The 110,526-nt window shown below is 60.4% G+C and carries 113 protein-coding genes, 2 tRNA genes, 2 pseudogenes and 1 riboswitch (1 of these 118 only partly in view); of the genes and pseudogenes, 63 read left to right on the plus strand and 54 right to left on the minus strand.

What is annotated here, in order from left to right; all coding sequences use genetic code 11:
- Positions 1-98: 98 nt before the first annotated feature.
- Positions 99-716, plus strand: coding sequence for a TPM domain-containing protein (locus tag CAF87_RS25300; RefSeq protein ID WP_085729956.1), 618 nt, complete (start codon positions 99-101; stop codon positions 714-716).
- Positions 717-805: 89 nt separating this feature from the next.
- Positions 806-2,023 carry an SAM-dependent methyltransferase gene (locus CAF87_RS25305; protein WP_085729957.1) on the plus strand — a complete coding sequence of 406 codons (1,218 nt, stop codon included), beginning with the start codon at positions 806-808 and terminating at the stop codon, positions 2,021-2,023.
- Here CAF87_RS25305 and CAF87_RS25310 read toward each other — a convergent pair.
- Complete coding sequence (locus tag CAF87_RS25310) at positions 2,013-2,927, minus strand: DMT family transporter (RefSeq protein ID WP_085729958.1); 915 nt, start codon at positions 2,925-2,927, stop codon at positions 2,013-2,015. The genes CAF87_RS25305 and CAF87_RS25310 overlap by 11 nt on opposite strands.
- Before the next feature lie 169 nt (positions 2,928-3,096).
- Here CAF87_RS25310 and CAF87_RS25315 point away from each other — a divergent pair, with 169 nt between their 5' ends.
- Positions 3,097-3,678, plus strand: a complete 582-nt coding sequence (locus tag CAF87_RS25315) for a DJ-1/PfpI family protein (protein WP_085729959.1) — start codon at positions 3,097-3,099, stop codon at positions 3,676-3,678.
- 22 nt (positions 3,679-3,700) lie between these two features.
- Positions 3,701-4,045 (plus strand): YegP family protein, encoded by a 345-nt coding sequence (locus tag CAF87_RS25320; protein WP_085729960.1) that lies wholly within the window; start codon positions 3,701-3,703, stop codon positions 4,043-4,045.
- Positions 4,046-4,118: 73 nt separating this feature from the next.
- On the opposite strand, the gene CAF87_RS25325 is transcribed toward CAF87_RS25320, so the two are convergent.
- Together CAF87_RS25325 and CAF87_RS25330 are read right to left on the minus strand one after the other, a co-directional pair.
- Positions 4,119-5,000, minus strand: a complete 882-nt coding sequence (locus CAF87_RS25325) for a dihydrodipicolinate synthase family protein (protein ID WP_085729961.1) — start codon at positions 4,998-5,000, stop codon at positions 4,119-4,121.
- 26 nt (positions 5,001-5,026) lie between these two features.
- On the minus strand, positions 5,027-5,809 hold the full coding sequence (locus CAF87_RS25330; protein WP_085729962.1) for an aldolase: 783 nt from the start codon (positions 5,807-5,809) through the stop codon (positions 5,027-5,029).
- 108 nt (positions 5,810-5,917) lie between these two features.
- Here CAF87_RS25330 and CAF87_RS25335 point away from each other — a divergent pair, with 108 nt between their 5' ends.
- On the plus strand, positions 5,918-6,460 hold the full coding sequence (locus CAF87_RS25335) for a helix-turn-helix domain-containing protein (RefSeq protein ID WP_085729963.1): 543 nt from the start codon (positions 5,918-5,920) through the stop codon (positions 6,458-6,460).
- On the opposite strand, the gene CAF87_RS25340 is transcribed toward CAF87_RS25335, so the two are convergent.
- Positions 6,461-7,480 carry a DUF4917 family protein gene (locus tag CAF87_RS25340; RefSeq protein ID WP_085729964.1) on the minus strand — a complete coding sequence of 340 codons (1,020 nt, stop codon included), beginning with the start codon at positions 7,478-7,480 and terminating at the stop codon, positions 6,461-6,463.
- A 154-nt stretch (positions 7,481-7,634) separates the two neighbouring features.
- Between CAF87_RS25340 and yiaY the strand changes: the two genes are divergently transcribed.
- Positions 7,635-8,783 (plus strand): L-threonine dehydrogenase, encoded by a 1,149-nt coding sequence (gene yiaY / locus CAF87_RS25345; RefSeq protein WP_085729965.1) that lies wholly within the window; start codon positions 7,635-7,637, stop codon positions 8,781-8,783.
- Here yiaY and CAF87_RS25350 read toward each other — a convergent pair.
- The 3 genes from CAF87_RS25350 to CAF87_RS25360 all read right to left on the minus strand — a co-directional run bounded on the left by CAF87_RS25350 (position 8,780) and on the right by CAF87_RS25360 (position 11,897).
- Positions 8,780-9,946, minus strand: a complete 1,167-nt coding sequence (locus CAF87_RS25350) for a multidrug effflux MFS transporter (protein WP_085729966.1) — start codon at positions 9,944-9,946, stop codon at positions 8,780-8,782. The two genes, yiaY and CAF87_RS25350, sit on opposite strands and share 4 nt — an antisense overlap.
- Before the next feature lie 17 nt (positions 9,947-9,963).
- Positions 9,964-11,199: an aminotransferase class I/II-fold pyridoxal phosphate-dependent enzyme gene (locus CAF87_RS25355; protein ID WP_256575897.1), complete on the minus strand. Its 1,236-nt coding sequence runs from the start codon at positions 11,197-11,199 to the stop codon at positions 9,964-9,966.
- 209 nt (positions 11,200-11,408) lie between these two features.
- Positions 11,409-11,897 (minus strand): DMT family transporter, encoded by a 489-nt coding sequence (locus CAF87_RS25360; protein WP_085729968.1) that lies wholly within the window; start codon positions 11,895-11,897, stop codon positions 11,409-11,411.
- 78 nt (positions 11,898-11,975) lie between these two features.
- On the opposite strand from CAF87_RS25360, the gene CAF87_RS25365 reads away from it, so the two are divergent.
- The 8 genes from CAF87_RS25365 to CAF87_RS25400 all read left to right on the plus strand — a co-directional run bounded on the left by CAF87_RS25365 (position 11,976) and on the right by CAF87_RS25400 (position 17,787).
- Positions 11,976-12,887: a LysR family transcriptional regulator gene (locus CAF87_RS25365; protein ID WP_170929658.1), complete on the plus strand. Its 912-nt coding sequence runs from the start codon at positions 11,976-11,978 to the stop codon at positions 12,885-12,887.
- Between the two features lie 20 nt (positions 12,888-12,907).
- Positions 12,908-13,639, plus strand: a complete 732-nt coding sequence (locus CAF87_RS25370; protein WP_085729970.1) for a hypothetical protein — start codon at positions 12,908-12,910, stop codon at positions 13,637-13,639.
- Positions 13,640-13,674: 35 nt separating this feature from the next.
- The gene (locus CAF87_RS25375; protein ID WP_085729971.1) at positions 13,675-14,391 is read left to right on the plus strand and encodes a hypothetical protein; all 717 of its coding nucleotides are present in this window, start codon (positions 13,675-13,677) and stop codon (positions 14,389-14,391) included.
- 3 nt (positions 14,392-14,394) lie between these two features.
- Positions 14,395-14,811, plus strand: coding sequence for a fosfomycin resistance glutathione transferase (gene fos, locus CAF87_RS25380; RefSeq protein WP_085729972.1), 417 nt, complete (start codon positions 14,395-14,397; stop codon positions 14,809-14,811).
- Positions 14,812-14,871: 60 nt separating this feature from the next.
- A complete protein-coding gene (locus CAF87_RS25385; RefSeq protein ID WP_085729973.1) occupies positions 14,872-15,510 on the plus strand; it encodes a LysE family translocator in 639 nt (212 codons plus the stop codon).
- Positions 15,511-15,587: 77 nt separating this feature from the next.
- Positions 15,588-16,937, plus strand: coding sequence for a bifunctional diguanylate cyclase/phosphodiesterase (locus CAF87_RS25390; protein WP_085729974.1), 1,350 nt, complete (start codon positions 15,588-15,590; stop codon positions 16,935-16,937).
- Between the two features lie 118 nt (positions 16,938-17,055).
- Positions 17,056-17,211, plus strand: coding sequence for a KGG domain-containing protein (locus CAF87_RS25395; RefSeq protein ID WP_082302357.1), 156 nt, complete (start codon positions 17,056-17,058; stop codon positions 17,209-17,211).
- A gap of 75 nt (positions 17,212-17,286) precedes the next feature.
- Positions 17,287-17,787 carry a DUF4142 domain-containing protein gene (locus tag CAF87_RS25400; protein ID WP_085729975.1) on the plus strand — a complete coding sequence of 167 codons (501 nt, stop codon included), beginning with the start codon at positions 17,287-17,289 and terminating at the stop codon, positions 17,785-17,787.
- Positions 17,788-17,833: 46 nt separating this feature from the next.
- Here CAF87_RS25400 and CAF87_RS25405 read toward each other — a convergent pair whose 3' ends face one another.
- Complete coding sequence (locus tag CAF87_RS25405; RefSeq protein WP_085729976.1) at positions 17,834-18,244, minus strand: low affinity iron permease family protein; 411 nt, start codon at positions 18,242-18,244, stop codon at positions 17,834-17,836.
- Positions 18,245-18,459: 215 nt separating this feature from the next.
- Here CAF87_RS25405 and tam point away from each other — a divergent pair, with 215 nt between their 5' ends.
- Positions 18,460-19,230, plus strand: a complete 771-nt coding sequence (tam, locus tag CAF87_RS25410) for a trans-aconitate 2-methyltransferase (RefSeq protein ID WP_085729977.1) — start codon at positions 18,460-18,462, stop codon at positions 19,228-19,230.
- Positions 19,231-19,271: 41 nt separating this feature from the next.
- Here tam and CAF87_RS25415 read toward each other — a convergent pair whose 3' ends face one another.
- On the minus strand, positions 19,272-20,000 hold the full coding sequence (locus CAF87_RS25415) for a bifunctional 2-polyprenyl-6-hydroxyphenol methylase/3-demethylubiquinol 3-O-methyltransferase UbiG (protein ID WP_085729978.1): 729 nt from the start codon (positions 19,998-20,000) through the stop codon (positions 19,272-19,274).
- A 518-nt stretch (positions 20,001-20,518) separates the two neighbouring features.
- Here CAF87_RS25415 and CAF87_RS25420 point away from each other — a divergent pair.
- The gene (locus CAF87_RS25420) at positions 20,519-20,887 is read left to right on the plus strand and encodes a DUF6124 family protein (protein WP_085729979.1); all 369 of its coding nucleotides are present in this window, start codon (positions 20,519-20,521) and stop codon (positions 20,885-20,887) included.
- 459 nt (positions 20,888-21,346) lie between these two features.
- Here the strand turns inward: CAF87_RS25420 and CAF87_RS25430 are convergent, their stop codons facing one another.
- The 15 genes from CAF87_RS25430 to CAF87_RS25495 all read right to left on the minus strand — a co-directional run bounded on the left by CAF87_RS25430 (position 21,347) and on the right by CAF87_RS25495 (position 37,484).
- The gene (locus tag CAF87_RS25430) at positions 21,347-22,492 is read right to left on the minus strand and encodes a polymorphic toxin type 44 domain-containing protein (protein WP_085729981.1); all 1,146 of its coding nucleotides are present in this window, start codon (positions 22,490-22,492) and stop codon (positions 21,347-21,349) included.
- A 143-nt stretch (positions 22,493-22,635) separates the two neighbouring features.
- A complete protein-coding gene (locus CAF87_RS25435; protein WP_085730117.1) occupies positions 22,636-23,040 on the minus strand; it encodes a type II toxin-antitoxin system HicB family antitoxin in 405 nt (134 codons plus the stop codon).
- A 319-nt stretch (positions 23,041-23,359) separates the two neighbouring features.
- Positions 23,360-23,527 carry a hypothetical protein gene (locus CAF87_RS29355; protein ID WP_170929657.1) on the minus strand — a complete coding sequence of 56 codons (168 nt, stop codon included), beginning with the start codon at positions 23,525-23,527 and terminating at the stop codon, positions 23,360-23,362.
- Positions 23,528-23,762: 235 nt separating this feature from the next.
- Positions 23,763-23,836: transfer RNA gene (locus CAF87_RS25440), tRNA-Gly, on the minus strand.
- Positions 23,837-24,005: 169 nt separating this feature from the next.
- Positions 24,006-24,893, minus strand: coding sequence for an alpha/beta fold hydrolase (locus CAF87_RS25445; protein WP_085729982.1), 888 nt, complete (start codon positions 24,891-24,893; stop codon positions 24,006-24,008).
- 312 nt (positions 24,894-25,205) lie between these two features.
- Positions 25,206-25,898 carry a pseudouridine synthase gene (locus tag CAF87_RS25450; protein WP_085729983.1) on the minus strand — a complete coding sequence of 231 codons (693 nt, stop codon included), beginning with the start codon at positions 25,896-25,898 and terminating at the stop codon, positions 25,206-25,208.
- 33 nt (positions 25,899-25,931) lie between these two features.
- Positions 25,932-26,150 carry a cysteine-rich CWC family protein gene (locus CAF87_RS25455; RefSeq protein WP_085729984.1) on the minus strand — a complete coding sequence of 73 codons (219 nt, stop codon included), beginning with the start codon at positions 26,148-26,150 and terminating at the stop codon, positions 25,932-25,934.
- A 5-nt stretch (positions 26,151-26,155) separates the two neighbouring features.
- The gene (locus CAF87_RS25460; protein WP_085729985.1) at positions 26,156-27,643 is read right to left on the minus strand and encodes a sensor domain-containing diguanylate cyclase; all 1,488 of its coding nucleotides are present in this window, start codon (positions 27,641-27,643) and stop codon (positions 26,156-26,158) included.
- 157 nt (positions 27,644-27,800) lie between these two features.
- Positions 27,801-29,573, minus strand: a complete 1,773-nt coding sequence (atzF, locus tag CAF87_RS25465) for an allophanate hydrolase (protein WP_085729986.1) — start codon at positions 29,571-29,573, stop codon at positions 27,801-27,803.
- A 25-nt stretch (positions 29,574-29,598) separates the two neighbouring features.
- Positions 29,599-33,231 (minus strand): urea carboxylase, encoded by a 3,633-nt coding sequence (gene uca / locus CAF87_RS25470; protein WP_085729987.1) that lies wholly within the window; start codon positions 33,229-33,231, stop codon positions 29,599-29,601.
- 175 nt (positions 33,232-33,406) lie between these two features.
- A complete protein-coding gene (locus CAF87_RS25475; protein ID WP_085729988.1) occupies positions 33,407-34,048 on the minus strand; it encodes an urea amidolyase associated protein UAAP2 in 642 nt (213 codons plus the stop codon).
- Positions 34,049-34,059: 11 nt separating this feature from the next.
- On the minus strand, positions 34,060-34,785 hold the full coding sequence (locus tag CAF87_RS25480) for an urea amidolyase associated protein UAAP1 (protein WP_085700578.1): 726 nt from the start codon (positions 34,783-34,785) through the stop codon (positions 34,060-34,062).
- Positions 34,786-34,797: 12 nt separating this feature from the next.
- Entirely contained in the window at positions 34,798-35,586 is a 789-nt protein-coding gene (locus tag CAF87_RS25485) for an ABC transporter ATP-binding protein (protein ID WP_085729989.1), read from the minus strand.
- Positions 35,583-36,398, minus strand: coding sequence for an ABC transporter permease (locus tag CAF87_RS25490; protein ID WP_085729990.1), 816 nt, complete (start codon positions 36,396-36,398; stop codon positions 35,583-35,585). The genes CAF87_RS25485 and CAF87_RS25490 overlap by 4 nt, the downstream gene beginning before the upstream one ends.
- A gap of 18 nt (positions 36,399-36,416) precedes the next feature.
- On the minus strand, positions 36,417-37,484 hold the full coding sequence (locus tag CAF87_RS25495; protein WP_085729991.1) for a putative urea ABC transporter substrate-binding protein: 1,068 nt from the start codon (positions 37,482-37,484) through the stop codon (positions 36,417-36,419).
- A 63-nt stretch (positions 37,485-37,547) separates the two neighbouring features.
- A riboswitch (guanidine-I (ykkC/yxkD leader) is annotated at positions 37,548-37,648 on the minus strand.
- Positions 37,649-37,932: 284 nt separating this feature from the next.
- Between CAF87_RS25495 and CAF87_RS25505 the strand changes: the two genes are divergently transcribed.
- On the plus strand, positions 37,933-38,199 hold the full coding sequence (locus CAF87_RS25505; protein ID WP_085729992.1) for a hypothetical protein: 267 nt from the start codon (positions 37,933-37,935) through the stop codon (positions 38,197-38,199).
- Between the two features lie 178 nt (positions 38,200-38,377).
- Complete coding sequence (locus CAF87_RS25510) at positions 38,378-38,767, plus strand: hypothetical protein (protein ID WP_085729993.1); 390 nt, start codon at positions 38,378-38,380, stop codon at positions 38,765-38,767.
- 52 nt (positions 38,768-38,819) lie between these two features.
- On the opposite strand, the gene CAF87_RS25515 is transcribed toward CAF87_RS25510, so the two are convergent.
- Positions 38,820-39,932: an enoyl-CoA hydratase/isomerase family protein gene (locus tag CAF87_RS25515; RefSeq protein WP_085729994.1), complete on the minus strand. Its 1,113-nt coding sequence runs from the start codon at positions 39,930-39,932 to the stop codon at positions 38,820-38,822.
- 132 nt (positions 39,933-40,064) lie between these two features.
- Here CAF87_RS25515 and ung point away from each other — a divergent pair, with 132 nt between their 5' ends.
- The gene (gene ung, locus CAF87_RS25520; protein ID WP_085710669.1) at positions 40,065-40,760 is read left to right on the plus strand and encodes a uracil-DNA glycosylase; all 696 of its coding nucleotides are present in this window, start codon (positions 40,065-40,067) and stop codon (positions 40,758-40,760) included.
- Between the two features lie 3 nt (positions 40,761-40,763).
- Here the strand turns inward: ung and CAF87_RS25525 are convergent, their stop codons facing one another.
- From CAF87_RS25525 to CAF87_RS25545, 5 genes are read right to left on the minus strand one after another with little or no spacing between them, the layout of a single operon-like run.
- Positions 40,764-41,795: an AbrB family transcriptional regulator gene (locus CAF87_RS25525; RefSeq protein WP_085729995.1), complete on the minus strand. Its 1,032-nt coding sequence runs from the start codon at positions 41,793-41,795 to the stop codon at positions 40,764-40,766.
- A complete protein-coding gene (locus CAF87_RS25530; protein WP_085729996.1) occupies positions 41,788-43,302 on the minus strand; it encodes a tripartite tricarboxylate transporter permease in 1,515 nt (504 codons plus the stop codon). The genes CAF87_RS25525 and CAF87_RS25530 overlap by 8 nt, the downstream gene beginning before the upstream one ends.
- Position 43,303: 1 nt before the next feature.
- Positions 43,304-43,762 carry a tripartite tricarboxylate transporter TctB family protein gene (locus CAF87_RS25535; RefSeq protein ID WP_085730118.1) on the minus strand — a complete coding sequence of 153 codons (459 nt, stop codon included), beginning with the start codon at positions 43,760-43,762 and terminating at the stop codon, positions 43,304-43,306.
- Positions 43,763-43,820: 58 nt separating this feature from the next.
- A complete protein-coding gene (locus CAF87_RS25540; protein ID WP_085710228.1) occupies positions 43,821-44,798 on the minus strand; it encodes a tripartite tricarboxylate transporter substrate binding protein in 978 nt (325 codons plus the stop codon).
- 39 nt (positions 44,799-44,837) lie between these two features.
- Positions 44,838-46,130: an OprD family porin gene (locus CAF87_RS25545; RefSeq protein WP_085729997.1), complete on the minus strand. Its 1,293-nt coding sequence runs from the start codon at positions 46,128-46,130 to the stop codon at positions 44,838-44,840.
- 237 nt (positions 46,131-46,367) lie between these two features.
- Here CAF87_RS25545 and CAF87_RS25550 point away from each other — a divergent pair, with 237 nt between their 5' ends.
- Together CAF87_RS25550 and CAF87_RS25555 are read left to right on the plus strand one after the other, a co-directional pair.
- Positions 46,368-47,039 (plus strand): response regulator, encoded by a 672-nt coding sequence (locus tag CAF87_RS25550; protein WP_085729998.1) that lies wholly within the window; start codon positions 46,368-46,370, stop codon positions 47,037-47,039.
- Positions 47,032-48,417: a sensor histidine kinase gene (locus CAF87_RS25555; RefSeq protein ID WP_085729999.1), complete on the plus strand. Its 1,386-nt coding sequence runs from the start codon at positions 47,032-47,034 to the stop codon at positions 48,415-48,417. Before CAF87_RS25550 ends, CAF87_RS25555 begins: the two co-directional genes overlap by 8 nt.
- A gap of 2 nt (positions 48,418-48,419) precedes the next feature.
- Here CAF87_RS25555 and CAF87_RS25560 read toward each other — a convergent pair whose 3' ends face one another.
- Complete coding sequence (locus tag CAF87_RS25560; RefSeq protein WP_085730000.1) at positions 48,420-49,241, minus strand: HDOD domain-containing protein; 822 nt, start codon at positions 49,239-49,241, stop codon at positions 48,420-48,422.
- Positions 49,242-49,276: 35 nt separating this feature from the next.
- Entirely contained in the window at positions 49,277-50,218 is a 942-nt protein-coding gene (locus tag CAF87_RS25565) for a folate-binding protein YgfZ (RefSeq protein ID WP_085730001.1), read from the minus strand.
- Between the two features lie 149 nt (positions 50,219-50,367).
- Between CAF87_RS25565 and CAF87_RS25570 the strand changes: the two genes are divergently transcribed.
- Positions 50,368-50,622 (plus strand): succinate dehydrogenase assembly factor 2, encoded by a 255-nt coding sequence (locus CAF87_RS25570; RefSeq protein WP_065257636.1) that lies wholly within the window; start codon positions 50,368-50,370, stop codon positions 50,620-50,622.
- Complete coding sequence (locus tag CAF87_RS25575; protein ID WP_085730002.1) at positions 50,606-51,058, plus strand: protein YgfX; 453 nt, start codon at positions 50,606-50,608, stop codon at positions 51,056-51,058. The genes CAF87_RS25570 and CAF87_RS25575 overlap by 17 nt, the downstream gene beginning before the upstream one ends.
- Here the strand turns inward: CAF87_RS25575 and nadB are convergent.
- The gene (gene nadB, locus CAF87_RS25580; RefSeq protein ID WP_085730003.1) at positions 51,027-52,643 is read right to left on the minus strand and encodes an L-aspartate oxidase; all 1,617 of its coding nucleotides are present in this window, start codon (positions 52,641-52,643) and stop codon (positions 51,027-51,029) included. The two genes, CAF87_RS25575 and nadB, sit on opposite strands and share 32 nt — an antisense overlap.
- A 558-nt stretch (positions 52,644-53,201) precedes the next feature.
- Here nadB and rpoE point away from each other — a divergent pair.
- The 4 genes from rpoE to CAF87_RS25600 all read left to right on the plus strand — a co-directional run bounded on the left by rpoE (position 53,202) and on the right by CAF87_RS25600 (position 57,029).
- Positions 53,202-53,783 (plus strand): RNA polymerase sigma factor RpoE, encoded by a 582-nt coding sequence (gene rpoE, locus CAF87_RS25585; protein WP_003172477.1) that lies wholly within the window; start codon positions 53,202-53,204, stop codon positions 53,781-53,783.
- Between the two features lie 31 nt (positions 53,784-53,814).
- Positions 53,815-54,402, plus strand: a complete 588-nt coding sequence (locus CAF87_RS25590; RefSeq protein ID WP_085730004.1) for a sigma-E factor negative regulatory protein — start codon at positions 53,815-53,817, stop codon at positions 54,400-54,402.
- Positions 54,403-54,410: 8 nt separating this feature from the next.
- The gene (locus CAF87_RS25595; protein WP_085710237.1) at positions 54,411-55,373 is read left to right on the plus strand and encodes a MucB/RseB C-terminal domain-containing protein; all 963 of its coding nucleotides are present in this window, start codon (positions 54,411-54,413) and stop codon (positions 55,371-55,373) included.
- A gap of 207 nt (positions 55,374-55,580) precedes the next feature.
- On the plus strand, positions 55,581-57,029 hold the full coding sequence (locus CAF87_RS25600) for a DegQ family serine endoprotease (protein WP_085730005.1): 1,449 nt from the start codon (positions 55,581-55,583) through the stop codon (positions 57,027-57,029).
- A gap of 77 nt (positions 57,030-57,106) precedes the next feature.
- On the opposite strand, the gene CAF87_RS25605 is transcribed toward CAF87_RS25600, so the two are convergent.
- Positions 57,107-58,540: a M48 family metalloprotease gene (locus tag CAF87_RS25605; protein WP_085730006.1), complete on the minus strand. Its 1,434-nt coding sequence runs from the start codon at positions 58,538-58,540 to the stop codon at positions 57,107-57,109.
- Between the two features lie 97 nt (positions 58,541-58,637).
- On the opposite strand from CAF87_RS25605, the gene CAF87_RS25610 reads away from it, so the two are divergent.
- Together CAF87_RS25610 and CAF87_RS25615 are read left to right on the plus strand one after the other, a co-directional pair.
- A complete protein-coding gene (locus CAF87_RS25610; RefSeq protein WP_007963279.1) occupies positions 58,638-58,877 on the plus strand; it encodes a sulfurtransferase TusA family protein in 240 nt (79 codons plus the stop codon).
- A 32-nt stretch (positions 58,878-58,909) separates the two neighbouring features.
- Entirely contained in the window at positions 58,910-59,980 is a 1,071-nt protein-coding gene (locus CAF87_RS25615; protein WP_085730007.1) for an AI-2E family transporter, read from the plus strand.
- A 34-nt stretch (positions 59,981-60,014) separates the two neighbouring features.
- Here CAF87_RS25615 and CAF87_RS25620 read toward each other — a convergent pair whose 3' ends face one another.
- Together CAF87_RS25620 and CAF87_RS25625 are read right to left on the minus strand one after the other, a co-directional pair.
- Complete coding sequence (locus tag CAF87_RS25620; RefSeq protein WP_085730008.1) at positions 60,015-60,488, minus strand: peroxiredoxin; 474 nt, start codon at positions 60,486-60,488, stop codon at positions 60,015-60,017.
- Between the two features lie 10 nt (positions 60,489-60,498).
- Positions 60,499-61,059 (minus strand): glycine cleavage system protein R, encoded by a 561-nt coding sequence (locus tag CAF87_RS25625; protein ID WP_085710242.1) that lies wholly within the window; start codon positions 61,057-61,059, stop codon positions 60,499-60,501.
- Positions 61,060-61,371: 312 nt separating this feature from the next.
- Here CAF87_RS25625 and dapA point away from each other — a divergent pair, with 312 nt between their 5' ends.
- From dapA to CAF87_RS25655, 5 genes are all read left to right on the plus strand, one after another.
- On the plus strand, positions 61,372-62,250 hold the full coding sequence (gene dapA, locus CAF87_RS25635; protein ID WP_085710243.1) for a 4-hydroxy-tetrahydrodipicolinate synthase: 879 nt from the start codon (positions 61,372-61,374) through the stop codon (positions 62,248-62,250).
- A 17-nt stretch (positions 62,251-62,267) separates the two neighbouring features.
- On the plus strand, positions 62,268-63,383 hold the full coding sequence (gene bamC / locus CAF87_RS25640; RefSeq protein WP_085730009.1) for an outer membrane protein assembly factor BamC: 1,116 nt from the start codon (positions 62,268-62,270) through the stop codon (positions 63,381-63,383).
- 4 nt (positions 63,384-63,387) lie between these two features.
- Complete coding sequence (locus CAF87_RS25645; RefSeq protein ID WP_085730010.1) at positions 63,388-64,146, plus strand: MBL fold metallo-hydrolase; 759 nt, start codon at positions 63,388-63,390, stop codon at positions 64,144-64,146.
- A 28-nt stretch (positions 64,147-64,174) separates the two neighbouring features.
- A complete protein-coding gene (gene purC, locus CAF87_RS25650) occupies positions 64,175-64,888 on the plus strand; it encodes a phosphoribosylaminoimidazolesuccinocarboxamide synthase (protein ID WP_085730011.1) in 714 nt (237 codons plus the stop codon).
- Positions 64,889-64,971: 83 nt separating this feature from the next.
- Positions 64,972-65,061, plus strand: a tRNA-Ser gene (locus CAF87_RS25655).
- Between the two features lie 78 nt (positions 65,062-65,139).
- On the opposite strand, the gene CAF87_RS25660 is transcribed toward CAF87_RS25655, so the two are convergent.
- Positions 65,140-65,340: a DUF3077 domain-containing protein gene (locus CAF87_RS25660; protein WP_085730012.1), complete on the minus strand. Its 201-nt coding sequence runs from the start codon at positions 65,338-65,340 to the stop codon at positions 65,140-65,142.
- Positions 65,341-65,441: 101 nt separating this feature from the next.
- On the opposite strand from CAF87_RS25660, the pseudogene CAF87_RS25665 reads away from it, so the two are divergent.
- Positions 65,442-65,648 (plus strand): annotated as a pseudogene (locus tag CAF87_RS25665) (type II toxin-antitoxin system HicB family antitoxin); the annotation flags it as partial.
- A 106-nt stretch (positions 65,649-65,754) separates the two neighbouring features.
- Complete coding sequence (gene ppk2 / locus CAF87_RS25670; RefSeq protein ID WP_085730014.1) at positions 65,755-66,579, plus strand: polyphosphate kinase 2; 825 nt, start codon at positions 65,755-65,757, stop codon at positions 66,577-66,579.
- An 85-nt stretch (positions 66,580-66,664) separates the two neighbouring features.
- Here ppk2 and CAF87_RS25675 read toward each other — a convergent pair whose 3' ends face one another.
- Positions 66,665-66,856 carry a DUF1508 domain-containing protein gene (locus tag CAF87_RS25675; protein WP_085730015.1) on the minus strand — a complete coding sequence of 64 codons (192 nt, stop codon included), beginning with the start codon at positions 66,854-66,856 and terminating at the stop codon, positions 66,665-66,667.
- A gap of 240 nt (positions 66,857-67,096) precedes the next feature.
- Between CAF87_RS25675 and CAF87_RS25680 the strand changes: the two genes are divergently transcribed.
- The 3 genes and pseudogenes from CAF87_RS25680 to CAF87_RS25690 all read left to right on the plus strand — a co-directional run bounded on the left by CAF87_RS25680 (position 67,097) and on the right by CAF87_RS25690 (position 69,706).
- Entirely contained in the window at positions 67,097-68,017 is a 921-nt protein-coding gene (locus CAF87_RS25680; protein ID WP_085730016.1) for a LysR family transcriptional regulator, read from the plus strand.
- 63 nt (positions 68,018-68,080) lie between these two features.
- The gene (locus CAF87_RS25685) at positions 68,081-69,289 is read left to right on the plus strand and encodes a low temperature requirement protein A (RefSeq protein ID WP_085730017.1); all 1,209 of its coding nucleotides are present in this window, start codon (positions 68,081-68,083) and stop codon (positions 69,287-69,289) included.
- A 53-nt stretch (positions 69,290-69,342) separates the two neighbouring features.
- Positions 69,343-69,706: pseudogene (locus CAF87_RS25690) on the plus strand (5-carboxymethyl-2-hydroxymuconate Delta-isomerase).
- Between the two features lie 3 nt (positions 69,707-69,709).
- Here the strand turns inward: CAF87_RS25690 and CAF87_RS25695 are convergent.
- Entirely contained in the window at positions 69,710-70,645 is a 936-nt protein-coding gene (locus CAF87_RS25695; RefSeq protein WP_085730018.1) for a LysR family transcriptional regulator, read from the minus strand.
- Between the two features lie 213 nt (positions 70,646-70,858).
- The gene (locus tag CAF87_RS25700) at positions 70,859-72,040 is read right to left on the minus strand and encodes a cyanate transporter (RefSeq protein WP_085730019.1); all 1,182 of its coding nucleotides are present in this window, start codon (positions 72,038-72,040) and stop codon (positions 70,859-70,861) included.
- A gap of 307 nt (positions 72,041-72,347) precedes the next feature.
- On the opposite strand from CAF87_RS25700, the gene CAF87_RS25705 reads away from it, so the two are divergent.
- From CAF87_RS25705 to CAF87_RS25720, 4 genes are all read left to right on the plus strand, one after another.
- Positions 72,348-73,991 (plus strand): phosphoethanolamine transferase, encoded by a 1,644-nt coding sequence (locus CAF87_RS25705; RefSeq protein ID WP_085730020.1) that lies wholly within the window; start codon positions 72,348-72,350, stop codon positions 73,989-73,991.
- Positions 73,992-74,122: 131 nt separating this feature from the next.
- Positions 74,123-75,256, plus strand: coding sequence for a ribonuclease D (gene rnd, locus CAF87_RS25710; RefSeq protein WP_085730021.1), 1,134 nt, complete (start codon positions 74,123-74,125; stop codon positions 75,254-75,256).
- Positions 75,253-75,546, plus strand: a complete 294-nt coding sequence (locus tag CAF87_RS25715; protein WP_085703814.1) for a YcgL domain-containing protein — start codon at positions 75,253-75,255, stop codon at positions 75,544-75,546. Before rnd ends, CAF87_RS25715 begins: the two co-directional genes overlap by 4 nt.
- A gap of 106 nt (positions 75,547-75,652) precedes the next feature.
- Positions 75,653-76,585, plus strand: coding sequence for a D-2-hydroxyacid dehydrogenase (locus CAF87_RS25720; protein WP_085710268.1), 933 nt, complete (start codon positions 75,653-75,655; stop codon positions 76,583-76,585).
- A gap of 59 nt (positions 76,586-76,644) precedes the next feature.
- Here the strand turns inward: CAF87_RS25720 and CAF87_RS25725 are convergent, their stop codons facing one another.
- Positions 76,645-77,238, minus strand: a complete 594-nt coding sequence (locus CAF87_RS25725) for a nitroreductase family protein (RefSeq protein WP_007958056.1) — start codon at positions 77,236-77,238, stop codon at positions 76,645-76,647.
- Positions 77,239-77,520: 282 nt separating this feature from the next.
- Here CAF87_RS25725 and CAF87_RS25730 point away from each other — a divergent pair, with 282 nt between their 5' ends.
- Together CAF87_RS25730 and CAF87_RS25735 are read left to right on the plus strand one after the other, a co-directional pair.
- Positions 77,521-77,970: a YcgN family cysteine cluster protein gene (locus tag CAF87_RS25730; protein ID WP_085730022.1), complete on the plus strand. Its 450-nt coding sequence runs from the start codon at positions 77,521-77,523 to the stop codon at positions 77,968-77,970.
- A 28-nt stretch (positions 77,971-77,998) separates the two neighbouring features.
- Positions 77,999-79,228 carry a hypothetical protein gene (locus CAF87_RS25735; RefSeq protein ID WP_085730023.1) on the plus strand — a complete coding sequence of 410 codons (1,230 nt, stop codon included), beginning with the start codon at positions 77,999-78,001 and terminating at the stop codon, positions 79,226-79,228.
- 3 nt (positions 79,229-79,231) lie between these two features.
- Here the strand turns inward: CAF87_RS25735 and CAF87_RS25740 are convergent, their stop codons facing one another.
- The 4 genes from CAF87_RS25740 to CAF87_RS25755 form a co-directional block, all read right to left on the minus strand.
- Entirely contained in the window at positions 79,232-79,609 is a 378-nt protein-coding gene (locus CAF87_RS25740) for a DUF2892 domain-containing protein (protein ID WP_085730024.1), read from the minus strand.
- Between the two features lie 81 nt (positions 79,610-79,690).
- Positions 79,691-80,161 carry an RNA methyltransferase gene (locus tag CAF87_RS25745; RefSeq protein ID WP_085730025.1) on the minus strand — a complete coding sequence of 157 codons (471 nt, stop codon included), beginning with the start codon at positions 80,159-80,161 and terminating at the stop codon, positions 79,691-79,693.
- A 104-nt stretch (positions 80,162-80,265) separates the two neighbouring features.
- Complete coding sequence (locus CAF87_RS25750) at positions 80,266-80,637, minus strand: YajD family HNH nuclease (RefSeq protein WP_007944009.1); 372 nt, start codon at positions 80,635-80,637, stop codon at positions 80,266-80,268.
- 49 nt (positions 80,638-80,686) lie between these two features.
- The gene (locus tag CAF87_RS25755; protein ID WP_085730026.1) at positions 80,687-81,373 is read right to left on the minus strand and encodes a hypothetical protein; all 687 of its coding nucleotides are present in this window, start codon (positions 81,371-81,373) and stop codon (positions 80,687-80,689) included.
- A 79-nt stretch (positions 81,374-81,452) separates the two neighbouring features.
- Between CAF87_RS25755 and CAF87_RS25760 the strand changes: the two genes are divergently transcribed.
- A complete protein-coding gene (locus CAF87_RS25760; RefSeq protein WP_085730027.1) occupies positions 81,453-81,737 on the plus strand; it encodes a hypothetical protein in 285 nt (94 codons plus the stop codon).
- Here the strand turns inward: CAF87_RS25760 and CAF87_RS25765 are convergent.
- Both CAF87_RS25765 and CAF87_RS25770 read right to left on the minus strand, forming a co-directional pair.
- The gene (locus CAF87_RS25765) at positions 81,734-82,207 is read right to left on the minus strand and encodes a cyclic nucleotide-binding domain-containing protein (RefSeq protein ID WP_085710279.1); all 474 of its coding nucleotides are present in this window, start codon (positions 82,205-82,207) and stop codon (positions 81,734-81,736) included. The two genes, CAF87_RS25760 and CAF87_RS25765, sit on opposite strands and share 4 nt — an antisense overlap.
- 111 nt (positions 82,208-82,318) lie before the next feature.
- The gene (locus CAF87_RS25770; protein WP_085730028.1) at positions 82,319-84,373 is read right to left on the minus strand and encodes a S9 family peptidase; all 2,055 of its coding nucleotides are present in this window, start codon (positions 84,371-84,373) and stop codon (positions 82,319-82,321) included.
- A 99-nt stretch (positions 84,374-84,472) separates the two neighbouring features.
- Between CAF87_RS25770 and CAF87_RS25775 the strand changes: the two genes are divergently transcribed.
- The 3 genes from CAF87_RS25775 to CAF87_RS25785 are packed head-to-tail and all read left to right on the plus strand — an operon-like array spanning position 84,473 to position 86,323.
- A complete protein-coding gene (locus CAF87_RS25775) occupies positions 84,473-84,973 on the plus strand; it encodes an MFS transporter (protein WP_085730029.1) in 501 nt (166 codons plus the stop codon).
- Between the two features lie 16 nt (positions 84,974-84,989).
- The gene (locus CAF87_RS25780) at positions 84,990-85,766 is read left to right on the plus strand and encodes a class II glutamine amidotransferase (protein ID WP_003222625.1); all 777 of its coding nucleotides are present in this window, start codon (positions 84,990-84,992) and stop codon (positions 85,764-85,766) included.
- A 14-nt stretch (positions 85,767-85,780) separates the two neighbouring features.
- Positions 85,781-86,323, plus strand: a complete 543-nt coding sequence (locus CAF87_RS25785; RefSeq protein WP_085710286.1) for a DUF2937 family protein — start codon at positions 85,781-85,783, stop codon at positions 86,321-86,323.
- Positions 86,324-86,357: 34 nt separating this feature from the next.
- Here CAF87_RS25785 and CAF87_RS25790 read toward each other — a convergent pair whose 3' ends face one another.
- Positions 86,358-87,269: a LysR family transcriptional regulator gene (locus tag CAF87_RS25790; RefSeq protein WP_085730030.1), complete on the minus strand. Its 912-nt coding sequence runs from the start codon at positions 87,267-87,269 to the stop codon at positions 86,358-86,360.
- Positions 87,270-87,415: 146 nt separating this feature from the next.
- Here CAF87_RS25790 and CAF87_RS25795 point away from each other — a divergent pair, with 146 nt between their 5' ends.
- The 4 genes from CAF87_RS25795 (at position 87,416) to CAF87_RS25810 (ending at position 91,128) form a co-directional block, all read left to right on the plus strand.
- The gene (locus tag CAF87_RS25795; RefSeq protein WP_085730031.1) at positions 87,416-88,702 is read left to right on the plus strand and encodes an MFS transporter; all 1,287 of its coding nucleotides are present in this window, start codon (positions 87,416-87,418) and stop codon (positions 88,700-88,702) included.
- A gap of 61 nt (positions 88,703-88,763) precedes the next feature.
- Positions 88,764-89,516, plus strand: a complete 753-nt coding sequence (locus tag CAF87_RS25800; protein WP_085730032.1) for a 5-oxoprolinase subunit PxpA — start codon at positions 88,764-88,766, stop codon at positions 89,514-89,516.
- On the plus strand, positions 89,513-90,217 hold the full coding sequence (locus tag CAF87_RS25805; protein ID WP_085730033.1) for an allophanate hydrolase subunit 1: 705 nt from the start codon (positions 89,513-89,515) through the stop codon (positions 90,215-90,217). The genes CAF87_RS25800 and CAF87_RS25805 overlap by 4 nt, the downstream gene beginning before the upstream one ends.
- A complete protein-coding gene (locus CAF87_RS25810) occupies positions 90,214-91,128 on the plus strand; it encodes a biotin-dependent carboxyltransferase family protein (protein WP_085730034.1) in 915 nt (304 codons plus the stop codon). The genes CAF87_RS25805 and CAF87_RS25810 overlap by 4 nt, the downstream gene beginning before the upstream one ends.
- A gap of 36 nt (positions 91,129-91,164) precedes the next feature.
- On the opposite strand, the gene CAF87_RS25815 is transcribed toward CAF87_RS25810, so the two are convergent.
- Both CAF87_RS25815 and CAF87_RS25820 read right to left on the minus strand, forming a co-directional pair.
- Positions 91,165-92,343, minus strand: coding sequence for a VWA domain-containing protein (locus tag CAF87_RS25815; RefSeq protein WP_007956512.1), 1,179 nt, complete (start codon positions 92,341-92,343; stop codon positions 91,165-91,167).
- Positions 92,344-92,355: 12 nt separating this feature from the next.
- Positions 92,356-93,201 (minus strand): MoxR family ATPase, encoded by an 846-nt coding sequence (locus CAF87_RS25820; protein ID WP_007911294.1) that lies wholly within the window; start codon positions 93,199-93,201, stop codon positions 92,356-92,358.
- 236 nt (positions 93,202-93,437) lie between these two features.
- Here CAF87_RS25820 and CAF87_RS25825 point away from each other — a divergent pair, with 236 nt between their 5' ends.
- Complete coding sequence (locus CAF87_RS25825) at positions 93,438-93,632, plus strand: DUF4160 domain-containing protein (RefSeq protein ID WP_256575913.1); 195 nt, start codon at positions 93,438-93,440, stop codon at positions 93,630-93,632.
- Positions 93,620-94,120, plus strand: a complete 501-nt coding sequence (locus tag CAF87_RS25830; RefSeq protein ID WP_085730035.1) for a helix-turn-helix domain-containing protein — start codon at positions 93,620-93,622, stop codon at positions 94,118-94,120. Before CAF87_RS25825 ends, CAF87_RS25830 begins: the two co-directional genes overlap by 13 nt.
- On the opposite strand, the gene CAF87_RS25835 is transcribed toward CAF87_RS25830, so the two are convergent.
- Positions 94,117-95,193 carry a DUF748 domain-containing protein gene (locus CAF87_RS25835; protein WP_085730036.1) on the minus strand — a complete coding sequence of 359 codons (1,077 nt, stop codon included), beginning with the start codon at positions 95,191-95,193 and terminating at the stop codon, positions 94,117-94,119. The two genes, CAF87_RS25830 and CAF87_RS25835, sit on opposite strands and share 4 nt — an antisense overlap.
- A 128-nt stretch (positions 95,194-95,321) precedes the next feature.
- On the opposite strand from CAF87_RS25835, the gene cysK reads away from it, so the two are divergent.
- The 3 genes from cysK to CAF87_RS25850 all read left to right on the plus strand — a co-directional run bounded on the left by cysK (position 95,322) and on the right by CAF87_RS25850 (position 98,938).
- Positions 95,322-96,296, plus strand: a complete 975-nt coding sequence (gene cysK, locus CAF87_RS25840; protein ID WP_085730037.1) for a cysteine synthase A — start codon at positions 95,322-95,324, stop codon at positions 96,294-96,296.
- A gap of 187 nt (positions 96,297-96,483) precedes the next feature.
- Positions 96,484-97,422, plus strand: a complete 939-nt coding sequence (locus CAF87_RS25845; RefSeq protein ID WP_085730038.1) for an aspartyl/asparaginyl beta-hydroxylase domain-containing protein — start codon at positions 96,484-96,486, stop codon at positions 97,420-97,422.
- Positions 97,423-98,074: 652 nt separating this feature from the next.
- Positions 98,075-98,938, plus strand: a complete 864-nt coding sequence (locus CAF87_RS25850) for a DMT family transporter (protein WP_085730039.1) — start codon at positions 98,075-98,077, stop codon at positions 98,936-98,938.
- A gap of 57 nt (positions 98,939-98,995) precedes the next feature.
- Here the strand turns inward: CAF87_RS25850 and CAF87_RS25855 are convergent, their stop codons facing one another.
- Together CAF87_RS25855 and CAF87_RS25860 are read right to left on the minus strand one after the other, a co-directional pair.
- A complete protein-coding gene (locus CAF87_RS25855; protein ID WP_085730040.1) occupies positions 98,996-99,904 on the minus strand; it encodes a DMT family transporter in 909 nt (302 codons plus the stop codon).
- An 84-nt stretch (positions 99,905-99,988) separates the two neighbouring features.
- On the minus strand, positions 99,989-101,614 hold the full coding sequence (locus tag CAF87_RS25860) for a methyl-accepting chemotaxis protein (RefSeq protein WP_085730041.1): 1,626 nt from the start codon (positions 101,612-101,614) through the stop codon (positions 99,989-99,991).
- A gap of 416 nt (positions 101,615-102,030) precedes the next feature.
- On the opposite strand from CAF87_RS25860, the gene aceK reads away from it, so the two are divergent.
- The 5 genes from aceK to CAF87_RS25885 all read left to right on the plus strand — a co-directional run bounded on the left by aceK (position 102,031) and on the right by CAF87_RS25885 (position 110,112).
- Positions 102,031-103,752: a bifunctional isocitrate dehydrogenase kinase/phosphatase gene (aceK, locus tag CAF87_RS25865; protein WP_085730042.1), complete on the plus strand. Its 1,722-nt coding sequence runs from the start codon at positions 102,031-102,033 to the stop codon at positions 103,750-103,752.
- Positions 103,753-103,875: 123 nt separating this feature from the next.
- Positions 103,876-107,787, plus strand: a complete 3,912-nt coding sequence (gene hrpA / locus CAF87_RS25870; RefSeq protein ID WP_085730043.1) for an ATP-dependent RNA helicase HrpA — start codon at positions 103,876-103,878, stop codon at positions 107,785-107,787.
- A 212-nt stretch (positions 107,788-107,999) separates the two neighbouring features.
- Positions 108,000-109,121, plus strand: a complete 1,122-nt coding sequence (locus CAF87_RS25875) for a beta-ketoacyl-ACP synthase III (RefSeq protein WP_085730044.1) — start codon at positions 108,000-108,002, stop codon at positions 109,119-109,121.
- Positions 109,122-109,270: 149 nt separating this feature from the next.
- The gene (locus CAF87_RS25880) at positions 109,271-109,882 is read left to right on the plus strand and encodes an RNA polymerase sigma factor (RefSeq protein WP_085730045.1); all 612 of its coding nucleotides are present in this window, start codon (positions 109,271-109,273) and stop codon (positions 109,880-109,882) included.
- Positions 109,876-110,112, plus strand: coding sequence for an anti-sigma factor (locus tag CAF87_RS25885; RefSeq protein ID WP_085730046.1), 237 nt, complete (start codon positions 109,876-109,878; stop codon positions 110,110-110,112). Before CAF87_RS25880 ends, CAF87_RS25885 begins: the two co-directional genes overlap by 7 nt.
- A 135-nt stretch (positions 110,113-110,247) precedes the next feature.
- Here the strand turns inward: CAF87_RS25885 and CAF87_RS25890 are convergent, their stop codons facing one another.
- A protein-coding gene (locus tag CAF87_RS25890; protein ID WP_085730047.1) for a putative porin crosses the window boundary here: on the minus strand, positions 110,248-110,526 show its 3' end. 1,053 nt of this gene lie beyond the right edge of the window; the window shows 279 of its 1,332 coding nt (coding positions 1,054-1,332); its start codon lies off the right edge, out of view; it ends in the stop codon at positions 110,248-110,250.

Consider the following 110,526-nt stretch of genomic DNA (forward strand, 5'->3'; position numbering starts at 1 on the left):
GTGGAGGCGGCGGCTTCAGCGGCGGTGGTGGCAGTTTCGGCGGGGGCGGGTCCTCCGGCGGCTGGTGATAACAATAATGAGAGCAGGCACTTCACGACATGGCATTACTGACTGAACACGAACAACGCAAGGTCGCCGAGGCCATCGCCCGGGTCGAGCGCGACACCGACGCCGAACTGGTGACGGTGCTCGCGGCCCGCGCCGACGACTACGCGTACATCCCGTTGCTGTGGGCGAGCCTGCTGGCGCTGGTGGTGCCGGGGATCGTGCATTACCTGACCGGCTGGCTGACGATGCATAGCCTGTTGCTGGTGCAATGGGTCAGTTTTGTCGTGCTGTGCCTGGTGTTTCGTCTGCCCAAGGTCACTACCCATCTGATCCCGCGCCATGTCCGGCACTGGCGCGCTTCGAACCTGGCGCGGCGGCAGTTTCTCGAACAGAACCTGCATCACACGGTGGGCGGCACCGGCATGCTGATTTTCGTCTGCGAGGCGGAGCGGTATGTGGAGATCCTGGTGGATGAAGGGATTTCCAAAAAACTGGATAACAAGAGCTGGGATTCGATTGTCGCGGTGTTTACCGAGCAGGTGCGGCAGGGGCAGACGTTGCAGGGCTTTGTCACTTGCATCGAGGCCTGTGGCGAGTTGCTCAAAGTGCATGTGCCGGTGACGCAGGTAAGGAATGAGTTGCCCAATCGCTTGGTGGTGTTGGGATAAGCCGTTCGGGAAATTAGCCGTGCCCTTGAACGCCATCCCCCCTAAACTAGCGGCCATTCCCGATTTGCCCGTCCGAGGCCGTTTTCTGCATGTCTGCCACCGCCGTTTCCACCCCCGATCACCACGCCCAGTTCATCGAGCTGCTGCAAACCAGCCTCGAACAGAACGGCTTCATCAAACTGGTGCTTGCCAAGTACGTCGGCGAAGAAGCGGATCTGCAGCGGATCATCATCAAACCGGTGACGGTCAAGGCACAGCCGTGCCTGTCGTTCGTTTATCGCTACAAGACCCGTGACATCACCAAGAACCTGCCGCTGGACGAAGCGCTGGCGACGATTGCCGGGCTGTTGCCGGCGGCGTTCAAAAATGCGCATTTGCTCACGCTGACTGACGAAGCCCAGCTCGAATACAGCAAAAAGGGCAAAAGTTCGCTGTTCAAGAGCAAACCCCAGCAATTGCGCGAAGTGCCGTCCGCCGAGCATAACCGTGAGAAGAACCGCTTCCTTGATCTGAAAAGACCGTTCCTCAAGGATCTGGGCGTCACCAACGCGCAACACGAACTCATCCCGGCGATGTCGCGCAAGTGGAAGCAGATCAACAAGTTCATCGAAGTCTTCAGCCATGCACTGACTTCGTCACCGCTGGCCCTGGACAAACCGGTGCGGGTGGCGGATTTCGGTTCGGGCAAGGGTTATCTGACGTTCGCCATTCATGACTATTTGCGCAACACCCTTAAGGCCGAGGGTGAAGTCACCGGCGTCGAACTGCGCGAAGAGATGGTCAACCTGTGCAACGCCGCCGCGCAGAAACTCGACCACCCGGGGCTGGTTTTCAAGTGCGGTGATGTGCGCAGCGTGGCGCCGAGCGAGCTGGAAGTGATGATCGCCCTGCATGCCTGCGACATCGCCACCGACTACGCGATCCATACCGGCATTCGTTCCGGCGCAGCGATCATCATGTGCTCGCCGTGCTGCCACAAGCAGATCCGACTGCAGATCCAGAGCCCGGCACTGCTCAAGCCGATGCTGCAATACGGTTTGCACCTGGGCCAGCAGGCGGAAATGGTCACTGACAGCCTGCGTGCGCTGTTCCTCGAAGCCTGCGGTTACGAGACCAAAGTGTTCGAATTCATCTCGCTGGAACACACCAACAAGAACAAGATGATCCTCGCCGTGAAGCGCGCCGAGCCGGTGGACTCGGCCCAGTTGCTGGTGAAAATTCAAGAGCTGAAGGCGTTCTATCACATCAGCGAGCATTGCCTCGAAACGCTGCTGCTCGCCGATGGCCTGCTGCCGCTCAAGGCTTGAGCTGAACCCCGGCCGGTAACGTGCCCGGTTGAGCCGGGCGCACCGCGGTCTTGCGCCCGAGCATCACCGTCGCGATCACCCCGCAGGCGAACAGCCAGGTGATCGGTTCCACGTGTTCCCCGAAGAACAGCGCGGAAAACGCGATGGTGAAAAAGATCTGCAACAGCTGAATCTGACTGACCCGGGCAATGCCGCCCATGGCCAGCCCGGCGTACCACGCGAAAAAACCCAGGAATTGCGAGAACAGCGCAACGTAACCGAAGGCCCACCAGGTTTTCGTCGACACTGCGCCCTGATGCTGGAACGCCAGATACAGCACCGGGCCGATCAGTAACGGCGTCGACAGCACCAGCGCCCAGCAGATCACCTGCCAACCGCCCATTTCCCGTGCCAGGCGTCCGCCCTCGGCATAACCCAGACCACCCACCGCAATCGCACCCAGCATCAGCAAATCACCGGCCTGAATGCTGCCGGCGCCGGTGTACAACGCGTAACCCAGAACGAGCGCACTGCCTAAAGCGGCGCAGGCCCAGAAGGCTTTCGATGGACGCTCATGGGACAGCCACGCGGCGTACAGCGCCACGCACAGTGGCTGCAAACCGTTGACCAGCGCGCCGTGGGACGCCGGCAGCGTTTGCATGGCCCACGCCGACAGCACCGGGAAACCGAGAATCACCCCGGCGATTACCAGACTCAAACCTTTGACCTGATGCCAGGTCGGCCACTTTTCCCGGCGCCACAACAGCAGCAACGCCGCCGGAATCGCCGCGAACAACGCGCGGCCGAGGCCGTTGAGCAGCGGGTGCAGTTCCTGCACCACGATGCGGGTGAAGGGCAGGGTAAGGCTGAAGATCACAACACCGAGCAGGCCCAGGGCCATGCCGGTGTTTTCGCGCGAAGACATGTTGGCAACCAGATTCGAGGGTGGCAGGGAGGTGGCTTCATCTAGCCACAAACCACGGCAATCGGGCTGTTACAGCTGGGCGCAGAGTTATCCATACAGTTTGCGAACGCTATCGCGGTCCTTGGGCTACTTTGAATACTCCTGTGCATTCACCAGAGGAGTCCTGTCCATGGCCGCGAAAAAAATTCTGATGCTGGTCGGCGATTACGTCGAAGACTACGAAGTGATGGTGCCGTTCCAGGCCCTGCAAATGGTCGGGCACACCGTGCACGCCGTGTGCCCCGAAAAAGCCGCCGGCAAGACCGTGCGCACCGCGATTCATGATTTCGAAGGCGATCAGACTTACAGCGAGAAACCCGGTCACCAGTTCGCCCTGAACTTCGATTTCGCCAAGGTCGACGCCAAGGACTACGACGCGTTGCTGGTGCCCGGTGGCCGTGCGCCGGAATACCTGCGGCTGAACGAAAAAGTCCTGGAACTGGTGCGAGCTTTCGACAAGGCCGGCAAGCCGATTGCTGCCGTCTGTCACGGTGCGCAACTGCTGGCGGCGGCGGGGATTCTCGAAGGACGCGAGTGCAGCGCCTATCCGGCTTGTGCCCCGGAAGTACGGCTGGCCGGCGGCACTTACATCGACATTCCGGTCACGGACGGTCATGTCCAGGGCAATCTGGCCACCGCACCCGCCTGGCCGGCACACCCGAAATGGCTGGCCGGGTTCTTGGGGTTGCTCGGGACTAAAATCACCCTGTGACCCATCGATAAGGAGACGCAGCATGTCCGGATGGTATGAATTGAGCAAAAGCAGCAACGGCCAGTTCAGGTTCGTGCTGAAAGCGGCAAATGCCGAAACCATTCTGACCAGCGAGTTGTACACCTCTCACAGTGCCGCCGAAAACGGTATCGCTGCAGTGCAGGTCAACAGCCCGCTGGACGAGCGCTACGAGAGGAAGTCGACGAAGGACGGCCATCCTTACTTCAATCTCAAGGCTGCCAACCACCAGATCATCGGCAGCAGCGAGTCCTATTCATCGGACGCGGCGTGTGCCAAAGGCATTGCTGCGGTCAAGGCCAATGGGCCGACGAAGGTGATCAAGGACAAAACCTTGCCGGTGCTCTGAGTTCACCTCCAGCACAAAAACCTGTGGGGCCGGCAGCGTGCCGATCCCACAGGTTTTTTGTGGTGCCTGAAGATCAACGCAGGGTTTTGAGAATGGCCTGCAACTGGTTGCGCCCGGCCTCGCTCAACGGGAACACCGGCAAGCGTGGATTACCCACTTCCAGCCCGGTGTCACGCAGACCGGCCTTGATTGTTGCTGGCAAACCACCCTTGAGGATGAAATCCAGTAGCGGCAATTGGCGATAGAACAGTTCCCGCGCCTTGCCCAGATTCCCCGCCAGTGTGGCTTCGTACAAATCCAGGTTGAGTTGCGGAATCAGGTTCGGCGCCGCCGTGCACCAGCCCTTGGCGCCAGCCGCGAAGGCTTCCAGCGCCAGCGGGTTGCAGCCGTTGTAGAAGGGCACCCGGCCTTCGCCGAGCAGTTGCAGCTTGTGCATGCGCTGGATGTCGCCGGTGCTCTCCTTGACCATGGTCACGTTTTCCACGCCGTTGACGATGCGCAGGATCAGCTCCACCGACATGTCGGTGCCGCTGGTGGCCGGGTTGTTGTAGAGCATGATCGGCACGCCGATGCTGTCGCCGATGGCGCGGTAATGGGCGAGGATTTCTGCGTCGGTGAGCTTCCAGTAGGACGCCGGCAGCACCATCACCACGTCGGCGCCATGGGCTTCGGCGAAACGGGCGCGGCGCACGGCGTTGGCGGTGGTCAGGTCGGAGACGCTGACCACGGTCGGCACCCGTTTGGCCACGTGCTTGATGCTGAATTCGGCGACCTGGTCCCACTCCGCGTCGCTCAGGTAGGCGCCTTCGCCGGTGCTGCCCAGTGGCGCGATGGCGTGGACGCCGCCGGCGATCAGCCGGTCGATCGAACGGCCGAGGGCCGGCAGGTCAAGACCTTCGCCATTGGCGCCGAACGGGGTGATGGTGTAGCCGATGATGCCGTGAATGTTGGACATGAGAGTGCTCCGCAAGGATGAGGTATTCAGTTCAGGCAATCGGCGTGCTGGCGCAGGTTCTGCCGGGCGTAGTAGTTGAAGGCCGCGGCGTGGCGTTTGGGTTTCGATACCCAGTCATGGGCCTCGCGGCCCAGCTCGGGAATGATCGGTTTGATCGTCCCCGCGGCCATCGCCAGCAGTTGCAGTTTGGCGGCGCGCTCGATCAATTGGGCGATGACACAGGCTTCCTCGATGGTCGCCCCGGTCGACAGCTGACCGTGATGGGAAAGCAGGATCGCCCGTTTGTCGCCCAAGGCACCGGCAATCAATTCGCCTTCTTCGTTACCGACCGGCACGCCCGGCCAGCCTTCAAGGAACGCGCAGTCGTCGTACAGCGGGCACAGGTCCATGTGGGAAATCTGCAACGGTACTTCCAGCATCGACAGCGCGGCAATGTGCGTCGGGTGGGTGTGAATGATGCAGTTCACATCCGGCCGGGCGCGGTACACCCAACTGTGGAAACGGTTGGCCGGGTTGGCCATGCCGTGACCTTCGAGCACTTCCAGGTCTTCGTTGACCAGCAGCAGATTGCTCGCGGTGATTTCATCGAACCCCAGGCCCAGTTGCTGCGTGTAGTAAGTGCCCGGCTGTGGGCCACGGGCGGTGATCTGCCCGGCGAGGCCCGAATCGTGGCCGTTCTCGAAGAGGATCCGGCAGGTCAGGGCCAGCTTTTGCCGGTCCGTCCACGTATTATCCGCCAGGCTTTTTTGCATCTGGGTCAGCGCTTGCTTGACCAGTTGGTCTTTGGGTAGTGCTAATGTCTTCGCCATATCCGTGTCCTGTGGTGGTTGCCATGGATGACACTTAAGAGGCTATATGACACTTTGTGTCATTGGCAAGGACAAATCGTCTTTCCTTTGCTGGATTAATCGCTTCGCATGTCTATCCGTTTGAAATTATTGAGAAAAAAACTTGGCGTAACCCTTGAGGCACTGGCCGAGAAATCCGGCATGACCAAGAGTTATCTGTCGAAAGTCGAGCGTGGATTGAACACGCCGTCTATTGCCGCCGCGTTGAAACTGGCGAAAGCGCTGAACGTGAAGGTCGAGGAATTGTTCTCCGAAGACAACGTCAGCCTCGACAGCTACAGCCTGGTGCGCAGCCACGAACGCCAGTCACTGGCGGCCAACGATCACAGCCCGGGATACGCGGTGCTGGCCCATCAGGTCAGCGAGCGCAGCCTGCTGCCGTTCATCATCTATCCGCCGACTGAATTCACCGACAAGACCTTCAAGGAGCATCTGGGCGAGGAGTTCCTGTTCGTTCACGAAGGCCGGGTCGAAGTGGACTTCATGAACGAACGGGTACTGCTGGAGCGGGGCGACGCGCTGCACTTCAATGCGCAGAAACCGCACCGGATCCGCTCGGTGGGCGAGGAGCAGGCGCAACTTCTGGTGGTCGTGCACAGCAGCGAAGATTGATCAGACTTCGACGGGAACCGAAAGCTTTGGATTGCCCAGCGCATGGCTCTTGGAATCAAAGAACCGCAACTCGGCGCCCGTGCCCTCGAACACTTTCGCGTAATGCCGCTTCTGGTGCTGGATGAACGCCGCGCTGCGGGGGTAGATCGAGATCGCCACGGTCTTCGGTTTCGCCAGCCGCAGGGCACGTACGATGTGGCTGTCCTGCTCGCCCAGGGCGTGGCCGAAGATGCACAGGCTGTCGCCGTGCCCCAGTAACTGGTCGTAGCAGAACGACAGATAATCGGAGCTGCGGATGGTCTTGAGTTTGTCCGCGCTCGGCCCTTCGTTGACGAACAGCGGCACGTCGTCGAGGGTCTTGAGCGTGTTGTTGATCGCGAAACTGCCGAGCAGCGTGCCTTCGGTGGCGGTCAGTTTGCGGGCGCTGCCGTCCTGGTTGCGCACCAGATGCAGACCGCCGTGCAGGTACAGCAGACGCGGTTTGTCAGTGCAGCTTTCGCACAGGTCGAAGCTGGCGTCGGGGCCGTTGAACAGGTCGTCGATGGCCTCGCCCTGATGTTGTAGGGCCCAGTAGTTGAGCAGGTCGTAATTGGTGGTGAACACCGTGCGATAACTGGCCAGTTCGCGGTTCAGGATCGTCAGGGTCGACGCTTCGATCAGTCGCCACGGAATGTGCAAATCGTGGACGGCATTGATCAGCGCCTCCTTGATCGCGTAGTAGCGATTGCGCGGTGCGGCCGAACTGACGGCCAGTGCCTTGTTGACCCGGCTGGTGGTTTTCAGCGCGCCGAGCACCTGCTCGAAACTGCGCGTCTGCATCGCATCGAATACGCTCAGTTCCGACGGGCTCAACGGTTTTTCTTCCACCGTGCGGGCGTTTTCGAACAGCGAGTCGTAGCCGAAATCGTCCCACACCGCGCGGCTGGCACCGTTGCCCACCAGTAAGCCGCTGAAGTCGGTGGTGGCGCGTAACGCGTTCCAGTCTTCGAGGGAAGCGTCGACATCCAGAAAATCGGTCATTGCAGGGCACGTCTCAAAACAAGGGTCAGATGGGCGGCGACTTTATCACGAGCGGGCATTGAGCCAGATCAACATCCGCCGTGACCGATCGGTCAATCCTGTATGCATCCGCCGAATCGCAGGAGTCGATCCGGCCCCTGTCAGGAGACGTGTCATGAGCAGCACCTTTTTCATTCCCGCGGTAAACATCATGGGCAGCGGCTGCCTCGACGAAGCCATGAATGCCATCCGCAACTACGGTTTTCGCAAGGCGCTGATCGTCACCGACGCCGGGTTGGCCAAGGCCGGCGTGGCGACCATGATCGCCGAGAAACTGGCGATGCAGGACATCGACTCGGTGATCTTCGACGGCGCCAAACCCAATCCGAGCATCGCCAATGTCGAGGCCGGGCTGGCGCTGCTCAAGGACAACCGGTGTGATTTCGTCGTGTCACTCGGCGGCGGCTCGCCCCACGACTGCGCCAAGGGCATCGCCCTGTGCGCGACCAATGGCGGGCAGATCCGTGACTACGAAGGCGTCGATCAATCGGCCAAGCCGCAACTGCCGCTGATTGCCATCAACACCACGGCCGGCACGGCCAGCGAGATGACCCGGTTCTGCATCATCACCGACGAAACCCGTCACGTGAAAATGGCCATTGTCGACCGTAATGTCACGCCGCTGCTGTCGGTCAACGACCCGGCGTTGATGGTCGCCATGCCGAAAAGCCTGACCGCCGCCACCGGCATGGACGCACTGACCCACGCCATCGAAGCCTACGTGTCCACCGCCGCCAACCCGATCACCGATGCCTGCGCGTTGAAGGCGATCACCCTGATCAGCAACAACCTGCGCCTGGCTGTACGCGACGGCAGCGACCTCGCCGCACGGGAAAACATGGCGTATGCGCAGTTCCTCGCCGGCATGGCGTTCAACAATGCGTCCCTCGGTTACGTGCATGCGATGGCGCACCAGTTGGGCGGTTTTTACGATTTGCCTCACGGGGTGTGCAACGCGGTGTTGCTGCCTCATGTGCAGACGTTCAACGCATTGGTCTGCGCCGATCGCCTTACTGATGTGGCCCATGCCATGGGCGCCGACATTCGTGGTTTCAGCCCGGAGGAGGGCGCAAAAGCCGCGATTGACGCAATCCGTTGCCTGGCCAAAGACGTCGACATCCCCGGCGGCTTGCGTGACCTCGGCGCCAAATGCACCGACATTCCGGTACTTGCCGCCAATGCCCTGAAAGACGCCTGCGGTTTCACCAACCCGCGGGCGGCGGATCAGCGACAGATCGAGGAGATTTTCCGCAGCGCGTTTTAAGCGGTCTGACGATCGGGCGTGAACCTCGTGCAGAGCACCGCGCCCGCCGCCAGAAAGCAACACAGCAGCGACAGCGGCCACGCGTGTGGACCGGCCAGCAGGCTGGCCACCGCGCCGATCAACGCGGCCATCAATTGATGAATGAAACCACTCAGGGCCATTGCGTAAGCGCCGGCAATCGGCGCTCCATCGTTGGCCCGTGACAGGCTGATCGGATAGTTCAGCGACTGGCCGAACACGGCGACGCAGTAAGGCAACCAAAGCAGCCAGGCAACGGAGCTGGCCAACAGGCTGCCCGCCAGCATCACCCCGCTTCCGGCCATCACCAGGCCCACACCCAACGTCATCAACCGATGCTGACCGGTACGCAGGACAAAGCGATTGACCGCCAGCGCCCCCAGAAAATACGCCGCACTGATCGGCCAGCCCAGCAGCCCGTAATCGGTCGTCGACCAACCGAACGGGCCTTGCAGAATCAACGGTGCTGCGCTGTTGAACGCGATGATCACGCCATAACCCAGACCACCCGCGAGCGCCGGCAGAAGAAACGCCCGGTGAGTCAGAATCCTTCCGTAAACCGCCCAGGGCGATGCGGTTGCGGGCGTCTCGACGAGTTTCGGAAAATTCAGGCGCGAAACAATCGCGGCCATCGACAGGCTGACCGCACCCAGCAGATAGAAGATCGCCTGCCAGCCCAGCGTCACCTGAATCAGCGAGCCGGCGTATTGCCCGATCCCGAGCGCGACGACGAACGAAATCGAAATCCACGACAACGCCTTCGCCAGCAGATCGCCCCGGAAACTGTCTCGGATCAGCACCCGCGCCATCACCGAAATACCGCTGGCGCCGATCCCTTGAAACAGTCGCAGCAGCAGGAACGACTCCAGTGTCGAGCCCAACGGCAACCCCAGGTTCGCCAGCCCGTAAATCCCCAGCGCCGCCAGCAGCACCGGTTTGCGGCCGATACGCTGCGCGAGGCTGCCCCAGAGCAGCATCGGCAGCGCCATGCCAATCAGGTACAGCGACAAGCCCCAGGCCACCTGCGTTGCATCGACGTGCAAGTGCCCGGCGATCTGCGGCAACGCCGGCAGGTAAATGCTCATGCCCAACTGGGCGAGGAACACGGTGGAGCAGGTGATGAGCAGGATGAGGCCGGGGTTCATGAGTCGTCCGTGAAGGTTCAGCGGTCGCGATGGCAGCCGCGAGTCAGTAACAGTCCGGTGATCAAATCACAGAATTGATGGATCAGTGTCGATTCCATGTCGGCGCGCAGGGTCACGCGGATCGCGGCTTTACCTTGAGCCACCACCGGAAAAAACACGGCGCTGGTGAAAAAGCCGTGTTCGGCCAGTTCAATGGCGATGCGAGTGGCCAGGGCGGCCTCGCCGCAGTTGATCAAACGGATGGCCATGGGGCTGCCGTGCTGCTCGGTGCTCAGCAGGCTGTCGAACAGGCGAATATTGGCCTGGAGCCGAATCTGCAACGCGCGCAGCTCTGCACTGCGATGCAGCTGGATCGAGGCCAGGCCCGCACCGATGGCCGCGCAATTGAGACTTTGCGACCAGTTGCTCGGCCCGCCGTAACGCTGGATCAATTTCTTCTGCCGCTCATTGCCGAGCATCACCAGCCCGCCGCTGGCCCCGAACGATTTGGCCAGTGACGCGACGATCAGACAGTCCTCATCCAGCGCCGGCATTCTTGGCCGTACAAGACCGGCGCCGTTACTGCCGACCGCCGACAACGCGTGGGAATCATCGAGATAAAGAAACAGGCCGTAACGTTCTTTCAGGTACAGCAGACCGTCCAGATTGGCCACGCCGCCCATGCTGTAGGCACCGTCGGCGATATAGGCGACCGTTGTGTGGCGCTGGCACACCGATTCGAGGAAATCCATGTCGTTGTGGGGACAGGTCAATACCTGAGTTTCATCGGCGCAACTGGCCTTCAGGTGATTCATCGAATAGTGAGCCAGGCGATCGAACACCATCACCGGTGGTCGGCCCTGGGTAAACACACCGCTGGCCAGCAGCGGCAGGATGCCTGCGCTCGCGGCGCTGCAGGACAGAGTGCTCAGACTCACGGCGCCAAACAATTGCGACAGTTCGCTTTCGTATTGATCGAGCAGCGCCAGCTTGCAGCGGTTTTTTGAATTGGCAACGCGCAGTGTGCCGGTTTCCCGCAGGGCCGCGATGGCGCCTTCCAGCAGGGCAGGGTGGTGGTCGAGGCCCAGATAGGACGTGGTACAGAAATGATGAAGTTGGCGCCCGTGTTGATCAAGCAAGTGGTTGCAGCCTTTGACCTCGACATTGAGAGCAGCGATTTTTCCGGCTTCGGCAGCCTCCCAGTCATGGTCGGCCAGCGCGATGACTTTGCGATAGTTGGAGAAAGTGTTGAGGGAATCCGTCAGATGATTCAAAGGCAGCTCTCCTTGAGCATGGCAATCCATGGGGTGTTGCAATTTGTGTGTGTTGCCAGACTTTACAGAGAGCCATGCGGGGTCAGAATCGGCCATATCCGATAGCGCTGAGGGCTGTTGGAGTTTTGCTTGTAGGGCGATACCTCGCAGGGTTGTAAGGCGGTGAAATGCCCGACAACCCTGATAGTGAAGGGCTTACCTTTGCCCTGTTATCCAGCGGCGGTGGCGCTCTTTTCCAGCGCCGGGGAAAACTGGATAAGCACCACGCCCGCCATCAGCAACACCGCGCCGAATACCCTGGGCAGCGTGAGTTGTTTCTCCAGCAGCCCGAAACACCCGAAGTGATCCAGTACCATCGAGGCCAGCACCTGTCCTGCCAGTGCCAGTGCGACAAACTCCGATGCCCCGAGTTTCGGTACCAGCACCACCGCCAGTGCCACAAAACACACCCCGAACGCACCACCGGCCCACATCCACAGCGGCGCCTTGCCGATGAATGCCAGTGACGGCAGCGGCAAGCGCAGCGCGGCAATCACCGGCAACAACACCAGCACGCTGACCAGCAATGACGCCAGCGTCGCCCATAACGGATGACCCAGCCCCCGGGCCAGGTTGGTGTTGATCGCACTTTGAAAGGGCACGACGGCCCCGGCCAATGCCGCCAGCAACAACAGGCCGGCCCAATGCAACGTACTCATGATCGTTCTCCAGCAAGTTTTTGCTGGACTCTAGGGTATTCGTCGAGCAGATTTAAATTCTGTTTTGTCATGCGGAACATGCATCAGATGAATGATCTTCGGCGCATCGATCTTAACCTGCTGGTGATTCTCGACGCCTTGCTCAGCGAACAACACGTGACCCGTGCGGCCGAGCGTCTGCACTTGAGTCAACCGGCGGTCAGCCATGCGCTGGCCCGTTTGCGTGACTTGCTTGGTGATCCGCTGTTGGTTCGGGCCGGTTCGGGGCTGGCGCCCACCGCTCGGGCGTTGGAGCTGGTTGCGCCGCTGACCGAGGCCCTGGCTCAGGTGCAATCACTGCTGGCGCCGAACACCTTCGACCCGGCCCGCGCGCGTCGGACTTTTCGGCTTGCGATGTCGGACTACGGCGCGGCGATTATCCTGCCTGGTTTGATTCGTACATTGCGCGCGGAAGCGCCGGGTATCGATCTGCAAATCAGCCATGCCAGTCGCGAAGGGATGGTCGAGGGGCTTCTCAACGGCGACATCGACCTCGCTGCCGGCGTGCTCCCGGAGTTGCCCGGCGAGTTGTGCAGCACGCCGCTGTTCGAAGAGCGTTATGTCTGCCTGCTGGATCGCCAGAGCCTTCCCGCCGGTGGTGTTCTCGACCTGCCAACTTACCTTTCCCGTCCCCACGTCCTGCTGGAAATGCGCGGCAGCGGTACCCCGGAAATCGAACGTACCCTGACCGCCCTGCGCGAGCGCCGCCGAGTTGCCGTCAGTCTGCCGCACTGGAGCGTCGCGCCGCAGTTCATAAGTGGCACGGATCTGATCCTGACCGTAGCTTCGCGAGCGTTGAAGGATGTGGATGATGACTCGCTGATCGTCGTGCCGCCGCCGTTCGAGATTGCGCCGTTCACGTTTGTGTCGGCGTGGCACAAGCGGCGGGGCGGGGACCAGGCGTTGAACTGGTTGAATCGGCGGATTGAGCAGGAGATAGTGCGCGGCTGAAAAACATCAAGAAGTGGGGCGTGACAGTGAAGTCTGGGGTCGTTGGGTGGGTGGCGCTGTGTGGGGCGTTGATCGCGGGGCAGGTGTTGGCTGATTGCGTGCCTGCGCCGGTGGCGAGTGAGCTGGATTTCTCCGTGTGCAAGGAGTGGCCGGCGTATCCGGGGCTAATCATTAACGCCAAATCGGAGCGCGTCGCCGCACCTGAAAATACCGAGATGAATGCTTCCTATGATTTGGACGTGTCTGTTTTGAAAGACGGCCAAACGGATCCGATTGCTAATCATCACCAGGCTTCTGCCTTCAAGGTAGATGGCATAGCGTTTCGGGAACTGGCGCTCGATACGGCTCGATACACGCTTGCCCCAGAGCTTCGAGCCTTTGGAGTCCGGGTGCAGTTCACCAACGGATCTCGCCTCATACCGCTTGAAGAAACACATCTCTCTCTTTATGTGAGAGACGGCGCCAAGTTGCGCCCCGTCCTGCAGCGGTTAGTGGTTTATCAATACGGCGGTGAATGGGACGGTGAATGCACCGGCGAGCGATATGAAACGACCAGAACGGTAGAAATCGCCAAGACCAGCTCCCATGGTTATGCCGACCTGATCATCAAAACCCGACAGACAGGAACGACCAATGTCGTCAAAGGCGATGCTTGTGAAGACAAGATCAGTGTCGGCAGTCCGGTGTTGACGACAATTCACTACGACGGAAAATCCTACGTATTGCCTAAAGGTTTCCAGGCCATCGAGTGATACAGAACCAACGCGACTTATTTCAAGGAAGAACAATGCTCACCCCGACCCGACTTTTCATCGCCCTCAGCTTTTTCGCGATCACCGCCCAGGCGCAACCAGCCTGCGTGACAAAGAATCACGACGACCAATCGCTCTCTCGCTGCAAGCCATGGCCGGCGTTCAAGGAACAGGTGATTGCTCTCAAGTCCACGTATGTACCGGACGCTGGTAGTGACGATGCGGGTGTGTTTGATCTGGATCTGGCAGTACTGAACAGCACCAACGCCAAGCCGATTGCCACATACACCAAACCCGGCGCTTACAACTCCGATGCCATTCGGTTCGACGACCTGGTGATCGATACGGCCCGTTACAGGCTGGCGCCGGATGTCCGTGCCTTTGGCCTGCGTTCGAAGTTCGAGCACAGCTCCCGCGCCAATCCATACGCAAAAACCGATCTGGCGCTTTATGTGCGTGAAGGCGGCAAACTGCGCCCGGTACTGGAAGGTCTGGTGGTCTACAAGAATCATGGTGAGTGGATGGATGATTGCGAAGGTGAAGGGCAGCAAGTACGCAGAACCATCGAAGTAGGCCCGATCAGCCACAACGGTTATTCCGACCTGATCGTCACCTCAAGCGGCACGGCGATGAAAACCGTCAAATCCGGCAAGGAATGCGTTTCCCAGGATTCCCCACTGAAGAAAACCCAAATAACCCTGACCTACGACGGCAAGCAATACACCATCCCCGAAGACCTGCGAGGTTACTGACCGATGCTCACCGGCCTCAACCACCTGACCCTCGCCGTCAGCGACCTGGATCGCAGCCTCACGTTTTACCGCGACGCCCTCAAGCTGCGAGTCGAGGCCACGTGGGACGCCGGTGCCTATCTGTCGCTCCCGGGCCTGTGGTTGTGCCTGTCGCTCGATGCGCAACGCCAACCCGAGCCCGCCGCCGACTACACCCACTACGCCTTCAGTCTCGGCGCTGCGGATTTCCCGCTGTTCGTGCAGCAGCTTCGTGCCGCCAACGTGCAGGAATGGCGCGACAACCGCAGCGAAGGTGCGTCGTTCTACTTCCTCGACCCGGACGGTCACAAGCTCGAAGCACATGTCGGCGATCTGGCCTCGCGACTGGCCGCGTGTCGGCAAAAGCCCTATGTCGGGATGCGTTTTTTCAACGAGTCGTGAATATTCAAAAGCCGCTGGGATAGACTGGCGGCCACGTTTTCCGGCACTTGCAGGTTCCCCATGACTCCATCGTTGCTTATGGCCGTGCTGGCCTCGGGTTTCATCTACGGCATCACGCCGGGGCCCGGTGTGCTGGCGGTGTTCGGCATCGGCGCCGCGCGCGGTCGTCGGGCCGGGGCGGGTTTCCTGTGCGGGCATCTGCTGGGCGATGTGATCTGGTGCAGCACCGCACTGATCGCGATTGTCGGCGCCCGGGAAATCGGCAGCACCGCGTTCGATGTGCTCGGTGTGCTCAGCGGTCTGTACCTGTTCTGGCTCGGCTGGCGCGCCGTACGGGCCAAACGCAGCAACGGTGATCAGCCCCAGGGCGCGGCGCGTCAGCCGTTCTGGCACGGCATTCTGTTCGGGCTGACCAACCCCAAGGCCTACCCGGTGGCAGTGGCGACGTTCACCGCGCTGCTGTCGAGCCGCGCCGAACTGCTCAACTGGTCGATGCTGCCGATGCTGATCGCCTTGAGCTTCCTCGGCGGATTGCTCGCCTACGCTATTCTCATTGGCGTTGTCGGCGCCCGTCAGGTGCGTACGCTGTATCAGCGCCATGAACTGGCCATCACCCGATTGTGCGGGGTAATGTTCATCGGTTTCGCCATCAATGCTCTGGTGCATGCGTTGCCGGGGCTGATGCCGAGCAAGACTTGAAGAGAATCGCTGGGATGCGAGGTCGAGGTCAGGGACGGTTGATCAGTGCTGCATTGCCCGGACACCCACGCTGAACCATGGAAAGCCGAAATTCTGCGCCCTTGGCGAGTTACATCGATCTTTTGCTGGACGCCGTTTGTGCGGTCGACAAACAAGGTCGCTTCGTTTTTGTCAGCGCAGCCTGCGAGCGGATTCTCGGCTACACCCCTGATGAGCTGATCGGCCAGTCGATGATCGACTACGTCTATCCCGCCGACCGTGAACGCACCCTGGCCGCCGCCAGCGAGATCATGGGCGGCGAGCCCAAGCACAATTTCGAAAACCGCTACGTGCGCAAGGACGGCAGCCTTGTGCACATCCTCTGGTCGGCGCGCTGGTCGGAAGTCGATCAACTGCGCATCGCCGTGGCCCGGGACATCACCGAGCGCAAACTGGCCGAATCACGACAGGCGGCGTTGTATGCGATCTCCGAGGCGGCCCATGCGGCGGAGGATCTGCTGGCGCTGTTCAAACGCATCCACACGATCATCGGCGAGTGGCTGCCGGCGCTGAATTTCTCTGTGGCGCTGTACGACGAACACTGCGCAAAACTGAATTTCCCCTACCACGTCGACGATGACGAGTTGCAACCGGAGCAACCCGGCACCGTGACCGGACGCCTGTGCGCCGAAGTGATCCGCAGCGGCCAGCCGATCCTGCTGACCCCGGACTGCCCGCACGCGCCGCCGGGTTTTGAAGCCTTGGTGGCGGGGCAGCAATCGCCGTGCTGGCTGGGTGTACCGCTGAACTCGAAGAACGGCACCATCGGCGCCTTGATCGTCAAAAGCCTGCCCGGCGGCGAGCGCTACACCGAGCGCGACAAGGAACTGCTGCAATACGTCTGCGCCCAGGTCGCCACCGCCATCGAACGCCAGCAACTGCACGCCCGTCTGCGGCGCATGGCGCAATACGATCAACTGACCCAATTGCCCAACCGCGAACTGTTGCGCGACCGCCTCAAGGCTGCACTGAGCCGTGCGCGGGAACAGTCGGGACACATGGCGCTGCTGTATGTCGATCTGGATCGCTTCAAACAGGTCAACGACACCTTTGGCCATGGGGTCGGTGACATGCTGTTGCAGACGGTGGCCAACCGGCTCAAGGGCTGTGTGCGCGAAACCGACACCGTGGCGCGGATCGGCGGCGACGAATTCGTGGTGCTGTTGCACAGCGTCCACGCCGCCAACGATGCCGACAGCGTGGCGGAAAAAATCCGACAGGTACTGGTGCAACCCATGCGCCTGGACGGGCACAACCTGCACATCGAGCCGAGCATTGGCGTGGCCCGTTATCCCGAGCATGGCGACGAGGAACAGCAACTGTTCCGCCACGCCGACCAGGCCATGTACAGCGCCAAGCGCCAGAATCATCGGCGGCTGGACAGCTGATTGGCGGTTCACCGTTCGTCGCGGCAACGGCAACTTTTCTAAACCTTTGGCGGTCAGGAAATTCTCAATCTAGGCGGGCACCTGCTCGCTTACGATCAATACCAAGAGGAAGAGAATCATGCCTAACTCAAGAAACTCGAACTCGGGAAACTTTGCCAACGATCGAACGAAGGCCTCTGAAGCCGGTCGCAAAGGTGGGAAAACCACCACCACGACTGTCGATAAAGAACCCAAGACTGAAATGGGCCGCAAGCCCGCTCAGAAATCGAAGTAGTCGGCGAAGGTTGTTTTGATTGAGAGGCGGGGGCGCAAGCTCCCGCTTGAATCTGCACAGAAGGAGGGCGCGACCATGAGCCGGATGGCCACCCGAGTACGCCGCATCAGTTTTGTCAGCCTGCTGGGGTTGTTTGCCAGCAGTGCGTTTGCCCAGTCGCCCGCCGACTTCATCAACGAAGCTTCGGCCAAAGGCATGGCCGACATCGAGGCCAGCCGCCAGGCCCACAGCAAGGCCGAATCCAAAGAGGTCAAGGATTACACCATCGTGGTCATCAACGACCGCACCACGGCCAACCAGCATCTGGCGAAAATCGCCAAGAAGCTGGATCTGCCTGTGGCCCCGCGCGAAGAACTGGCTGACAAGGCCAAGGCGCTGATTCCTGAGGTGAAGGACGGTGCGTCTTTCGATCAGGCTTACGCCGCGAGCCAGGTCAAAGCCACGGAAGAGGCCATCGAACAGATCCAGCAGGAAGCCCAGACTACCGACGTGCCGGAGATCAAGGCGTTTGCTGACGAGACTCTGCCAAAATTGCAGAGTCATCTGGAAATGGCCAAGGCCCTGGCCAGTCGCTAACTCCGAGGTAAAGTAAACGGCGCTCATGGCGCCGTTTTTGTTGTCTTCAACAGTCGTTCAGATCCTGCTTCGGCTTGCTCTTGTCCCCCAGACCTTCCAGATCAAACACCTCATTCTCGCCCATCGCCCGGTAATGCCGGCGCAGCGCTTCCAGCTGCTTGAGATCCAGCGACTCCAGCCCGAGCATCGCGTTCTGCGCTTCCTTGGTTACCCGCAGCAACTCATCGAGTTTCAAATGAATGATATCGGTGTCGCGGTTCTGAGTGTTCTGGATCAGGAACACCATCAGGAACGTGATGATCGTGGTCGAGGTATTGATGATCAGTTGCCAAGTGTCGTTGTAATCGAAAATCGGCCCGCTCAACCCCCAGAGCCCGATCAGAATCAAAGCCCCCATGAACGTCTTGGGGCTACCGGCCCAGAGCGCCAGCGTTTGTGAAACCTTTGCGAATTTCATGACCGTGTTCCTTGTTGGGGGGGCTTGAAATTCAGACATCGGGGGTGGGCGGAAAATTCTACTTACAGTTTTCTGAGTCCCTGTAGGCACGGCCGAAGACAGCGTTCCCGGCGATGTCGGACCTACGTAGGGGAAGGCAGATAAACACGATCGCTGTATCGTGACGGCAGCCGCTTTTGCACGTTTCGCCAAAACGTCCACGACAGGAGAACGCAATGACCTGGTCCGCCAAGCAATACGTCACTTTCGAAGATGAACGCACCCGCCCGGCCCGCGATTTGCTGGCGGCGATTCCGACGCCCGAGGCGCGTTCCGTGGTTGATATCGGTTGTGGTCCCGGTAACTCGACCGAGCTTTTGGTGGAGCGTTTTCCGGGGGCGAAAGTGCGGGGGCTCGACAGTTCGCCGGACATGATCGATGCCGCGCGCAAGCGTCTGCCGCAGTTGCAGTTCGAGGTGGCGGACATTGATCAATGGGCGGATACAGGGCCGTTCGATGTGATTTTTGCCAACGCGGTTTTGCAGTGGGTGCCGGATCACGCGACCTTGTTGCCGGTGCTGGCGGGCAAGCTGGCGCAGGGTGGCAGTCTGGCGATTCAGATGCCGGACAACCTCAACGAGCCGTCCCATCGGTTGATGCGTGAGGTGGCGGCCAACGGGCCTTGGGCCAGCAAACTGGCCGGTGCGGCAGGGCAGCGGACCGAGATGGCGGATGCCGGCGCCTATTTCTCGATGCTGCGGCCGCATTGCGCGCGGGTCGATGTGTGGCGCACCACCTATCACCATCAGTTGGCGGGCGGGGCTTCGGGCGTTGTCGAGTGGTTCAAGGGCAGCGGTCTGATTCCGTTCCTCAGTCCACTGACGGAGGCGGAGCGGGCGGAATATCTGGCGCACTATCTGGCGGAGGTCGCGAAGGCGTATCCGGCGCTTGCGGATGGTTCGGTGCTGTTGCCGTTTCCACGGTTGTTCATTGTCGCCACACGTTGAAATGAAAAAAGGGCCGATTTGATCGGCCCTCTCTTTGGCGGTCAGCGCTGTACGGCGACCAGCATCATCATCGGCCGCTCACGCTCTTCAGCGAGCGCTGGTTGCGCGGCGACTTCGGCATCGCTCGGGCCCCATTCGTTGACATGTTGAATCGTGAACCCGGCGTCGATCAACGCGTTGAGTAGCGTGCCGACTGTACGATGCTGCTTGATCACGCCGTCGGCCAACCAGTTGGTCACCCGCTCGCCTTCCATCTGATAACTGTCCAGCGGCCAGCGCTTGTGGCCTTCGCTGTCGACCAGCCAGCCCGGATTGCGCGGCGCCATGAAGATCGGGTGCTCGATGGAAAACACGAAATGCGCTCCGGGTTTAAGCGCCGCGTGCAGCGTGGCGAACAGCCCCGAGAGATCCTTGATGTAGTGCAGGGCCAGCGAGCTGTAGGCCAGATCGAATGTGCACGCAGGTAAATCGAGGTGTTCCAGGTCGGCACGTTCGTAGCGGATGTTTGCGGCCGAGGTGGTTTCCTTCGCCCGTTCGAGCATTTTCTCCGAGACATCCAGCCCCAGCACCTCGGCTGCACCTTGCTCGCTGGCCCAGCGGCAGAACCAGCCATAGCCGCAGCCCAGATCCACCACCTGCAGACCGTGGAGGGAGGGCAACAAGGCTTTCAGCGCCGGCCATTCCGGCGCGGCATCGAGGCCGCCGATGGAGCGGTTCATCTGGCTGTAGCCCTGGAAAAATTCGGGGTCGTCGTAGATGTTCTGGGTCATGGTTTGGTGCTCGTTTGAATTTGATTTGGGTGGCTCAACGGCCACGATCTGAAGTCCCTCGAAACGTGATGGCGCGTATTCGTCGATGGCCGCGCAGGGGGAGGGTGGTGGGTGATGGGGAAATGCTAGCGGGTCGTGGCGAGCGTGAGAACCGAACGAGTGTTGGGGATCTGTAAGCGCGGTTTTTCGATTCGGGATGTTTAAAGAGTGGGTCCTGTTTGCTGATCCTTCCCACAAGGTTTTCAGGTTGTCCGTCGGAAGTGTGGGCTCTAGCCTGTGAAGGTCGCTGATGAATCGGCGATCGGGATTGGAACCCCGAGGAGAGTTGGAACGTACAATCGTTATTCATGACGTATGCTGCGCACCTTGAATGTGTGCACTCTGTTATGGCGGCTGTGCGCGGGAGACCTTCGGGTCTGCCGGGTTGTCTCTCCCCGGGTTCCAACCTGCGTACAGCTGCCTCCTTTCGCGTGGAACCGAATGGGTCAGCTCAAACTTGTACTTTGAGAGATGAAATCATGTTCAAACCAACTCCGAACCCACCTGAAGTTGAAACCGACCCAACGTCCCCCTACACCTCAATCGACTCCAGAAAACTCAACGACGCCGCCAACCGCGCCCTCGATCACTATCTCTGCCCCGGCGCCAATGTCATGGGCACGACCAACCAGCCTGAACCGATGTTCCTCGCCAATCCGGCCTACAACACCGAATCCCTGCTCGCCAACGCCAGCGAATCCCTGGGCTCGGCCAGCGAAATGCTCAGCAACTTCGCCGCCGTGCTCGATCCGTCCCATCGTAGGACGGCACTGGGGATCGCACAGGTCGTGATGCTGGGGAAGTTGGCGGTCAATCAGGCGCTGGATCATGTTGAGGTGAAGGGCTGAATTGCAGCTGTTCTGGCAGGCATAAAAAAACCGGCTCATTGAGCCGGTTTTTCTTTACGAAGTTTGTCTCGTATAAATCTTCAAGGTGCGCAAGGCTCCAACTGATCGACATCAGTGCCACTGCCAGCGCTACGGTCAACCTCGCCATTGTTCCCGATATGAATTTTAGTCGTGGGCCATTTCGGAGTGATCCTGACGCAATGGTTTTGCCCGGAATTACGCCAATCAAACTCCATAAAAAAATCATCATCGGGAAACAGATGCCCTGGTCCGCCCGTAGACTCTCCGGGGGCAAGGTTTCCGCGAAAGATCTCATTTTGCGTATTCAGCACAAACCTCAAATCACCTGTGCCTTGTTTAGAGAAATCAATCTCAACGCGTGGCACTGCGACGTACCAAACCAGATACGTCAACACCACAAGAATAAGTAACCGCATAACGAGATAGAGCGGGCGTCGCTTACTTGCATTCGTGGACACTGACTCCATCTCCCCAATTTTCAGGTGCTACGGCGAGCACTTCATCCATGACAATTTTTGCTGTAATCCCACCGTGCAGGTATCGCTTGTACAGCTTCACACCAATGCTGATGGAAACCCTGTCGGCGACGTCATCCCAAGCCCGCAGCCCTTCGACACCCGGTGACTGACGTGGCCCGGGTTTGTTCTTCCAGTCCTGGGCTTTACGAATCGAGTTTGATGCGATCTGTTCAAGTCCTGCGCCATCCAGCAAAAGACTTTCGGATAATCCCCCAGCTCTGCCGACATAACCGTAATGGATGTTCGACCAGATGTCGTAGAAGTAATCATATTTCCCGTGTTTGTAGTAATACGAGCCGAACCGCTTCTTGATAATCGGCTTGTGATCCCAGGGGCGATTCTGTCCAACCCGCTCCGTCCACAACGTCAATGCCGCTGCTTTCTTTCCTAGCGCCATGGTGTAGTAGTTCGGCGGTTCCCCAATTCGGGCATACCACGGCAACTCCCGGTATTTCCTTGTTTCCGCTGCCGGATCGAAGCTGTTGGCATTTTTCATTTTCAAGACCGACGGATGCAGGATGTTCCGGTTCATCTCCTCGGCAATGTAAGCCGCCACGGGGTCCATGTTATCGGGGTGAGTGCAGGCGGCAGGTTTCTTTTCTTCCTCAGGCTTGGCCTTCTTGGCTGGCGGTTTTTTAGGGGCGTTAGGATCGACAAGGGCACCCACAGCCGTTGCCTTGGTTTTCAACTGAGGATCGGCCAGCAGTGTGGCCATTCGTTCCTCATCAACCTTTCCGTCAGGGCGAATCGCACCCATTAAGGCGAAATCGATAACAGGACTACCAACGGTGCTCCCAAGAACAAAACCACCAAAGGTGTCGTCACTGCCGGTGATGATCGTTCCACCGTGACTGGTGGGGCTGGAGAGGTGAGCCATTGGTCGGCCGTTAATCAGAATCGATGGAAAACCGGTGGTGATCACTGCGCCACAGCCGCATGTATCGCGAACGCGAGCGGCGCCCATGAAATTGATATTGGTGTCAGCTGAGGCTGAGGCAATCGGGGTTGTGCCATGTCCTGGCAACGGGCAAACGTGTTTATCGCCCAAGCGTGCGGAAGAAAGCATGAGTCGTCCTTGTTGAGTACATCCGAAACCCCGAGCGTCCTCTTGGGTGTGCGAATGCTAGCGGAATCTCAAGGGCTGGTCGCCGGGAAACGTCTGAAAACATGGCGAGCATCACGCCATGTTTGTGTGCGGCGAGAGATTCTTCACGAACTCAACATACGCAGCGCAGCCGAAGCCAAAAACGCGGAACGACTCTTTTCCTCCGGATGCTGGCTGACGTGAAGGTCTATGCGGCTCATCAAGTAGCCTGGGAGTGTGATGTTGATCTCTTGGGTATTCCCCAGGCACTGACTGATGTCCACATCCACCAACGCCCATACGCAGTTTTCAAACCTCGGATCGGAAACATGGTTACTGACCTTGCTGGCGGCAGGTATCACGGCACCGCTCTCAGCGAGAATCTCGATGTGGGTTTCGATCGCCTCTTTGGCCATTTCCAACGCATGGCCATGATCGTTTCCGGCGGAGAAACAACCGGGGAGGTCTGGTACTTCAACACCCCATGTTGAGTCGCCTTCGCTGGGGGATATTGCGATTGGATAAAGCATGCGGATCATTTCCCTTGGGGCCGAACGCTTCGACATAGGAGCGCTCACGACATGAGTGGCTGATTGTCAGGAGCGTAAGCGCACACGGGCGGAATTCAATCAACGTGTTGTTTCTGAATGGTTCAAAAACTAGCTTGCGTGTCATTAGACATCAGGCCTCAAAAAACGGCCATCTACGCCGGTCTACTGAATTTCTCCCCTGTAATGATCCGCGCGCGAGTCTCATATTCTTTTCGTGCAAAAGCTTGAGAACCACGCCAACGTCAGAATGAAAAAGCCCGGCACTTGGCCGGGCAATTTTGGATATCCACTAACGTAATCAGGCTTGCTTTTCACGTGCAGCCAGCATCACTTCATTCTGTTTTTTGGTGGCTTCGGTCAGCACTTCACTGTAAACGCGCTTCTTTTCTTCCGATTTCGCATTACGAATGAAGTCTGCGAATGGACTTGTGTACTCCTTTTGGGGGCCGGGTTTCATGGACAACATGGGGTTACTCCGTGATTTATCCCAAGCATGGCCATTAGGTCATACCTCATATGCTTCTCTGGCGGCTAAACATAAGGAGGAATAGCGTAACTGCAATCAACGGTGTGTTTCTGAATTGTTCTTTGCCGAACAAGCAGTTGACCTCAAAACGCAGGCATAAAAAAACCGGCCATCAAGGCCGGTTTTTTTGTTTGCGCATCCCCCGTCAAACCACGACGCAGGACATAAATTCGATTGGAGCGGGTGAAGGGAATCGAACCCTCGTTATCAGCTTGGGAAGCTGGAGTAATGCCATTATACGACACCCGCTCAGAGCGGCTGACTTTGTACCAGACTCGGCCACGGATTTGAAGTTTTCTTTGTGCGTGGCGAGCGGAAAAGCCTGAATCAGAGCCGGATCGGTCAATCGCGGGCAAGCGCTGCGGGCTGGAGGACGGCTTTATCTCAGTCCCGCAGGCTTGCTCGCGACGACACTGTTTCAAACGGCCAATGCATGGTGATCCTGAGTAAACGGGTGACGCGTTCGGCTGATAGGCTGCTGTGCAGGTTTCAGGAAGCCGAGCAGCGCGTTCTGGCTGTCCCGGCAAGCGGACTTGTGCTCCATGTCAAGGAAGTGCCCGGTGGCCTGCAGGGTGGTGAAGGTGCTCTGTGCGACATGGCTGCCGAACAGGCGCGCATCTTCGGCGGCGGTGTATTCGTCCCATTCGCCATTCATGAACAGCACCGGCACGTTGATCTTTTTCGCCGCGTTCAGATAGCACTGGCGATCACTGTTCAGCACGTTGCTGATGTGAAAGTGCATCTGCCCGTATTCGTGCTCGGCCAGGCTGCTGACGTGGCGATAGTTGAAGCGCTTGAACAGCGACGGCAGGTGTTTGCCGATGGTGTTGTTGACCAGGTGCCCGACCCGGTCGCCGTCACGTTGGCCGAGGCATTCGACGCCGCGTTCCAGGTAATCAAGCATGTGCGCGTTGATCACCGGGGAGAACGAGCTGATCACGGCTTTTTCGATTCGCCGAGGCTGATGGGCGAGGGCGACCATGGTCGCGGCGCCACCCCAGGAGAACGACAAAACGTGTTCAGCGGCGAAGTGATCGATCAGCTCCAGCAGGATCAGACCTTCGACTTCTTTCGTCAGATGTTTCTCGTGGCGATTGTGGATTTTCGACCTGCCCGCGTAGGGCTGGTCGTAGCAAACCACGTTGAATTGCGGGTGCAGATTTTTCACGGTCTGTGCAAACGACGCAGTCGTGGCCATCGAGCCGTTGACCAGAATAATGGTCTTTTCCGCGGCGTCTGCGCGATAGAACTCCGTGTAAACCCGATACTGACCCTGTATATCCAGCACAGCGATTTCTGGCCTCATGTCATAAGACTCCTGGCAAGCGGGTATGCGCGCAAATAGAGATTGCACGAGCTTTGTGACAGGTAGGCATACGCCTGGAATTTTGGAGCCCATGTCGATCCGGAACGGCAGGTCGACGGGTATTGTTATTGGCGGGCAATCTGCCGGCTGAGGCGGAGCCTTGAAGGCTCTCTACCGACAAAAAGTTTCTTAGAAGTTATGTGTGACTCATCGGTCACAATTTGGCCGACGTCCTGATTCAAGCAGGGGGATCCGGATCGCGCAAGTGCCGTTGGTAAATTGTTCGACAACTTCTGCTGAGCGGTCGGCGGCTTAGAACAAATGGATCTCTTCGGTGCGCAGGGCGCGGTATTCGCCCGATTTTAGCGCGTTATCCAGGTTCAGCAGGCCCATGGATTCGCGGTGCAGGCGCAGCACTTTGTTGTTGAAGTGGCCGAACATGCGCTTCACCTGATGGTAGCGACCCTCGACGATGCTCAACCGCGCTGTTCGCGGGCCGAGCACTTCCAGCTTCGCCGGTTGGGTGGTCAGGTCTTCGAAGGCGAAATAGATCCCCTCGGTGAACTTGATCGCATATTCCGGGCCGATCTCCTGCTCGGTCTCGACGTAATAGACCTTCGGCAGCTTGGTCTGCGGTTGGGTGAGGCGCCGCGACCAGGTGCCATCGTTGGTGATCAGCATCAGCCCGGTGGTGTTGAAGTCCAGACGCCCGGCGATGTGCAGGTCGTCCTTGTCCGGCTCGTGGATCAGGTCGAGCACGGTCGGGTGCTCGGGATCGCGGGTGGCGCTGACGCAGCCCTGCGGTTTGTGCAGCATGAAATAGCGTGCCGGTTTGCCGCTTTGCAGTACTTCGTCGTCGACTTCGACACGGCTGAATTCCAGGACTTCGCTATGGGGATCGCTGACGACTTTTCCGTCAATGCGCACGCGCTTTTCCACCAGCAACAGGCGAACCTGTTTGCGGTTGTAGCAGGGCAGGTTACTGAGGAAACGGTCGACACGCATGATCAGGAATCGGCAGGCAGCGGGGGGCGCATCTTACGGGATCGATGGCTTTGCCGCTTGCAGTTGCGCCTCGACCTGGGCGCAACGCGGGCACAGACAGGACTTGTCGCGCAGTTCCGGCGGTAGGGCTTCAAGCACTGCCGGGTCAATGGAGACGCCGTAGCACCAGCAGGCGCGGTCGGCGGTGCGCGGGTCGGCCAGGGTGCAGTCGTTGCGGGCGCCGCAGGCCGGGCAGAGGTCAGGTTTGTTCATGGGCTTCAGGCATAGGTCGAGTGAGGCATTTCCACGCAGGTGCGATTGCGGCCAGTCTGTTTGGCCCGATACATCGCATGATCGGCCCGGGACAGCAGGCTGTGCAAGGTGTCATCCCGTTGCAGGGTGGTGGCGCCGATGCTGACCGTCAGATTCAGCGTGTGACCGTTGTAGGCATATTCATGCTGTTCGACGTGCTGGCGGATCTTCTCGGCAATCTTCTGACCGGTCTCGCCGTCGGTGTCCTTCAGCAGAACGATGAATTCCTCACCGCCCCAACGGCAGACGATGTCGGAATGGCGCAGGCAGCTTTGCAGGTCCCGGGCAAAGCCGATCAAAACCTGATCGCCGGCCATGTGTCCGTAGGTGTCGTTCAACTCCTTGAAATGGTCCAGATCCAGAAGCAACGCTGTCAGTGGTTTTGGCTCGCGGTGGGCTTCCTGCAGGGCTTGCGCGGCGAGCAGATCGAAGCCGCGGCGGTTGGGCAGTTCGGTGAGGCTGTCGAGGGTGGCCTGGGCGTGGATCTTGTCCTGGTAGCGTTTGATCAAGCGGTTCACCAGCCACAGCACGATCAACGTCACCAGCAGGCAGATCAGCAGATTGATGTACAGCGACTGGCGGATTTCGCTCAGCGCGCCGTCTTCACGTTTGTCGACGAACAGGTACCAGTTCAACTCGGGAATGAACCGCACGTTGAGGAAATGTCCCTGGCCGTGGGCTGAATATTCGTAGCTGCCGCTGTGGGGTTTGGGCAACTGGCTGACCAGGCTTTTCATGCTGTCGAGATCGTTGAGGCTTTTCCCGACCCGCGCACCTTCCGGGCCGCCCTCGGCACCGGTCAAGACCAGTCGGCCGAAGGTGTCGACGAAGTAAACGCTGCGTTGATAGCGCTGCTGGTACTTGTCGATCAGCTTGATCACCGCATCCACCGTCAGCCCTACGCCGGCGGCGCCGATGAAGCGATCGTTGTAGTCGTAGACCTTGTAGTTGATGAAGAAGGTCATGTTGTCTTTGTTGGCCAGGTCCGGGTCGACGTTGATCTCGTACGGATCCTTCATGTCGCGCACGCGGAAGTACCAGGTGTCGCGCGGCTCGTCGATTTTCACCTGCTTGAGCACGCCCTTGGCGTGGTAGTAGGTGTGGGTGCTGTTGGAGACGAAGAACGCGGTGTAGGCGCCGTAGTGGGTCATGACCTCGTCGAGGTAACGGGTCATCTGGTCGCTGTCTTTTTCGCCGTTCACCACCCAGTCGCGCATGAAGGTGTCGCGGGACATCATCGAGGAAATCAGGATCGGTCTGACGAGGTCTTTCTGGATTTCCGAGTACACCGTGTCGGAGGTCAGCGGCAGTTCGGTGTTGACGATGTTGTCGCGGATCGAGGCCCGCGAGGCGTAGTAGCTGAGCAGCGAGGTGGCGAGGAAGCCTGCGCCGAGGAGGGCGACCAGAGTCAATACCAGCGAACGTTGGGAGTAAAACGCAGATCTGAGCGGCATTGGCAGTTCCGTCGACGGTGGCCCGATGGCAGCATTCTAGTGAGATGGCCGGGAAAAAACTGCGGGATTTGTGCCTGAAATGACGGGTAATCAGACGCCGCGCTTTCTCACCGACCCTCTCCAGCAGAGAGGGTCGGCGATTTGCAGGGTTTTCGGGTCAGTTGCGGCTGGCCAGGTAGGCGCGCCAGCCACCCAGATGGCTGATGTCGATCGCACCTTCCAGGCCGTAGGGTTCACAGATGAATCCGCTTTCCCAACGACCATCCGCCAGTTGCACCTTGCCCAAGCCCAGCGGCGCCGGAATACCGGTCAGGAACGAACCAAGTTCGCCGCTCGGCAACTCCCAGACTTCCACCTCGATTGCCACGCCGCCTTCCGTCACGCGCAACATGCCCGGACGCAGAGGTGGACCACCGGCCAGCGCGTAGAGCTTGTAGTCCTTCGAGCTGCAGGTGGCTTCGATCAGGCGTGCGCCGCGTTGCTGCAGCTGCCAGTTCAGGGCCAGTCCATCGAGGTGTGCACCGCAGACCACCAGCCGCGCCCGGTCGTTGCGCGCCGGACTCGTCGGTGTCGGCAGCGAGGGATTTTGTTGGCGCTGCAAGGCGTCCGCCAGGCCCAGCAGATACTGGTCGGTGAACGCTCGGCTAAACAGCGTCACGCCCCACGGCAAACCGTTGCCCATGAGCGCACTGGGCACGGCGACGGCCGTGTAATCCAGCAGGTTCATGAAATTGGTGTAGTAACCCAGTTCGGCGTTGCGCAGCACCGGCTCGGCGTCCAGTTCGGCCAAGGTCACTGGTCGGCCGATGGTCGGCGTGAGCACGCAGTCGAGTCCGTCGAGGGCCTGATCGCAAACGGCTTTGAGCGCTTGCAGTCGATATTGTGCACGGAACGCTTGCACGCCCGTCACCGAGGGCGCTTTGGCCAGCACCGCGCGGATCACCGGCAGCACCGTTTCGGGACGCTGTTCCATCAATTCGCCGGCGACGCTGTAACGCTCGGCGACCCATGGCCCTTCGTACAGCAACCGCGCGGCCTCGAGGAACGGCGACAGATCCAGTTCGACCGCTTCGCCGCCCAGAGCCTTCAGACGGTCGATGGCATCGCCGAACAGCAGCGGCCCTTCGGGGCAACCGAAAAACTCAAGATCCTGCGCCCGCGGTACGCCAAACCGGAAGGGTTTGGGAGCACCGAATGCCGAGCCGTCATTCCACGCCGGATTGCGGCGGCTGTATTCATCCCGTAGGTCGAAGCGGGCGGTCAGTGCCAGCAACTGGCTGGCCTCGCGTGCGGTTGCGGTGAAGGTCGTGACGCAGTCCAGCGTGCGGCAGGCCGGTACGACACCGGCGGTGGAGATCAGCCCTTTGCTGGCCTTCAAACCCACCAGGTTGTTCAGTGCCGCCGGCACCCTTCCGGAGCCCGCGGTGTCGGTGCCCAGGGCAAAACTGGCGACACCGAGCGCCACTGCCAGCGACGAGCCGGCGCTGGAACCACCGGAGGGATATTCCGGCAGCACGCTGTTCGGGCAGGCGCCGTACGGTGATCGGCTGCCATTCAGGCCGGTGGCGAACTGGTCGAGGTTGGTCTTGCCGAGCGGAATTGCGCCCAGCGCCAGCAACTGTTCGACGATGGTTGCCGAGCGTTCGGGAACGTAGGCGAATGCGGGGCACGCGGCCGTGGTCGGGACACCGGCCAGGTCGATGTTGTCCTTGATCGCGAACGGCACGCCATACAGCGGCAAGCTCTCTGGATCGCGGCCGTCGAGGCTGGCGAGGTACGGCTCCAGTTCCTCGACGCTGAGCAGATGAATAAACAAGTGATAGTCGGGATTGAGCGCAGCGGCTTTTTCCCGCAGGGCCAACAGCAATTTGCGGGGGGTGGTCTGGCCGTCGCGGTAGGCCTGGCGCAGGGCATCGAGTTGCAGATTCATGGGGTCATCCTTTGCAAAAATGGGTTCAGTCGAGTTCCAGCACCACGACCCGTTGACCGGCGCGTACCGCCGAACCGGGTTGCACGCGAATCTCCCGGACCACGCCGGGCAGCGGTGCGAGCACGGGGATTTCCATCTTCATCGACTCCAGGATCACCAGCGCATCGCCGGCCGCGACGCGACTCCCGACCTCGACCTGGACCTGCCACAGGTTGCCGGCGATATGGCTGTCGACACTCTGCTGACCGCAGGCCAGTGGCATTTCTTCGCAGCTTTGCGACACGGCCTCTTCGCTGTCGAAATGCGCCTGGCCGCTGGCGATCCAGCGATCGCGCTCGGCGTTGAACGCGGCTTGTTGCTGAAGGCGAAAGGCGTGGATGCTCTCGGCCTCGCGGTTGAGAAACGCTTGATATTCGCCGAGATTGAGCTGGCTTTGTTCAATGTTCAGGTCGAAACGTCCGAGGGGAAAATCCCGGCGGATGCGCAGCAGTTCGTCAGCGCTGACCGGGTAGAAGCGAATCTGGTCAAAGAAACGCAGCAGCCACGGTTTGCCTTCGAACGCGGCGACTTCGCGATAGCGGTTCCACATCTGCAAGGTACGCCCGACGAACTGATATCCGCCCGGACCTTCCATGCCGTAGACGCACAGGTAGGCGCCGCCAATGCCCACCGAGTTCTCGGCGGTCCAGGTGCGCGCCGGGTTGTACTTGGTAGTCACCAGCCGATGGCGCGGGTCGAGCGGTGTGGCGACCGGCGCACCGAGGTAGACGTCACCGAGGCCCATTACCAGATAGCTCGCATCGAACACTGTGCGTTGCACCTCGTCGAGGTTGGGCAGGTCATTGATGCGGCGGATGAACTCCAGATTGCTCGGGCACCACGGCGCGTCCTTGCGCACGGTGGTCATGTATTTCTCGATCGCCAACTGGCAGGCCGGATCGTCCCACGACAGCGGCAGGTGGACGATGCGCGACGGTACTTGCAGATCCCCGGCAGCGCACACGGCATCCCACTCGCCCGCGACGATCCCGAGCAGATCAACCAGCGGCAGTTGCTCGGGCTGATAGTGGATCTGCAGTGAACGAATGCCGGGTGTCAGGTCGATTACGCCGTGCAGGTTTTTGCCTTCCAGCGCCTGCATCAGTGCGTGGGCCCGGAAGCGCAGGACCAGATCCAGCTCCGGGGCGCCGATTTCCAGCAGCAGATGGGTATCGCCGGACAGTCGGGCGACCAGTCGCGTGTCCCCCTGACCCAAATCCAGCACCACAGGCGAAACCAACTCCTGTGGGAGCTGGCTTGCCGGCGATGAGGTGGGTGCGGTGTCTGGTCGGGTCCCATCGCTGGCAAGACAGCTCGCACAGGTATCCCAATTCAGGGTGAGATCGCGTGCGGTCTTGAGGTCGACGGGCACGAACTGCACTTTGTCCCCGGCCTTGAGTTGACCCAGTTGCCAGAGATCCGCCTCGATCACCGTCACCGGGCACACGAAACCGCCAAGGCTCGGGCCGTCCGGGCCGAGGATCACCGGCATGTCGCCGGTGAAGTCCACCGCACCGATGGCGTAGGGATTGTCGTGAATGTTCGATGGATGCAGACCGGCCTCGCCGCCGTCGGCGCGCACCCACTCCGGTTTCGGCCCGATCAGGCGCACGCCGGTGCGGCTGGAGTTGAAATGCACTTCCCATTGCGTGGCGAAAAAGGTGTCGATGTAGTTTTCAGTGAAATATTCAGGCGCGCCATGGGGGCCGTAGATGACGCGGATCCGGCGCACGGCAGGTAATTCGCTGACGTGATGGGGCGCCAATGTCTGCCCGGCGCTGCGCTCACTCAGGGCAGCCAGATGCAGCACGTCACCGGCGCGCAAGGCACGTCCGCCATGGCCACCGAACTGGCCGAGGGTGAAGGTGCTTTTGCTGCCCAGATAATCCGGCACTTGCACGCCGCCGCGCAGGCACAGGTAGCTGCGGGCCCCGGCGCCCGACAGATTGCCCAGATGCAGCTGGCTGCCCGCGGGGATCAGCAGGGCGGTATTCATCGCCTGCGGCTGGCCATCGAGTGTCAGGGCAATCGGTGCGCCGGTTACGGCCACCACCGCATCGCAATTGAAGCGCAGCAACGGCCCGCTCATGGTGATTTCCAGCGCCGCCAGGCCTTCATCGTTGCCCAGTAAACGATTACCCAGACGCAACGCACGACTGTCCATCGGCCCCGAGGGTGGCACGCCGACCGCCCAGTAGCCGAGGCGACCGGGGTAGTCCTGGACGCTGGTCTGGGTGCCGGCGTTCAGCACTTCAAACGTGTTGGCCCGGTACACCAGGCCTTCCAGGCAACGGGTCCAGGGCTGGCCGCTGGCGAATGGCGTATCGAGCAGAATCTGCCGCAGGTAGTCGCGGTTGGTTTCCACGCCGTACAGCTGGCTGTCGCCGAGGGCCTGATGCAGATCGGTGCGGGCCTGTTCGCGGGTCGGCGCCCAGCTGATGACTTTGGCGATCATCGGATCGAAGTAGGGCGGGATCTCACAACCGGCCTCGACCCAGGTGTCGATGCGCAGGTGCCGGCCATCGGCGACCGGGAAATCGACCGCCGTCAGCAAGCCGGGGCTGGGCTGGAAATCGCGGCCCGGATCCTCGGCATACAGCCGCGCCTGAATCGCATGCCCCTGCGGTTGCAGGCCTGCGAACAACTCGGCCAGCGGCGGCAAGTCACCGGCCGCCAACTCGATCATCCAGCGCACCAGATCGACGCCCCACACCTGTTCCGTAATACCGTGTTCGACCTGCAATCGGGTGTTCACTTCCAGAAAATAGAAGCGCTGCGCATCGCTGTCGAAGACGAATTCGACGGTGCCGGCGCTGCGGTAATTCACTGCTTTGGCCAGTTTGATCGCCGCTGCGCACAGCTCATCCGCCATGCCTTCGGGCAGGTTCGGTGCCGGGGTTTCTTCAAGGACTTTCTGATTGCGCCGCTGCACCGAGCAGTCGCGCACGCCGAGAGCGATCACCGCGCCGCGGCCGTCGCCGAACACCTGCACTTCCAGATGCCGCGCACGCTGGATGTACTTCTCGATGAACACGCCAGCGTCGCTGAAGTTGTTCTGACCGAGGCGCTTCACCGCGTCGAACGACTCGCTCAGTTCGCTGGCGTTGCGGCACACGCGCATGCCGATGCCACCGCCACCGGCAGTACTTTTGAGCATCACCGGATAACCGACCTGCTCGCCGGCAATCAGCGCGGCGTCGAGGCTGTCGAGCAGTTCGGTGCCTTCGAGCATCGGCACGCCGTGCTGTTTGGCCAGGGCGCGTGCGGTGTGCTTGAGGCCGAACACCCGCAGTTGCTCCGGTGTCGGGCCGATGAAGGCGATGCCATGGTTTGCGCAGGCTTCGGCGAACGCGGCGTTTTCCGAGAGGAAGCCGTAACCGGGGTGGATCGCAGTGGCGCCACTGGCTTTGGCGATGGCGAGAATCTTGTCCACGGCCAGATAGGTGCCGGCCGCTGCGCCATCGCCGAGGCTGTGGGCTTGCTCGGCTTGCAGGATGTGCAGGCTGGCGGCATCGGCTTCGGAATACACCGCGACGCCTTCGACGTGCAGTTCACGCAAGGTGCGCAGAATGCGGCAGGCAATCGCGCCACGGTTGGCAATCAGGACTTTTTCGAACATGGAAAATCCCCCGGAGCCCGCGCAGGTGGCGGGCTCGACTGGGAGGCGAGCCGTCCCGCCGTTTTTGTTCAGGCGCCAGGGTCGTCCCCGACGGCGAAATCACTTCACTTTTTCAGGCACTGGCTCGAGCGCGCCTGGCACAGGGCAAACAACCAGCGGCGCAGACGGACGAACTTCAGTTCCATACCAGTAGCTCCGCAGGTGTCGGGTTGTAGGCGTTGCACGGGTTGTTCAGTTGCGGGCAGTTGGAAATCAGCACGATCACGTCCATTTCCGCGCGCAGGTCGACGTATTTGCCAGGGGCGGAAATACCGTCTTCGAAGGTCAGGCCGCCCTCGGCAGTCACCGGCACGTTCATGAAGAAATTGATGTTCGGCCCGATGTCACCTTTGCCCAGGCGCCCGTCGTGAGCGCAGGCGCGCAGGTAGTTGTCGCGGCAGCTGTGCATGTAGCGTTTTTCCAGGGCGTAGCGCACGGTGTTGCTCTCTTGCGCGCAGGCGCCGCCGAGGGTGTCGTGGCGGCCGCAGGTGTCGGCGATGATGGTCAGCATCGGTTTGCCGAGGTTGGAATACAAAACGCTGCCGGTGCTCAGGTAGACGTTGTTTTGTCGACGCAATGTGCGCTGCACGTCGTAGCGCTCACGGGGATTGGCGGCGCTGTAAAACAAGGTGTCGACCGCCTGATTGCCTTCCAGATCGAGGATGCGCAGGGTCTGGCCGGCCTTGACTTCCATCAGCCAGGGTTCGCCGGCGGGAATGGTGGCGCGGTATACCGCCGCGTCCGGTTGTTTTTGCGAAGTGGCGATAGCAACTGACATGGCGACGATCCTCAGGCGAACAAACGGTCGGTGTTGATAAAGCCGCGCTCGTTCTCCGGGCGCGAGGTACGGCAGTGCTCGGCGACGCTCGGGTCGGCGTTCATCCAGCTCAGCTTCAGCGGTTTGGGCGCGTATTGCGGCGACGGATCCAGCGGATGTTGCAGGGCTGTGAGCACAACCAGGGTGTCCATCGGTGCATAGAGTTCGATGTAGTCACCGGCCTGCGAATGGCCTTCGACAAAGTGCAAACGCCCGCTGTCGTCGACGTTGACCCGGCTGAACAGGTTGAGGGTCATCAGCAGGTCGGACAGGCCCAGCCCCCACTTGCCGAGCTCCACCAGCAGGTTGTCGGTGCCGTTGCGAAAGAAGCCGTTGCGCAGTTCCTGATAGCGACCCTGGCCGTATTTCTCCGCGACTTCCTCGGCGCACAGCACACCGCCGAGACTGTCACTCCAACCGCAGGTATCCGCCGTGATCGCCGCCAGCACGCGGCCCATGTCCGAGTAGAGGCAATGGCCCGCGGTCAGCTTGGCGGTGTGTTGACATTTGAGGCTGTCGGGCAGGTTCAGGCGCTCGGTTTTTTCGTTGGCGTTGAGCAAGGTCAGGCTGACGTTGGCACCACCGCGCAGATCCGTCAGGCGCAGCAGCTGCCCGCGTTTCAAGACGAAGGAGCGATGGCCGCCGCCGGGCAGGGTTTCTTCGGCGAAGGGTGGGAAAATTCGGGTTGAATCAGTCATGGAAGGTTCCTCTCAAGCGGTTCGAAGGGCGCTTGCCAGTTGCACCGGCAGGGCGTCGACGGCGGCGCGTTGGGCACGGCGGTCGCTGTTCAAAGGGATGTCGTAAGTGATCCGGGCGCCATAGGCACCGGGGGCGTGCGGGTCGAGGCGGACCTTGTCGAACACCAGCAGACGGGTGCCGAGGCTGAAACCTTCGGACAGGTCGTGGGTGACCATGAACACGGTCAGTTGCGTCTCGCGCCACAGCTCCAGCAGCAGCGCGTGCATGTCCTTGCGAATGCCCGGATCGAGCGCGCCGAACGGTTCGTCGAGCAGCAACACGCGCGGCCTCATGATCAACGCTTGGGCGATCGCCAGCCGCTGTTGCATGCCGCCGGACAGTTGCGCCGGGTACTTGTCCAGCGCATGGCCGAGGCCGACTTTTTGCAGCAGCGCCGTGGCCTGTTCGCGGGCGTCGCGTTTGGCGCGGCCGAACAGACGCCCGAGCAGTGGCGCCCGGGGCAGTTCGAGGCCGAGGGCGACGTTGTCCAGCACGCTCAAGTGCGGGAACACCGAGTAGCGCTGGAAAACCACGCCACGGCTGGCATCCGGTTCGCGGGCCAGTGGCTGGCCGTCGAGCAGAATCTCGCCGCGACTGGCGGTTTCCTGACCGAGCAGCAGGCGCAGGAAGGTCGATTTACCGCAGCCCGAAGCTCCGACCAGCGTGCAGAACTCACCCTCATTGACGTTGAGGTTCAGCCCTTCAAGCACCACTTGGTCGGCGTATTGCTGCCAGACGTTTTTCACTGTGATGAAGCTCATTTGGCTGCCCCCTCATACCAGGGGAATGCACGCCGGGTCAGGCACTTGAGGCCCCAGTCCATCAGCCAGGCGAGCAGGGTGATCCACACCACGTACGGCAGAATCACATCCATCGCCAGGTAACGACGCACGAGGAAAATCCGGTAGCCCAGACCGTCGGTGGAGGCGATGGCTTCGGCGGCGATCAGGAACAGCCACGCCGAACCGAGCATCAGCCGCAGTGAAATCAGCAGGCGCGGCAACAGCTGCGGCAGAACCACGCGCAGCATCAGGGTCCAGGTCGAGGCGCCGAGGGTCTGCGCCTTGATCAGCAGTTCGACCGGAATGTCCCGCGCGCGCTGTTCCAGATCACGGGCGAGAGCCGGGGTGATACCGATCACGATCAGCATCACCTTCGACAGCTCGCCGAGGCCGAAGACGATGAACAGAATCGGCAGGATCGCCAGGGGTGGCACCATCGATAACACCGTCAGCATCGGCGACAACGGTGCGCCGAACAGCGGCAGGGTTCCAGCCGCGATGCCCAGGCACAGCCCGGCCAGCGCGGCGATACCGAGGCCGATGACCAGGCGTTGCAGGCTCGCGGCGGTGTCCTGCCAGAGCAGATATTCACCGGTGCGGCTGTCGGCATTGAATGCCAGGCGCTTCACCGCATCGGTCATCTGCACGGCACTGGGCAGCAGTTTGTCGTTGGGGTTCTCCGCCAGACGCTCGGCCGAGCCCATGAAATAGGCGAACAGCACCAGGGCGAACGGCAGGATCACCAGCAGCAGGCGACTCGGGCGATCCGGGTGGCGATTGATCAGGCGCATGGCCAAATCCTCCGTGGCTTACAGCTTGGCGTCGGCGGCCATCTGCACGTAGGTCGGATCGAAACGCAGCTTGAGATTGCCGGTGTCGCCGCTGGTCACGCCGTTGGCGAAGGTCATGCCGACGGCACTGGTGTCCCTGGCGCCTTCGCCGAGCAAACCGTGCTGGAACGAGAACTCGGCGACCCTGCGCATGGTTTCCGGCAGTTGCTTGCTGGTCGCGAACGCCAAGGCTTCTTTGGGTGTGGCGAACAGTCTGGTGGTGTCCAGTTGCGCCTGGAATCCGGCCAGATCAGTGCCCGACGCTTTGGCCATATGTTCCAGCGCCGCTTTACTCGCAGCGTTTTTCGCGTTCATCAGCTCGACCACTTCGAACCACGCGCCGGTCAGCGCCTTGCCCAGCGCCGGGTTGTCTTTGAGGGTGGCGCTGTTGACCACCATCATGTCCATGATTTCGCCGGGGATCTGGCTGGAATTGAAGACTTCGGTCACGCCGGGTTTGGCCTTGATGTCCGAGAGCATCGGGTTCCAGGTGGTGACGGCGTTGACCTGCTCGGTGTTGAAGGCGGCGGAAATGTCGGCGTCGGAGGTGTTGACCACTTTCAAGTCTTTCTCGGTCAGGTCGACCGAGTCCAGCGCGCGGGCCAGCAGGTAATGCGAGACCGACAGTTCGACCAGGTTGACGTCCATACCCTTGAGGTCGGCAACTTTCTTGCCCTCGCCTTTGAGAACGATGCCGTCGTTGCCGTTGGAGAAATCGCTGACGATCAGCGCGGTGCTGTCGACGCCGCCGGCGGCCGGGATGGTCAGCGCGTCCATGTTGGTCATGGTGCAGCCGTCGAACTGACCGGCGGTGTACTGATTTATCGATTCGACATAGTCGTTGAGCTGGACCACATCGATTTTGATCCCGTATTTCTTCGCCCATTTATCGACGATCCCTTGGCTGCCGACATATTCCCATGGCATCCAGCCGGCGTAGATCGTCCAGCAGACACTGAAGTGGTCTTTCTGCGCGGCGGGGGATTGGGTGCTGACGAGCGCGGCGAACGCGGCGGCGAGCAGGGCGGGCAAACGTAGTCGGGACATGGTGGCTTCTCCAGTTGATCGAGGGCGGACAGGAAGGCAACGCGGCACCGCGAACGGTGGCTTGTCTCCCGGGCTTTTGTCCCGCCGTGTAACCTCAACTGGAGGTCGCCAACTCTCGGACCAGCCACTCGCAGATGCGAGCCGGAACCCTAGTCAGCCATTGCAAATTGTGGTGCCGCGAACCTGTGATGACTCCTGCACGGGTTTGCTGAAGCGAGAGGCGTGCCAAGTCGCGGCGAGCCTTCTGCTACGCGGCTTGCGGGTGGAGGGATTCGGTTGGCAGGTGGCGGCGACGCTTTGTGTTGGTGCGCGCCTGCACCGTGATGCAGCGTAATGGCCGCTGATCCGATGCTCGGTGGGGCATGGGCACTCGGTAGCGGTTAGCCAGTCAAAACTGATGTCAGCCGGTCTGTGCCGACTGCTGTCACAGGTCTTCCAGGAGGCCGTCATGAGTACTGCAAAATTGCTGCGTCGGGCGCTGCTGGGAGCAGTGCTCGGTCTGGGGCTGTCCGGCTGTTATTACTACGGTGGCGGCTACGATGCCTACCCCGCAACCTATTACTATCCCGGCTATTACTCTCCCTATTACTACGGTGGCTATTACGGCCCGCGCTACTACGGTGGCGGTCGCTATTACTACTACGGTGGCCATGGTTATCGCGGAGGGTACGGGCGGGGTTATCACGGCGGTGGATACCATGGAGGCCACCACTAATCAGCGGCTGAATGGCGGCGTTTGCGGATGAACAAGATTTCATGAATCACTTGTATCAAGTTGTTACTGAAACGCACCAGATTCCGAAAACGCTGTCAGATATTTCGTCAGTCGCCGAATGAAAGACTGACGCCTGCCAGCGTCGCTGGTGTGGCTACCCGCGGTCCAGGAGGCCGCCATGTATCGCCGAATTCTTCTGCTTGCCGTGATGCTTTTTTCGATTGGCGGTTGCGTCCCTTACTCCTACGGAGATGGCTACTACACCTCAGAGGTCTACACCTCCCAATCTCCTTCGTACTACAACAGCGGTGGCACTTATTACAGCGGCGGCAGCACCTATTATTCGGCCCCGCGCTACTACCAGCCAGCGCCACGTTATTACCAACCGGCGCCACGTTATTACTCGGCGCCCCGGTACTACCAACCGGCCCCGCGCTACTACGAGAGCCGCCGCTGGCATGGCGATGATCGTGGACGCTGGGATGGCCACCGTCGTGGTGGCTGGGACGATCACCGCGGTCGTGGTAACTATGACCGCGGTGATCACTGGCGCGGTAACCGCTGGTAACCAACCGCAAAAAAAGCGGCGCATTGAGCGCCGCTTTTTTTATGCCCGGATTTCAGTAACTGGACAGATCCGCCAACGGATGCCTTCCCTCCCACACCTTGTGAAAGTGCGCCTCGACCACCGCTTCCGGCACCCGGGCGATGTCCGGCCAGTGCCAGTGCGGTTTGTGGTCCTTGTCGATCAGTCGTGCCCGGACCCCTTCGCTGAACTCCGGATGCCGGCAGCAATTGAGGCTCAGGGTGTATTCCATCTGAAAGACTTCGGCCAGCGACAAGTGGCGGGCGCGAACGATCTGTTCCCAGACCAGATGCGCGGTCAGTGGCGAGCCTTCGCTCATGGTTTTCGCGGCACGGGCAATCAACAGGTCGCTGCTGTCGCGATGCAGGCTGAGGGCTTTCCAGGCGCAGGTCACGTCGCTGACATCCAGCCATTCATCGATCTGCTGCCGCCGCGGCAGCCATTGCGCCTCAGGCATTTGCGCCACGGCTTCCTGCTGCAGCGCCTTGAGCAGGCTGTTGAGCTGCATGGCGGTCTGTTCCTGCCAGTTCAACTGCAACAAACCGTCGATCAGTTCCTGTTGCTGTTCGTCGAGCAGGAAGCGATCGGCCAGATCCAGATCAATCGCATCGCGACCGTTCAAGTGTGCGCCGGTCAAACCCAGGAACAAACCGAGCTTGCCCGGCAGGCGCGACAGGAACCAACTGGCACCGACATCCGGGTACAGGCCGATACTGATTTCCGGCATCGCCAGACGACTGCTCGGCGTGACGATCCGGATGCTCGCGCCTTGCAAGAGACCCATGCCGCCGCCCAGCACATAACCGTGGCCCCAACAGATCAACGGCTTCGGGTAGGTGTGGAGGCTGTAGTCCAGCCGATATTCAGCATTGAAAAACTGTGCGGCCAGCGGCGGCACTTCGCCGGGATGGGCGCGACAGGCTTCCACCAGACTGCGCACTTCGCCGCCGGCACAGAAGGCCTTGGCGCCATTGCCGCGCAGCAGCACGCAGACGATTTGCGGATCCTTGGCCCAGGTGTTCAGTTTGTCGCTCAGGGCGTGGATCATCGGCAGGGACAGCGCGTTGAGCGTCTTTTCGGCATCCAGCGTGGCCACGCCGATGCGCGCGCCGTCGGTGCCGGTGAGTTCTTCGAAGTGCAGATTCATCGTGACCTCGATCGGGAATTTGAACGATCAGTATGATCGCTGTGTGGGAAAGTGCCGGATCTGCGTCAGATCAATTGACAAGCGTGGTCGGCTTTCCTAGGGTTCGCCCCATTGTTTTTGCCGGGTATGACCATGACTGCTGACGACCGTATCAAACTCGAACCGAGCTGGAAGGAGGCACTGCGTGCCGAATTCGACCAGCCCTACATGGCAGAGTTGCGCAATTTTCTGCAGCAGGAGCGGGCGGCCGGCAAGGAAATCTATCCGCCGGGACCGCTGATTTTCAATGCGTTGAATTCCACCCCGCTGGACAAGGTGAAAGTGGTCATCCTCGGCCAGGACCCGTACCACGGCCCGGGCCAGGCCCACGGCTTGTGCTTCTCGGTGCAGCCGGGGGTACCGGCGCCGCCTTCGCTGGTCAACATCTATAAAGAGTTGAAGCGCGACCTCAACATCGACATCCCCAACCATGGCTATCTGCAGAGCTGGGCCGATCAGGGCGTGTTGATGCTCAACACCACCATGACCGTCGAGCGCGCTAACGCCAATGCGCACAAGGACAAGGGCTGGCAGTTTTTCACCGACCGGATCATCGAAGTGGTCAGCCAGCGGCAACCGCATCTGGTGTTCATGCTCTGGGGCTCCCATGCCCAGAGCAAACAGAAGCTGATCGACGCCACCAAGCATCTGGTACTGACTTCGGTGCACCCGTCGCCGCTGTCGGCCTATCGCGGCTTCCTCGGCTGTGGGCATTTCAGCCGCACCAACAAGTTCCTGGAGCAGAACGGCGAAGCGCCGATCGAGTGGCGTCTGCCGTCAGTGGTCTGATTCTCAAGGATGGCGGTTCCAGTATTTGAACAACGGTTCCGCCAGAAACAACACGAACAACAGCCGCATCACCTGCATCGCCGTTACCAGCGGTACCGACAGTTGCAAGGTTTCCGCCGTCAGGCTCATCTCCGCAATGCCGCCGGGCATCATGCCGAGGGTCAGTGATCGCAGATCCAGATGCGTCATTGCACTCAGTCCCAACGCCGCCAGTGTCGCTATCAACATGGTCAGCGCCGTACCGATCAACGTGCGCCCCATGAACGACGGCGCTCGGCGGAAGAACTGCCGGTTGAAGTGACAGCCCAATCCGCTGCCGATCAGCCACTGACCAATCTGACTGCCACCATTGGGCAGGCCGATGTGCAGATCCCAGCCGATGCTCACCGCCGCGCTGACCAGCAACGGCCCGAACAGCCACGGATTGGGCTGGCGCAGACGTTGCCAGAGCCACGCGAGCAAACCGCCCGCCGGAAAAAGAATCGCCAGCCAGCGCCAATCGACGCTGCCGGCGTGAGAAATCGGGGCACCATCGCCCAGCAAATATTTGAAGGCCGCCGGCACACACAGCACCACCACCAGCACCCGCAGACTTTGCCCGGCCGCGACATGGCTGAGCATCGCGCCGTTGCGTGCGCCGAGGTTGACCATCTCGCCGGAGCCGCCGGGCATGCTGGAGAAGAATGCCGTGGCGCGATCCTCACCGGTGCGGCGCATCAGCCACACACCGACCACCGCTGACAGGCTGGTGACCAGCGCGCCGAAGAAGATCAGGCCGAAATGGCTCAGTACCTGCTCCATCACCAGCGGGGTGAAGTGCAGGCCGATGCCGATCCCGACGATCCACTGGCCGCACTTGCGGCCGCCAGGGATTTCGGTGAGTTGCCACGGAGTCAGGCAGCGCACCAGGATGATCGCCAGTAACGAGCCGACCATCCACGGCAGCGGCCAGCCGATCTGGCTGGCGATGAAACCGCCAAGCAGACCGACCAGCGGGGTTCCCCACCACGCTTTAAGGGAGAGCCGATCAGACATCGGCGATAGCGCGTTGCGCGGCCGAGCGTTTGCGCCAGATGCGCAGCAGTGGCATCAGCAACATGATCGCGGTCAGCACCCAGACGCCGAAGGTGATCGGGCTCGACCAGAGAATCTCCAGCGCACCGTTGGAGATCGACAGCGCCCGGCGCAGGTTCTGCTCCATCAGACCACCGAGGATGAACCCCAGCAGGACCGGCGACAGCGGGAAGTCCAGTTTGCGCAGGATGTAGCCGAAGATGCCGATGCCGACCATCAGGAACAGGTCGAACGTGGTTGCATGCACGGCGTACACACCGATCCCGGTAATGATCGCGATCACCGGCACCAGCGCCCAGTTCGGCACGGCGAGGATGCGGGTGAAGATGCGGATCATCGGGATGTTCAGGATCACCAGCATGATGTTGGCGATGAACAGCGAGGCGATCAGGCCCCAGACGATGTCCGGTTGTTGCTGGAACAGCAGTGGGCCCGGGGTGATGTTGTACAGCGACAGCGCGCCGATCATTACCGCCGTGGTACCCGAACCCGGAACACCGAGGGTCAGCATCGGCACCAGCGCGCCGCAGGCGGAGGCACCGATAGCCGTTTCTGGCGCAGCGAGGCCGCGCGCGTCGCCCTGACCGAACTTGCCGCTGGCTCCGGCGATGCGTTTCTCGGTCATGTAGGCCACGGCACTGGCCAAGGTCGCGCCGGCGCCAGGCAATACGCCCATGATGAAACCGAGCAGGCCGCAACGGATGTTCACCACGAACACCGACGCCGCTTCCTTGAAGTTGAACATCATCCGCCCGGTGGCTTTCACCGCTTCCTGGCCGCGATGGGTTTTCTCCAGCAGCAGAAGGATTTCGCTGATCGAGAACAGGCCCAGCACCAGCACCACGAACTGAATGCCGTCGGTCAGGTGAATGTTGTCGCCGGTAAAACGGTACACGCCGCTGTTGGCGTCGATGCCGACACTGGACAGGAACAGACCGATCAACGCCGCAATGAACGTCTTCAGCGGTCGGTCACCGGCCATGCCGCCGAGGCAGACAATCGCGAACACCATCAGTACGAAATATTCCGCCGGCCCGAAGGCAATCGCCCATTTCGCCAGCAGCGGCGCGAACAACACCATGCCGCAGGTGGCGATGAACGCACCGATGAACGAGCTCCACGCCGACAGCGACAGCGCGACCCCGGCCAGACCCTGGCGGGCCATAGGGTAGCCGTCGAGGGTGGTCATCACGGTGGAGGCTTCGCCGGGAATGTTCAGCAGGATCGAGCTGATCCGGCCGCCGTATTCGCAACCCAGGTACACCGCTGCCAGCAGGATCAGCGCCGACTCCGGCGGCAAGCCGAGGGCGAAGGCGATGGGAATCAGCAACGCCACACCATTGATCGGGCCCAGGCCCGGCAACAGGCCGACCACGGTGCCGATCAGCGTACCGGTCAGCGCCGTGACCAGGTTGTACGGGCTCAGCGCGACGCCGAAGCCCTGTCCCAAATATCCGAGCGTATCCATATCAGTTCTCCAGAACGTCGAGCAGGCCGAGGGGCAGCGGTACGTCCATCAGACGGTCGAACAGCAGGTACAGACCGATGGCCATCAGCGTGGTCACCACGATGCTGGGCAACCAGCGGCCGCCGTACAGGCGCGCCATCGGGATGCCGATCAGGCAACTGCTGAGGATGAAGCCCAGCGGTTCGAACAGACCGGCGAACACCAGCAGCAACAGCACGCAGATGCCGATCTTGGTCAGGGTTTCGCGGTCCAGCGGCGGCTCGTCTTCACTGTGTTTTATCGGTGCCGGGCGAAACACCATGTACAGCAGCGCCAGGCTCATCAGGCCAAGCATCAGCAGGGGAAACGCCCGCGGGCCGACCGGCTCGTAGGAAAACGCAGCCTGATAAGGCCACGCCATCAGTGCCAGGCCGGCACAGGCCAGCAGCAACACCGAGGCAAAAATGCGTTGAATCAGCATGAGGAACTCCTGGGCCATGACCTCGATGCGCGAGGCCATGGCCGCTAGACAGAGACGATCACTGGATCAGGCCGAACTCTTTGGCCAGCACTTTGTAATCCGCGACTTGCTTCTTCACGTAGGTGTCCAGCTCCGGGCCGGTCATGGCGAACGGGAACAGTTCACGCTGATCACGCAGCTTGGCGAACTCTTCGGAAGCCAGCAGTTTGTCGAAGGCACCTTTCCACCAGGCGTAGTCTTCATCGCTGACTTTCGGCCCGAGGTAGAAGCCGCGAACCACCGGCCAGACAATGTCGTAGCCTTGCTCGCGAGCGGTCGGGATGCCTTTCATTTCCGGCTCGTCGAGGCGGTTTTCAGCGAACACGGCCAGCAGGCGCATGTCGCCGCTCTGGATGTGCGGCATGGAGTCGGAGATGTCGGTGCTGCCGACCTGGATGTGGCCGCCGAGCAGGGCGGTGGCGATCTCGCCGCCACCTTCGAGGGCGACGTAACGCAGGTCGCGCGGGTTGATCCCGGCGGCTTTGGCGATCAGTGCGGTCTGCATCCAGTCCTGGCTGCCGACGGTGCCGCCGGAACCGATGACCACGGCACTCGGATCTTTCTTCAGTGCCTGAACGAGATCATCAAGGGTTTTGTAGGGCGAGTCGCTTTTCACTGCGATGGCACCGTAGCTGGTGCCGACCGCCGCCAGCCAGCGCACGTTGGTTTCATCGAAACGACCGAACTTGCCTTGCGCCAGGTTCAGCAGCGAACCGCTGGACCAGGCCACCAGCGTACCGGCGTCCGCCGGGCGCTGAGCCACGACGGCGTTGTACGCAACAGCACCGACACCGCCGGGCATGTAGGTCACGCGCATTGGTTTGGTCAGCAGCTTTTCGTTGACCAGCGCGCTTTGCGCCAGTTTGCAGGTCAGGTCGAAACCGCCGCCGGGGGAGGCCGGGGCGATGCATTCCGGGCGCTTGGGTTCGGCCATCAGTTGGCCGGCGAACAGCATGACGCCAGCGGCCAGAGCAACTTTACGCAGTGATAAGTTCATCTAAGTCTCCTTGGGAGTTGTTGTTATGGACGTACTGAATTACCAAAGGGCAACGCTGTAGCTCACCAGCAGACGCACTTCATCGGCATCGCGAGCGGAGTAGTTGGAACGGTAAGTGGCATTACGCAAACGCACGGCAACGTCCTTCAGGGCGCCGCTTTGTACTACATATTTGATCTCGGTGTTGCGCTCCCACTCTTTGCCTTCGTCACCGTTCTTGAGCTTGATGTTGTCACCGCTCAGGTAGCGGCTCATGAAGCTCAGACCGGGGATGCCGAGTCTGGCGAAGTCGAAGTCGTAACGGGCCTGCCACGAGCGTTCTTCGGCGCCGGCGAAGTCGTTGATCTGCACGAAGTTGACCAGGAACGGGTCGCTGCCATCGACATACGGGAACGCGCTGTCGCCGGACATGTGCTGATAACCGGCGGTGAACTTGTGGCCGCTCAGGGCATAACTGACCAGACCGTTGAGCGAGCGGTTATCGATCTTGCCGCCACGGGCTGCACCCTGATCGTCACTGACGGCGAAACGCAGGTCGGTGGCGAAGGTGCCCGGACCCATCGGCCGCGAGGCGACCAGTCCGAAGAAGTGCTGGTTGTAGACGTCGTCGAGTTGGGCGAAGTGGTAACTGCCGGTGATCTTGTCGGTGAACTTGTAGTCCACGCCGGCAAAATCGAAGTGCTTGCCGGCGACGGTGCCGGCGAAACGGCCGTTCTTGTTGTTGAGGGCAATGTCCTCGAAATCGGTGCTGTCGCGGTCCTTGGCTTTTTCCAGGCGCCCGCCGGTGAAGGTCAGGTTCTTGATCTCTTTGGAGGTCAGCAAACCACCTTCGAACGTCTGCGGCAGGATGCGCCCGTCGTTCGGCTTGAGGATCGGCAGTTCCGGAATCAGGCTGCCGATTTTCAGTTCGGTGGCGGAAATCTTCATTTTGCCGGTCAGGCCGACCTTGGAATATTCGTCCGCTGCGCGCCCGTCATCATGGGTCGGCAGCAGGCCGGTGCCGGTACGGTCCGGGCTCGAATCGAGCTTGACCCCCAGCATGCCCAACGCGTCGACACCAAACCCCACGGTGCCGTCGGTATAACCCGATTGCAGATTGAGCATGAAACCCTGGGCCCACTCGTCGCGCTTGGACTGCTGGGCACTGGTGCCGTCGCGGAAGTCGCGGTTGAAATACATGTTGCGGGTTTCGAAGGTGGCAGAACTGTCTTCGATGAAATCGGCGTAGCTCATCGGTGCGAAACCGGCGAGGGCGGCGGCACTGGCAAGGGCGGTGTGGCTGAAACGGGAAGGACGAACAGGCGTATGAGCCTTGGTCTGCAAGGACGGCATGCGGGGTGTACTCCGTTTATTGTTCTTATTGGTCGAAAACGCTTCGAGGCGTTTTTCTTATCGCTGTGTGGCATCAGCGACGGCAGTCGGAACTGTCCGTGGGCCGACTCTAACGGCCCAACCTTTCGCTAACCTTTCAGCGGACTTTCCCGGATTTCGGGCTTCACAGCGGCGGTTGCGGCTGTAAACTCCGCGGCAAAGAGTGGCGTCGGCCATCCCTGAATGAGGTAGAGATCCATGCGTGTTCTGCTCGTCGAAGACCATTTGCCACTGGCCGAAAGTGTCGCCCAGGCGCTTAAGAGCACCGGTCTGACCGTGGACGTGTTGCACGACGGCGTGGCCGCTGACCTGGCCTTGGGCAGCGAGGAGTACGCGATGGCGATTCTCGATGTCGGCCTGCCGCGCATGGACGGATTTGAAGTGCTGGCACGCCTGCGGGCCCGGGGCAAGAACCTGCCGGTGTTGATGCTGACAGCTCGCAGCGACGTCAGGGATCGAGTTCATGGGCTCAATCTCGGGGCCGACGATTATCTGGCCAAACCGTTCGAACTGACCGAGCTTGAGGCTCGGGTCAAAGCCCTGTTACGTCGCAGTGTACTCGGCGGCGAACGTCAGCAGCGTTGTGGTGTACTGGCCTACGATCTGGATACTCGACGCTTCACCCTCGGCGAAGAACTGCTGACGTTGACGTCCCGCGAGCAAGCGGTGCTTGAGGCTTTGATTGCGCGTCCGGGCCGGGTGATGAGCAAGGAGCAACTGGCGTCGCAAGTGTTCGGCCTCGACGAGGAGGCCAGTCCCGACGCCATCGAAATTTACGTGCATCGTCTGCGCAAGAAGCTCGACGGCCAACCGGTGGCCATTGTGACCTTCCGTGGCCTTGGCTACCTGCTGGAAAGCCGTGATGCATAAGCCCAGCAGCCTGCGCTGGCGGTTACTGTGGAACCTCGCGCTGTTGCTGGTGGTGTTGATGCTGGCCAGCGGCCTGAGCGCTTACTGGAACGGTCGCGAAGCTGCCGACACCGCTTATGACCGCACCTTGCTGGCGTCGGCGAGGACCATCGCCGCCGGCCTTTCGCAACGAGATGGCAGTCTCAGTGCCGACGTGCCTTATGTGGCCCTCGACACCTTCGCCTATGACAGCGCAGGGCGCATCTATTATCAGGTCAACGACATCCATCAGAAGCTGATTTCCGGCTATGAAAACCTGCCGGGCCCACCGCCTGGGACACCAAGAACCGACAGCTACCCGGCGCTCGCGCGTTTTTATAACGCCACGTATCAGGGCCAGAACGTGCGCGTCGTCAGTCTGTTGAAAGCCGTGACCGAACCGAACATGAACGGCATGGCGGAAATTCGCGTTGCCGAGACTGACGAGGCGCGCGTCAGCATGGCCCGCAGTCTGGCGGCCGACACTTTGTTGCGACTGGGCATGCTGGCAATCGGCGCATTGCTGCTGGTGTGGTTTGCCGTCAGCGCGGCGCTGCGTCCGATCGAGCGTTTGCGCACGGCGGTGGAAGAGCGTCAGCCCGACGATCTGCGGCCCTTGCCGCTGGTGGAGGTGCAGCACGAATTGTGGCCGTTGGTGCGGGCGCTCAATCACTTCACCGAGCGCCTGCGCGGGCAGTTCGAGCGGCAGGCGCAATTCATCGCCGATGCGGCCCACGAACTGCGCACACCGCTGGCGGCGCTCAAGGCGCGACTTGAGTTAGGGCTGCGCTCAAGCGAGCCGCAGACCTGGCGCGACACATTGGAATCATCGGCCCAAAGCACGGATCGGCTGACCCATCTGGCCAACCAGTTGCTGTCGCTGGCCCGGGTGGAAAACGGCGCCCGGGCGATTGCCGAGGGCGGCGCGCAGTTGCTTGATCTGAGCCAATTGGCCCGTGAGCTGGGCATGGCCATGGCGCCGCTGGCTCATGCGCGCGGCGTGGCGTTGGCACTGGAAGCGGACGAACCGGTCTGGCTGCGCGGCGAGCCGACATTGCTCAACGAACTGCTGAGCAATCTGGTGGACAACGCGCTGGCGCACACGCCGTCGGGGGGCAACGTGATATTGCGAGTGAAGTCGCCGGCGGTGCTGGAGGTTGAAGACGACGGCCCGGGCATTCCGCAGGATGAGCGTGACCGGGTGTTCGAGCGTTTCTACCGGCGCAATCAGCAAGTCGCCGGTTCCGGGCTGGGGCTGGCGATTGTCGGGGAAATCTGTCGCGCGCATCTGGCGCAGATCACGCTGCATGATGGCGAGCAGGCGGGGTTGAAGGTGCGGGTCAGCTTTATTGCCGGCTGAGATCAGTAAAACATCGACCGCGACTCTTCCAGGTCGGCACACAGCACTTTGTTGTCCGGATCGATCCCCAGTTTGCGGAAGGCTGGCACGCTGAAAGGGTCGATGCGGGCTAGGGGATGGTCGGTGTCCTTATGGCAATACAGGCTGGCCACTTGTACCAGATCCACGTAATCGATCTGCAACGAATCGCGCTTCAAGTCCTCATACAGCCCCGGCAACTCCACCAGCCGCTCGGGGAACTCCCAGACCCGCAGCAACTTGTCGCCCAGCAGCGGATGAATGTGGTCGATCACGTGGTTGAGGCTGACCGGGTCGGACAGCAATTCGTAGTGGTCTTCGGCGTAGGTCAGGATCGGCAGCACACCGATCTGGTGCACCAACCCGCCCAGCGCGGCCTGGTCGGGCTTGAGCTGGGTATAACGGCGGCACAGTGCGTAGCTGACACCGGCGATTTCCAGGCTCTTGCGCCAGACTTCGCGCATTTTCTGTTCGACCACTTCAGAGCGGGCGTGGAAGATTTGCTCCATTACCAGACCGATCGCCAGGTTGCTGCTGTAGTTGACGCCCAGACGGGTGATCGCCGTGTGCAGGTCGGTGACTTCCTGGGTCGCACGCAGCAGCGGGCTGTTGACCACTTTGATCAGGCGCGCCGAGAGCGCCGTGTCGCGGCCGATCACTTTGCTCAGGTCGCTGACGCTGATGTCCGGGTCTTCGGCGGCCTTGCGAATCTGCAGGGCCACTTCCGGTAACGTTGGCAGAACCAGGTCATCGTTATCGATGGCCTCAACCAAATCCTGTTGGACCTTATCCGCCAGATCACTCATGTCATTTCTCTAGGGTGTTGCAACAAATGCTGCGATCAACGCTGGATTTCGCGGTCGCGATCCAGTTCGTAAGGCAGGTCGAGCAAGTGCAGCGCCGGGCCTTCGGCCGTGCCCAGATGCAAATCGCCTGCCTCGGCAGCTTCGGCCTGCAACACCGCCAGCAGTTCAATATTTTTCTCGGCGTGGGCGGCCAGCACCACTTCGCCGATGGAGCTGCCGTGGCTCGGGGCGAACAGCGGGGTGCCCGGCTCCGGCAGTTCGCTGGCGTCCAGTTGTACGCGGTACAGGCGACGTTTGAGTTTGCCCAGGTACTGCATGCGCGCGACGATTTCCTGGCCGGTGTAGCAGCCTTTCTTGAAACTAACGCCGCCGACGGCTTGCAGATTGAGCATCTGCGGAATGAACAGTTCGCGGGTGCTCGGCATGACCTGGCCGATACCGGCACGGATCTGGCCCAGCAGCCATTGATTGAGTTTGGCTTCGGTCAATTGCGCAGACAGCTTGCCTTTGATGGCATCGGCTTGATCGGCTGGCGCCCAGAGTTCGGCGCGGTCGGGGGAGACGCGAATCGCGATCAGCCCTTCGTGGCGAACCACGCTGTCAGTGTCCGCCGGCAGTTCCAGACCCAGGCTACTCAGGGCTGCATCCCCATGCTCCAGACCGAAACGCACCCATGAGGCACTTTCGTCGGTCAGTTTCGATTTGGAAAACACCGCGTACTTTTTCAGATCCGCCAGTTGCGGCTCCAGCAACTCGCCGGCCATCGCCAGCAGCACGCCGTCGCCCTCGAGCACAATGCGGAAACTCGACTGCATGCGGCCCTTCTGCGTGCAGCGGGCGCCGAGGCTGGCCCGGTCGTCACTCAGGTAATTGATATTGCAGGTCAACTGGCCTTGCAGGAATTTGCCGGCATCCGCGCCGCGAACCGCGAGAACGCCTTCATGAGTCAGGGTGCAGAAAAAAGCAGAATCGGCCATGGGTCATCGCAGGGTAAATAGACTGGGGCACATCATAAGGGGGTGGTGTTGAAATGGGTAGTTGATAAAGGATCGGTGGTGCCCGACCAAAGCCGACTGTTCGGCCCGTCTCGGGCCTGTATACTTGCGGCCTATTTGAGGAGCGCTCCATGGTCGAACAAGTTGAACTGAATCGCCTCTTTTGGCACAGCCGCCGCGGCATGCTCGAGCTTGACGTGTTGCTGGTGCCGTTCGTGAAAGAGGTCTACTCGAATCTGAATGAGGTGGACCGCGCGCTGTATGTCCGCCTGCTGGAATGCGAGGATCAGGACATGTTCGGCTGGTTCATGGAACGCAGCGAGTCCGAAGATCCGGAGCTGCAACGCATGGTTCGCATGATTCTGGATCGTGTCCAGCCCAAGTAACACGTTCGAATGCCGCTGGCAGGCCTCACGGCAATTGCTGGCGGCGTATCTCCTGGCCCAGGCGCTCTCCCTGTGCGCTTTGTTTCTGTTTGTCATCCCTTTCTGGGTCAGCCTGCTCGGTGGCGTTGCCTGCCTGATCCATGCGGCGTGGGTGTTGCCCCGCGAGATTCTGCTGAGTCATCCCAAGGCATTCTGCGGATTGCGCCGCTGCGCCGATGGCTGGCAATTGTGGAATCAGTCCGATGGTTGGCAGCCGGTGCAGTTGCGCCCGGACAGTCTGGCGCTGCCATTGATTGTGGTTTTGCGCTTTCGATTGCGTGGGGAGTGGCGGGTCAGGTCGATCTGCGTGCCCCGGGATGCGCAGGCGGCGGATCTGCACCGACGCCTGCGGGTACGCCTCAAGTTCAGCCGGCGTAGGTGGGCGGCACCAGAATAGTGTCGAGCGCCTCGGGCAGCAGGTCCGGGTAATCGAGGGTGTAATGCAGGCCTCGGCTCTCCTTGCGCTCCATGGCTGAGCGGATCATCAGTTCCGCTACTTGTGCCAGGTTGCGCAACTCGATCAGATCGCGGCTGACTTTATAGTTGCTGTAGAACTCGTCGATTTCGTCCAGCAACAGACGCACGCGGTGTTGTGCGCGTTGCAGGCGTTTGTTGGTGCGCACGATGCCGACGTAGTCCCACATGAAACGCCGCAGCTCATCCCAGTTGTGCGCGATGATCACGTCTTCGTCGGAGTCGGTCACCTGGCTCGCATCCCAGGCGGGCAGGGCGCGGGGAATGGCAATGTCGGACAGTTGTTCGAGAATATCCGCGGCTGCCGAACGGGCATAAACGAAGCACTCCAGCAGCGAGTTGCTGGCCATGCGGTTGGCGCCGTGCAGGCCGGTGAAGCTGGTTTCACCGATGGCGTACAGTCCGGGCACGTCGGTGCGGCCCTGTTGGTCAACCATGACGCCGCCGCAGGTGTAGTGCGCCGCCGGTACGACCGGAATCGGCTGTTTAGTGATGTCGATGCCGAATCCGAGGCAGCGCTCGTAAACCGTCGGGAAGTGCGTCTTGATGAACGCTTCGGGTTTGTGGCTGATGTCGAGATAGACGCAATCGACACCCAGACGCTTCATCTCATGGTCGATGGCCCGGGCGACGATGTCCCGGGGCGCCAGTTCGGCGCGCGGGTCGAAACGCTGCATGAAACGCTCGCCGTTCGGCAGCTTCAAATGCGCGCCTTCGCCGCGCAGGGCTTCGGTGATCAGGAAACTCTTGGCCTGCGGGTGATAGAGGCAGGTGGGATGAAATTGATTGAATTCCAGGTTCGCCACCCGGCAGCCCGAACGCCAGGCCATGGCGATGCCATCACCACAGGCGCCGTCGGGGTTGCTGGTATAGAGGTAGACCTTGGCGGCGCCGCCGGAAGCCAAGATCACAAAGCGTGCGCCGTAGGTGTCGACTTCGCCGGTCTTGCGGTTGAGCACGTAGGCGCCGAGGCAACGGTCGCCGTTCAGTCCCAGGCGCCGTTCGGTGATCAGATCGACCGCTACGCGCTGTTCCAGCAGTTCAATGTTCGGGCGCTGTTTTGCCTGGGCCAGCAAGGTTGTGAAGATGGCCGCGCCGGTGGCATCGGCGGCGTGGATGATGCGGCGGTGGCTGTGGCCGCCTTCGCGGGTGAGATGGAACTCGAATCCGCCGTCTTCAGTCCCGGACTGTTCATCACGGGTGAACGGTACGCCCTGGTCAATCAGCCACTGGATCGCCTCTTTGCTGTGCTCGACAGTGAAACGTACCGCATCTTCATGGCACAAACCGCCACCGGCATTGAGTGTGTCATCGACGTGGGATTCGACAGTGTCGGTGTCGTCCAGCACGGCCGCGACGCCACCCTGGGCCCAATAGGTCGAACCGTTGGCGAGATCGCCCTTGCTCAATACGGCGATGCGCAAGTGACCGGGCAGGGTCAGCGCGAGACTCAAACCGGCAGCGCCGCTGCCAATCACCAAAACATCGTGTTGAAACTGTTGGCTCATTTCAGGATTCCGCTCAAAGCGACCCGGGTCGGGGTTGGCGCAAGACAGGCGGATGGGCGAGTCGAGACAGCCACACAGCCCACTAGTATATAGAGGGGTGGGGCGGCACAATAGCCGAGCCGATATGGCATTGTGAAACTACCGTGACGGAAAAATCCGGACGTTTTGTCGGATGTTTTTTTCACAGGTTTTGGGAAAAAGCGACTGTATCGCAGATGAAACACGCTTTTTCCACTCACGGTTGCCCAATGTCGGCATGGCCGGTCTATAAATATTTGGAACTTTTGCCAGAGGCCCAAGATCAATAGACGGTTGCCCGAAACAAGGGACAGTGTCGGCTTCAATGCGGAACCTGCGGTTGGGTTCTAGCCGGCGAGCCGATTAAAAGATTATTCGCGCAGCCGGTTTATCCCGCGCTGCGTTTTTCGTGCGTGCCAAATCAGAGCCCGCAGGAAACTTGCTTGGAGGGGGAGAACTTTTGCGAAAAGCCCGAGTCTATGTTTGCAAGTCCGGTCGTTTAGTCATGCAAGCTTCCTCCGAGTTTATCGAGGAGTGTTCATGCTAACCCAGGAAGAGGATCAGCAGCTGGTCGAGCGCGTTCAGCGCGGTGACAAGCGAGCTTTCGATCTGCTCGTGTTGAAGTATCAACACAAAATTCTCGGGTTGATCGTGCGTTTCGTGCACGACACCCATGAAGCCCAGGATGTTGCTCAAGAAGCCTTTATCAAGGCTTACCGGGCACTAGGAAATTTCCGCGGAGACAGTGCGTTTTATACGTGGCTTTACCGCATCGCCATCAACACGGCGAAAAACTATCTGGTTTCACGCGGCCGCCGGCCGCCGGATAGCGATGTCAGTTCCGAGGATGCAGAGTTCTATGACGGCGATCACGGCCTGAAGGACCTCGAATCTCCTGAACGTGCATTGCTGCGGGATGAGATCGAAGGCACCGTCCATCGAACCATTCAGCAACTGCCAGAGGATTTGCGCACGGCTTTAACTTTGCGCGAATTCGATGGTCTGAGTTACGAGGACATCGCGAGTGTCATGCAATGTCCGGTTGGTACCGTGCGCTCCCGGATTTTCCGCGCCCGGGAGGCCATCGATAAAGCCCTGCAGCCATTGTTGCAGGAAAACTAAAGACAGCGGCGACAGCCAAGAGAGGAACGCCATGAGTCGGGAAGCCCTGCAGGAATCGCTGTCCGCAGTGATGGATAACGAAGCGGACGAACTGGAATTGCGTCGAGTGCTCAACGCACTGGATGATGTTGAAACTCGCGAAACCTGGGCTCGTTACCAGATCGCTCGGGCAGCCATGCACAAGGATCTACTGCTCCCGCGCCTGGATCTCGCTGCGGCAGTCTCTGCTGCGCTGGAAGATGAAGCCACTCCAGCCAAAGTGTCCCGCGGTCCATGGCGCAGCCTGGGTCGTCTGGCTGTTGCAGCCTCGGTGACCGTTGCTGTTCTGGCAGGCGTTCGTCTGTATAACCATGACGAAATTGCCGGTGTCGAACTGGCGCAGCAGTCCAATCAGCCAGCGCTGGCGACTCCTCAGGTCAAGGGGCCTGCGGTGCTGGCAGGCTACAATGAGAGTTCTGAAGCCACTGGTCCTATGGTCAATGGTGTGCTGCAAGGCCAGCCAGGCTGGCACGATCAGCGTTTGCCGGGTTATCTGCGTCAACATGCTCAGCAAGCTGCGCTGAAAGGTACTGAAAGCGCACTGCCTTATGCACGAGCAGCCAGTCTGGAAAACCGTTAAGGAGGATCATGCGCGCCATACCTCTACTTTCGCTTCTGCTCAGTGGCTGGTTCATCGTTCCAGCCCACGCCGATGAGGCCCAGGATTGGCTGACCCGCCTGGGCCAGGCCGAGCAGCAGCAAAGCTTTCACGGCACATTCGTTTACGAGCGTAACGGTAGTTTTTCTACCCACAGCATCTGGCATCGCGTCCAGAACGGGCAGGTTCGCGAGCGTTTGCTCCAGCTCGACGGTTCGGCACAGGAAGTCGTACGCATTGATGGGCATACTCAATGCGTCAGCGGCACCCTGATTGCGGGGCTGGGAGATTCACCAAACTCTGCCGCTCGTCCTCTCGATCCACAGAAGCTGAAGAATTGGTATGAGCTTGCCGTGATCGGTAAGTCGCGCGTGGCCGGGCGTGACGCGGTAATTGTATCGCTGACGCCACGGGATCAGTATCGCTACGGATTTGAATTGCATCTGGACAAGGAAACGGGCTTGCCACTCAAGTCGTTGCTGCTTAACGACAAGGGCCAGTTGCTTGAGCGGTTCCAGTTCACTCGACTGGATACTGCCGAGGTTCCATCCGACAAGGATCTCCAGGCAGCCTCCGACTGCAAGCCTGTCAACCTCGACAGTGACAAGGCTTCAGCCGTCAAGACCGCGCAGGTCTGGCGATCCGACTGGCTGCCGCCGGGTTTTGAACTCACCAGCAGTTCCTCGCACAAGGACCCTGACACCAAGACCCAGGTCAACAGTCTGCTGTATGACGATGGTCTGGCGCGTTTCTCGGTGTTCCTGGAACCACTGAACGGGGCCGTCGTCACGGATACCCGGACTCAGCTGGGGCCAACGGTTGCCGTATCCCGCCGTTTGACTACGCCTCAGGGCGAGATGATGGTGACGGTGGTCGGCGAAATTCCAATCGGTACTGCCGAACGGATTGCCTTGTCGATACGCAACGATGGCGCTGCAACCAGCAAGCAGTGAGCTGATTTCAGCAGTTTTCACTTCGTGTTCGAGACATGAAATGTTTGCTGAGTATTTTCATTTGCAAATAATCCGAAAATTTTTTATAGGTCAGAGCCTCACGGCTCTGGCCTTGTTTTGTTGTTCCCGGAACAAAAATGCCGGCCTGTAGTTTCCGGTGTTCCTTGCTCCATATCGCTTAACCCTGCTCGTCGTAACGGGAGCTGTATGTCGATACCAAGCTTGAAGTCTTATCTCTCCATTGTCGCCACCGTGCTTGTGCTCGGTCAGGCTGTTCCTGCAGTCCAGGCGGCTGATGCGGCCAGTCCGGTCAACCTGCCGGATTTCACCCAGCTGGTCGAACAGGCCTCGCCTGCGGTGGTGAACATCAGTACCACGCAAAAGCTGCCGGATCGCAAAGTGAACCAGCAGATGCCGGACCTGGAAGGCTTGCCGCCGATGCTGCGTGAGTTTTTCGAACGAGGCATGCCGCCGCAACAGCGTTCTCCGCGTGGTGATCGCCAGCGTGAAGCGCAATCGTTGGGTTCGGGCTTCATCATTTCTCCGGACGGCTACATCCTGACCAACAACCACGTGATCGCCGATGCCGACGAAATTCTCGTTCGCCTGGCAGATCGCAGTGAAATGAAAGCCAAGCTGATCGGCACCGACCCGCGCTCCGACGTGGCCCTGCTGAAAATCGAAGGCAAGGATCTGCCAGTACTCAAACTCGGCAAATCCCAGGACCTGAAGGCAGGGCAGTGGGTGGTCGCGATCGGTTCGCCGTTCGGCTTCGATCACACGGTGACCCAAGGCATCGTCAGCGCCGTTGGCCGCAGCCTTCCAAACGAAAACTATGTGCCGTTCATTCAGACCGACGTGCCGATCAATCCGGGGAACTCCGGTGGTCCGCTGTTCAACCTGAACGGTGAAGTGGTGGGGATCAACTCGCAGATCTACACCCGTTCCGGTGGTTTCATGGGTGTTTCGTTCGCTATTCCGATCGACGTTGCCATGGACGTATCCAACCAGCTGAAAAGCGGTGGCAAGGTCAGCCGTGGCTGGTTGGGCGTGGTCATTCAGGAAGTGAACAAGGATCTGGCTGAATCGTTCGGTCTGGAAAAACCGGCCGGTGCGCTGGTGGCGCAGATCCAGGATGACGGTCCGGCTGCCAAGGGTGGCCTGCAAGTGGGCGACGTGATCCTGAGCATGAATGGTCAGCCGATCGTCATGTCCGCAGACCTTCCTCATCTGGTCGGTGCACTGAAGGCTGGCGCAAAGGCCAATCTGGAGGTGATTCGTGAGGGCAAGCGCAAGAATATCGAGCTGACAGTCGGCGCGATTCCTGATGAAGACAAGGAACTGGATGCCCTGCCGAAATCCGGTGTCGAGACCAACAGCAATCGCCTCGGTGTTTCGGTCGCTGAGCTGTCTGCAGAACAGAAAAAAACCTACGACCTGAAAGGTGGTGTGGTCATCAAGGAGGTGCAGGACGGTCCAGCCGCCCTGATCGGCCTGCAGCCAGGCGACATCATCACTCACCTGAACAATCAGGCCATTGGTTCGGCCAAGGAGTTCGGGGAGATCGCCAAGGCACTGCCGAAGAATCGCTCGGTATCGATGCGGGTTCTGCGTCAGGGTCGCGCCAGCTTCATCACGTTCAAGCTGGCTGAATGATCCAGTAGCGGTTGAGTAAAAAAACCGCCTCGAAAGAGGCGGTTTTTTTTGCGTCCGGAGTTTTTCCTGGAGCGGGCTTATCCCATCATGTCCTTGATCATGCGTTCCTGCTCCATCAGTTCGCGCTGACGCGCATCGATACGCGACGACAGCGGGAAGTTGCTGCCGGCCTTGCGTTTGGCGAAGTCCAGTTGCTGGATGGCCTGGCGATAATCGCCAACCAGCGCGAAGTACTCGGCGCGAGCTTGATGCAGGCCGATGATATTGCCCGACAGGCCGCGGGTCTCAGCCACCTGATACCAGACATCCGGATCGTTCGGACGTGACTTCAACAAGCCTTCCAGGGCTTTCTCCGCATCGGCGGTGCGATTCTGTTTTAGTAACAGATCGACTCGCACCTGATTCAGCGGATAGTTGCCCGGATACTGAGTCAGCATGCGGTCGACCCGAGACTGCGCCTCCGCAAGACGATTGTTGGTGATATCCAGATCGACCTGGGCGAGGTTGTAGATGAGCTCGTTCGGCGATTTTTCCAACAGTTGCTTAAGATTCTCCCGCGCTTCATTCAACTGGCCACCCTTGATCTGGGCGATCGCCAGACCATAACGGGCCACGTCGTTTTTCGGGTTCTCATCCAGCTGTGCGCGGAAACGCTTCGCGCCAAGGCCCGGGGTTTCCTCGTAGATCAGTTGCACCCGCGCGCGGATCAGTTGATAGCGCATGCTGTCCTCGATACCACCGGGCTTGGCCTGTTCCGCACGGTTGCGGGTGTCGGCGATACGCGATTCGGTTACCGGGTGAGTCAGCAGGAATTCGGGAGGCTTGGCGTCGTAGCGGTACTGGCGCATCAGGCGTTCGAACATGGTCGGCATGGCGCGCGGGTCGTAACCGGCCTTCTCCAGGTTGAGAATGCCGATGCGGTCGGCTTCCTGTTCGTTCTGGCGCGAGAAGGTTCTTTGCGATTGGATCGCCGCTGCCTGAGTACCTGCAATGGTCGCGATTCCGGCCTCACCGCCACCCGCGGCCGCAATGACGATCCCGGCCAGCAACGCGGCCATCATTGGCACCTGCATCCGCTGCGACGCCTCGACGCCACGAGCGAAGTGGCGTTGGGACAAGTGAGCCAGTTCGTGAGCCAGTACCGAGGCATATTCGCCCTCGGTCTGGGCATTGAGGAACAGGCCGCCATTGACCCCGACAATCCCGCCCGGTGCCGCGAAGGCGTTGAGCTGCGGGCTGTTGATCAGGATGAATTCCAGGCGTCGGTCGTTGACCTGGCTGGTTTCCACCAGTTTATAGACGCTGGACTCGACGTAGTCCTTGAGCTGTGGATCGTTGAGCTGTGAAACCTGGCTGCGCAGCAGCGCCAACCACGCGCGGCCCAGTTGGTATTCCTGTTGTGGCGAGACAATGGCAGAGCTGGCGTCACCGAGTGATGGCAGGTCGTCGGCGAAGCCCGGTGAGGCGAGCAGGCAAGCGAGCGTCAGCAGGGTAGGGCGCAGAAATGTCATGCACAAAGCCTTAGTCGACAAAGACCTTACTGTAGCCGGACACCGGGCTTGCGACCAGATATTCTAGGCAGCCTGACCCTCTGAACCGGAGTAACGCATGACCGATGCTGTAGCCCATGACTGTGAACTGGACGCCAGCGGCCTGAATTGCCCGTTGCCGTTGCTCAAGGCCAAGATGGAACTGAACAAGCTTCCCAGCGGTGCGGTACTCAAGGTGATTGCCACTGACGCCGGCTCGCAACGCGACTTTCGCACCTTTGCCCGGTTGGCCGGTCATACGCTGCTGCGTGAAGAAGACGAGGCGGGCGTCTACCGTTACTGGTTGAAAAAAGCCTGAAACCGACAGCGTAAAAGACCTAAGGATTATTGATGTTCAAAGTGTTACGCGACTGGATTCAGCGCTACTTTTCCGATGAGGAAGCCGTGGTGCTGGCGGTGTTGTTGTTTCTCGCCTTCACCGCCGTGCTTACCCTCGGCGGAATGCTCGCGCCCGTGCTCGCGGGGATGGTGCTGGCGTATCTGATGCAGGGGCTGGTGGTCACCCTGGAGCGTCTGCGAATGCCCGGTGGTGCAGCGGTGGGTCTGGTGTTTGCGCTGTTCATGGGCGTGCTGTTGTTGTTCATCGTCGTGGTACTGCCGTTGCTCTGGCATCAATTGATCACGCTGTTCAACGAGTTGCCGGGCATGCTCGCCAAGTGGCAATCGCTGCTGTTGCTGCTGCCGGAGCGCTATCCGCATCTGGTGTCCGACGAGCAGGTGCTGCAAGCCATTGAAGCGGCGCGCGGCGAGATCGGTAAATTCGGTCAGTGGGCACTGACATTCTCGTTATCGAGCCTGCCGTTGTTGGTGAACATCATGATCTACCTGGTCCTTGTGCCGATTCTGGTGTTCTTCTTCCTCAAGGATCGGATGATGATCGGCGAGTGGGTGCGCGGCTATTTGCCACGTGAACGGGCACTGATCACCCGGGTTGCCGAGGAAATGAACCGGCAGATCGCCAACTACATTCGTGGCAAAGTCATCGAAATCGTGATCTGTGGCGGGGTGACCTATATCGCCTTCGTCGCCCTCGGGCTGAACTACGCGGCGCTGCTGGCGTTGTTGGTGGGCGTGTCGGTGGTGGTGCCGTATGTCGGGGCGGTGGTGGTGACGGTGCCGGTGATGTTGATTGCACTGTTCCAGTGGGGCTGGAGCGATCAGTTCATCTATCTGATGGCGGTCTACGGAATCATTCAGACCCTGGACGGCAACGTGCTGGTGCCGTTGCTGTTTTCCGAAGCGGTCAACCTGCACCCGGTGGCAATCATCTGCGCGGTGCTGTTGTTCGGCGGGTTGTGGGGCTTCTGGGGTGTGTTCTTCGCGATTCCGCTGGCGACGCTGTTCAAGGCTGTGCTTGATGCGTGGCCGCGCAAGGAACCGGTGGTGGCGCCATTACTCTGAAAGCGATTCGGCGCCCGCAAGGGCGCCGAAAGGATCAGGCCTTGTTCAGCGCCTGAGCAGCGGCCAGCACTGCATCCACGTGACCCGGTACTTTCACGCCGCGCCATTCCTGACGCAGAACGCCATTCCTGTCGATCAGGAACGTGCTGCGATCCACGCCCATGTATTCCTTGCCGTAAAGTTTTTTCAGCTTGATCACGTCGAACAGCTGGCAGACGGCTTCGTCCTTGTCGCTGATCAGTTCGAACGGAAACTCCTGCTTGCACTTGAAGTTCTCGTGGGACTTCAGGCTGTCGCGGGAGATACCGAAGATTTCCGTGTTGGCAGCCTTGAACGCGGCGTACTGATCACGAAAACCCTGACCTTCGGTGGTGCAGCCCGGGGTGCTGTCCTTCGGATAGAAGTAGATCACCACTTGCTTGCCCTTGAGGGCCGAGAGGCTGACGGTCTGCCCGCTGGTGGCGGGGGCTTCGAAGTCGGCAACCGGTTGATCGATAGCTACGGCCATGAAAGCTTCCTTACATTGGGTTCTGTGGGCGCCACGGTTCGATCAGTGCGTCGAGGTTCATGGCATCGGCGAAGTCCAGGAACTGGTCGCGCAGCCAGCTGATCTGGGTGCCGGCCGGCAGGGTCACGGTGAACGTGGCGTTGAGCATGGTGCCGCCGGTCTGCGGTGCCTGATAGGTATCGCAAGTCAGGTTTTCCAGCTCGACGTTGTGATCCATGAAGAACTGGCACAGCTCGTTGATGATGTCCGGGCGATAGGCCGAGGACACATAAGCCACGTACGGCAGGGCTTGTGGACGGTTTTCCAGGGCGGCGCTGCGCACCACGTTAACCGTGAACGAATGACGTTTGGCCAGGGTTGGCAGGCTGCCTTCCAGGCGGGCCAGGGCGTCCCAGCTGCCGGAGACTTCGAGCACCAGTGCGCTGCACTCGCCGTGACGAGTCAGACGGGAGGTGACGACCGCGCAGCGGTTTTCATGGCTGGCGCGGCACAGGACGTTGGTCAGCTCCATGGGATTGGCGCCGAGGGCACTGATGACAAGGAATTGTTCGCGAACTGTGGGGGTGGACATGCAGCATTCCTAAAGCGATGAGCGGTCGGTAGGGTGAGGGCGTTGAGTGCCGGGACATACCTGTCCGGAAGACCCGATTCGCCCGTCGCTACGGCTCCAATAATAAGGAAGCCTAAGGCGGCGACGCTGGAACGGGGCCTGGGAGGCCGAAACGGGGGGCTGGAACCCGGCGTACAAGCTGATCAGTACCGATCAAAGTCTGAAGGGTAGCGAAAAGCGGCGCCAAGGGGAATGGCGGCGCAGTACTTCGCTTGTGCAAGCATCTTGGCGCCAGTACCATTACCGCTCTCTTTTTCCGGCAGGAGCGGTTTCATGATTGCGGGCAGTATGGTGGCACTGGTCACACCCATGGATGCACAAGGGCGTCTTGACTGGGACAGCCTCAGCAAACTCGTGGACTTCCATCTCAAGAACGGCACCCATGCCATTGTCGCGGTCGGTACTACCGGCGAGTCGGCAACCCTTGATGTAGAAGAACACATTGCCGTCATCAAAGCCGTGGTCAAACAGGTGGCAGGCCGCATTCCGGTCATCGCCGGTACCGGCGCCAACTCGACCCGCGAAGCCGTCGAGCTGACCCGCAACGCCAAGGAAGCCGGCGCCGATGCCTGCCTGCTGGTCGTCCCGTACTACAACAAGCCGACCCAGGAAGGCCTGTATCAGCACTTCAAGCATATCGCCGAAGCGGTCGATATCCCGCAGATCCTCTACAACGTTCCCGGCCGCACCTCCTGCGACATGCAGGCCGAGACTGTGATCCGTCTGTCCACCGTGCCGAACATCATCGGTATCAAGGAAGCCACTGGCGACCTGAAACGCGCCAAGGCGATCCTCGACGGCGTGAGCAAGGATTTCATCGTGCTGTCCGGCGATGATCCGACCGCAGTCGAGCTGATTCTGCTGGGTGGCAAAGGCAACATTTCCGTCACCGCCAACGTCGCCCCGCGCGAAATGGCCGACCTGTGCGAGGCCGCGCTCAAGGGCGACGCCGAGACCGCACGGGCCATCAACGAAAAACTGATGCCGCTGCACAAGGACCTGTTCATCGAAGCCAACCCGATCCCGGTGAAGTGGGCTTTGGTCGAAATGGGCCTGATGCACGAAGGCATTCGCCTGCCGCTGACCTGGCTGAGCGCTCCTTGTCATGAAACGTTGCGCTCGGCCCTGCGCCAGTGCAGCGTCCTGGTTTAATTGAGGAAGTACAACGCATGAAGCGAATGGCCGGACTTTCCGCACTTGCCTTGATTATCTCCAGCACCAGTGGCTGCGGATGGATCTGGGGCCCGGAAGGTTATTTCCGTGACCGTGGTAGCGACTACCTGGAAGCGAAACAGACTGCACCGATGCAACTGCCAGAAGGTGTCAGCACCTCCAAGCGTCTGGATCCACTGCTGCCGATCCCGCGCAACGTCGCCGACGATACCGCTACCGGCGAATACGTGGTTCCGCGTCCTCAACCACTGTCGGCGATCGCTGACGCCAGCGACTACTCGCTGCAGAAGAGCGGTGATTCGCGTTGGGTCATGGGTCAGCATCCACCGGCCGAAGTCTGGCCAGTGGCTGTGCAGTTCTTCCAGGACAACGGTTTCCGTCTGGATGAACAGCGTCCGCAAACCGGTGAATTCACTACCACCTGGCAACATTCCGACGAGCTGTCCGCCGCCATGGCCAAGCGCCTGAGTGCTGCCGGCGTCGCCGCCGACAGCGAAACCCGCGTACGGGTTCGCATCGAGCCTGGCGTACAGCGCAATACCAGTGAAATCTACGTAGTCAGCGCCGAGCGTCCTGCCGGCAGCACCGCCAACGTCGACTTCACCAATCGTTCGGTCAATACCGGTCTGGACGCTGCACTGGTCGACGACATGCTCGCGAGCATGAGCCGTACCTCCGAGAAGGGTGGTTCGGTGTCGATGCTGGCATCGCGTGATTTCGATACCCCGAGCCGCGTCAGCCTCAGCGAGGACGGCAGCGGCAACCCGGTATTGAACGTCGGTTCCGACCTGGACCGTGCCTGGTCGAGCGTCGGTCGTGCGCTGGAGCAAGGTCAATGGCGCGTTGAAGACATCAACCGCAGCCTGGGCTTGTACTACATCAACCTGGCCGAAAAAGCCGAGAAGAAAGACGAGAAGCCTGGTTTCTTCAGCAGCCTGTTCGGCAGTGCGCCGACCAAGGAAGAAGTTGAAGCCCGTGCCGAGCGTTATCAGGTTCGCCTGAGCAAGGTTGGCGATAACGTTCAGGTCACCGTCGAGAAAAACATCAACACCGTTGCGCCGGCTGATGTGGCTCGCAAAGTGTTGAGCGTGATTCAGGACAATCTGGGCTGATCCAATGCGTTTTGCCGTTCTCGGCAGCGGTAGCCAAGGGAACGGCACGCTGATCGCCAGTGCTGATACGTATGTGCTGGTGGATTGTGGTTTTTCCCTGCGAGAAACCGAAAAACGTCTGTTGCGCCTGGGTGTGAGCCCGGCGCAACTGAGCGCGATACTCGTGACCCACGAACATGCCGACCACGTGCATGGCGTGGGTTTGCTGTCTCGGCGCTACAATCTGCCGGTCTACCTCAGTCGCGGCACACTGCGCGGGATGCGCAAACCGATTGAACCCGCAGGCTTCGTGGCCGGCGGCGAGCAACTGCAGATCGGAGCTCTGGACATCCGGGTTATTGCCGTGGCCCACGATGCACAGGAACCGACCCAATATGTATTCAGCGATGGTGAGCGGCGTTTCGGCCTGCTGACCGATCTGGGTTCATACTGTGAGCGGGTGCTGGATGGCTATCGGGACCTCGATGCGTTGATGATCGAGTCCAATCATTGCCGAGACATGCTGGCCCGTGGTCATTACCCGTACTTTCTCAAGCAGCGGGTGGGCGGCGAGCTGGGACATTTGAACAACCATCAGGCGGCATTCCTGGTGGCCGAGTTGGGCTGGCAAGGCCTGCAACACCTGGTCCTGGCCCATCTGAGCAGCAAGAACAACCTGCCGCAGCTGGCCCGGCAATGTTTTGTCGACACCCTCGGGTGCGACCCGGACTGGCTGCAACTGGCCGATCAAGATTCAGGGCTCGACTGGCGTCACATCGCCTAGCCCATCTACTTAGCAAGCGGAGCCCATCATGGAAAAACGTGAAGAACTCTACCGCGGCAAAGCCAAATCGGTTTACAAGACCGACGACGCTGACCGCTTGATCCTGCTGTTTCGCAACGACACTTCGGCGTTCGACGGCAAGCGCATCGAGCAGCTCGACCGCAAAGGCATGGTGAACAACAAGTTCAACGCCTTCATCATGCAGAAACTCGAAGCGGCCGGCATTCCGACCCAATTCGACAGACTGCTGGCCGACAACGAAGTCCTGGTGAAAAAACTCGACATGATTCCGGTCGAGTGCGTCGTGCGTAACTACGCCGCCGGCAGCCTGGTCAAGCGTCTGGGCGTCGAGGAGGGCATGAAGCTCAACCCTTACACCTTCGAACTGTTCCTGAAGGACGACGCCAAGGGCGACCCGTTCATCAACGAATCCCACGTCGTGGCGTTCGGCTGGGGCACCGCCGAGCAACTGGCGCGCATGAAAGAACTGTCGCTCAAGGTCAACGAAGTCCTGAGCAAACTGTTCGACGACGCAGGCCTGCTGCTGGTGGACTTCAAGCTTGAATTCGGCGTGTTCAGCGATGGCTCCATCGTCCTGGGCGACGAGTTCAGCCCGGACGGCTGCCGTCTGTGGGACAAGGACACCAAGAAGAAGATGGACAAGGACCGCTTCCGTCAGGGCCTCGGTGACGTCATCGAAGCCTATGAAGAAGTTGCCCACCGTCTGGGCGTACCGCTTTAATCGACGCAAGCATCTGATAGCACGGAGAAAATTTCGAAAGAGGGTTTGCTTTCGATAAAAGTGTTGTTATGATGCGCGCCGTTGGAGAGATGCCAGAGTGGCCGAATGGGACGGATTCGAAATCCGTTGTACCTTCACCGGTACCTAGGGTTCGAATCCCTATCTCTCCGCCATACATAGAAAAAGCCCCGTAGCTGAGAAGCTACGGGGCTTTTTCGTATGTGCTGGATGACCGATCAATGAAGTAATCGTTATTTTTCTATGCTGGCGATCTTCGGTGAAGCCACCTTCATCACATCATCAACAACCATCTTGCCCATCTCCGTCAGGAAATGCGCTGCCCAGGCATATCGGTCGGTTTTTCGAATGAACGCTGCATCTTCAGCAAGCGCTTTGGCTAGGGCCAGTAGGTCGGAGGCATGAGACAACGCTTCGCTTATGGGTAGCCCCATTCAGACGCAACTCGCGGATTCTGCCTGCAAGCCTGTTTTGAGTTACCTGATTATTCTTGTCGGCGTGATGCTCAATCCCTCGAACGACCAAGTGCAACCCAATGAACGTGATGAACTACAACGGCTACGCTGCCCGTATTGAGTACAGTGCCGAGGACGGTGTGTTTGTCGGCCGCATCGCGGGAATAAAGGATGTCGTGGGGTTTCATGGCCAGTCCGTCAAAGAACTCCGAGAGGCATTTGAAGAGGCCGTCACTGACTATCTGGAAACCTGCGCCAAGCTCGGGAGGGCGCCGCAGGAACCTTGGATAAGTCGCGGCACGCATTCCGAATTAACTGACTAAACTCCTGCATTCCAGCTCATGGGCCGCCATAACTCCGGCGGTCAGCCCCTTCAATGCATTAGGTTCGGTCATGGCAAAGGGAAAGAAGAAAGACTCGCCTAAAGACACCCCCGCAGATCGCCCGAAGTTGTCGAGCAAAGACTATCTGGCGGAGTTGCGTCGACTGCACGTTGAGCTCGTCAAACTGCAGGAATGGGTGAGGGCTGAGGGCATCAAGGTCTGTGTAATTTTCGAAGGGCGTGATGGTGCGGGTAAAGGCGGGACGATCAAGGCGCTTACTGATCGGGTCAGCCCGCGGGTTTTCCGGGTGGTAGCGTTGCCGGCCCCGAGCGAGCGTGAGAAGAGCCAGATGTATCTGCAGCGCTACCTGCCTTATCTGCCGGCGGCCGGTGAGGTGGTGATCTTCGATCGCAGTTGGTACAACCGCGCCGGTGTCGAGCGGGTGATGGGGTTCTGTACCGAGAATCAGGCTGAAAAATTTCTCAAGACGGTGCCCCTGGTGGAGCGTGCCATCGTCGATTCCGGGGTGATTCTGCTCAAATACTGGTTGAACGTCAGTCAGGAAGAGCAGACCCGTCGGCTGGAAGAGCGTATCAAGGACGGTCGAAAGATCTGGAAACTGTCTCCCATGGATCTCAAGTCGTACAGCCGCTGGTATGACTACTCGCGGGCGCGTGACGACATGATCAAGGCAACCGATACCGAATATGCACCCTGGCTGGTGGCCGACTCGAATGACAAGCGGCGAGCGCGTCTGAATATCATCTCCGATCTTCTCAGCCGCATTCCGTACAAGAGTGTTTCGCGCGAGAAGGTTGAGCTACCCAAGCGGCAGAAGCCTGGGGGCTACAAGGAGTCGGATTATCCCTTCCGGCACATCCCCGAGAAGTTCTGAAGACAGGGGGGGCGTCAGTCTCGGAAAGTCCCGCAGATGAAAATCCGCGGGGCTTTTTCGCTTCTGCAGGGTTATCAGCCGGCGGTCAAATCTCCTTGACCGGCGTATCCCCCTGCACACCCTTGATCAACTCGATCACATGCAGACAATCCGCCTTGTTCACATACGACTCCCCACTGGCAACCGTCTCATGGTTCCCCGCCCGTAGCCGCCAGCGCCATTGGCCCTTACCGGTGCTCGGGGTGCCCCTGGATTGCCTGTAAATCTCGAAATACATTCAGTTCGCTCCATGCGATGGGATATTGCGACAACCTGTTTGGCGCATCGTCGCAAGCCTAGCGGAGCCCTGTTATTTGGCTATCGGGGATTTGTTTCCAATCGTTGGATCATGTTTCTGCGAAGCGCAGTGCAGGGCCTCAGGATTGGCCTTCTGAGGATCAACTGGACCATTCGCGCATAGACGATAACGACAGGGCTTTCTACACTGCCCGCAATCCGGGGACTGGGGGGGCAATGGATGAACCGCAATGAACTTCGCAAGGCCGACATCAACCTGATGGTGGTGTTCGAGACCTTGATGCTCGAACGCAATGTGACCCGGGCCGCCGAGAAACTGTTTCTCGGCCAGCCGACCATCAGCTCGGCGCTCAATCGCTTGCGCACGATGCTCAACGATCCGCTGTTCATCCGCGTCGGCCACCGCATGGAGCCGACGGCCCGCGCCGAAGATATCTATCGCCATTTGAAACCCGCGCTGGACTCGTTGTCAGTGGCGCTGAGCCTGACCCGTGATTTCGATCCCGCCGTCAGCACCATGACGTTTCGCATCGGCCTGTCGGATGACGTCGAATTCGGTCTGTTGCCACCGCTGTTGCGTGCCTTGCGGCAGGAAGCACCGAACGTGGCGTTCGTGGTGCAGCATGTCGATTACTGGCGGATTCCCGATCTGCTGGCCGCTGGCGACATCACCGTCGGCATCAGCCAGACCCGTGGCCTGCCGGCCAATGCCAAACGCAAGCTGCTGCGACATATTCAGCCGAGCATCCTGCGCGCCGACAAGTCCGCCACACCGCTGACCCTCGATGAATATTGCGCCCGCCCGCATGTGCTGGTTTCTCACACCGCCAACGTCAGTGGCTACGCCGATGAGTGGCTGGCGGATATAGGTCGCACTCGTCAGGTGGTGTTGTCGGTACCGCAGTACAGTTCGTTGCCGGCGCTGCTGGCCGGCACCGATCTGATCGCCAGCCTGCCGGACTACACCGCCGAAGCCATGGCCGCCTCGGGCCTGCTGTTCAAGGAGCCGTTCCCGTTCAAGACTCCGACGCTCGACCTGTCGATGGTCTGGCTCAGCCATGTCGACAGCGACCCGGCCGAGCGCTGGCTGCGTTCGCGGCTGGAGCAGTTCATGAGTGAGCGGCCTCACTCTCCGCTCTGACTTGCCGAGCCGTGATCCGGCTGCTTTGCTGAGTACACCTGAACTCGGTGGAGCCTCGATCCCATGAGCATTTCCCGTGGTTTGCTGCGTGGGCGCGGCGGTCTCGATAGCGGCAAGGTCGGCATGGTCGAGCTGTTTTTCGATCTGGTGTTCGTGTTCGCCGTGACTCAGCTGTCCCACACCTTGCTCGCGCACTTGTCGGTTCTCGGTGCGGTGCAGGTGACCCTGATAATGGTCGCGGTGTGGTGGGTGTGGATTTTCACGTCCTGGATCACCAACTGGCTCGATCCGGAAAAACTGCCGGTGCGCCTCGGGCTGTTCGGTCTGATGATCGCCGGTTTGCTGCTTTCGTCTTCGATTCCCAAGGCATTCACCGAGCGCGGTCTGATGTTCGCGGCGGCGTTCGTGTTCATGCAGGTCGGGCGCACGCTGTTCGCAATCTGGGCGGTACGCGGCGAGTCGCTGAACATGACGCGCAACTTCCAGCGCATCCTCGCGTGGCTGGTGTTGTCCGGGGTGTTCTGGATCGGCGGGGCGTTAGTCGAAGGCGAGCAGCGGCTACTTTGCTGGGCGCTGGCGCTGCTGATCGAACTGATTTCGCCGTCATTGTATTTCTGGGTGCCGGGGCTGGGACGCTCGTCGCTGAGCGACTGGAATGTCGAAGGCAATCACATGGCCGAGCGTTGCGCGCTGTTCGTGATCATCGCTCTGGGTGAGTCGTTGCTGGTGACCGGTGCGACCTTTGCCGAACTGGTTCCGGTCCGCGATGGACTGCTGGCGTTTCTGGTGGCGGTGCTGGGCAGCATCGCCATGTGGTGGGTGTACTTCGACAGCGGTGCGGAGCGCGCGCACCACCGTATCGCTCATTCCGCCGACCCCGGGCGCCAGGCGCGAATCGCCTACACCTACCTGCATGTGCTGATTGTCGCCGGGGTCATTGTCAGCGCGGTGGCCGACGAACTGGTGCTGGTGCACCCGGATCATGCCAGCGATGCCGGCATCTTCGTGATCGTTGCCGGGCCGTGGTTGTTCCTGCTCGGCAATGCACTGTTCAAGTGGGTCATGGCTGACCGACCGTTTCCACCGTTATCCCATGTATTCGGATTGGTAGTGCTCGTGCTGCTGTTGCCGCTGGCACTGAATCACTGGTTTTCAGCCTTGGCGCTGGGCGCGTTGACCACGGCAGTCGTGGTGCTGGTAGCGATCTGGGAAACCCTGGCACTGCGTCGGGGACTTCCCGTCCCAGTGTCGGAAAAAGCCGCAGGAGAGTAGGGTGCAGCTGTGTTATATGTACGGCCTTTCTGCCGACTGACTGGAGTCTCCCGATGCCACACCTGCACATGGAATACACCGCCAACCTGCCGCAACTGAACGCCGATGTGGCGTTGATCCGGCTCAACAACACCCTGGTGGGTTCCGGTCAGTTCGCGGCGGAGTTCGATATCAAGAGTCGTGCGCTCAAGGTGGAGACCTTCAAGGTCGGCACCTCCATGAGAGCGGGCCTTTGTGGCGGTGAGGCTGGCGCTGCTCAGCGGTCGTTCCCCGGAGATCAAGAAGCAACTCTCGCAAAACCTGTTGGCGGTGCTGCAGGACCTTTGCGAATGGCCGGCCGGTGTCGAGGTGCAGTTGAGCGTGGAACTGCTCGATATCGACCGCGAGTCCTACAGCAAAGTCGCCATCGGCGTGTAAGACTCAGGCCGCCTCCAGCTCCGCGCAGGTCTTGATGACCTGCTCGCGCAGCCAGAGGTTGGCGCTGTCCTGATCGACGTTGTGGCTCCACTGCATGTCGAGGGTGAAACCTGGCAGGCCGTTGGGGGCCTCGCAGTGATTGAACACCGCGTCGTTGGTCAGCAAACGCTGGATACGCCGGGGCAGGGTGAGGATGAAATCGGTGCCGGTGATCATCTTCAACGCTGCGCTGTAGCTGTTGGAACGGGCGACGATCTGACGCTTCTGTGCCTGCCGTGCCAGCCAGCCATCGACCATATTGGTGGTGGACGTCCAAGGCGTGGGGAACACATGCCGGCGTTCGGTGAAGGCTTGCAGGCTCAGGCGCGGCTCCAGCGGCGTTGCGCGTTTATCGAAGACGCAGACCAGGTCATCTTCCAGCAGCATCTGCGATTTCAGGTCGGTATGGCTGCGGTGGAAGTGCGGACCGAAACAGATCACCAGATCGAGGCTGCCATCGCGCAGTTCCTGCGCTGGCACGTCGGTTTCGAACTTGTGCATGTTGACCATCACCGGAAGGTCGTCGAAGTCAAAACGCTTGAGCATGCGCGGCAGGATCAGTTGCTCGAAATATTCCGGGGCGCAGATGTTGAAGGTCACCGGTTGCGCCATCGGGTCGAAGGTCGGGGCGCCGGCGTGGCACAGGTTGATGCTTTCGAGGATTTTCTGCACATGGCCATACATGCTGCTGGCCTTGTAGGTCGGGCGCATGCCCGTGCGGGTGTTGACGAACAATTCGTCTTCAAAACTGGTACGCAGTTTCTTCAGGCAGTAACTGACGGTGGACTGACTGACAAACAGCGCCTCCGACACATCGGTGACGCTGCTTTGCTCATACACGGCGACAAACACCATGAGATCCTGCATGTCGAGCTTTCTAAGCAAGTTACTGTTCAGCATCCGTTCTGTCTCGCTGTGCTCCTTGCGCCGAATCCGCGCAAACGTGTGCGCATGATCGTAACGGAACGATGGTGCCAGGAGAAAGCCCTGTAGGATTTTTCACGGACAGTTGTGGGACAGAAAGTTTTAGTAATACGACGTGTCAAAACGATCCTGTAAAAGATGGCCAGAAGCCTTTAGCCAGAGGGGTGAAGCACCGTGCACAACGCCCGATCAGCGAAAGTGCCGGGCGTAACGCCGAGGGTCGAAGTGCCACACGATCAACAGCATGAGCGCCATGACAGCTGTCAGCGACCACCAGGCCCATTCGAAGCTGCCCAGTTGATCGCGGATCATCCCGGCCAGCAGGGGTGAAAGGCCCGCAATCAGATAACCGATCCCTTGCACAAAAGCGGTCAGCGCGCCGGCGCGCTGCGGATTGTCGAGGTGATCGAGGGAGACGATCAGGCTCATCGGGAACAGCCCGCCAATTCCCAGGCCCAGCAGGCACGGCCACAACAGGCTCAGAAGTTGCGGGCTGAGGATCAAGCCGCAGAACCCGGCGATGATCAGCACCAGCAGGGCGCCCAGTACCCAACGTCGGTCACGGCTGCGGTTGGCGATAGCGGGAACCACCAGACCGGAAATCACCTCCATGGCCGTCAGAAAACCCAACAGCAGACCGGCGTTCTGTTCGCTCCAGCCGTTTTCCACGTAGTACGGAGCCAGCCACGCGAGTACGCAGGTGTAGGACGCTGTCCCCAGACCGAAGAAGATGGCGAGCAGCCAGGCGCGGGAATGGGTGAAGAAGGCCTCCTTCTTCACGGCGGTGGTGATGGAGGGTACGTCATCGCGTTGTGCCAGCCAGAAAAACAAGGCGAGCAACGCCAGTGCCGCCCAGATCGCCAGCCCCGCCCGCCAGCTGCCGGTACCAAGCATCACCTGAGGCGCGAACGAAGCGGCCAGCGCGGCCCCGCCCATGATCGATGTGACATACAGCCCCATGCACAACGCCACGTTGTCGGGAAATCTCGACTTGATCAGGGCCGGCATTAACGCTTGAATCAGCGCGATGCCGATCCCGGCAAGGACGGCGCTGACGATCAGCTGCGCCGCCGAGTCGAGAAACAGCCGCGACAGCGTTGCCAGTCCGATGATCAGCAACGACAGCACCACCGTGCGCCGTTCCCCCAGACGCTGGCTGATGCCGATCCCGAAAAACATCGCCAGCCCCATGGCCATCACCGGCAGCATGGTCAGCAGCGAGGCGAGGCTGAAGCTCAACGGTATGTCGCCGCGAATCGCCGACAGCAAAGGCCCGACGGCGGCCATCGACGGGCGCAGGTTAAGAGCGACAAGGACGATGCCAAGCATCAGCCAGACGGCGGGGCGGGCAGTGGCGCGAACGTTTTCCATCTTCAGACCTTTGAATCAGAGGCTGTCGATTAGGCGGGCGCGCTAGTGGCGCCGGCAAATCAGAAAATCCCGAGGAGTATTTAAAAAGTCGATACGCCTCCCGTGCGCTCTGCCGGAGCGAGCTGTATTTTTTCTGAATCACACCTGACGAATGTTCAGAATTCATGGTTATTTCATGAGCCAACTAATCGTTGGCTTCTTTTTCACAAAAAATTGATGGGGGCCTGCGTAGAGTTTTCATCGCCCGGGTCAATGAAGTTTTCACAATTGGCCACGGCGCTTCTTTTCAGGAAATAGCCCCCCGCCTATGTTGAAGTTAAAAGCCGTGCGCCCGGAATGGGTGACGTTGTTTGCCAGCGCCTTTCTTTTGATCGGATTCAATTTCGTACTTTGGCAACATCTCCTCGAGATTACCGGTGCCGGCGGCATCACCATGGGCATTGCGTTCGGGGTGATGATCTTCGCGGCATACAACATCGTGCTGACCCTTCTGGCGTTTCGCCCGGTATTGAAACCGGTGTTGGCGGCGCTGTTTCTGATCAGTGCCGGTGTGGCTTATTTCATGAGTCAGTATGGCGTGATGATTGACGCCGGCATGTTTCGCAACTTCGCTGAAACCAATGCCACCGAAGTTCGTGATCTGCTGTCATTGAAGTTGTTCGCCTATATGTTGTTTTTGGGCGTATTGCCGTCGTGGTTGTTGTGGAAGTTGCCCGTTGAATATCGTCGCTGGCACCGAGAGTTATTAAGCAAAGTTGTGGTGTGTGCAGCATCGGTCGCCGTGATTGGCGGCGTGGCGCTGGTCAACTATCAGGGCTTGTCTTCGCTGTTTCGCAACCACCACGAATTGCGCCTGATGTTGGTGCCGAGCAATTACATCGGCGCGTCGGCCGGCTATCTGCGGGAACAGGTGGTTTCCGCCCGGCAACCGTTCATCAAGATCGGTGAAGACGCCCAGCGTAACCCCGCACTGCAAAACCGTCCGCGCAAGTCGCTGACCGTGCTGGTGGTGGGCGAAAGTGCCCGGGCGGAGAACTTCGGCATCCTCGGTTACGGCCGTGATACGACGCCGAAACTGGACAAGGAAGCAGGTTTGATCGCCTTCACTGACGTGCATTCCTGCGGCACGGAAACGGCCGTGTCGGTGCCGTGCATGTTCTCCAACATGGGCCGCAAGGATTACGACGCCAGCAAGGCGAAGAATGAAGAAGGGCTGCTGGACGTGCTCAAACGCGCCGGCATCGATGTGATCTGGCGCGACAACCAGTCGGGTTGCAAAGGCACCTGCGATCGCGTCACCCTGCAGGATGTGAGTAATCTGAAAGACCCGGCACTTTGCGCCAACAGCGAATGCCGTGACGAAATCCTCCTGCAAGGCCTGCAGAGTTTCATTGATCACCTGGACAAGGACACCGTGCTGGTGCTGCACCAGATGGGCAGCCACGGCCCGGAATACTTCAAGCGTTATCCCAAGGAATACGAGCACTTCACGCCAGTGTGTGAAAGCAACGCGCTGAACAATTGCAGCCGCGAGAGCATCGTCAACGGTTACGACAATACGCTGGTGTACACCGACCATGTGCTGTCGAGCCTGATCGATGTGTTGCGCAGCAATCAGGAGAAAGTCGATACCGCCATGCTGTACCTCTCCGATCACGGCGAGTCCCTGGGCGAGTACAACCTGTTCCTGCACGGCACGCCATACATGCTGGCGCCGGAACAACAGAAACATGTGGCGATGCTGGCGTGGTTCTCTGACAGCTATCAGAAGTCCTATTCGGTCGACACCCATTGCCTGCAATTGAGCCGCGACAAACCGTTGAGCCAGGACAACCTGTTCCATTCGATGCTCGGTCTGCTGGAAGTGCAGAGCAAGGTCTATCAGCACGATCTGGATCTGTTTGCCGGTTGCCGTGGTGCGGTCATCGACGGCGTATTGGCCAAGGACTGATCCGTCGGAATTGTTCTGTAAGACTATTCTTGCTGGCAGGCAGGAGATTTCATCAACGCTCTTGCCCTGCAGAGGCGCGGAAAGCGCCGGTGGCGATATATACTGCGCGCCATTCTTGAAGGGAGAGCCGTGTGGCCATCGATATTCACTGGATTCGCGACAACGATAGCCTCGCGCAGTTTTGCGCCGAGTGGCAGCAGCTGCCTTTCGTTGCCCTCGACACCGAATTCATGCGGGTCGACACCTTCTACCCGATTGCCGGTCTGTTGCAGGTCGGCGACGGCAAACGCGCCTATCTGATCGACCCGCTGACCATTGACGCCTGGCAACCGCTGGCGGCGTTGCTGGAAAACCCGGCGGTGCTCAAAGTTCTGCACGCCTGCAGCGAAGACCTCGAAGTCCTGCTGCGCCTGACCGGCAGCCTGCCGGCGCCGCTGTTCGACACGCAACTGGCTGCGGCCTACCTGAACCTCGGGTTCTCGATGGGCTATTCGCGTCTGGTGCAGGAAGTGCTTGGCATCGAACTGCCGAAGGGCGAAACCCGTTCCGACTGGTTGCAGCGTCCGTTGTCCGACACGCAAATCAGCTATGCCGCCGAAGACGCCGTGCATCTTGCGGAAGTTTTCGTACAACTGCGTCCGAAACTGTCTGACGACAAATTTTCCTGGGTGCTGGAGGACGGCGCCGAACTGGTCGCCAACCTGCGTCGCGAGACCGATCCGTACGAGGTGTATCGCGAGGCGAAACTGGCGTGGAAACTGTCCCGCGCACAACTCGCTGTTCTGCGCGAACTGTGCGCCTGGCGTGAGCGCGAGGCCCGTGCCCGCGACCTGCCGCGCAACCGTATCGTCCGTGAGCATTCGTTGTGGCCGCTGGCCCGCACGCAACCGGACAACCTCAGCGCGCTGGGCAAGATCGAAGACATGCACCCGCGTACCGTGCGTCAGGACGGCGAGTTTCTGCTTGATCTGATCAAGCGCTCTGGCAGTGTGGGGCCTGATCAGTGGCCGCCAGCCGTGCCGGAGCCGCTGCCGATCGAAGCTGCCGCGCTGATCAAGCAACTGCGCGCCTTGGGCCAGGCCGAGGCCGAACGCCTGGGCATCGCACCGGAACTGATGCTGCGCAAGAAAACCCTCGAAGCGCTGGTCAAAAGCGGCTTCCCCGAGGGCCCTTACCAATTGCCTGATTCGCTGCGTGGCTGGCGCCGCGAATTGATGGGCCAGAAGCTGCTCGACAGCCTGGCCACTGCCGGAGAACAGCCATGAAACGTATTTGCTCCATTTACCAAAGTTCGAAGAAAAGCGGCATGTACCTTTACGTGCTCAAAAGCGATGCCCTGGAGCGTGTGCCGGAAGGCCTGATGGCGGCGTTCGGCAAGGCGAAGCATTCCTTCGATCTGGTGCTGACCCCCGAGCGCAAGCTGGCCAGCGAAGACATCGCCGTCGTCCTGGAGAACCTCGACAAGCAGGGCTATCACCTGCAGATGCCGCCGGCCGAGGAAGAGTACATCGAGCACTTGCCGGAAGAGTTGCTGCGACGCAACGACCCGGTCTGACCTGCGAGGCCCGGTCCCGGGCCTCTTGTAATCCCTGGAACTGTTTTTACGGCGACGACTGCCACGAAGTGGGCGGCCGTCTGCACGGTTTGCGAAAGGTTTGAAGATGCGCGTTCTGATTGCTGAACACGACCACGCGATATACGCCCGACTGCTGCGTCAGGCGGCCCCGGAGCTTGAAGTGCTGACCAGCGGTGACTCCGCCGAACTGGCTCGCCAGGCCGTCGATTGCCCGGTGTGGCTGGGGCAGCCGGATCTGCTGGCGACCCTGCTGCGTCAAGGCCACCAGCCACAATGGCTGCAATCGACCTGGGCCGGCATCACGCCGCTGCTGGCCGACGGCCTGCGCCGGGATTACCGCCTGACCCGGGCGGTCGGCATTTTCGGGCAGGTGATGGCCGAGTACGTGCTGACCTACATGCTCGGTCACGAGCGCGAAGTGCTGGCCCGGCTGGTGAGCCAGGTCGAGCGCAAGTGGGACAATCGCACCGGTCAGAGCCTGGTCGGGCGCAAGGTGCTGATCGTCGGCACCGGTGACATTGGCCAGAGCGTCGCGCAGTTTCTGCGGCCATTCGGCGTTGAGTTGTACGGCATCGCCAGCAGCGCCCGGGAGCAGGCGCCGTTTGTCGAAGTCGGTTCGATGGCGGACCTGCCACGGCTGGTGGGCGAAGTGGATTACGTGGTCAATCTGCTGCCCAACACCGAGCACACCCACGACATCTACGACGCGGCGCTGTTCAAGCAATTCAAGCCGACCGGGTTGTTCATCAACGCCGGGCGCGGTGTGGCGGTAGTCGATGCGGATCTGGTGGAAGCGCTGAAGGAAGGCCATCTGGCCGGCGCGGTGATCGACGTCTGCCGCCAGGAACCACTGCCGCAACGTCATCCGTTCTGGACCGCCTGGGGTTTGCTGTTGACCGGGCACAGCTCGGCACCGACGTCGCCGCCGATGATGGTGCAGTTGTTTCTGGATAATTTGCGGGCGTATCAGGCGGGCGAAGCGTTGCGTGGGGAAGTGGATTTCGCGCGCGGTTACTGAGTTCTGAGAGATCGTTCCCACGTCGAACCGTCTGCGTGGGAACGATCAAACGATGTAGCTTAGAGGGTGAAATCGCCTTCAGCCGCCAGCTCGCTCAACGGACGACGCGGGCTCGGCGTTTCCCGCGCTTGCAGGTAATCCGCCAGGGTTGCCTTGTCACCCAGCTTGCCCACCGCGACGGCGGCGTGCAGCGCATAACCTTGCGGAATGTTCAGCTCTTTACGGGTCAGCTCCTGATCGAAGCCGGCCATGCCGTGGGTGTGCCAGCCGCTGAGGCTCGCTTGCAGCGCCAGATGACCCCACGCGGAACCGGTGTCAAAGGTGTGCCACAGCGCTGGCGTTTCTTCGGTCGCGCCCGGTGCGGTGAAGGTAGTTTTCGAAATCACGATCACCAGCGCCGACGCGTGCTGTGCCCAGCTGCGGTTGAATTCGTTGAGCAGGCCCAGATAACGCTCCCAGTTCGGCGTGTCGCGACGGGCGTAGAGAAAACGCCACGGCTGCGAGTTGTACGCCGACGGCGCCCAGCGCGCGGCTTCGAAAAAGCTCAGCAGGGTTTCCTCGGAAATCGCTTCGCCGGTAAAGGCGCGGGGCGACCAGCGATCGGTGAACTGCGGGTGAATGGCGTATTCGGCAACGCGAGGGTTGGCACTCATCGAGAGATTCCTTGCTACGTTTGAGGATAGGTTTGAAGCAAAACCCGGCGGGATCAGTTGGGCTGAACGATGGGGGCTGTATCTGAAGCCGTGCAGTTCACCGGAATGCAACGCGGTCGAGCGTTAATGGCACCCAGCCAGGGCTTCTTGAGAACGGCAAAGCTACTTGGCCGCGCAAAAACTGACAAGCCCTGCACAACCGGCAGTCGCCAGCGCTTGGCCCACGGGGCCCTGGGCACTAGACTGGCGGCCTTTTCACCACCTGATGTTGATGCTTGAGCCATGGCCGCCAAAGTCGAACCGTTCTGGAAACGCAAAACCCTCGATCAACTGGATCATGAGGAATGGGAATCGCTGTGCGACGGATGTGGCCTGTGCTGCCTGCAGAAGCTCGAGGATGAAGAAGACAACAGCGTCTATTACACGCGTATCGCCTGCAAACTGCTGGATCTGAAAACCTGTCAGTGCAGCGATTACCCGAACCGCATCAAGTTTGTCCCGGACTGCATCCAGCTCACCCCGGGCCAGGCCGAAGAATTCAAATGGCTGCCGGCGACCTGCGGTTATCGACTGGTCAGCGAGGGCAAGGACCTGCCGTTGTGGCATCACCTGGTCTGCGGTGATCGCGACGCCGTGCACCACGAGCGGATTTCCCAATCCGGGCGCATGCTCGCCGAAGGCAGCGTGCCGGAAGACGATTGGGAAGATCACCTGATTTTCCGGGCCGGATAAACCTTCACCGATTCACAAAGGAGTGTGCATGGCTTCGGGATTGCGTCAGGCACTGCTCACAGGATTGCTGGTATTGAGCGCGCCGGTGTGGGCTGCGAAAAAAGTCGATCTGGATTACCACGTGCGTCTGTTGCCGCAAAGCGATCAGGCGGAAGTGCGTCTGACCCTGGCCAAGGGCGAGGTCGTGCGCAGTCTGGACTTCGATCTCGGCGACGGCAGCCATTACAGCGACTTCAAGGCCGACGGCCAGTGGCAACTGACGACGGGCAAACCGGCGCGCGGGGTCTGGCACCCGACGGCGGACAAGGCCAGCCTGACCTACCGCGTGCGCATCAGCCACGGCCGCAAGAGCGGCAGCTTCGACACGCGCATGACCCCGACCTGGGCGTTGATGCGCGGCGATGAACTGGTACCCCCTGCGAAGCTTGATCAACAGGACGGCATCGAACTGGTCTCACGCCTGCAATTCGAACTGCCCGACGGCTGGAAAAGCGTCGAAACCGCCTGGCCGCGCATCGGCAAGAACAAATTCCGCATCGACAATCCGTCACGCCTGTTCGACCGACCCACGGGCTGGATGCTCGCCGGTCATCTCGGCAGCCGCCGCACACGATTGGGTGAAACCGAAGTGACGGTGGCCTCGCCCCAAGGCCAGGGCATGCGCCGGATGGACGTGCTGACTCTGCTGACATTCGTCTGGCCGCAGGTGCAAGCGGTGTATCCGCGCCATCCCGGCAAACTGCTGATTGTCGGTGCCAACGACCCGATGTGGCGCGGCAGCCTGGCGGCACGGGAGTCGATCTATCTCAACACGCGGTTGCCACTGGTCAGCGAGAGCGGCAGCAGCCCATTGGTCCGCGAGTTGGCGCAAGTGTTCGGGCTGATCAACGATGAGCAGCGCAGTGACTGGATCAAGGAAGGTTTCGCCGAGTATTACGCCGTCGAGCTGGTTCGTCGTGCTGGCGGTATGAGCGATGAGCGTTATCAGGCTTATCAGGTGAAACTGGCGAAAGACAGCCAGAAGGTGACGACGTTGCGCGGCGAGCAGATCAGCCCGGCGCAGGTCTCCAAAGCAGTTCAGCTGTTACAGGAACTGGATCGCGAGATCCGTCTGAAGACCCGCAACAAACGGTCGCTGGATGATGTGCTGCGCGGAGCGATGCATCTGGGGACGGTGGATACCAAGGCGTTTGTACAACTCGCCGAAAGTGTCATCGGCGAGTCGTCCAAGGTGCTTGATACCGGATTGATTCAGTAGCGATCAGACCCCGGCTTTGGGCGACTTCACCGAATCATTGCCGGTCACGGTGGCGGTTTTGGTCGCCGCTTCGGCATTGGCTTTGAGCTTGTTCAGCTCTTCACCGGCGCGCTCGATCTTCGTGCGCACGTTGTTCATGTCCTGACGGCTTTTCTCCAGCAGGCTTTTCACCGAACTGTGCCCGGTGATGCCACGGGCCATGGCCACGCCGCCAATCGCCACCTGAATCAGACCGAACACGCCGCCACGGCGCAGGCCCTTGCCGACCATGATCACGCCGCCGGCCAGCGAGCCGATGCGCTCCCAGCCTTCAACGTTCTGTTCGGAACGGGTCTGGAACGGGGTGGATTCGATACGCTCGACGCGTTTGAGCTCGGTCATGATCTTTCTCCAGGCAATGAGTAGTCGATAAACAAGCTGACTGCCGGGGCGGTCAGCTTGTTCCATCGGATGTGCGGCGGTTCAGCGAAATTTCGGCCCGGAGCGAGTGTTCAGCCCTTTGGCCATGCGGTCGTAAAGCACGACGTTGACCGTGGCGGCGAGGTTCATGCAACCGGTGGTCGGGATGTACACGACGTCTTCGCACCAATCGCGGATATCCTGATCCAGCGAGCCGTCTTCGGGGCCGAAGATGTACAGAGCGCGATCAGGGTGGGTGTATTCCGGCAACGGGCGGGCGCCGTCGACCAGTTCCACGGCAACGGGGACGCAATTGAGCGGCAGGATCTTTTTCAGGTCGTCGATGCCGATCAGCGGAATGTCGTAGTGCACGCGCTTGGTGTCGGTGACGAAATCGGCGGCGCGCTCATAGCGCTTGCCGGTGTAGAACACGGTCGACACGCCGTAGCAGCCTGCGGCGCGCATCACCGAACCGACGTTTTCCGGTGATTTGGGGTTATACAAACCAATGCAGCTGTACCGTTTGTCTGCCACGAGCGGGGTGCCTTCGGGAAAAAGAGGGCGATTATACGGGGATTGGGGGAGGGCGGGCAGATTCAGGATCTGCGGTGACTGATGTGGGAACGATCATGGCTGGCTCAGTCTTCTTTTTTCATGAGGCCGGCCAGTGCCGCAAACGGGTTATGCGTGGCCTTGGCGATTTTCGGCGTGCTCAGGGAGCCTTCGCCAAAATACTGCTGGTCGGTGTAGCGCGAGTGTTCGTTGTCGTGGCAGTACAGGCACAGCAGTTCCCAGTTGGAACCGTCCTGCGGGTTGTTGTCGTGGTTGTGGTCGCGGTGATGTACGGTCAGCTCGCTCAGGCGCTTGCCGGAAAACTCACGGGCGCAGCGGCCACACACGTGCGGGTACATCTTCAGGGCCTTGTCGCGGTAGCCCATTTCCTTGTCGCGCTGGTTGTCGGCGAGGATGCGATCCAGCTTCGAAGTGTTGGTCGGGGTGGACGAACTCATGGGTTCACCTTTGTAGAAAGACTAATGACGGTTATGACGCAAGTTTAGCTCAGCCCTTGAGCTTCTCGGCAATCCAGATCGTGTGGCGGGTGCCCTTGTTGCCGTGGGCGAAAACCTGCACTTCCTCGGCCTTGAAACCGGCCTTCTTCAATTTGTCGGAAAACTGCCGGTCAGCGCTGGCGGACCATACCGCCAGCACGCCTTTGGGCCGCATCGCCCTGGCGCAAGCAGCGAGGCCGGCGGCGGAATACAGCCAGCTGTTGGCACGTTGGGTCAGGCCTTCGGGGCCGTTGTCGACGTCGAGCATGATCGCGTCGAAGCCGTTCGGCTCGCTTTGCAGCACCTTGGCCACGTCTTCCTGACGGATCACCGTGCGCGGGTCGAGCAGCGGGCGTCCGGACTTTTCACCGAGCGGGCCACGGTTCCATTCAACGACGCCGGGCACCAGTTCGGCGACCACCACTTCGGCGCTCTTGCCCAGATGCTTGAGCGCGGAGGCGAGGGTGAAGCCCATGCCCAGACCGCCGATCAGCACGCGCGAGTCCGGTCGGCCGGCGACCCTGCGGCACGGGATCTCGGCCAGTGCATCTTCAGAACCGTGCATGCGGGTGTTCATCAATTGCCCGCCGTCGCCGCCCTGGATCTTGATGACAAAGTCCTCGCCATACTCGAACAGGCACAGGGCGCCGCCGTTGTCAGGGATCGGCGTGGTGTCGAGCAGAACGAAACGTTTCATGGAAATCTCTACAGGGGGGAAGGCAAGCAGGCGCGTTGGGAGTAGCCTGAACACAGACTTCAGGCCAACGGAGCCCTTGATGAAGCGCACCATTCTAACGGTCATTACCCTGGCCGCGCTCTCGATTACTGCAGTGCAGGCCCAACAGACGATTCCCGTCAGCCCGACGCCGCAACCGGGTTCGCCCGGCACTGCGACGCCAACCCCGTATCCGCAAATCAGTCCGGTACCGATTCCCAAGACAGGTTCCGGCAGTGGCGGGCCACCGCTGGTGCCGATCGAGATGCCCAGCCCGCCGTCCAAGGATCAGCCGGTGCCGGGTCTCGAACCCAGCGACGGCAAAGCCAAATCCCCCGGCGGCTAGATCTGCTGCGCCGCCAGTTGGCCGTCGGCCATACGCAGGCGTTTGGACAGGGAGACGGCGAGGGCGCGGATGATCTTGGCGGCGATCTTCGGCGCGTCGTTGAGCATTTTTTCCAGTGAATCCTTGCCCAGGTTGAGCAACTGACAGTTGCTCGCCGCCACGCAAGTCGCCGAGCGGCGTTCGCCATCGAGCACGGCCATTTCACCGAAGGCCCGGCCGCTGCGCAGGGTGGCCATGGTGATGACCTGGCCGTCAGCCCCGGTCTTCTGCACGGCCACCTGGCCGGTGTGGATGATGCACATGAAGCTGCCGGCATCGCCTTCGCGGAAGATCGCTTCGCCTTCAGCTACGGTGCTGATGCTGAAGTAGCCCGAAGCGGCGGCGAAATCCGCCAGTTGCAATTGATCGAACAGGCCGCAGTCCATCAGCCAGTCGCGGATTTCGTTGTTCAGTAGAGTTGGTTCTGACATGTCGTGCGGTCTTTTTTGTTTTGTGTCGGGTGGCAGGCTCGCCACCGGGGGCCGATCTGCTTATCGGCTCCCGGTGCCCGGAATTAAGACCTGACTGACCGGCGGAGTTCCTCAGGCAATGCCCAGAACCTTGAAAACAAATGCGTATTCGAGGGCTACGTCACGTAATCCCTGATAACGCCCGCTCATCCCGCCATGGCCGGCGCCCAGTTCGGTCTTGAGCAGCAGCGGGTTGTTGTCGGTCTTGGTCGCGCGCAGTTTCGCCACCCACTTGGCCGCTTCCCAGTACTGCACCCGGCTGTCGTTGTAGCCGGCGATCACCAGCGTCGCGGGATACGCCTGCGCAGTAACGTTTTCGTACGGCGCGTAGGCCTTGATTCGCTCGTAAACGTCCGGCTCTTCGGGGTTACCCCACTCGTCGTACTCGGTGACGGTCAGCGGCAGATCTGGGTCGAGCATGGTGTTGAGCACATCGACGAACGGTACTTCGGCAATCGCCACACCGAACAGCTCCGGGCGCTGATTGAGCACGGCGCCGATCAGCAAACCGCCGGCGCTGCCGCCGCTGATCGCCAGTTGCGGCGCGGTCGTGATGCCGTTGAGGATCAAGAACTCGGCGCAGGCAATGAAGTCGCTGAAGGTGTTTTGCTTGTGCTCCTGCTTGCCAGCGCGGTACCAGGTTTCGCCCAGCTCACCGCCGCCGCGCACGTGGGCGATGGCGAACGCCATGCCGCGATCCAGCAGGCTCAGGCGGGCGTGGGAGAACCACGGATCGAGGCTCGAACCGTAGGCGCCGTAACCGTAGAGGTACAGCGGCACCGGTTTGCCGAGCATTTCGCGCTTCATCACCAGACTGATCGGCACCAGCGTGCCGTCCGGAGCCGTGGCCCACAGGCGCTGGCTGACGTAGGCGTCGGCGTCGAACGGGCCGAGAACCGGGGTTTCCTTGAGCACTTCCTGCGCGCCGGTGGCGAGGATCAATTGCCGAACCTGGGCCGGGCGATTCAGTGCTTCATAGCGCAGGCGAATGCGGTCGCTTTCGAATTCCAGGCTGTTTTGCACGTAGAGGCTGTAGGCAGCGTCCGGCAATTGCACGCGATAAGGCGCCAGACCGTGTGGGCGAACTTCGATGATCGGCAAACCGCCTTCGCGCAGGCTCAGGGTCAGGGCTTCGGCGTTGAGGGTCACGCCATCGAGCATTACCGAATCACTGTGGGGAATCAGGTTCTGCCAGTCGGCTTCGCTCGGTGCGCTGCCGGTGTCCGGCACCTGATACAGGGCGAAGTTGATGCCGTCACGGTTGGTGCGGATGAACCAGGTCCATTCGCCATCGAGTTTGCCGTGGTCGACGTCGTACTCGTGATCCTCGACCCGTGGCGCCAGGCAGGTGAACGGCTGGTGCGGCTGATTGGCGTCCAGCGCCCAGACTTCGCTGGTGGTCTTGCTGCCCAGGGACAGCAGCAATTGCTGTTCGGAGCTGGCGCGATAGCAATGCAGGAAGAAACGACCGTCCGGCTCGTGGAACACCTCTTCGGCGGCGGTGCCGTCGAGGCGGTAGCGGAACAGTTTATGCGGGCGATGGGTGTCGTCGAGCACGCCGAAGAACAGCGTCAGGCTGTCGTTGGCCCAGGTCATGCTGCCGTCGCAGTCCTGGAATTCCAGTTCGCTGACACGCTCGCTGGATAATTCCTTCACGAACAGCGTGTAAATCTCGTTGCCCGAGGCATCGACGCTGTAGGCCAGGCGCTGGTGATCCGGGCTGATGCTGAACGCGCCGAGGGAGAAAAAGCCGCCATTGGCCAGAGCGTTCGGGTCGAGCAGCAGCTGTTCGCGGCTTTCGTCAAGGGTCAGGCTGTCGTCGGCCGGACGCGGGCAGCGGTAGTGGCGGGGGTATTCGTCACCGGCAGTGGTGCGGGTGTAATACAGATACGGGCCCCACGGCGACGGCAGGGACAGATCGGTTTCGAGGATCCGGCCCTTGATCTCTTCGAACAGGGTTTCACGCAGCTCTGCCTGATCGGCGGTCTGCGCCTGCTGATAGTCGTTTTCGGCCTTGAGGTAGTCGAGCACCGCGTCGGTGTCGCGTTCCTGCAGCCAGGCATACGGGTCGTGACCGGCATCCTTGCGGGCAATCGGGGCGCTGGTGACGTTGGCGGATACGGGCATGGAGGGCTCTCGAACATGACAAATGAGGACCGCACGGACGGCGGGGAAGCCTGATGTGCGAAAAGTCGTTACTATAAGCGCCTCTTTGCCTGCCTTGCCATGGACACCATGACCGAGAACGACTATCTGATCGCCTGGGGCCTTTACGCCTTTGCCGCCGTGGGCTGCCTGCTGGTGTGGATGCGCCTGACCCGCTGGATGTGGCGCTGGTTGCGCGAGCCGCTGCGTGTATTGATGGCGGTGTTGCTGTTCAGCCCGACCATCATTGACCCGGTGAAGGAAAAATTCGCCCCGGCCATCGCCATCACTGTGCTGGATCTGGCGTTCAAGGTCGGCAACAACGCCTGGCGCGCGATTTCCGAACTGCTCATGTACGCCATGATCGCGTTCGGCCTGTACCTGATTTTCGTGCTGATCCGCTTTCCGATCGAGCGCGCCTCGAACGCTCGCAAGGAGCAGGCCGAAGTCGCTCGCGCAGCCGCCCGTGCCGAAGACGAGCGTGACGGCGATCAACCGTTCGGCGGCGCCGGCGACGATCGTTACGGCCGCCCACCGCTGCCGAGCAATCCGCAGCGCGGGCGCGTCGAGCCGCGTCTGTAATCACGAGAGCCCGCACATGTGTGAACTATTGGGCATGAGCGCCAACGTGCCGACCGATATCGTGTTCAGCTTCACCGGGCTGATGCAGCGCGGCGGTCGCACCGGTCCGCACCGCGATGGCTGGGGTATCGCCTTCTATGAAGGTCGCGGGTTGCGGCTGTTTCAGGACCCGGCGGCCAGCTGCGAGTCGGAAGTCGCCAATCTGGTGCAGCGTTATCCGATCAAGAGCGAAGTGGTCATCGGCCATATCCGTCAGGCCAACGTCGGCAAGGTCTGCCTGTCCAACACCCACCCGTTCGTCCGCGAACTGTGGGGACGCAACTGGTGCTTCGCGCACAACGGCCAGCTCGCCGATTTCACCCCGATCAAGAGTTTCTACCGCCCGGTCGGCGATACCGACAGCGAGGCGGCGTTCTGCGATTTGCTCAACCGCGTACGTGCAGCGTTTCCGGAACCGGTCGATATAGAAGTGCTGCTGCCGGATCTGGTCGCGGCCTGCGCCGAGTACCGCAGCAAAGGCGTGTTCAATTGCCTGCTCAGCGACGGCGACTGGCTCTTCTGCTATTGCTCGACCAAACTGGCACAGATCACCCGTCGCGCACCGTTCGGCCCGGCGCGGCTCAAGGATGTCGATGTGATCGTCGATTTCCAGGCCGAAACCACGCCAAACGACGTGGTCACGGTGATTGCCACCGAACCCTTGACCGAAAACGAAACCTGGACCCGCTACGAACCGGGCCAATGGAGCCTGTGGCGACGCGGCGAATGCGTCAGCCAGGGCACGACCGAATAAAGGATCTCTCCTCGATGTTGCTCAGTTATCTACGGCTGGTGTTGTTTGCGGCGGGCCTGTTGATCGGTGTCCAGGTGCCGGGGTTCATCAACGATTACGCCAAGCGGGTCGAAGCGCATCTGATCGAAGCACAGACCGGTCTGCGCGGCTTCCAGGGCACAGCCGAGCAATTCTTCAAGGGTGATCTGCAGGCACTGGTCGCTCACTATCGTGCCAGCGAGGACCCGGTGTTTCGCAGCGATGCGGACAGCCTGAGCACCTTGCTCAACCGTCAACTGGCGCTGGACAAGCAATTCCAGGCGATGCAGGGCCCGTGGTACATCCGCTTCCTGCAAGTGGTGCTGGCCGCCGATCCGGATATCCGCAAGGAAACCTGGAACGGCTACAGCTACCAGATTCTGCTGACACCGGAAGCAATGATCTGGGGCATGAGCGGTGCGCTGCTGCTATCGTTCGGCCTCGAATGCCTGTTCCGTCTGATCGACTGGGTGGTGCTGGGTGGCAAGCGCCTGCGCCAGAGCCGGCCGATCGAAGACCGGGATGTGCGCGGGCTGTAAACCTCGATGCATCGTTCCCACGCCGTGGGAACGATCAGCTCAGAACGACGTAATCCGTGCCGACCTTGCGCGCATACCCCTCCAGCACCTGCTGACACAACGTCACAATCTCTTCGACCCATTCCACACCCACCCGCCACGACACCACTACTTGTAGGGCGGGTGGCCGTTGGTCGATGTCGAGCAGGGTCAGTTCGCCCCGCGCCAGTTCCTCGGCCACCAACACTGGCGGCAGTGCGCCAATGCCGAATCCGTCGCGCAGCAGCCGGGTGATCGCCGACACCGAGTTCACACAGTTCAAGCGTGGCGCCAGCACGCCCTGGGCCTGCATCAGCGCCAGAATGTCCTGATGCGGCCGGGAGTTTTTCGAGTAGGTGATGATCCGTTCCTGCGCCAGGTCGGCGAGGCTTTGGTAGTCGCGGTTGTAGATCGAATTGCTGGCGACGATCCAGCCGATGGGGTGGCTGGCCAGTTCCAGGCTGCGCACGCTTTCATGGCGCACCAGATCGGTTTGCAGGATCAGATCGAGAAAGCCTTTTTGCAATTGATCGCAGAGATTCAGCGAGGTATCCGCTACCAACTCGATTTCAACCCGTGGGTACAGATCGGTCATCTGCGCCACCAACGGGCTGAGCCAGGTGTGAATCACCGTGTCCATTACCCCGATGCGTACCCGGCCGACCTTGCTCGATCGGGTCTCGATCGACTGCTTCAGCGCCTGCATCGTATCGAGCATCTGTTCGGCATAGTCCAGCACTTTCAGGCCTTCCGGCGTCAGGCTCACACCGCGTGAATCGCGCACAAACAGCTTTACCCCAAGCTCGCCTTCGAGCACCGCGATCCGGCTGGAGATCGAAGCCTGAGTGGTGAACAGCTTGTCGGCGGTCAGGCGAAAACTCTTTAGCCGGGCGACCCAGACAAAGGTCTCGAGAAACTTCAGGTTCATGGCAACAAATTTTTCTTATGTCTTGGGCGGGTTTTTATTCGTTGGACGCGACCGGGTGACGCACCCAAGAATCGACGCATCCGGTTCCCACGATAGGCGTCGTCGGAGCTTCGAACAAGACCAATAAAAGCCTGCGGAGACATGCCATGAGTGCGCCCGACACCCTCGACCTCCCCAAGACCACGGCCCGTCCCGGCCCGTTCGACTGGTATCGCAACATCAATCAGCAGGAGCGCCGGACGTTCTGGAGCTGCAAGATCGGCTACGGTCTGGACGGCATGGACACCCAGATGCTCAGCTTCGTGGTGCCGACCCTGATCGCGATGTGGGGCATCACCACCGGAGAAGCCGGGCTGATTCACACCAGCACGCTGATCGCTTCGGCCATCGGTGGTTGGGTGGCGGGTATTCTCTCCGACCGCATCGGCCGCGTACGCACCCTGCAACTGACGGTGCTGTGGTTCGCCTTCTTCACTTTCCTCTGCGGTTTCGCCCAGAACTACGAACAACTGCTGATCGCCCGCACTCTGATGGGCTTCGGTTTCGGTGGCGAGTGGACCGCCGGCGCGGTGCTGATCGGTGAAGTGATCCGCGCCAAGGATCGCGGCAAAGCGGTGGGCATGGTGCAATCCGGCTGGGCGCTCGGTTGGGGGCTGACGGCAATTCTCTATGCGCTGCTGTTCTCGGTGCTGCCACCGGAAGATGCCTGGCGCGCACTGTTCATCCTCGGCATCGTGCCGGCGGTGTTCGTGATTTTCGTCCGACGTCTGGTGAAAGATCCCGAGATCTACCGCGAAGCCAAGGCCAAGCAAACTCCGGAAAGCCCGTCGAAGTTCTACGAGATCTTCGCCCCCGGCATGCTCTTCACCACGTTCCGCGCTTCCTTGCTGACCACGGGTGCCCTCGGCGGCTACTACGCGATCACCTCCTGGCTGCCGACCTTTCTGAAAAACGAACGCGGCTTGAGCGTACTCGGCACCGGCGGTTATCTGGCGATGGTGATCATCGGTTCCTACGCCGGTTATGTGATCAGTGCCTATTTGACCGACCTGCTGGGGCGCAAGAAGAACTTCATCCTGTTCGCAGTCGGCTCGTTCACCATCGTTCTGCTCTACACCCAGTTGCCGGTCAGCAATGGCGTGATGTTGTGGCTGGGTTTCCCGCTGGGATTCTTCGCTTCGGGGATTTTCAGCGGCATGGGTGCGTTTCTGACAGAGCTGTTCCCGACACGGATTCGCGGCTCGGGGCAGGGCTTTTGCTACAACATCGGCCGGGCGCTGGCGGCATTGTTCCCGCTGCTGATCGGGTTGCTCAGCCAGAAAGTACCGCTGAGTGTAGGCATTGGTGCCTTCGCAGCAGTGTCCTACGGCGTGGTGATCCTGGCGGCGCTGAGCTTGCCGGAAACCCGTGGCAAGCAACTGGACGCGCAGTAACTGATAACCTGCGACAACTGTCCTACAGCACAAAAAGATAACAGCTACAGGAGTGTTCACCGTGAGCCGCCTGCTATTGAACTGCGACATCGGCGAGAGCTTCGGCAACTGGACCATGGGTCTGGACGCGGAAGTCATGCCCTTTATCGATTGCGCCAACATTGCCTGCGGTTTCCACGCCGGCGACCCGAGCATCATGCGCAAGACCGTCAGCCTGGCGCTGAGCCACGGCGTGCAGATCGGCGCGCATCCGGCCTATCAGGATCTGGTGGGGTTCGGCCGACGCTCCATGGCTTACACCGCCCAGGAGCTGCAGGACATCCTGCATTACCAGATCGGCGCTCTCGACGGTATTTGCCGTGCCCAGGGTGGCAAAGTCAGCTACGTCAAACCCCACGGCGCGATGTACAACGACATGATGGCCAACCCGGCGCAGTTGCGGGCGGTGATTCAGGCTGTCGCGGCTTACGACCGCAGTTTGCCGCTGATGCTGATGGCCACCCGCGACAACACGGCCGCGCAACAACTCGGCGACGAATATGGCGTGACCCTGTGGTTCGAAGCCTTCGCCGACCGCGCCTACGACAGCGCCGGCCGACTGGTGTCGCGACAACTGTCGGGCGCGGTGCATCACGACGCCGAAACCATCATCGGGCAAGCCCTGACCATCGCCCGTGGCGACTACCTCACCGCCAGCGACGGCAGCGCGCTGCACCTGCAAGCCAACACTTTGTGTGTACACGGCGACAACGCTAGCTCAGTGGCAGCCGTGCAACGCATTCGTCAGGCGCTGAACGAGCAGAGCGCGCCATGAATCCGCGGGTGGAAGTGGTGGCACTGGATTGCCTGATGCTGCGCCTGTTCGATGAAATCGCGGAAGCCAACATGCCGTGGATGCTCGCCGCCAGCGAGCGGTTGCGCACGGTGTTTGGCGCGCATTTGATCGATCTGGTGCCGTCGTACACCACATTGATGGTGCATTACGATCTGACCGAATTGAATCCGAGTCAGGCCCGGGAACTGATTGCCGAAGCGCTGATCGACCTGTCGCCGAATGCACGAACCGGTGGCCAGTGCCATGTGCTGCCGGTGTGGTACGACCTGAGTGTCGGTCCGGAACTGAGCCTGCTGTCACAGCGCAGCGGCTTGTCTGTAGAAGAAGTGATCCGCCTTCACAGTGCTCGCGAATATCAAGTGTTCGCGCTTGGTTTCGCGCCGGGGTTCGCTTTCATGGGACTGGTGGAAGAAGTGCTGGCAGCTCCGCGCCTGAATACCCCACGCAAGAAAGTCGCCGCCGGCAGCGTCGGTATCGCCGAGCGGCAGACCGCAGCGTATCCGGTGGTCTCTCCGGGTGGCTGGAACCTGATCGGTCGCACGCCGGCAAAACTGTTCGACCGTGAACGCGATGGCTACAGCCTCATGCTGCCCGGCGATACCGCGCGTTTCGAAGCGGTAAGCCATGCAGAATTCATCAACCTCGGCGGTGATGACACACCTTTGGAGGCGTTGTCATGAGCCGACTGACGATTGAAGCAAGTACGCCACTGTGCCTGTTGCAGGACGCCGGGCGGTTTGGCGTGCGCCATCTGGGCGTGACCCAGGGCGGCGCGGCGGACTGGCGGTCGATGGCCTGGGCCAACTGGCTGCTGGGCAATGGCCTGGATCTGCCGGTGATCGAAATCACCCTCGGCGGGTTTGCGGTAGTGGCGCAAGAGGATTGTCTGCTGGCGCTGGCCGGTGCCGATCTGGGCGCGCAGATTGACGGTGAGGCGCTGGCGCCGTGGCGCAGTTTCAAGCTGCATAAAGGGCAGACCTTGAAGCTCACCCAGCCGTTGCTGGGGGCTCGGGTCTATCTGGCGGCTCCCGGCGGTTTCAGCGCGCCGAAAGTGCTGGGCAGCAGTGCCACGGTGGTGCGCGAGGAACTCGGTGGTCTCGATGGTTTTGGTTTGCCATTGGCCAAGGGCGCATGCCTGAGTTATCAGGGCGAAACCCTGTTGGTGCGTGAGGTCCCGGCACAACATCGGCCAGACCTGCGGCTAGACGCGCCGCTCGATCTGGTGCTCGGCGCGCAGATCGGTCAGTTCAGCGGGCAGAGCCTGTTCGATGCGTTCAACAGTCATTGGACGCTGGACAGTCGTGCCGACCGCATGGGCATTCGTCTGTTGGGGACGGCGTTGCAGTATCAGGGCCAGCCGATGATTTCCGAAGGCATCCCGTTGGGCGCGGTGCAGGTGCCGCCGGACGGGCAGCCGATCGTGTTGCTCAATGATCGGCAGACCATTGGCGGGTATCCGCGATTGGGAGCGTTGACGCCGTTGGCGCTGGCTCGCCTGGCGCAGTATCTGCCGGGGGCGAAGGTCAGATTGCGCCCGGTGGTGCAGGACGTCGCGCACCGGGAGCATGTCGAGTATCTGAAGCGCTTTTGATCGTTCCCCCGCCGTTGGCGGGGGAACCATTGCGGATTACTTGGACAGAAACCGCATCCCTTCTTCGAGCCCGCGCAACGTCAGCGGATACATCTGATCCTCGATCAAATCCCGCACGATATTGGTCGACGAGGTGTAGCCCCAGGTGTCTTTCGGATACGGGTTGATCCAGATGAGCTTCTTGTACTTCTCCATGAAGCGCTGCATCCACACGTAACCCGGCTCTTCGTTCCAGTGCTCGACGCTGCCGCCGGCCTGGGTAATTTCATAAGGCGCCATGGCCGCGTCGCCAATGAAGATCACTTTGTAGTCGGCGCCGTACTTGTGCAGCAGGTCCTGGGTCGACGTGCGCTCGGAGGTGCGGCGCATGTTGTTCTTCCACACCGATTCATAAATGAAGTTGTGAAAGTAGAAGTACTCCAGATGCTTGAACTCGGTCTTGCAGGCCGAGAACAGTTCCTCGCAGATCTTCACGTGGGCGTCCATCGAACCGCCGATGTCGAACAGCAGCAACAGCTTCACCGTGTTGCGCCGTTCCGGGCGCATCTGGATGTTCAGCAGGCCGGCGTCCTTGGCGGTGTGGTCGATGGTGCCGTCGATGTCCAGTTCTTCCGCTGCGCCCTGGCGCGCGAATTTACGCAGGCGGCGCAGGGCGACCTTGATGTTGCGGGTGCCCAGTTCCACGGAGTCGTCGAGGTTCTTGTACTCGCGCTGATCCCAGACTTTCACCGCTTTGCCCTGGCGCTTGCCGGCGTCGCCGACCCGGATGCCTTCCGGGTTGAAACCGCCGGAGCCGAACGGGCTGGTGCCGCCGGTGCCGATCCATTTGTTGCCGCCGGCGTGACGTTCCTTCTGTTCTTCCAGGCGTTTCTTGAACTCCTCGATCAGCTTGTCCAGGCCGCCGAGGGACTGGATCTGCGCACGTTCTTCGTCGGTCAGCGAACGCTCGAATTCCTTGCGCAGCCAATCTTCGGGGATCAGCGCCTGCAAGTGATCGTCGAGTTTTTCCAGGCCGTTGAAGTAGGCGCCGAACGCACGGTCGAACTTGTCGAAATGCCGTTCGTCCTTCACCAGAATCGCCCGGGACAGGTAGTAAAACTCGTCCATGTCGGCGAAGGTCACACGCTGTTTCAACGCGTTGATCAGGTCGAGCAGCTCGCGCACCGACACCGGCACCTTGGCTGCGCGCATTTCATTGAACAGGTTGAGCAACATGGCGTCAGCCTCTTAGCGGGTGCCGCGACGGCTCATGAATGCCAGGCGCTCAAGCAGTTGCACGTCCTGTTCGTTCTTCACCAGCGCACCGGCCAGCGGCGGGATGGCTTTGGTCGGATCGCGCTCGCGCAGTACGGCTTCGCCGATGTTGTCGGCCATCAGCAATTTTAGCCAGTCGACAAGTTCTGAGGTCGATGGCTTCTTCTTCAGGCCAGGTACCTTGCGCACGTCGAAGAACACGTCCAGCGCTTCGCTGACCAGATCCTTCTTTATGTCCGGGTAGTGAACATCGACGATTTTCTGCAGGGTGGTGCGGTCGGGGAAAGCGATGTAGTGGAAGAAGCAGCGGCGCAGGAAGGCGTCCGGCAGCTCTTTCTCGTTGTTGGAGGTAATGATGATGATCGGACGCTTCTTGGCCTTGATGGTCTCGTCGATCTCGTAAACGTAGAACTCCATCTTGTCGAGTTCTTGCAGCAGGTCGTTGGGGAACTCGATGTCGGCCTTGTCGATTTCGTCGATCAGCAGGATGACGCGTTCTTCGGACTCGAACGCTTCCCAGAGCTTGCCTTTCTTCAGGTAGTTGCGCACATCGTGGACTTTTTCATTGCCCAGTTGCGAATCGCGCAGGCGGCTGACCGCATCGTACTCGTACAGGCCCTGATGGGCCTTGGTGGTGGACTTGATGTGCCAGGTGATCAGCTTGGCGCCGAACGATTCGGCCAATTGCTCGGCGAGCATGGTCTTGCCGGTGCCCGGTTCGCCCTTGACCAGCAGCGGCCGCTCCAGGGTGATGGCGGCGTTGACCGCCAGCTTCAGGTCATCGGTGGCGACGTAGGCCTGGGTGCCTTCGAACTTCATCTGCTAATCCTCGAACGGTAACGCCGACCTGAACGGGCAGGGCGGGGGCGAAATAATCGGATGCCCGACTATAACGCGCGGCCCGGTCGACTGTGAACGCAGACGGCTTATTCAGTCTCTGAATGGGGCGTCACATGTTGACTCGGTTTCGGCACGGGGCCAGCATTCAGGTATCGCCGATTTGGCGATAGTCTTCGGGCATGACTACCAAACACCGATTTCGCTAAAAATACCGCATTCAGTTGCGCGAGAAGGATCACCCGCCACCCCATGTTCACCTGACCGGTGGTGGAGTGGATGTGATGCTGAGCCTGGAAACCGTCGAGGTCATGATGGGCAAGGCACCGCCGCTGATCGTCAAGGAGGCGTTGGCGTGGGTATCGGCTCATCAGACGCAATTGCTGGAGGACTGGAAACGATGTTACCCATGAGGCGGCCACGGTTGGCGGCTGTGCAGGCACTGGCTGATGCTCGCCTGTCACTGACCTTTATTGACGACCAGCAACTAACACTCGATTTGAGCCGCGACCTCCAAACCTATCCGGGGCTCGCACCGTTACTGGATGCCGCCGTATTCGCAACAGCCGATCTGGGTGACGACGGCTGGAGCGTGGAATGGCTGCAGCCGGATATCCAGATTGGTGCCGATACCTTGTACCGGGACGCGCTCGCGCAAAATGCGCCCGACGAAAACACACGGATCTTCATGGATTGGCGCGCTCGCACCGGTTTACCACTGAATGAGGCAGCCGAAGCGTTGGGTGTCAGTGCCCGTAGCATCAGTCGCTACAGTAATGGCCGGGAAATCGTGCCGCGGTCGTTGGCCCTGGCCTGTCTGGGTTGGGATTCGTTGCAGGAGAAACCTGCACTGATCGCAGCAGAGGACACTGGGCGCTACATCGTCAACCGTAAAACTTAACCCGCATCCGGCTTCGGCCGTTCATACCGCGCATTGAACGCCTGGATGAATCCATTGCGCAAAATCTGCAAAAACGCTTCGAATGCGCTGATATCTTGCTGATGGACGCTGCCACTGAGTTCGACCTTGGTGGCGAACTGGTTCTTGGCCTGGTTCTTCAGCACGGTTTCAGTGCCGCCCACCAGTGCCTCCCAGACTGAGCGGAAGATGCTTTTGTTCTTGTTTTCCACGTCCTGCTGCCAGTTGAACACTTCAACGTCGCGCAGCAACGGCTTGATGTAGCCGGTGAGCTGGGCCTTTTTGGCCTGGGCTTCGATGACCACGTCGCCGTGGCCGGCGTTGAAGTCGAATTTGCCGTAGGCCGAGGCGAAGTCGTTCATGCGCTTGAGTTCGAGGTCGCGGGCCCGCAGGCGGAACTCGAAGTCTTCGAAGTTGCTTAGCGGGTCGAATGTGGCGGAGGTTTCCAGCGGTGCCTGGCCCAGCAGCAGGGCTTTGCCTTCAAAGCGAGCGTCACGTTTGCCTTCCTTGTCGACCACGTTGGTCAGGTTGTAAATGCTGGCGTCGACGTTGGTTGCATTCATGTTTACCGGTGGTTTGGAGTTGAAGTTGCGAAAGCTGATACGGCCATCGTTGATCTGCACCTCGTCGAGGGTGATCGGCAGCAATTTGCCCAACTGCTCGCGCCAGTCAGTGCCTTGACCGGTCTGGGAGTTCTGCTTGTTGGCCCCGCCATCAACGAAGTTCACCTGAGGTTTAAAGAATTTCACCTGCGCCACGACAGCATGGTCATACCAAAGCGAGTGCCAACTGACAGACAGGTCGATAACCGGCGCATCGACGAATGGCACCGGTACCTTGCCGTCGACCTTGACGATCTTCAGGCCGTTGATCTTGTACGCGCCACGCCACAGAGCCAGATCGACATCGGTGATCTGACCACGGTAGTCGCCCATGTTGGCCAGTTTTTCATTCAGATAGTCGCGCATGAGGTAGGGCAGGGCGATGTGCAAGGCAATCAACAGCACAACGAAAGTGGCGAGGATCCACAACGGCCAGCGGTAGCGACGCTTCATGGTGGCAATTCCCGAACGATGTAAAGCGATTGACTGTCGGCCGTTGCAGACGTTCGACCCGACTGGACTGGCAAGAGCAACAGGCTTACCTTGGAGAGCTGAATTCAACGCTGCACAAGGACCCAGCCATGAGCCGTATTTTTGCTGACAACGCCCATTCCATCGGCAATACGCCGCTGGTACAGATCAATCGCATTGCGCCCCGTGGCGTGACCATTCTGGCCAAGATCGAAGGTCGTAATCCGGGTTACTCGGTGAAGTGTCGGATCGGCGCGAACATGATCTGGGACGCCGAAAGCAGCGGAAAACTCAAGCCGGGCATGACCATTGTCGAGCCGACTTCGGGCAATACCGGCATCGGCCTGGCCTTCGTGGCGGCCGCTCGCGGTTACAAACTGATGCTGACCATGCCGGCCTCGATGAGTATCGAGCGTCGTAAAGTACTGAAGGCGCTGGGTGCCGAACTGGTGCTGACCGAGCCTGCCAAAGGCATGAAAGGCGCAATCGAAAAGGCCAACGAGATCGTCGCCGGCGACCCGGGCAAATATTTCATGCCGGCCCAGTTCGACAACCCGGCGAATCCGGCCATTCACGAAAAGACCACCGGCCCGGAAATCTGGAACGACACCGATGGTGCCATCGATGTGCTGGTGGCAGGCGTCGGCACGGGCGGAACCATCACCGGTGTGTCGCGGTATATCAAGAATACGGCGGGCAAACCGATTATCTCGGTGGCGGTGGAACCAGTGTCTTCTCCCGTGATCACCCAGGCGTTGGCCGGCGAAGAGATCAAGCCGAGCCCGCACAAGATTCAGGGCATTGGCGCCGGTTTCGTGCCGAAAAACCTTGATCTGTCGATGGTTGATCGGGTCGAGCGCGTGACTGATGAAGAGTCCAAGGCAATGGCCCTGCGCCTGATGCAGGAGGAAGGGATCTTGTGTGGCATTTCCTGCGGTGCGGCGATGGCCGTGGCGGTCCGCCTGGCGGAAACCCCGGAAATGCAGGGCAAGACCATCGTGGTGGTACTGCCGGACTCCGGTGAGCGTTATCTGTCGAGCATGTTGTTCAGCGATCTGTTCACCGATCAGGAGAACCAGCAGTAAGCGTCCCGTTGATTCAGATCAGCCAGGGTTCAGGCTCGTTATGTTAATTAGTGCTTTGTTGCGCAATTCTTAACACTGAATCTTGGGTCGGGCGGGTTTTTCCCGGAGCCGGTAGTGTTTATCATGGCCGGCCGCCATGTCGGGTAAATGACATGGCGTGGCGTTGTCTTTTTTCAAGGAGTCGTTGATGACCTTTTCGTTGGCCGCCAAGGTGTTGGTGTTGCTGCTGTTTGTGGGCAGCATCCTCTACGTGCATTTGCGCGGCAAGGCACGTTTGCCGGTGCTGCGTCAGTTCGTCAACCATTCGGCGCTGTTCGCTCCATACAACGCGTTGATGTACCTGTTCTCCGGCGTGCCGTCCAAACCCTATCTGGATCGCAGCAAGTTTCCGGAACTTGACGTGCTGCGCGATAACTGGGAAACCATTCGCGACGAGGCCATGCACCTGTTCGACGAAGGCTATATTCGCGCCGCCGAGAAGAACAACGACGCCGGTTTCGGTTCGTTCTTCAAAAAAGGCTGGAAGCGTTTCTACCTCAAGTGGTACGACAAACCGCTGCCATCGGCCGAAACCCTGTGCCCGAAAACCGTGGCGCTGGTCAGTGCCATCCCTAACGTCAAGGGCGCGATGTTCGCGCTGTTGCCGGGTGGCAGCCATTTGAACCCGCACCGCGATCCGTTCGCCGGTTCCCTGCGTTATCACCTCGGTCTGTCGACGCCGAACTCCGACGATTGCCGGATTTTCGTCGATGGTCAGGTCTACGCCTGGCGTGACGGTGAAGACGTGATGTTCGACGAGACTTACGTGCACTGGGTCAAGAACGAAACCGAACAGACCCGCGTCATCCTGTTCTGCGACGTCGAGCGTCCGCTGAGTAATCGCCTCATGACCCGCATCAACCGTTCCATCAGCGCCTGGCTGGGCCGCGCCACCGCACCGCAGAACCTCGACGACGAACGCGTCGGCGGGATCAACCAGGCTTACGCGTGGAGCAAGAACTTCAGCGACAAGTTCAGCGGTAAGGTCAAACAGTGGAAACGCCGAAATCCAAAGGCCTATCGCGTGATGCGGCCGGTGCTGGCGGTGGTGGTGTTGACGCTGCTGGGGTATTGGCTGTTTGGTTGAGGCTGACTCGCAGGCAATAAAAAACCGCTCACAAGGAGCGGTTTTTTATTGCCTGCGAGTCAGCGCCGTCCAGCGAGAACGTCGGGTTCGCCCTCGATACCTGTAGTCAGTAGCTGAAGAAAGCGCTGCTGATTGGTTGATTGTTCGGAGGAAGCAAGCCTTTCATCCGTTTTGATTGATCTTTTCTTGGTAGGTTTTTTTTCACGGATTTGCGCATGAGCCCGCCCTCGTAGTGGATGTAGCCGTTGCTCAACAGCCTATTCAGCTCTCGTTCATCCGTCGCTAGCGGCCCTTTGCCCAACTCATTGCAATCCATGTCGCAGGCTGGTTATAGTCGGCGCTCGTGAGTCTCACGATTTACCTTTCAACCCCTCAAAAAAAGATCAGCCCAGATGCCTGCATCCCTCATCAACGCGGTAGTCGATTCAGCGGTCAACGCTGGCGTCGTGCCGTGCGGGAATCAGCAGCCTGTGCAGATCAGTCATTACCCCCCACCTGTCAGTAGCACGCCGGTGTGCGCAGTCGTATCACCGCCGGGCGTGGCGTTTCGGGCTGATCAGCGTTTTCTGCTGACCCCTGTGCCCGCCTGAAAAAACCTACTGAATTTCAGCTTCGGCTGAGTTGGCTATTTGCCTGACTACAGGTGGTATTCATGTTTGTCTTTTCGAAAAAGTCCGCGCTCGCGGCGGCGTCCACGAGTCTGTTCGTTCTGCTGTGGAGCAGCGGGGCGATCTTCTCCAAGTGGGGGCTGGCCCACGCTTCGCCCTTTGCCTTTCTGCTGATCCGTTTTGTGATTGCCCTGTGCGGGCTGGTGCTGCTGGTGCCTTTGCTCAAGCTGAAACTGCCCAGGGGCGGCCGGCCGATGCTGTATGCGATGACTACCGGGGTGGTGCTGTTGGGCGCTTACCAGATCTTTTATCTGCTGGCGCTTGATCTGAAGGTCACCCCCGGCGTGATGGCGACCATCATGGGCGTGCAACCTATCCTCACGGTGGTGATCATGGAGCGACAGCGCTCGGCGAGCCGGATGTTTGGTCTGGCGCTGGGATTGGCCGGTCTGATCATGGTCGTCTATCAAGGCATCGGCCTGGCCGGCATGTCGCTGGCGGGGATGCTGTTCGGTCTGCTCGCGCTGGCAAGCATGACCTTCGGCTCGATCATGCAGAAACGCATCACCGACAATCCCCTCGGGACGCTACCGGTGCAGTATCTGGCCGGTCTGCTGCTGTGCGGGATTTTCGTGCCGTTCCAGCCGTTTCACTTCGAGCACAGCGCCGGTTTCATCGTGCCGGTGTTGTGGATGGGACTGGTGGTGTCCGTGCTGGCGACGTTGCTGCTGTACCGGCTGATCGCCCGGGGCAATCTGGTGAATGTCACCAGTCTGTTCTATCTGGTGCCGGCCGTGACGGCGGTGATGGATTACCTGATTTTCGGTAATCGCCTGGCCGCGTTAAGCGTACTGGGGATGCTGTTGATCATCGTCGGTCTGGTGTTCGTGTTCCGTAAATCGGCGTAAGGAACGCGTATAAAAAAGGCCCGGGAGGAAACTCCCGGGCCTTTTTGCATCTGTCGATCAGCGAGTCGCGACTTCTACCGGTTTCACCGCCGCCGGCTTCAATACCAGCCACAACGCAATCGCGATCAACACCCCGCCATACACGTGGGCCATCGACAGCGGTTCATCGAGAAACAGCGCCCCCCACAACACGCCGAACGGCGGAATCATGAAGGTCACGGTCATCGACTTCACCGGCCCGATGGAACTCAGCAGGCGGAAGTAAATGATGTAGGCAAACGCCGTGCAGCCCAGACCCAGGCCCAGCAGCGACAGCCAGACATTCCAGCCACCCCAGCTCACCGGCGGCTGGGTGATGACGCTGTAACCGAACAGCGGCAACAGAAACAGGGTCGCACCGAGCATGCTGCCCAGCGCCGACAGACGACTGTCGAGCCCGCCGGCCTGATCCAGCCAGCGTCGGGCAAGGAACCCGGCGAAGCCATAGCAGGTGGTTGCGAGCAGGCAGGCCACCGCGCCCATCAGCAGGTGCAGATCGAACGCGACCGGGCCGGCGCGGGTCAGCACGCCCACCCCGAGCAGGCCGAGGAACACGCCGGCGAGTTTGGCCAGCGTGAGTTTTTCACTGAAGAACAATCCGCCGATCAACACCCCCATTAATGGCGTGGTGGCGTTGAAGATCGCCGAATACCCGGCGGGCAGAACCTGAGCGGCGACGGAGTACATGGTTGCCGGGAGGCCCGAGTTGATAACACCCAGCAGCATCACGGTCTTGAGTTTGCCTTTGAAATCCCAGCTGACACGCATCAGGCCGAGGATCACCAGCAAACCGACCGCCGCGATCGAGACCCGGAAAAATCCGGTCGGAACGGTGCCGATCGCGGGGGCGATGATGCGCATGAAAAGGAAGCTCGCACCCCAGATCGCAGCCAGCGACAACATGCGGAAAATATCGACAGGGCTCACAGGTAACTCCTTCCTTGATCGGGACGAGAGTGTTGCCGAGCGCCCTGACGATGGCAACCGCTAATCGGGCATTTAATTTCCCCGTCAGAGCACGAAGCGCGTCACCAGGCCGTTGAGGTCGACGGCCAGACGCGACAGTTCCTGACTGGCGGCAGAGGTCTGGGTGGCGCCAGCGGCGGTCTGGGTCGACAGATCGCGGATGGTCACCAGATTTTCATCGACTTCCCGGGCCACCAGTGCCTGTTGCTCGGCAGCGCTGGCGATCACCAGATTGCGCTGGTTGATCTGCGAGATCGACGCGGTGATTTTCTCCAGTGCATGGCCGGCACTGTTGGCCCGGCGCAGGGTTTGGCTGGCTTGCTCGGCGCTGTTTTGCAACGCGCCGACGGTGGCGCCGGTGCCTTGCTGGATGCTGCTGATCATCAGCTCGATTTCTTCGGTGGAGTTCTGCGTGCGCTGGGCCAGCGAGCGAACCTCGTCGGCGACCACCGCAAACCCACGTCCGGCCTCACCGGCCCGCGCCGCTTCAATGGCGGCGTTCAGGGCCAGCAGGTTGGTCTGCCCGGCGATGCCGCGAATCACTTCCAGCACTTTGCTGATGTCCTGAGCCTGGGTCGCAAGGCCCTCGGCCTGTTCGGAGGCGCCGAGCACCGCGCTGACCAGTTCCTGAATCGAGCTTATCGTCTCGCTGACCTGCACATGCCCGTGCTTGCTATCCTCGTTCGAGGCTTCGGACGCCTCGGCGCTGGACACCGCATTGGCGGCGACTTCATCGACCGCCGTGCTCATTTCGGTGACCGCCGTGGCGGCCTGCTCGATCTGGTCGTTCTGCTGTTGCAGGCCGCGGGTGCTCTGTTCCATCACTGAACTCATTTCCTCGGCGGCAGAGGCCAGTTGTTGGGCCGACTCGCTGATGCCGCGAATGGTCGAGCGCAGATTGCCCTGCATCTCGGTCAGCGCCGTGAGCAACTGCGCCGCTTCGTCCCGGCCTTCGCTGTCGATGCGACCGCTGAGGTCTCCCGAAGCAATTCGCCGTGCCACGTTCAGCGCCTGATTGATCGGCGCGGTGATGCTGCGTGTCAGCAGCCAGGCCAGCAGTAACGTGGCAATCAGGGCGATGACGATGATCGTGGCGACGATCCACAGCGCCTGCTGGTACATCGCCGCCGCGGACTTGGCTGCGGCATCCGCGCCTTGCTGATTGAGGCTGATCATCTGCTCCAGGGTCTTGTCGAGCACCGTGCCCTGCGGCGCCAGTTCATTGTTCAGGCGCGCGTAGGCCTGATCGTTCTGCCCGGCGTCGATCTGTTTGATGATCTGGTCGAGGATGCTCAGGTACTTGGCCGTATCGGCGCTCAGACCTTCCAGCATCGCCTGTTCCTGATCGCTGGCGATCAGGGCTTTGTGGTCGTCGAGGCGCTTGAGCAGTTCCTGGCGTTGCGCGGTGAGAAGACCCTTACTGCGTTCGCGAACGGCCGCCTGGGTGCTGGTGATCAGGCGCAGGGATTCGAGACGGATGCTGGCGATGTTAGCCGCTGTGTCATGGATGCTTTCGATGCTGGGCATCCACGACTCCTCGATCACCGCCGCGCTCTCGCGCAGGGTTTTCATCTGGCCCAGGCCGAACAGGCCGACCACCACCAGCAGACTGGCCAGAACGGCAAAACACAAACTGGCGCGCAAACCGATGCGCAGATTCCGGATAGACATCAATGTGCTCCTTAGGATGAGAGAGAGGATGTCCTCGTGAACCGAGGATCTTGTTGTGAGGCGGGTAATGGCGGGGTGTATATCAAAGTGCCATCATCTTGGTAAGGCCGGATTAATGTTCGAGGCCGCACGAAGTAGGCAGGCGTGGTCAATCAGGGAAAAGCCGCGGGCTAGAGATGTCGCTTGACAATTGAACCCCAAGCCCAACGAAACCGTGGGCTGGCGCCGGCACGGTCGGAGAACGGAGCGAGACGTTAATTGACCGAACGGTCGATTAAAAAAACTTTGATAAAAACTGTGTCGCTGTACAACCCGGTCGAGGATTTGGCAGAAATTGCACTTCTCCTGTGCCCGGTTCCGTGGCTAAGCTCAGGCCTTCGAGCGCAGATTCTTCAATTCCCGCAGAGGTCTCATCTATGCCGCAGCAATGGCCAGCCACCGACATCGCCCGCATGATCCTCGATGGCTTTGACGATTACCGCGAGCATTTCCGGCGGATCACCGACGGCGCCCGGGAGCGTTTCGAGCAGGCCCGCTGGCAGGACACGCAAACGGCGTCGGCCGCGCGGATCAACCTCTACGAAGAAAAGGTCGGTGAAACCGTCGCCCGCCTGCGCGAATATTTCGAGCCGGACACCTTGATGGACGTCACCTGCTGGCCGCTGGTGAAAAGCGCCTACATCAGCATCATCGACCTGCGTTTCGACGATGAGCTGTCCGAAACCTGGTACAACTCGATTTTCTGCGGCCTGTTCAGCCACGACCTGATCAGCGACGGCTGCATGTTCATCCACACGACGCGCCCGAGCCTGCGCCGGGCTCGGGCCGCGCAAACCCGCACCTATAAACCCCAAGGGCAGATATCGGGCATGCTTGCGAGCATCTTTGCCGATTACCGCTTCAGCGAGGCTTACGCCGATTTGCCCGGTGACTTGCAGCGTCTGGAGGCGCAACTGCGCGAGAACCTGCCGGACTGGGTGTGCAAGGATCCGGAGCTGAGCGTCGAGCTGTTTTCCTCGGTGCTGTACCGCAACAAGGGCGCGTACCTGGTCGGGCGCATCTACACCAACGACGATCAATGGCCGCTGGTGATTCCGCTGTTGCACCGCGAGGGGAGGGGGATTCAGATCGACGCGCTGATCACCGACGAAGCCGAAGTGTCGATCATCTTCTCGTTCACCCGCTCGTATTTCATGGTGGATGTGCCGGTGCCGGCGGAATTCATCGGATTCCTCAAGCGCATCCTGCCGGGCAAGCACATTGCCGAGCTGTACACCTCGATCGGCTTCTACAAGCACGGCAAGTCCGAGTTCTACCGTGCCCTGATCAATCACCTGGCCAACACCGACGACCAGTTCATCATGGCGCCTGGCGTGCGCGGCATGGTCATGAGCGTGTTCACGCTGCCGGGCTTCAACACCGTGTTCAAGATCATCAAGGACCGCTTCTCGCCGTCGAAAAACGTCGACCGCGCCACGGTGATCGAGAAATACCGGCTGGTGAAAAGCGTCGACCGCGTCGGGCGCATGGCCGATACCCAGGAATTCGCCGACTTTCGTTTTCCGCTGAGCAAATTCGATCCGGCCTGCCTGGCGGAACTGCTGGAAGTCGCGCCATCCACGGTGTCGCTCGAAGGCGAAACAGTGCTGATTCGCCACTGCTGGACCGAACGCCGGATGACCCCGCTGAACCTCTATCTGGACAACGCCAACGAAGCCCAGGTACGCGAAGCGCTGGAGGATTACGGCTTGGCGATCAAGCAATTGGCGGCGGCCAACATCTTCCCCGGCGACATGCTGCTGAAAAACTTTGGCGTCACCCGCCATGGCCGGGTGGTGTTCTACGACTACGACGAGATCTGCTTCCTCACCGAAGCCAACTTCCGCCACATCCCGCCACCGCGCACGCCGGAGGACGAAATGGCTTCCGAACCGTGGTATTCGATCGGTCCGCTGGACGTGTTCCCCGAGGAATTTCCGCCGTTTCTGTTCGCCGATGCCAGGCAGCGAAAACTGTTCGATCAGTTGCATGGCGAGCTGTATAACGCCGATTACTGGAAGGGCTTGCAGGAGGCGATCCGGGCCGGGAAAGTCATCGATGTCTTTCCGTATCGGCGCAAGGGGCTGGATAACGAATAAAGTCGCCGCCAGCAGCAAACGACAGGCCCCGCTTTCAACTTGCGGTTTGTAGCTTGCCGCTTGTAGCTGCTTTTCTGCGACAATCGCGTCCTTGCGCCACTAGACGACCGAATTGCGTACCCGATGACCGACGAATCGCCCTCCATCGACAAACTGCTGAAAAACCTCGATCACGCCATGCTCGCCGACCGCCACCGGCTGCGGCGGCAGTTGCTTGAGCTGCGCAAGAAACCCGACGAGGCCAAGCTGGCCCAGTGGGTGGCGCGCATGCAGGCGTCCTGCGATCAGGTGCTGGCACGCAAGGCCAGCCTGCCGGTGATCCGTTACGACGACAGCCTACCGATCGCGGCCAAGCGTGACGAAATCAAGAAGGCCCTGGAAAAGCACCAGGTGCTGATCATCGCCGGCGAAACCGGCTCGGGCAAAACCACGCAGTTGCCGAAAATCTGTCTGGAGATCGGTCGCGGCCAGCATGGCCTGATCGGCCACACCCAGCCGCGCCGAATCGCGGCGCGCAGTGTGGCCAGCCGAGTCGCCGAAGAACTCGGCACACCGCTGGGCGCGCTGGTCGGCTATCAGGTACGGTTCGAGGATCAGAGCGATGCCAACACCCTGATCAAACTGATGACCGACGGCATCCTGCTGGCGGAAACCCAGAACGATCGCTACCTCGAACGCTACGACACGATCATCGTCGACGAAGCGCACGAACGCAGTCTCAACATCGACTTCCTGCTGGGTTACCTGAAAACCCTGCTGCCGCGTCGTCCGGACCTGAAAGTCATCATCACCTCGGCGACCATCGATCTGGAGCGTTTCTCCAAGCATTTCGATGACGCGCCGATCGTAGAAGTGTCCGGCCGCACCTTCCCGGTGGAAACCTGGTATCGCCCGCTGACCCTGGAGCAGGACGAAGAGGGCAACCGCGTCGAGGACGACCTGACCGTGGATCAGGCGATCCTCGCTACCCTTGACGAAATTGCCGCTTACGAGCGCAGCGAGCGTCGCAGCCCTGGCGACGTGCTGGTGTTCCTGCCGGGCGAGCGCGAGATTCGCGACGCCGCCGACATGCTGCGCAAAGCCCAGCTCAAACACACCGAAATCCTGCCGTTGTACGCGCGCCTGTCGCCGGCCGAGCAGCAGCGGATTTTCCAGTCCCACCCGGGCCGTCGAGTGGTGCTGGCGACCAACGTCGCCGAAACCTCGCTGACCGTGCCGGGCATCCGTTACGTGATCGACAGCGGTACCGCGCGGATCAGTCGCTACAGCTACCGCGCCAAGGTCCAGCGCCTGCCGATCGAAGCGATTTCCCAGGCCAGCGCCAACCAGCGTAAAGGTCGTTGCGGCCGGGTCGAGCCGGGCATTTGCGTGCGTTTGTACAGCGAAGAGGATTTCCTCGGTCGCCCGGAATTTACCGATCCGGAAATCCTGCGTACCAACCTTGCCGCCGTGATCCTGCAGATGCTGCATCTGCGCCTCGGCGAGATCACCGCGTTCCCGTTCATCGAGCCGCCGGACGGCAAGGCGATCAGCGACGGTTTCAACCTGCTGCAAGAACTCTCGGCGGTAGATCGCAACAGTCAGTTGACCCCGCTCGGCCGCCAGTTGGCGCGCCTGCCGGTGGACCCGCGCATGGGCCGCATGCTGCTCGAAGCCGCCAAGCTCGGCAGCTTGCAGGAAGTGCTGATCGTCGCCAGTGCCATGTCGATTCAGGATCCGCGCGAGCGTCCGCCGGAGCGCCAGCAAGCCGCCGATCAGGCCCACGCGCAGTGGAAGGATGCCGATTCGGACTTCGCTGCGCTGGTCAATCTGTGGCGTGGCTTCGAAGAACAGCGCCAGGCGCTGACCGCCAATCCGCTGCGCAACTGGTGCCGCAAGAATTTCCTCAACTACCTGCGCTTGCGTGAGTGGCGTGATTCCCATCGCCAGTTGAGCCTGATCTGCCGCGACCTGCAGTTGAGCCTCAATAAAGAGCCGGCGGATTATCCGAAGCTGCACAAAGCAGTGCTGGTCGGCCTGCTCAGCCAGATCGGCCAGAAAACCGAGGACGGCGACTACCTTGGCGCCCGTCAGCGGCGGTTCTGGATTCACCCGTCGTCGGGCATCGGCAAGAAGCGCCCGCAGTGGGTGATGACCGCCGAACTGGTGGAAACCACCAAGCTCTACGCGCGGATGGTGGCGAAGATCGATGCCGACTGGATCGAGCCGCTGGCCGGGCATCTGATCAAGAAGAATCACTTCGAACCGCACTGGGAGAAGAAGCGCGGCCAGGTCGTCGCCTTCGAACAAATCACCCTGTTCGGTTTGATTGTGGTCGGTCGTCGACCCGTGCATTACGGCCCGGTGGATCCTGTAGTTTCGCGAGAGCTGTTCATCCGTGAAGGCCTGGTGCGTGGCGAGATTCAGTCCCGGGCCAAGTGCCTGACCGCCAACAAGCAATTGCTGGAACAGCTCGACGAACTGGAAGCCAAGGCCCGTCGCCGGGACATTCTGGCCGACGAGGAAACCCTCTACGCTTTCTACGATGCGCGACTGCCGGCGGAGATCCACCAGACCGCGACGTTCGACAGCTGGTATCGGGTCAACAGCCAGAAAAATCCGCAACTGCTGATCATGCGCGAGGAAGACGTGCTGGCTCGCGAAGCCAGCGAAGTCACCGCCCAGCATTACCCGGACACGCTGCACATCGGCGATCTGGAACTGGCGCTGAGTTACCACTTCGAACCGAATCATCCGCGCGACGGCGTGACCCTGCGTGTGCCGGCACCGTTGTTGCCGATGCTGCCACCGGAACGTCTGGAATGGCTGGTGCCGGGGCTGATCGAGGCCAAATGCATCGCGCTGGTGCGCAACCTGCCCAAGGCCTTGCGCAAGAACTTTGTGCCGGTGCCGGACTTTATCAAGGCTGCGCTGCAACGCATGACGTTTGCCGAAGGTTCGTTGCCGCAGGCGCTGGGCCGTGAGCTGCTGCGCATGACCGGTGCGCGGGTCAGTGATGAGGCCTGGGCGGAAGCTGAGCAACAGGTCGAAAGCCATCTGCGGATGAACCTGGAAATCGTTGACGGTCAGGGCAAGTTCCTTGGCGAAGGACGGGATCTGGCGGAGCTGACCGCACGTTTCGCCGAAGCCAGCCAAGCTGCATTGGCCGTGCCGCAGAGTGCGAAAAGCCAGCAACCGGTGGAGGCCAAAGTCTTCGCGCCGGTGGCGGAAAAGACTCAGCAGAAGATCGCCGGGCTGTCGATGACGGTGTATCCGGCGCTGGTGGAAGAGGGCGGCACGGTCAAGGAAGGGCGCTTCTCGACACCTGCCGAAGCCGAGTTCCAGCATCGCCGCGCCTTGCAGCGACTGTTGATGCAGCAACTGGCCGAACCGGCGAAGTTCCTGCGCGGCAAGTTGCCGGGCCTGACCGAACTGGGCCTGCTGTACCGCGAACTGGGCCGGGTCGAGGCGCTGGTGGAAGACATTCTGCTGGCCAGCCTCGACAGCTGCATTCTCGACGGCGAAGACCCATTGCCTCGTGATGGCGCAGGACTGGCAGCACTGGCCGAGCGCAAGCGCGGCAGTTGGACCGAGCACGCCGAGCGGGTGGCGCGTCTGACCCTGGAAATTCTCAAGCTCTGGCACGGTCTGCAAAAACGCTTCAAGGGCAAGATCGATCTGGCTCAGGCGGTAGCGCTTAACGACATCAAACTGCAGCTCAGCCATCTGGTGTATCCGGGCTTCGTCCGCGAAACGCCGATGCAGTGGCTCAAGGAGTTGCCGCGTTACCTGAAAGCCGTCGAGCAACGTTTCGAGAAACTGGGCGCGCAGGTGCAGAAGGACCGGGTCTGGAGCGGCGAACTCGCCGGCCTCTGGACGCAATACCAGACTCGCGCGGCCAAACACGCACAGGAAGGCAAACGCGATCCCCAGCTCGAGCTGTACCGCTGGTGGCTGGAAGAGTATCGGGTTTCGCTGTTCGCCCAGCAGTTGGGGACGAAAGTGCCGATCTCCGACAAGCGCCTGAACAAACAGTGGACGCAGGTCGAGGCCTGACCTCCGATCCTGCAAAAGGCGCCAAATGCCAAGGTTTATGGCAAACTTCGCGCCTATAAACGCCGGCCCCGCGGTTTTGAGCCTTGTCAGCCGCGGGCGAGGTCGGAATAAAGCGATGCCAGGTTTTTGCGTCCCCTCTATGGGAATAGACCCTTTGCGTGTTGGCACGTCGGTGCCAGCACTTTCTGCCTGAACAGATTAGAGAAACGACCATGCATAACGTCGTCATCAGCGGCACCGGCCTGTACACCCCGGCCAACAGCATCTCCAACGAAGAGCTGGTGCAGTCTTTCAATACCTACGTCGCGCAGTTCAACGCCGACAACGCTGACGCCATCGCCAGCGGTGAAGTCCAGGCCCTGACCGAATCCAGCGCCGCGTTTATCGAAAAAGCCTCGGGCATCAAGAGCCGTTTTGTCATGGACAAGGACGGCATTCTCGACCCAGCGCGCATGGCGCCACGCCTGCCTGAGCGCTCCAACGACGAATGGTCGGTGCTCTGCCAGATGGCCATCGGTGCCGCCGAACAAGCCTTGCAGCGTGCCGGCAAAACGGCTGCCGACATCGACGGTGTAATCGTTGCCTGCTCCAACCTGCAACGCGCCTACCCGGCCATCGCCATCGAAGTCCAGGAAGCGCTGGGTATCCAGGGGTTCGGTTTCGACATGAACGTTGCCTGTTCGTCGGCCACCTTCGGTATCCAGCAAGCCGCCAATACGGTGCAACTGGGCCAGGCCCGGGCGATCCTGATGGTCAACCCGGAAGTCTGCACCGGTCACCTGAACTTCCGCGACCGCGACAGCCACTTCATTTTCGGCGACGCCGCTACTGCCGTCGTCATCGAGCGTGCCGATACGGCGACGTCGAAGCACCAGTTCGACGTGGTCAGCACCAAACTGCTGACCAAGTTCTCCAACAACATCCGTAACAACTTCGGCTTCCTCAACCGCGCGGCGGAAGAGGGCATCGGTGCCCGCGACAAACTGTTCGTGCAGGAAGGCCGCAAGGTGTTCAAGGATGTCTGCCCGATGGTGGCCGAGCTGATCGGCGAGCATCTGGAAGAGAACAAGCTCAACGTCGGTGACGTGAAGCGCTTCTGGCTGCACCAGGCCAACCTGAGCATGAACCACCTGATCGTGCGCAAGCTGCTGGGCCGCGAAGCGACTGAAGAAGAAGCCCCGGTGATTCTCGACACCTACGCCAATACCAGCTCCGCCGGTTCCGTGATCGCGTTCCACAAGTATCAGGATGATCTGGCGGCCGGTTCGCTGGCGGTGCTGAGTTCGTTCGGTGCCGGTTATTCGATTGGTAGCGTGATTCTGCGCAAGCGTTGAGATTAAGGTTAATTTCCTCTTAATCGCGTTGATCTTTCCTACAGCCGGATCAGCTGCAACGCTGTAATTTTCGAAAATGACGGCAGGATGGTGCGTTGAGCGCCATCCTGCCGTTATCATTTTCGAAGTCAGGACAAGGGGATTGAGGGATGGCGGCTGACGACACTCAACTGCTGACACGTTTGTTGGCCGGTGAGCAAAAGGCTTTCAAGGAACTGGTCACGACTTACCAGAGCGCCATGCGCGCGGTGGCTTATGCGATTGTCGGCCAGCGCCACGTCGAAGAAGTGGTGCAGGACGCCTGGCTGTCGGTGGTGCGTCATATCGGCAGCTTCGAGGGCCGCTCCAGTCTCAAGACCTGGCTGCTGACCATCACCGCCAACTCGGCCAAGGGCCGTTACAAACAAAACCGTCGCGAAGTGCTGATGGATGATCTGCCGTCGCCCCACGGCACCATCGACGACGACCGATTTTCCCCCGGCGACGGCCACTGGCTGATCGCACCGTTCGCCTGGCATCAGGACACGCCCGAAGCGCTGCTGACCGAAAATGAACTGCGCGAATGCCTGGAACACACGCTGCTCAGCCTGTCAGAACTGCAGAGCAGTGTGCTGTTGCTGCGCGAGCGTCAAGGCCTGGAGCTGGAAGAGATCTGTAATCTTCTGGAGATATCGCTCTCCAATGTCCGTGTGCTGCTGCACCGGGCACGTTTGAAGGTCTTCGCGACCGTGGAACATTTTGAGGAGACAGGTGAATGTTGACCTGCAAGGAGCAAGTGGCACGATCCAGCGATTATCTCGATGGCCAGTTGAGCTTTCGCGAGAAACTGATGGTGCGTCATCACCTGATGTTCTGCCCCAATTGTCGGCGATTCATTCGCCAGATGCGTTTGATGCAGGCGACATTGCGGGTGATGCCGGAGAAACCGGATGAGGGTGTGGACGCGTTGGCCGAGCATCTGGCGGCGCAGCGGCGAAAAGACAGTCCCTGAGGCAAAAAACAACCCGGCGTAACAGCAGCGAACGGATGATGGGGATCGCTGCTGCGGCGCCGGGCTGTCGGAGAAAATCGGCTTCAAGCGAGAAGTGAGGCATTCACTGGTTGCTTGAAGCTTTTTACTGCGGTTTTAGAACTTGGCTTCGGCATCCAGTTGCAGGGTGTTGATGTCGGAGTCGGTTTTCTTGAGGCTGGCGTTGGTGTAGTCCGAGTTAGCCATGAAATACGTGGCGCCCAAGGTGAAGTTCTTGTCCAGCTCGTAGCTCACTTTCAACTTGCTGCCGCGGGAACCGGTGTAACCGTTGGCGAAGTCGGAGTCGGTGAAGGCACCCACCACCGCGTTACGCTGTACGTCGCGGTAGTTGTAATCGATGCCGAAGCCGTAAACCTTGGTCTTCACACCGGCCAG

This window comes from Pseudomonas sp. R38(2017) (assembly GCF_002112395.1).
Classification (GTDB): Bacteria; Pseudomonadota; Gammaproteobacteria; order Pseudomonadales; family Pseudomonadaceae; genus Aquipseudomonas.

Excerpts from the sequence above, each read along its gene's own strand:
- CAF87_RS25540 (WP_085710228.1), bottom strand. The coding sequence starts at position 44,798 with ATGAACTTATCACTGCGTAAAGTTGCTCTGGCCGCTGGCGTCATGCTG.
- CAF87_RS25390 (WP_085729974.1), top strand. The coding sequence starts at position 15,588 with ATGGAAAGCCGAAATTCTGCGCCCTTGGCGAGTTACATCGATCTTTTG.
- CAF87_RS25810 (WP_085730034.1), top strand. The coding sequence starts at position 90,214 with ATGAGCCGACTGACGATTGAAGCAAGTACGCCACTGTGCCTGTTGCAG.
- aceK (WP_085730042.1), top strand. The coding sequence starts at position 102,031 with ATGCCGCAGCAATGGCCAGCCACCGACATCGCCCGCATGATCCTCGAT.
- CAF87_RS25595 (WP_085710237.1), top strand. The coding sequence starts at position 54,411 with ATGCGCGCCATACCTCTACTTTCGCTTCTGCTCAGTGGCTGGTTCATC.
- CAF87_RS25490 (WP_085729990.1), bottom strand. The coding sequence starts at position 36,398 with ATGCGCCTGATCAATCGCCACCCGGATCGCCCGAGTCGCCTGCTGCTG.
- CAF87_RS25815 (WP_007956512.1), bottom strand. The coding sequence starts at position 92,343 with ATGTTGCTCAACCTGTTCAATGAAATGCGCGCAGCCAAGGTGCCGGTG.
- CAF87_RS25805 (WP_085730033.1), top strand. The coding sequence starts at position 89,513 with ATGAATCCGCGGGTGGAAGTGGTGGCACTGGATTGCCTGATGCTGCGC.
- CAF87_RS25455 (WP_085729984.1), bottom strand. The coding sequence starts at position 26,150 with ATGAACAAACCTGACCTCTGCCCGGCCTGCGGCGCCCGCAACGACTGC.
- CAF87_RS25325 (WP_085729961.1), bottom strand. The coding sequence starts at position 5,000 with ATGTCCAACATTCACGGCATCATCGGCTACACCATCACCCCGTTCGGC.
- CAF87_RS25620 (WP_085730008.1), bottom strand. The coding sequence starts at position 60,488 with ATGGCCGTAGCTATCGATCAACCGGTTGCCGACTTCGAAGCCCCCGCC.
- CAF87_RS25350 (WP_085729966.1), bottom strand. The coding sequence starts at position 9,946 with ATGAACCCCGGCCTCATCCTGCTCATCACCTGCTCCACCGTGTTCCTC.
- CAF87_RS25755 (WP_085730026.1), bottom strand. The coding sequence starts at position 81,373 with ATGAAACGTTTCGTTCTGCTCGACACCACGCCGATCCCTGACAACGGC.
- CAF87_RS25560 (WP_085730000.1), bottom strand. The coding sequence starts at position 49,241 with ATGAGTGATCTGGCGGATAAGGTCCAACAGGATTTGGTTGAGGCCATC.
- CAF87_RS25505 (WP_085729992.1), top strand. The coding sequence starts at position 37,933 with ATGAGTACTGCAAAATTGCTGCGTCGGGCGCTGCTGGGAGCAGTGCTC.
- CAF87_RS25570 (WP_065257636.1), top strand. The coding sequence starts at position 50,368 with ATGGTCGAACAAGTTGAACTGAATCGCCTCTTTTGGCACAGCCGCCGC.
- CAF87_RS25485 (WP_085729989.1), bottom strand. The coding sequence starts at position 35,586 with ATGAGCTTCATCACAGTGAAAAACGTCTGGCAGCAATACGCCGACCAA.
- ppk2 (WP_085730014.1), top strand. The coding sequence starts at position 65,755 with ATGGCAAAGGGAAAGAAGAAAGACTCGCCTAAAGACACCCCCGCAGAT.
- CAF87_RS25740 (WP_085730024.1), bottom strand. The coding sequence starts at position 79,609 with ATGACCGAGCTCAAACGCGTCGAGCGTATCGAATCCACCCCGTTCCAG.
- CAF87_RS25300 (WP_085729956.1), top strand. The coding sequence starts at position 99 with ATGGCATTACTGACTGAACACGAACAACGCAAGGTCGCCGAGGCCATC.
- CAF87_RS25375 (WP_085729971.1), top strand. The coding sequence starts at position 13,675 with ATGCTCACCCCGACCCGACTTTTCATCGCCCTCAGCTTTTTCGCGATC.
- ung (WP_085710669.1), top strand. The coding sequence starts at position 40,065 with ATGACTGCTGACGACCGTATCAAACTCGAACCGAGCTGGAAGGAGGCA.
- CAF87_RS25360 (WP_085729968.1), bottom strand. The coding sequence starts at position 11,897 with ATGAGTACGTTGCATTGGGCCGGCCTGTTGTTGCTGGCGGCATTGGCC.
- CAF87_RS25405 (WP_085729976.1), bottom strand. The coding sequence starts at position 18,244 with ATGAAATTCGCAAAGGTTTCACAAACGCTGGCGCTCTGGGCCGGTAGC.
- fos (WP_085729972.1), top strand. The coding sequence starts at position 14,395 with ATGCTCACCGGCCTCAACCACCTGACCCTCGCCGTCAGCGACCTGGAT.
- tam (WP_085729977.1), top strand. The coding sequence starts at position 18,460 with ATGACCTGGTCCGCCAAGCAATACGTCACTTTCGAAGATGAACGCACC.
- CAF87_RS25845 (WP_085730038.1), top strand. The coding sequence starts at position 96,484 with ATGACCTTTTCGTTGGCCGCCAAGGTGTTGGTGTTGCTGCTGTTTGTG.
- CAF87_RS25550 (WP_085729998.1), top strand. The coding sequence starts at position 46,368 with ATGCGTGTTCTGCTCGTCGAAGACCATTTGCCACTGGCCGAAAGTGTC.
- CAF87_RS25660 (WP_085730012.1), bottom strand. The coding sequence starts at position 65,340 with ATGGGGCTACCCATAAGCGAAGCGTTGTCTCATGCCTCCGACCTACTG.
- CAF87_RS25395 (WP_082302357.1), top strand. The coding sequence starts at position 17,056 with ATGCCTAACTCAAGAAACTCGAACTCGGGAAACTTTGCCAACGATCGA.
- CAF87_RS25625 (WP_085710242.1), bottom strand. The coding sequence starts at position 61,059 with ATGTCCACCCCCACAGTTCGCGAACAATTCCTTGTCATCAGTGCCCTC.
- CAF87_RS25330 (WP_085729962.1), bottom strand. The coding sequence starts at position 5,809 with ATGGCGAAGACATTAGCACTACCCAAAGACCAACTGGTCAAGCAAGCG.
- CAF87_RS25495 (WP_085729991.1), bottom strand. The coding sequence starts at position 37,484 with ATGTCCCGACTACGTTTGCCCGCCCTGCTCGCCGCCGCGTTCGCCGCG.
- CAF87_RS25720 (WP_085710268.1), top strand. The coding sequence starts at position 75,653 with ATGCGCGTTCTGATTGCTGAACACGACCACGCGATATACGCCCGACTG.
- CAF87_RS25435 (WP_085730117.1), bottom strand. The coding sequence starts at position 23,040 with ATGCTTTATCCAATCGCAATATCCCCCAGCGAAGGCGACTCAACATGG.
- CAF87_RS25335 (WP_085729963.1), top strand. The coding sequence starts at position 5,918 with ATGTCTATCCGTTTGAAATTATTGAGAAAAAAACTTGGCGTAACCCTT.
- CAF87_RS25415 (WP_085729978.1), bottom strand. The coding sequence starts at position 20,000 with ATGACCCAGAACATCTACGACGACCCCGAATTTTTCCAGGGCTACAGC.
- CAF87_RS25315 (WP_085729959.1), top strand. The coding sequence starts at position 3,097 with ATGGCCGCGAAAAAAATTCTGATGCTGGTCGGCGATTACGTCGAAGAC.
- CAF87_RS25420 (WP_085729979.1), top strand. The coding sequence starts at position 20,519 with ATGTTCAAACCAACTCCGAACCCACCTGAAGTTGAAACCGACCCAACG.
- atzF (WP_085729986.1), bottom strand. The coding sequence starts at position 29,573 with ATGAATCTGCAACTCGATGCCCTGCGCCAGGCCTACCGCGACGGCCAG.
- CAF87_RS25860 (WP_085730041.1), bottom strand. The coding sequence starts at position 101,614 with ATGTCTATCCGGAATCTGCGCATCGGTTTGCGCGCCAGTTTGTGTTTT.
- CAF87_RS25565 (WP_085730001.1), bottom strand. The coding sequence starts at position 50,218 with ATGGCCGATTCTGCTTTTTTCTGCACCCTGACTCATGAAGGCGTTCTC.
- CAF87_RS25430 (WP_085729981.1), bottom strand. The coding sequence starts at position 22,492 with ATGCTTTCTTCCGCACGCTTGGGCGATAAACACGTTTGCCCGTTGCCA.
- CAF87_RS25555 (WP_085729999.1), top strand. The coding sequence starts at position 47,032 with ATGCATAAGCCCAGCAGCCTGCGCTGGCGGTTACTGTGGAACCTCGCG.
- CAF87_RS25820 (WP_007911294.1), bottom strand. The coding sequence starts at position 93,201 with ATGAAGTTCGAAGGCACCCAGGCCTACGTCGCCACCGATGACCTGAAG.
- CAF87_RS25460 (WP_085729985.1), bottom strand. The coding sequence starts at position 27,643 with ATGCCGCTCAGATCTGCGTTTTACTCCCAACGTTCGCTGGTATTGACT.
- CAF87_RS25725 (WP_007958056.1), bottom strand. The coding sequence starts at position 77,238 with ATGAGTGCCAACCCTCGCGTTGCCGAATACGCCATTCACCCGCAGTTC.
- nadB (WP_085730003.1), bottom strand. The coding sequence starts at position 52,643 with ATGAGCCAACAGTTTCAACACGATGTTTTGGTGATTGGCAGCGGCGCT.
- CAF87_RS25615 (WP_085730007.1), top strand. The coding sequence starts at position 58,910 with ATGTTCAAAGTGTTACGCGACTGGATTCAGCGCTACTTTTCCGATGAG.
- CAF87_RS25445 (WP_085729982.1), bottom strand. The coding sequence starts at position 24,893 with ATGAGGCCAGAAATCGCTGTGCTGGATATACAGGGTCAGTATCGGGTT.
- CAF87_RS25760 (WP_085730027.1), top strand. The coding sequence starts at position 81,453 with ATGAAGCGCACCATTCTAACGGTCATTACCCTGGCCGCGCTCTCGATT.
- rpoE (WP_003172477.1), top strand. The coding sequence starts at position 53,202 with ATGCTAACCCAGGAAGAGGATCAGCAGCTGGTCGAGCGCGTTCAGCGC.
- CAF87_RS25310 (WP_085729958.1), bottom strand. The coding sequence starts at position 2,927 with ATGTCTTCGCGCGAAAACACCGGCATGGCCCTGGGCCTGCTCGGTGTT.
- CAF87_RS25340 (WP_085729964.1), bottom strand. The coding sequence starts at position 7,480 with ATGACCGATTTTCTGGATGTCGACGCTTCCCTCGAAGACTGGAACGCG.
- purC (WP_085730011.1), top strand. The coding sequence starts at position 64,175 with ATGGAAAAACGTGAAGAACTCTACCGCGGCAAAGCCAAATCGGTTTAC.
- CAF87_RS25885 (WP_085730046.1), top strand. The coding sequence starts at position 109,876 with ATGTTGACCTGCAAGGAGCAAGTGGCACGATCCAGCGATTATCTCGAT.
- CAF87_RS25305 (WP_085729957.1), top strand. The coding sequence starts at position 806 with ATGTCTGCCACCGCCGTTTCCACCCCCGATCACCACGCCCAGTTCATC.
- CAF87_RS25680 (WP_085730016.1), top strand. The coding sequence starts at position 67,097 with ATGAACCGCAATGAACTTCGCAAGGCCGACATCAACCTGATGGTGGTG.
- uca (WP_085729987.1), bottom strand. The coding sequence starts at position 33,231 with ATGTTCGAAAAAGTCCTGATTGCCAACCGTGGCGCGATTGCCTGCCGC.
- CAF87_RS25450 (WP_085729983.1), bottom strand. The coding sequence starts at position 25,898 with ATGCGTGTCGACCGTTTCCTCAGTAACCTGCCCTGCTACAACCGCAAA.
- CAF87_RS29355 (WP_170929657.1), bottom strand. The coding sequence starts at position 23,527 with ATGTTGTCCATGAAACCCGGCCCCCAAAAGGAGTACACAAGTCCATTC.
- CAF87_RS25785 (WP_085710286.1), top strand. The coding sequence starts at position 85,781 with ATGTTGCTCAGTTATCTACGGCTGGTGTTGTTTGCGGCGGGCCTGTTG.
- dapA (WP_085710243.1), top strand. The coding sequence starts at position 61,372 with ATGATTGCGGGCAGTATGGTGGCACTGGTCACACCCATGGATGCACAA.
- CAF87_RS25590 (WP_085730004.1), top strand. The coding sequence starts at position 53,815 with ATGAGTCGGGAAGCCCTGCAGGAATCGCTGTCCGCAGTGATGGATAAC.
- CAF87_RS25695 (WP_085730018.1), bottom strand. The coding sequence starts at position 70,645 with ATGCTGAACAGTAACTTGCTTAGAAAGCTCGACATGCAGGATCTCATG.
- CAF87_RS25705 (WP_085730020.1), top strand. The coding sequence starts at position 72,348 with ATGTTGAAGTTAAAAGCCGTGCGCCCGGAATGGGTGACGTTGTTTGCC.
- CAF87_RS25400 (WP_085729975.1), top strand. The coding sequence starts at position 17,287 with ATGAGCCGGATGGCCACCCGAGTACGCCGCATCAGTTTTGTCAGCCTG.
- CAF87_RS25735 (WP_085730023.1), top strand. The coding sequence starts at position 77,999 with ATGGCTTCGGGATTGCGTCAGGCACTGCTCACAGGATTGCTGGTATTG.
- CAF87_RS25715 (WP_085703814.1), top strand. The coding sequence starts at position 75,253 with ATGAAACGTATTTGCTCCATTTACCAAAGTTCGAAGAAAAGCGGCATG.
- CAF87_RS25685 (WP_085730017.1), top strand. The coding sequence starts at position 68,081 with ATGAGCATTTCCCGTGGTTTGCTGCGTGGGCGCGGCGGTCTCGATAGC.
- CAF87_RS25795 (WP_085730031.1), top strand. The coding sequence starts at position 87,416 with ATGAGTGCGCCCGACACCCTCGACCTCCCCAAGACCACGGCCCGTCCC.
- cysK (WP_085730037.1), top strand. The coding sequence starts at position 95,322 with ATGAGCCGTATTTTTGCTGACAACGCCCATTCCATCGGCAATACGCCG.
- CAF87_RS25850 (WP_085730039.1), top strand. The coding sequence starts at position 98,075 with ATGTTTGTCTTTTCGAAAAAGTCCGCGCTCGCGGCGGCGTCCACGAGT.
- CAF87_RS25780 (WP_003222625.1), top strand. The coding sequence starts at position 84,990 with ATGTGTGAACTATTGGGCATGAGCGCCAACGTGCCGACCGATATCGTG.
- CAF87_RS25765 (WP_085710279.1), bottom strand. The coding sequence starts at position 82,207 with ATGTCAGAACCAACTCTACTGAACAACGAAATCCGCGACTGGCTGATG.
- CAF87_RS25365 (WP_170929658.1), top strand. The coding sequence starts at position 11,976 with ATGCATCAGATGAATGATCTTCGGCGCATCGATCTTAACCTGCTGGTG.
- CAF87_RS25610 (WP_007963279.1), top strand. The coding sequence starts at position 58,638 with ATGACCGATGCTGTAGCCCATGACTGTGAACTGGACGCCAGCGGCCTG.
- CAF87_RS25770 (WP_085730028.1), bottom strand. The coding sequence starts at position 84,373 with ATGCCCGTATCCGCCAACGTCACCAGCGCCCCGATTGCCCGCAAGGAT.
- CAF87_RS25475 (WP_085729988.1), bottom strand. The coding sequence starts at position 34,048 with ATGTCAGTTGCTATCGCCACTTCGCAAAAACAACCGGACGCGGCGGTA.
- CAF87_RS25835 (WP_085730036.1), bottom strand. The coding sequence starts at position 95,193 with ATGAAGCGTCGCTACCGCTGGCCGTTGTGGATCCTCGCCACTTTCGTT.
- CAF87_RS25875 (WP_085730044.1), top strand. The coding sequence starts at position 108,000 with ATGCATAACGTCGTCATCAGCGGCACCGGCCTGTACACCCCGGCCAAC.
- CAF87_RS25530 (WP_085729996.1), bottom strand. The coding sequence starts at position 43,302 with ATGGATACGCTCGGATATTTGGGACAGGGCTTCGGCGTCGCGCTGAGC.
- CAF87_RS25880 (WP_085730045.1), top strand. The coding sequence starts at position 109,271 with ATGGCGGCTGACGACACTCAACTGCTGACACGTTTGTTGGCCGGTGAG.
- yiaY (WP_085729965.1), top strand. The coding sequence starts at position 7,635 with ATGAGCAGCACCTTTTTCATTCCCGCGGTAAACATCATGGGCAGCGGC.
- CAF87_RS25605 (WP_085730006.1), bottom strand. The coding sequence starts at position 58,540 with ATGACATTTCTGCGCCCTACCCTGCTGACGCTCGCTTGCCTGCTCGCC.
- CAF87_RS25525 (WP_085729995.1), bottom strand. The coding sequence starts at position 41,795 with ATGTCTGATCGGCTCTCCCTTAAAGCGTGGTGGGGAACCCCGCTGGTC.
- CAF87_RS25545 (WP_085729997.1), bottom strand. The coding sequence starts at position 46,130 with ATGCCGTCCTTGCAGACCAAGGCTCATACGCCTGTTCGTCCTTCCCGT.
- CAF87_RS25750 (WP_007944009.1), bottom strand. The coding sequence starts at position 80,637 with ATGAGTTCGTCCACCCCGACCAACACTTCGAAGCTGGATCGCATCCTC.
- CAF87_RS25730 (WP_085730022.1), top strand. The coding sequence starts at position 77,521 with ATGGCCGCCAAAGTCGAACCGTTCTGGAAACGCAAAACCCTCGATCAA.
- CAF87_RS25535 (WP_085730118.1), bottom strand. The coding sequence starts at position 43,762 with ATGCTGATTCAACGCATTTTTGCCTCGGTGTTGCTGCTGGCCTGTGCC.
- CAF87_RS25515 (WP_085729994.1), bottom strand. The coding sequence starts at position 39,932 with ATGAATCTGCACTTCGAAGAACTCACCGGCACCGACGGCGCGCGCATC.
- CAF87_RS25480 (WP_085700578.1), bottom strand. The coding sequence starts at position 34,785 with ATGACTGATTCAACCCGAATTTTCCCACCCTTCGCCGAAGAAACCCTG.
- CAF87_RS25790 (WP_085730030.1), bottom strand. The coding sequence starts at position 87,269 with ATGAACCTGAAGTTTCTCGAGACCTTTGTCTGGGTCGCCCGGCTAAAG.
- CAF87_RS25775 (WP_085730029.1), top strand. The coding sequence starts at position 84,473 with ATGGACACCATGACCGAGAACGACTATCTGATCGCCTGGGGCCTTTAC.
- CAF87_RS25320 (WP_085729960.1), top strand. The coding sequence starts at position 3,701 with ATGTCCGGATGGTATGAATTGAGCAAAAGCAGCAACGGCCAGTTCAGG.
- CAF87_RS25645 (WP_085730010.1), top strand. The coding sequence starts at position 63,388 with ATGCGTTTTGCCGTTCTCGGCAGCGGTAGCCAAGGGAACGGCACGCTG.
- CAF87_RS25385 (WP_085729973.1), top strand. The coding sequence starts at position 14,872 with ATGACTCCATCGTTGCTTATGGCCGTGCTGGCCTCGGGTTTCATCTAC.
- CAF87_RS25510 (WP_085729993.1), top strand. The coding sequence starts at position 38,378 with ATGTATCGCCGAATTCTTCTGCTTGCCGTGATGCTTTTTTCGATTGGC.
- CAF87_RS25830 (WP_085730035.1), top strand. The coding sequence starts at position 93,620 with ATGTTACCCATGAGGCGGCCACGGTTGGCGGCTGTGCAGGCACTGGCT.
- CAF87_RS25700 (WP_085730019.1), bottom strand. The coding sequence starts at position 72,040 with ATGGAAAACGTTCGCGCCACTGCCCGCCCCGCCGTCTGGCTGATGCTT.
- bamC (WP_085730009.1), top strand. The coding sequence starts at position 62,268 with ATGAAGCGAATGGCCGGACTTTCCGCACTTGCCTTGATTATCTCCAGC.
- CAF87_RS25675 (WP_085730015.1), bottom strand. The coding sequence starts at position 66,856 with ATGTATTTCGAGATTTACAGGCAATCCAGGGGCACCCCGAGCACCGGT.
- hrpA (WP_085730043.1), top strand. The coding sequence starts at position 103,876 with ATGACCGACGAATCGCCCTCCATCGACAAACTGCTGAAAAACCTCGAT.
- CAF87_RS25600 (WP_085730005.1), top strand. The coding sequence starts at position 55,581 with ATGTCGATACCAAGCTTGAAGTCTTATCTCTCCATTGTCGCCACCGTG.